Annotated in this window: 95 protein-coding genes, 1 tRNA gene and 3 pseudogenes; 54 read left to right on the top strand and 45 right to left on the bottom strand. The window is 71.2% G+C overall.

Annotated elements, in window-relative coordinates; genetic code table 11:
- Nucleotides 1-391: 391 nt before the first annotated feature.
- Nucleotides 392-1,244 (bottom strand): annotated as a pseudogene (locus ACFV6V_RS17460) (oxygenase MpaB family protein).
- 251 nt (nt 1,245-1,495) lie between these two features.
- Between ACFV6V_RS17460 and sph the strand changes: the two are divergent.
- Nucleotides 1,496-2,488, top strand: a complete 993-nt coding sequence (gene sph, locus ACFV6V_RS17455) for a sphingomyelin phosphodiesterase (RefSeq protein ID WP_385565484.1) — start codon at nt 1,496-1,498, stop codon at nt 2,486-2,488.
- Nucleotides 2,489-2,754: 266 nt separating this feature from the next.
- Here sph and ACFV6V_RS17450 read toward each other — a convergent pair whose 3' ends face one another.
- The 4 genes from ACFV6V_RS17450 to ACFV6V_RS17435 form a co-directional block, all read right to left on the bottom strand.
- On the bottom strand, nt 2,755-3,216 hold the full coding sequence (locus ACFV6V_RS17450; RefSeq protein ID WP_385565482.1) for a hypothetical protein: 462 nt from the start codon (nt 3,214-3,216) through the stop codon (nt 2,755-2,757).
- Nucleotides 3,217-3,277: 61 nt separating this feature from the next.
- Nucleotides 3,278-3,757, bottom strand: a complete 480-nt coding sequence (locus tag ACFV6V_RS17445; RefSeq protein WP_385565479.1) for a macro domain-containing protein — start codon at nt 3,755-3,757, stop codon at nt 3,278-3,280.
- A gap of 59 nt (nt 3,758-3,816) precedes the next feature.
- Entirely contained in the window at nt 3,817-4,341 is a 525-nt protein-coding gene (locus ACFV6V_RS17440) for a hypothetical protein (RefSeq protein ID WP_385565477.1), read from the bottom strand.
- Nucleotides 4,342-4,421: 80 nt separating this feature from the next.
- On the bottom strand, nt 4,422-5,294 hold the full coding sequence (locus tag ACFV6V_RS17435; RefSeq protein ID WP_385565500.1) for a class I SAM-dependent methyltransferase: 873 nt from the start codon (nt 5,292-5,294) through the stop codon (nt 4,422-4,424).
- A gap of 276 nt (nt 5,295-5,570) precedes the next feature.
- Between ACFV6V_RS17435 and ACFV6V_RS17430 the strand changes: the two genes are divergently transcribed.
- From ACFV6V_RS17430 to ACFV6V_RS17420, 3 genes are all read left to right on the top strand, one after another.
- On the top strand, nt 5,571-5,948 hold the full coding sequence (locus ACFV6V_RS17430; protein ID WP_385565474.1) for a VOC family protein: 378 nt from the start codon (nt 5,571-5,573) through the stop codon (nt 5,946-5,948).
- A 313-nt stretch (nt 5,949-6,261) separates the two neighbouring features.
- The gene (locus ACFV6V_RS17425; RefSeq protein ID WP_385565471.1) at nt 6,262-7,035 is read left to right on the top strand and encodes a MerR family transcriptional regulator; all 774 of its coding nucleotides are present in this window, start codon (nt 6,262-6,264) and stop codon (nt 7,033-7,035) included.
- Nucleotides 7,036-7,090: 55 nt separating this feature from the next.
- Nucleotides 7,091-7,669: a hypothetical protein gene (locus ACFV6V_RS17420; protein WP_385565469.1), complete on the top strand. Its 579-nt coding sequence runs from the start codon at nt 7,091-7,093 to the stop codon at nt 7,667-7,669.
- 78 nt (nt 7,670-7,747) lie between these two features.
- Here the strand turns inward: ACFV6V_RS17420 and ACFV6V_RS17415 are convergent, their stop codons facing one another.
- From ACFV6V_RS17415 to ACFV6V_RS17395, 5 genes are all read right to left on the bottom strand, one after another.
- Nucleotides 7,748-9,928, bottom strand: coding sequence for a 3-hydroxyacyl-CoA dehydrogenase NAD-binding domain-containing protein (locus ACFV6V_RS17415; RefSeq protein ID WP_385565466.1), 2,181 nt, complete (start codon nt 9,926-9,928; stop codon nt 7,748-7,750).
- A 50-nt stretch (nt 9,929-9,978) separates the two neighbouring features.
- The gene (locus ACFV6V_RS17410; protein WP_385565463.1) at nt 9,979-11,193 is read right to left on the bottom strand and encodes an acetyl-CoA C-acetyltransferase; all 1,215 of its coding nucleotides are present in this window, start codon (nt 11,191-11,193) and stop codon (nt 9,979-9,981) included.
- Nucleotides 11,194-11,319: 126 nt separating this feature from the next.
- Complete coding sequence (locus tag ACFV6V_RS17405; protein WP_385565461.1) at nt 11,320-12,462, bottom strand: acyl-CoA dehydrogenase family protein; 1,143 nt, start codon at nt 12,460-12,462, stop codon at nt 11,320-11,322.
- 88 nt (nt 12,463-12,550) lie between these two features.
- Nucleotides 12,551-13,699 carry a CaiB/BaiF CoA transferase family protein gene (locus ACFV6V_RS17400; RefSeq protein WP_385565458.1) on the bottom strand — a complete coding sequence of 383 codons (1,149 nt, stop codon included), beginning with the start codon at nt 13,697-13,699 and terminating at the stop codon, nt 12,551-12,553.
- Between the two features lie 127 nt (nt 13,700-13,826).
- Nucleotides 13,827-14,213 (bottom strand): MmcQ/YjbR family DNA-binding protein, encoded by a 387-nt coding sequence (locus tag ACFV6V_RS17395; RefSeq protein WP_385565455.1) that lies wholly within the window; start codon nt 14,211-14,213, stop codon nt 13,827-13,829.
- A gap of 143 nt (nt 14,214-14,356) precedes the next feature.
- Between ACFV6V_RS17395 and ACFV6V_RS17390 the strand changes: the two genes are divergently transcribed.
- Nucleotides 14,357-15,547, top strand: coding sequence for a saccharopine dehydrogenase family protein (locus ACFV6V_RS17390; protein WP_385565453.1), 1,191 nt, complete (start codon nt 14,357-14,359; stop codon nt 15,545-15,547).
- A gap of 65 nt (nt 15,548-15,612) precedes the next feature.
- Nucleotides 15,613-16,104, top strand: a complete 492-nt coding sequence (locus tag ACFV6V_RS17385; protein WP_385565450.1) for a GNAT family N-acetyltransferase — start codon at nt 15,613-15,615, stop codon at nt 16,102-16,104.
- A gap of 3 nt (nt 16,105-16,107) precedes the next feature.
- Here ACFV6V_RS17385 and ACFV6V_RS17380 read toward each other — a convergent pair whose 3' ends face one another.
- Nucleotides 16,108-16,788: an endonuclease V gene (locus tag ACFV6V_RS17380; protein WP_385565448.1), complete on the bottom strand. Its 681-nt coding sequence runs from the start codon at nt 16,786-16,788 to the stop codon at nt 16,108-16,110.
- A gap of 176 nt (nt 16,789-16,964) precedes the next feature.
- Between ACFV6V_RS17380 and ACFV6V_RS17375 the strand changes: the two genes are divergently transcribed.
- Complete coding sequence (locus ACFV6V_RS17375) at nt 16,965-17,270, top strand: YciI family protein (RefSeq protein WP_385565446.1); 306 nt, start codon at nt 16,965-16,967, stop codon at nt 17,268-17,270.
- Between the two features lie 34 nt (nt 17,271-17,304).
- On the opposite strand, the gene ACFV6V_RS17370 is transcribed toward ACFV6V_RS17375, so the two are convergent.
- Both ACFV6V_RS17370 and ACFV6V_RS17365 read right to left on the bottom strand, forming a co-directional pair.
- The gene (locus ACFV6V_RS17370) at nt 17,305-17,691 is read right to left on the bottom strand and encodes a hypothetical protein (RefSeq protein ID WP_385565444.1); all 387 of its coding nucleotides are present in this window, start codon (nt 17,689-17,691) and stop codon (nt 17,305-17,307) included.
- A 203-nt stretch (nt 17,692-17,894) separates the two neighbouring features.
- A complete protein-coding gene (locus ACFV6V_RS17365) occupies nt 17,895-18,977 on the bottom strand; it encodes a WD40/YVTN/BNR-like repeat-containing protein (RefSeq protein ID WP_385565441.1) in 1,083 nt (360 codons plus the stop codon).
- A 217-nt stretch (nt 18,978-19,194) separates the two neighbouring features.
- Between ACFV6V_RS17365 and ACFV6V_RS17360 the strand changes: the two genes are divergently transcribed.
- The 4 genes from ACFV6V_RS17360 (at nt 19,195) to ACFV6V_RS17345 (ending at nt 23,685) form a co-directional block, all read left to right on the top strand.
- On the top strand, nt 19,195-19,614 hold the full coding sequence (locus ACFV6V_RS17360) for an SsgA family sporulation/cell division regulator (RefSeq protein WP_385565439.1): 420 nt from the start codon (nt 19,195-19,197) through the stop codon (nt 19,612-19,614).
- A gap of 271 nt (nt 19,615-19,885) precedes the next feature.
- Entirely contained in the window at nt 19,886-21,526 is a 1,641-nt protein-coding gene (locus tag ACFV6V_RS17355; RefSeq protein ID WP_385565436.1) for an ABC-F family ATP-binding cassette domain-containing protein, read from the top strand.
- A 220-nt stretch (nt 21,527-21,746) separates the two neighbouring features.
- Entirely contained in the window at nt 21,747-22,523 is a 777-nt protein-coding gene (ddaH, locus tag ACFV6V_RS17350; RefSeq protein ID WP_385565434.1) for a dimethylargininase, read from the top strand.
- Between the two features lie 187 nt (nt 22,524-22,710).
- Nucleotides 22,711-23,685: an acyl-ACP desaturase gene (locus tag ACFV6V_RS17345; RefSeq protein WP_385565431.1), complete on the top strand. Its 975-nt coding sequence runs from the start codon at nt 22,711-22,713 to the stop codon at nt 23,683-23,685.
- Nucleotides 23,686-23,709: 24 nt separating this feature from the next.
- Here ACFV6V_RS17345 and ACFV6V_RS17340 read toward each other — a convergent pair whose 3' ends face one another.
- Nucleotides 23,710-25,119, bottom strand: a complete 1,410-nt coding sequence (locus tag ACFV6V_RS17340) for an SDR family NAD(P)-dependent oxidoreductase (protein WP_385565430.1) — start codon at nt 25,117-25,119, stop codon at nt 23,710-23,712.
- Nucleotides 25,120-25,174: 55 nt separating this feature from the next.
- Entirely contained in the window at nt 25,175-25,474 is a 300-nt protein-coding gene (locus ACFV6V_RS17335) for a WhiB family transcriptional regulator (protein ID WP_385565428.1), read from the bottom strand.
- Between the two features lie 282 nt (nt 25,475-25,756).
- Between ACFV6V_RS17335 and ACFV6V_RS17330 the strand changes: the two genes are divergently transcribed.
- A complete protein-coding gene (locus ACFV6V_RS17330) occupies nt 25,757-26,245 on the top strand; it encodes a hypothetical protein (RefSeq protein WP_385565425.1) in 489 nt (162 codons plus the stop codon).
- Between the two features lie 23 nt (nt 26,246-26,268).
- Here ACFV6V_RS17330 and ligD read toward each other — a convergent pair whose 3' ends face one another.
- Nucleotides 26,269-27,279, bottom strand: coding sequence for a non-homologous end-joining DNA ligase (ligD, locus tag ACFV6V_RS17325; RefSeq protein WP_385565423.1), 1,011 nt, complete (start codon nt 27,277-27,279; stop codon nt 26,269-26,271).
- Nucleotides 27,280-27,340: 61 nt separating this feature from the next.
- Here ligD and ACFV6V_RS17320 point away from each other — a divergent pair, with 61 nt between their 5' ends.
- Together ACFV6V_RS17320 and ACFV6V_RS17315 are read left to right on the top strand one after the other, a co-directional pair.
- Nucleotides 27,341-28,408, top strand: a complete 1,068-nt coding sequence (locus ACFV6V_RS17320; protein ID WP_385565420.1) for an ATP-dependent DNA ligase — start codon at nt 27,341-27,343, stop codon at nt 28,406-28,408.
- 168 nt (nt 28,409-28,576) lie between these two features.
- The gene (locus ACFV6V_RS17315; protein WP_361280534.1) at nt 28,577-28,834 is read left to right on the top strand and encodes a hypothetical protein; all 258 of its coding nucleotides are present in this window, start codon (nt 28,577-28,579) and stop codon (nt 28,832-28,834) included.
- On the opposite strand, the gene ACFV6V_RS17310 is transcribed toward ACFV6V_RS17315, so the two are convergent.
- On the bottom strand, nt 28,792-29,796 hold the full coding sequence (locus tag ACFV6V_RS17310) for a GlxA family transcriptional regulator (RefSeq protein ID WP_385565417.1): 1,005 nt from the start codon (nt 29,794-29,796) through the stop codon (nt 28,792-28,794). The two genes, ACFV6V_RS17315 and ACFV6V_RS17310, sit on opposite strands and share 43 nt — an antisense overlap.
- Nucleotides 29,797-29,982: 186 nt before the next feature.
- Between ACFV6V_RS17310 and ACFV6V_RS17305 the strand changes: the two genes are divergently transcribed.
- Nucleotides 29,983-30,432 carry a hypothetical protein gene (locus tag ACFV6V_RS17305; protein ID WP_385565415.1) on the top strand — a complete coding sequence of 150 codons (450 nt, stop codon included), beginning with the start codon at nt 29,983-29,985 and terminating at the stop codon, nt 30,430-30,432.
- A gap of 8 nt (nt 30,433-30,440) precedes the next feature.
- Here the strand turns inward: ACFV6V_RS17305 and ACFV6V_RS17300 are convergent, their stop codons facing one another.
- Nucleotides 30,441-30,884, bottom strand: coding sequence for a YchJ family protein (locus tag ACFV6V_RS17300; protein WP_385565412.1), 444 nt, complete (start codon nt 30,882-30,884; stop codon nt 30,441-30,443).
- Between the two features lie 95 nt (nt 30,885-30,979).
- Between ACFV6V_RS17300 and ACFV6V_RS17295 the strand changes: the two genes are divergently transcribed.
- The 10 genes from ACFV6V_RS17295 to ACFV6V_RS17250 all read left to right on the top strand — a co-directional run bounded on the left by ACFV6V_RS17295 (nt 30,980) and on the right by ACFV6V_RS17250 (nt 42,050).
- The gene (locus ACFV6V_RS17295) at nt 30,980-32,308 is read left to right on the top strand and encodes a 6-phospho-beta-glucosidase (RefSeq protein ID WP_385565409.1); all 1,329 of its coding nucleotides are present in this window, start codon (nt 30,980-30,982) and stop codon (nt 32,306-32,308) included.
- Nucleotides 32,309-32,319: 11 nt separating this feature from the next.
- Complete coding sequence (locus ACFV6V_RS17290) at nt 32,320-35,451, top strand: alpha-mannosidase (RefSeq protein WP_385565407.1); 3,132 nt, start codon at nt 32,320-32,322, stop codon at nt 35,449-35,451.
- A gap of 133 nt (nt 35,452-35,584) precedes the next feature.
- Nucleotides 35,585-36,244, top strand: a complete 660-nt coding sequence (locus tag ACFV6V_RS17285; protein WP_385565404.1) for a hypothetical protein — start codon at nt 35,585-35,587, stop codon at nt 36,242-36,244.
- Nucleotides 36,245-36,317: 73 nt separating this feature from the next.
- Entirely contained in the window at nt 36,318-36,497 is a 180-nt protein-coding gene (locus ACFV6V_RS17280; RefSeq protein WP_385565401.1) for a hypothetical protein, read from the top strand.
- Between the two features lie 189 nt (nt 36,498-36,686).
- Nucleotides 36,687-37,751, top strand: coding sequence for an NAD-dependent epimerase/dehydratase family protein (locus tag ACFV6V_RS17275; protein WP_385565399.1), 1,065 nt, complete (start codon nt 36,687-36,689; stop codon nt 37,749-37,751).
- Nucleotides 37,748-38,500, top strand: coding sequence for a glycosyltransferase family 2 protein (locus ACFV6V_RS17270; protein WP_385565396.1), 753 nt, complete (start codon nt 37,748-37,750; stop codon nt 38,498-38,500). Before ACFV6V_RS17275 ends, ACFV6V_RS17270 begins: the two co-directional genes overlap by 4 nt.
- On the top strand, nt 38,497-39,132 hold the full coding sequence (locus ACFV6V_RS17265) for a DUF2064 domain-containing protein (protein ID WP_385565394.1): 636 nt from the start codon (nt 38,497-38,499) through the stop codon (nt 39,130-39,132). The genes ACFV6V_RS17270 and ACFV6V_RS17265 overlap by 4 nt, the downstream gene beginning before the upstream one ends.
- Nucleotides 39,129-39,869, top strand: a complete 741-nt coding sequence (locus ACFV6V_RS17260) for a methyltransferase domain-containing protein (protein WP_385565391.1) — start codon at nt 39,129-39,131, stop codon at nt 39,867-39,869. The genes ACFV6V_RS17265 and ACFV6V_RS17260 overlap by 4 nt, the downstream gene beginning before the upstream one ends.
- The gene (locus ACFV6V_RS17255) at nt 39,866-40,375 is read left to right on the top strand and encodes a DUF664 domain-containing protein (protein WP_385565388.1); all 510 of its coding nucleotides are present in this window, start codon (nt 39,866-39,868) and stop codon (nt 40,373-40,375) included. Before ACFV6V_RS17260 ends, ACFV6V_RS17255 begins: the two co-directional genes overlap by 4 nt.
- 94 nt (nt 40,376-40,469) lie before the next feature.
- Entirely contained in the window at nt 40,470-42,050 is a 1,581-nt protein-coding gene (locus ACFV6V_RS17250; RefSeq protein ID WP_385565385.1) for a glycosyltransferase 87 family protein, read from the top strand.
- 31 nt (nt 42,051-42,081) lie between these two features.
- Here ACFV6V_RS17250 and ACFV6V_RS17245 read toward each other — a convergent pair whose 3' ends face one another.
- The 3 genes from ACFV6V_RS17245 to ACFV6V_RS17235 form a co-directional block, all read right to left on the bottom strand.
- The gene (locus tag ACFV6V_RS17245) at nt 42,082-42,891 is read right to left on the bottom strand and encodes an SAM-dependent methyltransferase (RefSeq protein ID WP_385565383.1); all 810 of its coding nucleotides are present in this window, start codon (nt 42,889-42,891) and stop codon (nt 42,082-42,084) included.
- A gap of 161 nt (nt 42,892-43,052) precedes the next feature.
- Nucleotides 43,053-43,289 (bottom strand): DUF397 domain-containing protein, encoded by a 237-nt coding sequence (locus ACFV6V_RS17240; RefSeq protein WP_361280515.1) that lies wholly within the window; start codon nt 43,287-43,289, stop codon nt 43,053-43,055.
- A complete protein-coding gene (locus ACFV6V_RS17235) occupies nt 43,290-44,150 on the bottom strand; it encodes a helix-turn-helix domain-containing protein (RefSeq protein WP_385565382.1) in 861 nt (286 codons plus the stop codon).
- 418 nt (nt 44,151-44,568) lie between these two features.
- Between ACFV6V_RS17235 and ACFV6V_RS17230 the strand changes: the two genes are divergently transcribed.
- From ACFV6V_RS17230 to ACFV6V_RS17215, 4 genes are all read left to right on the top strand, one after another.
- Entirely contained in the window at nt 44,569-44,916 is a 348-nt protein-coding gene (locus ACFV6V_RS17230; protein WP_385565498.1) for a hypothetical protein, read from the top strand.
- A 143-nt stretch (nt 44,917-45,059) separates the two neighbouring features.
- Nucleotides 45,060-45,881, top strand: coding sequence for a metallophosphoesterase family protein (locus ACFV6V_RS17225; protein ID WP_385565379.1), 822 nt, complete (start codon nt 45,060-45,062; stop codon nt 45,879-45,881).
- 260 nt (nt 45,882-46,141) lie between these two features.
- Complete coding sequence (locus tag ACFV6V_RS17220; protein WP_385565495.1) at nt 46,142-46,633, top strand: NUDIX hydrolase; 492 nt, start codon at nt 46,142-46,144, stop codon at nt 46,631-46,633.
- An 11-nt stretch (nt 46,634-46,644) separates the two neighbouring features.
- Entirely contained in the window at nt 46,645-48,318 is a 1,674-nt protein-coding gene (locus ACFV6V_RS17215; protein ID WP_385565377.1) for a sigma-70 family RNA polymerase sigma factor, read from the top strand.
- Nucleotides 48,319-48,386: 68 nt separating this feature from the next.
- Here the strand turns inward: ACFV6V_RS17215 and ACFV6V_RS17210 are convergent, their stop codons facing one another.
- A complete protein-coding gene (locus tag ACFV6V_RS17210) occupies nt 48,387-49,586 on the bottom strand; it encodes an alpha/beta hydrolase family protein (protein WP_385565374.1) in 1,200 nt (399 codons plus the stop codon).
- A gap of 625 nt (nt 49,587-50,211) precedes the next feature.
- Between ACFV6V_RS17210 and ACFV6V_RS17205 the strand changes: the two genes are divergently transcribed.
- The 4 genes from ACFV6V_RS17205 to ACFV6V_RS17190 all read left to right on the top strand — a co-directional run bounded on the left by ACFV6V_RS17205 (nt 50,212) and on the right by ACFV6V_RS17190 (nt 56,578).
- A complete protein-coding gene (locus ACFV6V_RS17205; protein ID WP_385565372.1) occupies nt 50,212-50,439 on the top strand; it encodes a type A2 lantipeptide in 228 nt (75 codons plus the stop codon).
- A gap of 112 nt (nt 50,440-50,551) precedes the next feature.
- Nucleotides 50,552-51,430 carry an HlyD family efflux transporter periplasmic adaptor subunit gene (locus ACFV6V_RS17200; protein ID WP_385565369.1) on the top strand — a complete coding sequence of 293 codons (879 nt, stop codon included), beginning with the start codon at nt 50,552-50,554 and terminating at the stop codon, nt 51,428-51,430.
- The gene (locus tag ACFV6V_RS17195) at nt 51,427-53,655 is read left to right on the top strand and encodes an NHLP family bacteriocin export ABC transporter peptidase/permease/ATPase subunit (protein ID WP_385565367.1); all 2,229 of its coding nucleotides are present in this window, start codon (nt 51,427-51,429) and stop codon (nt 53,653-53,655) included. Before ACFV6V_RS17200 ends, ACFV6V_RS17195 begins: the two co-directional genes overlap by 4 nt.
- Before the next feature lie 61 nt (nt 53,656-53,716).
- A complete protein-coding gene (locus ACFV6V_RS17190) occupies nt 53,717-56,578 on the top strand; it encodes an NHLP bacteriocin export ABC transporter permease/ATPase subunit (protein WP_385565493.1) in 2,862 nt (953 codons plus the stop codon).
- 70 nt (nt 56,579-56,648) lie between these two features.
- Here ACFV6V_RS17190 and ACFV6V_RS17185 read toward each other — a convergent pair whose 3' ends face one another.
- Nucleotides 56,649-57,050, bottom strand: a complete 402-nt coding sequence (locus ACFV6V_RS17185) for a hypothetical protein (protein WP_385565364.1) — start codon at nt 57,048-57,050, stop codon at nt 56,649-56,651.
- Nucleotides 57,051-57,070: 20 nt separating this feature from the next.
- Nucleotides 57,071-57,565, bottom strand: coding sequence for an ATP-binding protein (locus ACFV6V_RS17180; protein WP_385565361.1), 495 nt, complete (start codon nt 57,563-57,565; stop codon nt 57,071-57,073).
- A gap of 136 nt (nt 57,566-57,701) precedes the next feature.
- Here ACFV6V_RS17180 and ACFV6V_RS17175 point away from each other — a divergent pair, with 136 nt between their 5' ends.
- The 3 genes from ACFV6V_RS17175 to ACFV6V_RS17165 all read left to right on the top strand — a co-directional run bounded on the left by ACFV6V_RS17175 (nt 57,702) and on the right by ACFV6V_RS17165 (nt 60,671).
- Nucleotides 57,702-59,003, top strand: a complete 1,302-nt coding sequence (locus ACFV6V_RS17175) for a VWA domain-containing protein (RefSeq protein ID WP_385565359.1) — start codon at nt 57,702-57,704, stop codon at nt 59,001-59,003.
- Nucleotides 59,003-59,782, top strand: a complete 780-nt coding sequence (locus tag ACFV6V_RS17170) for a hypothetical protein (protein WP_385565357.1) — start codon at nt 59,003-59,005, stop codon at nt 59,780-59,782. The genes ACFV6V_RS17175 and ACFV6V_RS17170 overlap by 1 nt, the downstream gene beginning before the upstream one ends.
- Nucleotides 59,783-59,873: 91 nt before the next feature.
- On the top strand, nt 59,874-60,671 hold the full coding sequence (locus ACFV6V_RS17165) for an N-formylglutamate amidohydrolase (RefSeq protein WP_385565354.1): 798 nt from the start codon (nt 59,874-59,876) through the stop codon (nt 60,669-60,671).
- Here the strand turns inward: ACFV6V_RS17165 and ACFV6V_RS17160 are convergent.
- Complete coding sequence (locus ACFV6V_RS17160) at nt 60,581-62,059, bottom strand: amidohydrolase family protein (protein ID WP_385565352.1); 1,479 nt, start codon at nt 62,057-62,059, stop codon at nt 60,581-60,583. The two genes, ACFV6V_RS17165 and ACFV6V_RS17160, sit on opposite strands and share 91 nt — an antisense overlap.
- A gap of 204 nt (nt 62,060-62,263) precedes the next feature.
- Here ACFV6V_RS17160 and ACFV6V_RS17155 point away from each other — a divergent pair, with 204 nt between their 5' ends.
- Nucleotides 62,264-62,530: an Atu4866 domain-containing protein gene (locus ACFV6V_RS17155; RefSeq protein WP_385565349.1), complete on the top strand. Its 267-nt coding sequence runs from the start codon at nt 62,264-62,266 to the stop codon at nt 62,528-62,530.
- A gap of 22 nt (nt 62,531-62,552) precedes the next feature.
- Here the strand turns inward: ACFV6V_RS17155 and ACFV6V_RS17150 are convergent, their stop codons facing one another.
- Complete coding sequence (locus ACFV6V_RS17150; protein ID WP_385565347.1) at nt 62,553-63,452, bottom strand: helix-turn-helix transcriptional regulator; 900 nt, start codon at nt 63,450-63,452, stop codon at nt 62,553-62,555.
- A 106-nt stretch (nt 63,453-63,558) separates the two neighbouring features.
- On the opposite strand from ACFV6V_RS17150, the gene ACFV6V_RS17145 reads away from it, so the two are divergent.
- On the top strand, nt 63,559-63,846 hold the full coding sequence (locus tag ACFV6V_RS17145) for a ribosomal protein L7/L12 (protein WP_385565345.1): 288 nt from the start codon (nt 63,559-63,561) through the stop codon (nt 63,844-63,846).
- Between the two features lie 250 nt (nt 63,847-64,096).
- On the top strand, nt 64,097-65,689 hold the full coding sequence (locus tag ACFV6V_RS17140) for a serine/threonine-protein kinase (RefSeq protein WP_385565342.1): 1,593 nt from the start codon (nt 64,097-64,099) through the stop codon (nt 65,687-65,689).
- A gap of 16 nt (nt 65,690-65,705) precedes the next feature.
- On the opposite strand, the pseudogene ACFV6V_RS17135 reads toward ACFV6V_RS17140, so the two are convergent.
- Nucleotides 65,706-65,813, bottom strand: a pseudogene (locus tag ACFV6V_RS17135) (AraC family transcriptional regulator); the annotation flags it as partial.
- A 1-nt stretch (nt 65,814) separates the two neighbouring features.
- On the opposite strand from ACFV6V_RS17135, the gene ACFV6V_RS17130 reads away from it, so the two are divergent.
- Both ACFV6V_RS17130 and ACFV6V_RS17125 read left to right on the top strand, forming a co-directional pair.
- Nucleotides 65,815-66,081 (top strand): SDR family oxidoreductase, encoded by a 267-nt coding sequence (locus ACFV6V_RS17130; RefSeq protein ID WP_385565340.1) that lies wholly within the window; start codon nt 65,815-65,817, stop codon nt 66,079-66,081.
- 230 nt (nt 66,082-66,311) lie between these two features.
- The gene (locus tag ACFV6V_RS17125; protein WP_385565337.1) at nt 66,312-67,058 is read left to right on the top strand and encodes an SDR family oxidoreductase; all 747 of its coding nucleotides are present in this window, start codon (nt 66,312-66,314) and stop codon (nt 67,056-67,058) included.
- Nucleotides 67,059-67,092: 34 nt separating this feature from the next.
- On the opposite strand, the gene helR is transcribed toward ACFV6V_RS17125, so the two are convergent.
- Entirely contained in the window at nt 67,093-69,258 is a 2,166-nt protein-coding gene (gene helR, locus ACFV6V_RS17120; protein WP_385565334.1) for an RNA polymerase recycling motor ATPase HelR, read from the bottom strand.
- A gap of 335 nt (nt 69,259-69,593) precedes the next feature.
- Between helR and ACFV6V_RS17115 the strand changes: the two genes are divergently transcribed.
- On the top strand, nt 69,594-70,244 hold the full coding sequence (locus ACFV6V_RS17115; RefSeq protein WP_385565332.1) for an HAD family hydrolase: 651 nt from the start codon (nt 69,594-69,596) through the stop codon (nt 70,242-70,244).
- 26 nt (nt 70,245-70,270) lie between these two features.
- On the opposite strand, the gene ACFV6V_RS17110 is transcribed toward ACFV6V_RS17115, so the two are convergent.
- The 5 genes from ACFV6V_RS17110 to ACFV6V_RS17090 form a co-directional block, all read right to left on the bottom strand.
- Nucleotides 70,271-70,714 (bottom strand): VOC family protein, encoded by a 444-nt coding sequence (locus tag ACFV6V_RS17110; protein WP_385565329.1) that lies wholly within the window; start codon nt 70,712-70,714, stop codon nt 70,271-70,273.
- Nucleotides 70,715-70,827: 113 nt separating this feature from the next.
- Nucleotides 70,828-71,361 carry a hypothetical protein gene (locus ACFV6V_RS17105; protein WP_385565327.1) on the bottom strand — a complete coding sequence of 178 codons (534 nt, stop codon included), beginning with the start codon at nt 71,359-71,361 and terminating at the stop codon, nt 70,828-70,830.
- Between the two features lie 106 nt (nt 71,362-71,467).
- Nucleotides 71,468-71,552: transfer RNA gene (locus ACFV6V_RS17100), tRNA-Leu, on the bottom strand.
- Between the two features lie 198 nt (nt 71,553-71,750).
- Nucleotides 71,751-72,392 (bottom strand): HAD family acid phosphatase, encoded by a 642-nt coding sequence (locus ACFV6V_RS17095; RefSeq protein WP_385565324.1) that lies wholly within the window; start codon nt 72,390-72,392, stop codon nt 71,751-71,753.
- Nucleotides 72,393-72,568: 176 nt separating this feature from the next.
- The gene (locus ACFV6V_RS17090) at nt 72,569-75,163 is read right to left on the bottom strand and encodes a SpoIIE family protein phosphatase (protein ID WP_385565322.1); all 2,595 of its coding nucleotides are present in this window, start codon (nt 75,161-75,163) and stop codon (nt 72,569-72,571) included.
- A gap of 97 nt (nt 75,164-75,260) precedes the next feature.
- On the opposite strand from ACFV6V_RS17090, the gene fdhD reads away from it, so the two are divergent.
- Nucleotides 75,261-76,136, top strand: coding sequence for a formate dehydrogenase accessory sulfurtransferase FdhD (gene fdhD, locus ACFV6V_RS17085; RefSeq protein ID WP_385565319.1), 876 nt, complete (start codon nt 75,261-75,263; stop codon nt 76,134-76,136).
- A 27-nt stretch (nt 76,137-76,163) separates the two neighbouring features.
- On the opposite strand, the gene ACFV6V_RS17080 is transcribed toward fdhD, so the two are convergent.
- Both ACFV6V_RS17080 and ACFV6V_RS17075 read right to left on the bottom strand, forming a co-directional pair.
- Nucleotides 76,164-76,595, bottom strand: coding sequence for a (2Fe-2S) ferredoxin domain-containing protein (locus tag ACFV6V_RS17080; protein ID WP_385565317.1), 432 nt, complete (start codon nt 76,593-76,595; stop codon nt 76,164-76,166).
- A complete protein-coding gene (locus tag ACFV6V_RS17075; RefSeq protein ID WP_385565314.1) occupies nt 76,571-77,689 on the bottom strand; it encodes a bile acid:sodium symporter family protein in 1,119 nt (372 codons plus the stop codon). Before ACFV6V_RS17075 ends, ACFV6V_RS17080 begins: the two co-directional genes overlap by 25 nt.
- A gap of 160 nt (nt 77,690-77,849) precedes the next feature.
- Here ACFV6V_RS17075 and ACFV6V_RS17070 point away from each other — a divergent pair, with 160 nt between their 5' ends.
- The 6 genes from ACFV6V_RS17070 (at nt 77,850) to ACFV6V_RS17045 (ending at nt 84,728) form a co-directional block, all read left to right on the top strand.
- Entirely contained in the window at nt 77,850-78,743 is an 894-nt protein-coding gene (locus ACFV6V_RS17070) for a LysR substrate-binding domain-containing protein (RefSeq protein WP_385565491.1), read from the top strand.
- A gap of 286 nt (nt 78,744-79,029) precedes the next feature.
- Entirely contained in the window at nt 79,030-80,829 is a 1,800-nt protein-coding gene (locus ACFV6V_RS17065; RefSeq protein WP_385565311.1) for an AMP-dependent synthetase/ligase, read from the top strand.
- A gap of 154 nt (nt 80,830-80,983) precedes the next feature.
- Nucleotides 80,984-81,820 carry an aldo/keto reductase gene (locus ACFV6V_RS17060; RefSeq protein ID WP_385565310.1) on the top strand — a complete coding sequence of 279 codons (837 nt, stop codon included), beginning with the start codon at nt 80,984-80,986 and terminating at the stop codon, nt 81,818-81,820.
- 100 nt (nt 81,821-81,920) lie between these two features.
- Nucleotides 81,921-82,826 carry a LysR family transcriptional regulator gene (locus ACFV6V_RS17055; protein WP_385565307.1) on the top strand — a complete coding sequence of 302 codons (906 nt, stop codon included), beginning with the start codon at nt 81,921-81,923 and terminating at the stop codon, nt 82,824-82,826.
- An 88-nt stretch (nt 82,827-82,914) separates the two neighbouring features.
- Nucleotides 82,915-83,487 (top strand): cysteine dioxygenase, encoded by a 573-nt coding sequence (locus ACFV6V_RS17050; RefSeq protein WP_385565305.1) that lies wholly within the window; start codon nt 82,915-82,917, stop codon nt 83,485-83,487.
- 92 nt (nt 83,488-83,579) lie between these two features.
- Nucleotides 83,580-84,728: a YeiH family protein gene (locus ACFV6V_RS17045; protein WP_385565488.1), complete on the top strand. Its 1,149-nt coding sequence runs from the start codon at nt 83,580-83,582 to the stop codon at nt 84,726-84,728.
- On the opposite strand, the gene ACFV6V_RS17040 is transcribed toward ACFV6V_RS17045, so the two are convergent.
- The 3 genes and pseudogenes from ACFV6V_RS17040 to ACFV6V_RS17030 form a co-directional block, all read right to left on the bottom strand.
- Nucleotides 84,725-85,648 carry a class I SAM-dependent methyltransferase gene (locus ACFV6V_RS17040; RefSeq protein ID WP_385565302.1) on the bottom strand — a complete coding sequence of 308 codons (924 nt, stop codon included), beginning with the start codon at nt 85,646-85,648 and terminating at the stop codon, nt 84,725-84,727. The two genes, ACFV6V_RS17045 and ACFV6V_RS17040, sit on opposite strands and share 4 nt — an antisense overlap.
- Before the next feature lie 100 nt (nt 85,649-85,748).
- A pseudogene (locus ACFV6V_RS17035) lies at nt 85,749-86,464 on the bottom strand (class I SAM-dependent methyltransferase).
- 108 nt (nt 86,465-86,572) lie between these two features.
- Nucleotides 86,573-86,878 carry a 4a-hydroxytetrahydrobiopterin dehydratase gene (locus tag ACFV6V_RS17030; RefSeq protein ID WP_385565299.1) on the bottom strand — a complete coding sequence of 102 codons (306 nt, stop codon included), beginning with the start codon at nt 86,876-86,878 and terminating at the stop codon, nt 86,573-86,575.
- Nucleotides 86,879-86,928: 50 nt separating this feature from the next.
- Between ACFV6V_RS17030 and ACFV6V_RS17025 the strand changes: the two genes are divergently transcribed.
- A complete protein-coding gene (locus tag ACFV6V_RS17025) occupies nt 86,929-87,768 on the top strand; it encodes a helix-turn-helix domain-containing protein (RefSeq protein WP_385565297.1) in 840 nt (279 codons plus the stop codon).
- 73 nt (nt 87,769-87,841) lie between these two features.
- On the opposite strand, the gene ACFV6V_RS17020 is transcribed toward ACFV6V_RS17025, so the two are convergent.
- The 4 genes from ACFV6V_RS17020 to ACFV6V_RS17005 all read right to left on the bottom strand — a co-directional run bounded on the left by ACFV6V_RS17020 (nt 87,842) and on the right by ACFV6V_RS17005 (nt 91,325).
- The gene (locus ACFV6V_RS17020; protein WP_385565294.1) at nt 87,842-88,039 is read right to left on the bottom strand and encodes a hypothetical protein; all 198 of its coding nucleotides are present in this window, start codon (nt 88,037-88,039) and stop codon (nt 87,842-87,844) included.
- A gap of 96 nt (nt 88,040-88,135) precedes the next feature.
- Nucleotides 88,136-88,483 (bottom strand): hypothetical protein, encoded by a 348-nt coding sequence (locus ACFV6V_RS17015; protein WP_385565292.1) that lies wholly within the window; start codon nt 88,481-88,483, stop codon nt 88,136-88,138.
- Between the two features lie 90 nt (nt 88,484-88,573).
- Nucleotides 88,574-90,706, bottom strand: coding sequence for an alkaline phosphatase family protein (locus tag ACFV6V_RS17010; RefSeq protein WP_385565486.1), 2,133 nt, complete (start codon nt 90,704-90,706; stop codon nt 88,574-88,576).
- A 175-nt stretch (nt 90,707-90,881) separates the two neighbouring features.
- Nucleotides 90,882-91,325: a hypothetical protein gene (locus tag ACFV6V_RS17005; RefSeq protein ID WP_385565289.1), complete on the bottom strand. Its 444-nt coding sequence runs from the start codon at nt 91,323-91,325 to the stop codon at nt 90,882-90,884.
- A gap of 242 nt (nt 91,326-91,567) precedes the next feature.
- Between ACFV6V_RS17005 and ACFV6V_RS17000 the strand changes: the two genes are divergently transcribed.
- Nucleotides 91,568-92,341, top strand: coding sequence for an MBL fold metallo-hydrolase (locus ACFV6V_RS17000; protein WP_385565287.1), 774 nt, complete (start codon nt 91,568-91,570; stop codon nt 92,339-92,341).
- Nucleotides 92,342-92,389: 48 nt separating this feature from the next.
- On the top strand, nt 92,390-93,043 hold the full coding sequence (locus ACFV6V_RS16995) for a DedA family protein (protein WP_385565284.1): 654 nt from the start codon (nt 92,390-92,392) through the stop codon (nt 93,041-93,043).
- Here ACFV6V_RS16995 and ACFV6V_RS16990 read toward each other — a convergent pair whose 3' ends face one another.
- The 3 genes from ACFV6V_RS16990 to ACFV6V_RS16980 form a co-directional block, all read right to left on the bottom strand.
- Nucleotides 93,044-94,225 carry an MBL fold metallo-hydrolase gene (locus ACFV6V_RS16990; RefSeq protein ID WP_385565281.1) on the bottom strand — a complete coding sequence of 394 codons (1,182 nt, stop codon included), beginning with the start codon at nt 94,223-94,225 and terminating at the stop codon, nt 93,044-93,046.
- A gap of 100 nt (nt 94,226-94,325) precedes the next feature.
- Complete coding sequence (locus ACFV6V_RS16985) at nt 94,326-95,546, bottom strand: aminotransferase class I/II-fold pyridoxal phosphate-dependent enzyme (RefSeq protein WP_385565278.1); 1,221 nt, start codon at nt 95,544-95,546, stop codon at nt 94,326-94,328.
- Nucleotides 95,547-95,615: 69 nt separating this feature from the next.
- A complete protein-coding gene (locus ACFV6V_RS16980) occupies nt 95,616-96,242 on the bottom strand; it encodes a TIGR03086 family metal-binding protein (protein WP_385565276.1) in 627 nt (208 codons plus the stop codon).
- Between the two features lie 190 nt (nt 96,243-96,432).
- Here ACFV6V_RS16980 and ACFV6V_RS16975 point away from each other — a divergent pair, with 190 nt between their 5' ends.
- Together ACFV6V_RS16975 and ACFV6V_RS16970 are read left to right on the top strand one after the other, a co-directional pair.
- Complete coding sequence (locus tag ACFV6V_RS16975; protein ID WP_385565273.1) at nt 96,433-97,251, top strand: class I SAM-dependent methyltransferase; 819 nt, start codon at nt 96,433-96,435, stop codon at nt 97,249-97,251.
- A gap of 66 nt (nt 97,252-97,317) precedes the next feature.
- Nucleotides 97,318-97,671, top strand: a complete 354-nt coding sequence (locus tag ACFV6V_RS16970; protein WP_385565270.1) for a VOC family protein — start codon at nt 97,318-97,320, stop codon at nt 97,669-97,671.
- Nucleotides 97,672-97,703: the final 32 nt, after the last annotated feature.

Below are 97,703 nucleotides of genomic sequence, written 5' to 3'. Positions count from 1 at the left end.
TTTTTTGCGTTTCTGTCCTGTCCCCCACTGCGTTGGGTGCGGCGCGGCCGTTTTTTTTTTGGGGTTTTGGGTGTGTCCGGGCCTGTGGGCGTCCGCCCCCCCGCCTCGCCTGTGGCGACCCGGAGATACCTGTCGCCACAGCAACAGGGCGTCGGAAGCGCAGCCCGTGCGCCCCACATCGCCGTAAGCGCCGCTGCGCCGCCCGCCGCTCAGCCGGCCGGCCGGCTCATCGAACCACCGGCCTCCGCTGATGTCGCCGGGCACCCACAGCGCGGGCGATGCGAACCCGTCAGTCGTGGCGCGCTCGTGGACCGCGCTCATTTCCCGCACACTCGGCTTCGGCTTCGGCGTCACGGCGCCTCAGGCTGTGCGGATGCGGCGGTCCTCGTGTTCACGACGCCGCCCGCGCACCGAGCCGGGCCGCCCGGCGTGCCTCGCGGGCGAGGGGAAGATACCGAAGTCGTTCGGGGAGCACGGGCACCACGGTCCGTACGGCACGTCCGAGCCGACGCAGCCGCCGCTCCTGCAGGTCCGTCCATGGCAGACCTATCGCCTCGCGGGCGTCGGGTGGCATCAGCCCGATGGTGACGAAGCGCCGGAAGCGCACGAACCCCGGCCTCAATACCGGCCAGCCCCACCTCAGCAGCAGCCGCAGCGGCAGCGGTCCCCGGTCCATGGGCGGAATGGGACGGTCGGTGGCGACGAGGTCCCGGACGACGGCGGTGGCTTCGAGCTCATCGGCGAGGACCTTGCGGTAGTAGGGCCAGAACTCCTCGACGGTGCTCGGCATATCCCGGTCGTGGATGCCGAGGATCCGGCCGACCTGGAGCCACTCCGCGTAGAGGCGCCGCTCCTGTGCGCCGGTGAGCGGGCGGTACAGATAGCGGCAGGCGTGCTGGTAGACGGGAAAGCCGGTGGCGTGGACCCAAGCGTAGTTCTCCGGACTGAGCGCGTGGTAGCGGCGGCCCCGGCTGTCGGTGCCCTGGATGGTCCGGTGCAACGCGCGCAGCCGCCGGCCCTCCTCCGCCGCCGTACACCCACAGCTGAAGCGAGCGCAGGGAGCGCTCGCCCCGGCCCCAGGGGTCGGTGCGGAAGACGGAGTGCTCGTCGACTCCGGCGCCCACAGCGGGGTGCGCGACCTGCATGGTCAGCGCCGCCGGCAGCATCAGCAGGCCGCGGATGTCTCCCGTGAGGCTCCACAGCATCCCGCCGACGGGTGGTGGCACCGGATCCGGCCTGCGCATCCCGGGCCTCCCAGGGTGGGTCGTCGGGCGGGGCCCCCGCGGGCCCGGCCCCTGTGTTTCCAGTATGCGATCACACGGCGCCCGCAGCCGCCGCTCAGGGGTATCCGGAGTTGTCCGGACAAGTTCGCTTGATCGAGATGCTTCCGCAAGAAAACCGGTGCCTGGAGGCTACCCCGAAGTAACTGCCGCTGCTTTGATGTGCGCGCTGGTTCATCTCCAGCCAAACCCCCCACCCATAATTGGGAGTTCATGTGGCGCATTCCTCGCTTCGCCGTGTCTGTGGCGCTGCCCTCTCCACGGCCCTCACGGCCGTCGCCCTGGCCGCGGCCACCCCGTCGGCCGAGGCCTCGGCCGGCGCCGCGGCGACGCCTTCCATGAAGGTGCTGACGTACAACGCCTTCCTGTTCAGCAAGACGCTGTACCCGAACTGGGGCCAGGACCACCGCGCCCAAGCGATCCCCGCGGCCTCCTTCTTCCAGGGCCAGGATGTCGTCGTGCTCCAGGAGGTGTTCGACAACTCCTCCTCCGAGGCGCTGATGCGGAACGCGTCCGCGCAGTACCCGTACCAGACCCCGGTGCTGGGCCGTTCCAAGAGCGGCTGGGACGCCACCGGCGGTTCGTACTCGTCACTGACGCCGGAGGACGGCGGTGTCACGGTCCTCAGCAAGTGGCCGATCCTCCGCAAGGAGCAGTACGTCTACAAGGACGCCTGCGGAGCCGACTGGTGGTCCAACAAGGGCTTCGTCTACGTCGTCCTGAACGTCAACGGCACGAAGGTGCACGTGGTCGGCACACATGCGCAGTCCACGGACCCGGGCTGCGGCTCCGGCGAGGCGGCCACGATGCGCAGCCGTCAGTTCAAGGCGATGGACGCCTTCCTCGACGCCAAGAACATCCCGACGTCCGAGCAGGTCATCGTGGCAGGTGACTTCAACGTGGACTCCCGCACCTCCGAGTACGCCACGATGCTCGGCGACGCCGGCCTGGCCGGCGCGGACGCCCGCACCGGCCACCCGTACTCCTTCGACACCCAGGACAACTCGATCGCCGCCGACCGCTACCCGGACGACCCGCGCGAGGACCTGGACTACGTGCTGCACCGCACAGGCCACGCCAAGCCGTCCGGCTGGAAGAACGCGGTCGTCAAGGAGCAGACCACGCCCTGGACGGTCACGAGTTGGGGCAAGGACTACACCTACAGCAACCTCTCGGACCACTACCCCGTGACGGGGTCCGCGTCCTAGGACGCCAAGGCGTGTGTGAGAACTGGCGTCGTTCGCCCGAAGGGCGGGGCTCGCGGCGCCTAGTGCGTGCCATCGCAAGGCGGTGGGTCGTCCTCGTACGGGGCGTACTCGGACGATTCGACAACACGGCGAGTGTGCGTGCCAGGCGTCGCGAGCCAGACGGGAGTTCTCACACACGGCCAGGGCCGCCACAGCTGAAGCGCCTCTCCCGCCCCCGGGCGGGAGAGCCGTTCGGCGGCGGTTCGGAGGAACCGCGGAACGGCCGGCTACCGGTATGCCAGCGCGACGTTGTGGACATAGAGCCCCACCACGGCGATCACGCACAGCAGGACCACCCAGGAGCCGACGCTCGTGTGCCGGCGACCGCCGCGGTTCCGCGTCTCCACGGATCGCTCGGGCCGCGCGGAACGCCTCGTGGCCGGCGCGGAAGGCGCGGTGTCCACCGCGGCCTCGGCCAGCAGCCGACGGCACGTCGCCGCCAGTGCGGCCGTCCCCGCCGTGAGGCCGACGACCGCCTCCGAGCGCGCCGGCGCGGTGGTGCCACCGTCCAGGATGCGGCCCGCACGCAGCAGTATCTCGTCCCGGCCGCCGCTCGGCGCGAGGCTGATCCAGCGCTGGACATGGTCACCCCGGATGACCACGCCCCCCGCGCGGTCCCGGTACACCGTGTGCTCACGCCACAGGACGTCGGCCAACTCCGTCGCGGTCTCTCTCAGTTGCGCACTCATGCGCCGCCTCCCCCTTCGCTCCGCCCCGTCGGCACGGACGAGCACCGCACTCTAGCGCCCCCTATGACTCGTGGTCGTAGACCGTCACGGCGATACCCCGCGCCATGAGGCGCTGCTCTATCAGCGGCTCCACCCGCGCCCATGAGCCACCCGCGAGCCCGCAGCCGATACGGGGCATATGAACCGAGGCCCCGAGCCTGGCCGCCTCGTCGGCCAGCGTCCCGAGTGCCGTGCCGATGGCCTCGTACCGCACCGGCGGGCCCTTGCTGCCCGTACGTGTCCCCCGCTGTCCGACCATGTTCGCCACCCATGTGTACGTGCCGACCTGGACGAGCTGCACCGCCCCCAGCCCGAAGTCATTGCCGGCCCGCCCGCGGTGCCAGCGCCGGTAGGCCGCCTCCGGCTCCGGCCAGCGGCGGGACAGCGCCAGGACGAAGCCCTTGCCCCAGCCGCCCAGGTCGTTGCAGACATGCGCGATGACCTTGACGCCCTTGCCGTGCGGCACGGTCGCATCGCCCCGCACATACGTGATCGCCGTCATCCCCACCTCCCCCATGTGCGGCAACCATACGGAGCACCACTGACATCCTGAGGTGCTCCTCAGGGCTCCGCACCGCAGCGTCGCGCGATTGCCTCGAGGCGTTCGAGCTCGCGACGCGCTGCTGTCGGGTGGGCCAGGTCGAGGGCCATCCCCGCGCGGGCCGTGATGTAGGCGACGTCCTCGCGGGTGGCGGCGTCGAGCGCGGGAGCGCTCTGGAGGCGGCGGCCCGTGACCCGGAGGAAGAGCGCGATGCTCCCGAGCTCATCGCGCAGGTCCAGGGGCAGCACGTGCCGCAGTTCGTCCTTGGCGTAGTCCCGCGCCTGCTCGTCGGCCTCGCCGGGACGGGGCAGCGGGGGCGCCCAGGAAAGACCGGGCCCATGAGTCTCGTCGTACATGTCCGCCACCCCGAGAAGCGCCGACGCCCGATCCCCGTCGGCGACGGCCTCGCGAGCCCACTCCAGCCTGGAGCGCAGTCGGGCACGCGCCTGAGCATCCTCTCCCGTGCGGGCGTCCAGGTAACTGGACCACACGTCGAAAGCCTTGCTCAGCTCGGCGTCCAGCATGACGTCGTACGCGTCCGGCAATCCGCTCCCCCTCCTCCGGCCGCCCGGACATGGACGGCAGCGGCATACGATAGGCCGGGTGGCGGGGCTTCGCCTGCGAATTACCGAGCCGCCCGGTCACCACCGCTCTGGTCGGGCGCCGTAGGTGGTCCGTCCGGCGGGACAGACTCGGGTTTCCGGCCCCAGGCGGTCAGCATGCCGGCCGAGAGGGCTGCGCATTCGTCGGAATCCAGGTATCGGACGGCCTCCTCGATGGCGGCTTCGTCGACCAGGCCGGTGGCGAGCATCGCCGCTCTGCTCCGCTGCCATGTGTCCGCCCAGAATCGGCTGATGGGACTGCCCGGCAGCAGCGGGGGCACATGGATCTCGGCGGCGACGGATACGAGACCCGCCCCGCGCAGCAGGTGCGGGTACGACGGCACCCAGGAGACATCGGTGCCGATGGTGTCCCGAAGCCCCTGCCACAGCGCCCGCATCACCGCGGTGTACGGCGTGCCGGGGGTGCGGTCGCTCGTCAGGTCGACGGCGTCGCTGAGCACCAGCACACCGCCGGGCGCGACGAGTTCGGCCAGCGCCGTGATCACACGGTCGCGCTCGGGCAGGTGCATCAGCACGAAGCGCGCGTGGACGAGCCGGAACCGCCCGGGGTCGAAGTCCGGGGCGGTGACGTCGGCTTCCAGCACGTCGAGCCCGGGCCGCCGGGTGAGGAAACGCAGGTCGCGGTCCACGGCAAGCACGCTCGCCACCCCGGCCTCGTCCAGGAGCCGGCGCGAGACCGTGCCCGTGCCGGCACCCACGTCCAGGCAGTGCCACCCCGGGCCGACCCCGAGTGCTCGCAGGCGCGTCATGGTGATGTCGTCGTAGGCGAGGGCGCCGAAGTCGATGCGCGCACCCTCGCCCTCCTGATCGGGCCGGAACACGGCCTGGCCGTACCGGCCGTCACTCCGCGCGTCCTCGTGCGGGGCGGGAGTCACCGCGCCGCCGAGGTCACGCGGCGGGCGGCGCGGAGCCCGGTGCACCGGACCAGCATGTCGTCGAACGGCTTCATGGCCGGGCCTCTTCACGCGATGGGGCGGTGCCGGGCAGCTGTCCCGAAGCAGCACCGCACCGATCCTCCACCGGCGGCCGCGCGGACGGCCGAGGCGCGCCGTGCCTGAGCCGATCGGCCCAAGGACCCGCTCACGTTCAGCGGGGCCGTCGGCCTTCGCCGTACCCCTCGGCCGTCGGGTCGGCTACGTACACTGACGGGCATGGCATGCCGCATAAGTGAGCTGGTCATCGACTGCGCCGACCCGGACCGGCTCGCCGCCTTCTGGAGCAAGGTCCTCGGCTATGCCGAGCTCGGCCGTGAGGACGACGGAAGCATCGAGATCGGGCCGCAGGACGCCGGCTTCGGCCGGCCCACCCTCGTCCTCAGCCCCAGCAGCGCCCCGCGGACCGGGAAGCTCCGACTGCACATCGATGTCAGCGCCACCGACCGCGACCAGGACGCCGAGTTGGAGCGGCTGCTCGCTCTCGGCGCCAGGCCCGTCGACATCGGCCAGACCGGCGCCGAGAGCTGGCACGTCCTGGCCGACCCGGAAGGCAACGAATTCTGCCTTCTGCGCACCCGGCTCCAGCCTCTCTGACCACGTGCCTCCCCGCTCCGGGCCGCGCGGCCGTCCGCGTGGGGAGCACCACGCACAGCCGTCCGAGCGCCGCACGGCCTCGTCGAGGAGCACCACCCCAGCGCCCAGGAGCCCAGCCGAGCCCCCTCCGCCGCATCGGTGAAGGGGGCTCGTGGCTGACGCACCGCCGTGGAGCGCCGTCTCGGGAAGCGCACCAACGGGCTGCGGCCACCCGACCACACCCGGCCCAAGCCTGTCCCAGCACTTTCACAACACTGGTGAGACAGCAATACTGTTTCACTGCGATCGGAACGTGCGCGGAACGAGGGAGACCATGGCGACCGAGACCGATGAGCCGACGCTCACCGTCGACGAACTGGCCGCCCGCGCCGGGGTCACCGTGCGCACCATCCGGTTCTACAGCACCCGTGGACTGCTGCCGCCCCCGGTGATCGGTCCCCGCCGCGTCGGGCACTACGGGCCCGGTCATCTCTCGCGACTGGCCCTGATCGAGGAGCTCCAGCACCAGGGGATGACCCTGGCGGCGATCGAGCGCTATCTCGAGCAGCTGCCGACCGATCTCAGCGCCCGCGATCTGGCGATCCACCGGGCCCTGGTGGCGTCGTGGACCCCGGAGTCCGCCGATGAGGTGTCCCGGGAGGATCTTGAGCAGCGCGCGGGGCGGGGTCTGACGGATCAGGACATCGGCCGGTTGGCGGCCATGGGTGTGCTGGACCGGACGGCGGAGCCCGACGTGTACCGGCTGGACGGTGGTCTCCTGAGGCTCGGGATCGAGCTGCTGGACGTGCCCATCCCTCTTGAGACGCTCCTGGCAGCCCGTACGGCCCTGCTCGAGCACGCCCGTGCCGCCGCACACGAGATGAGCCGTCTGTTCCAGGACGAGGTGTGGAGTCCGTACCGTGAGCGTGAGTCGGACGCCGACCATGTCGCCGCGATGAAGTCGCTGTCGGCCCATATGCAGCCGATGGTGGTCCAGGCCCTGGTGACGGCATTCCAGCGCTCGCTGCGCCAGGAACTGCGCGAGGCGTTCGGCGCCGGTCCGGCCCGCTCGCGGCCGGCCGGGTCCGCTGTCAGTGGTGACCTCTAGTGTCCTGATCGACAGGGGGCCGATGTCGGGTCGACCCCAGGGGTGAGGGGGCACCATGCGATTCGCACAGCTGAAGCCCGGTGGGCTCTATGTCATGCGGACGTACCGTCCGGATTGGGAGCTGACCCTGATCCGGGTGAGCTCGTCCCCGCGCCTGTGGCGGTGGAACGAGAAGCGGTGGTCCTACGAAGTGGCCGAGGACGCCCGCAGGGCCGACCTCGGGAAGCGTGTCGGCTATCTCGCCGTCTCGCCTCCGGCCGCGTGGCCGGAGAGCGACGGGGTGGGCGGGATGCTGCGCCGTGGCATCCAGCGCTGGGCCCGGCCGATGGCCGCGCTGCGCTTCCCCCTGCCGGATCCTTCGGTGAGCCGTGTGGCCTGGCATGATCTGCCGACCCACGAGGAGGAGATGTCCTGGATGGTCTTCGCGCCAGGGGACATCGTCTGCCCGTACACCTCGCCGGAGGAGTTCGAGCAGCGCATACGGGACCGGATGACGGTGCTGGGTGCGGCGCCGGGGCCGGTCTTCCAGCCGCCTCCCCCGGGCAGCCTCACACCCACCGACGTCCACCGCGCGGCGCTTCGGCTGGACGTACTCGCGGAGCTCCTTGAGCGCATACCCGACCCCCAGCCCTGACGGGCGTTCCGTACACGGCGAGGGACGGACCCGCGCTTGAGGCAGGTCCGTCCTTCGCTACGCGACGTGTGAGCCCTTTCAGGCGTCGGTGAAGGTCTCGCCCTTCTCCGCCTTCTCCACCAGCAACGCGGGCGGCGCGAAGCGCTCGCCGTACGTCGTCGCCAGCTCGCGCGCCCGGGCGACGAAACCGGGCAGGCCGCCCTCGTAGCCGTTGATGTACTGGAGCACGCCACCCGTCCAGGCGGGGAAGCCGATGCCCATGATGGAGCCGATGTTGGCGTCGGCGACCGTGATCAGTACGCCTTCCTCCAGGCAGCGGACGGTGTCCAGCGCCTCGGAGAAGAGCATCCGCTCCTTCATGTCCGTGAACGGGACGTCCACACCCGGCTTGCCGAAGTGCTCCCGCAGCCCCGGCCACAGCCCGGCCCGCTTGCCGTCGGCGTAGTCGTAGAATCCGGCGCCGCCGCTGCGGCCGGTGCGGCCGAACTCGTCGACCAGACGGTCGATCACCGCGTCCGCGGGGTGCCCGGTCCAGGTGCCGCCGGCCTCCTCGACGGCCCGCTTCGACTCGTTGCGGATCTTGCGCGGAAGCGTCAGCGTCAGCTCGTCCATCAGGGACAGCACCTTCGCCGGGTAGCCGGCCTGGGCCGCGGCCTGCTCGATCGACGCGGGCTCGATGCCCTCGCCGATCATCGCGACGCCCTCGTTGATGAACTGACCGATGACGCGGGAGGTGAAGAAGCCTCGGGAGTCGTTGACGACGATCGGGGTCTTGTTGATCTGGCGCACCAGGTCGAAGGCACGGGCCAGCGCCTCGTCACCGGTGCGCTCGCCCTTGATGATCTCGACCAGCGGCATCTTGTCGACGGGCGAGAAGAAGTGCAGTCCGACGAAGTCGACCGGGCGGTCCACGCCCTCCGCGAGGAGGGTGATCGGCAGCGTGGAGGTGTTGGAGCAGAGCAGGGCGTCCGGCTCCACGATGTCCTGGATCTCCTGGAACACCTTGTGCTTGAGCGACGAGTCCTCGAAGACCGCCTCGATCACCGCGTCGCAACCCGCGAGGTCGGCCGGGTCGCCGGTGGGGGTGATCCGGGCGAGCAGCGCGTCGCGCTTGGCCTCGGTGGTGCGTCCCCGGCTCAGTGCCTTGTCGAGCAGCTTCACCGAGTAGTCCTTGCCACGCTGGGCGGCGTCGACGCTGACGTCCTTGAGGACGACCTCGATACCGGCCCTGGCGCAGGAGTACGCGATGCCCGCGCCCATCATCCCGGCGCCGAGCACGGCCACCTTGCGGACCTGGCGCGGCTCGATCCCCTTGGGCCGGCTGGCTCCGGAGTTGACGGCCTGGAGGTCGAAGAAGAACGCCTGGATCATGTTCTTCGCGGTCTGCCCGGTGAGCAGATCGGTGAAGTAGCGCGCCTCGATGACCTGGGCGGTCTCGAAGTCCACCTGGGAGCCCTCGACCGCGGCGGCGAGGATGTTGCGCGGGGCCGGGTAGGGGGCGCCGTTCAGCTGCTTCTTCAGGTTGGCCGGGAAGGCGGGCAGATTGGCGGCGAACTTCGGGTTCGACGGCGTGCCGCCCGGGATCCTGTAGCCCTTGACGTCCCAGGGCTGCTGCGACTCGGGGTGCGCGTCGATGAAGGCGTGTGCCTTGGCCAGCATGTCCTCGGGGGTGGCGGCGATCTCGTGGACGAGGCCGTTCTCCAGCGCCCGCTGCGGCGCGTACTGGGTGCCCTGGAGGAGCACCTTCAGCAGCGCGTCGGCGATGCCCATGAGCCGTACGGTGCGGGTGACACCGCCACCGGCAGGAAGCAGGCCGAGGGTCACCTCGGGCAGGCCGAGCTTGGAGCCGGGCGCGTCGAGGGCGATGCGGTGGTGACAGGCGAGGGCGATCTCGTAACCGCCGCCGAGCGCGGCGCCGTTGATGGCGGCGACGACGGGCTTGCCGAGGGTCTCGATGCGGCGCAGGGCGTGCTTGATGCCCATGCCCAGGTCGAAGGTCTCCTGTGCGTGCTCGGGGCCGACCTGGATCATGTCCTTGAGGTCGCCGCCCGCGAAGAACGTCTTCTTGGCGGAGGTGAAGATGATGCCGCGGATCGTGTCCTTCTCGGCCTCAGCGCGGTCGGCGATGGCCGCGATGGACTCCTGGAAGGCCCGGTTCATGGTGTTGGCGGACTGGTTGGGGTCGTCGAGGACGAGGGTGACGACCCCGGTCTCGTCCTGCTCCCAGCGGATGGTGGAGCTCGTCGGCGTTGCTGTCATTGCTGCTTCTCCGTATGCGGGAAGGATCAGGGGCGGGAGGGACGGGACGCTCAGATGCGCTCGACGATGGTGGCGATGCCCATGCCGCCGCCGACGCACAGCGTGGCCAGGCCGTAGCGCTTGTCCTGGCGCTCCAGCTCGTCGATGAGCGTGCCGAGGATCATCGCCCCGGTGGCGCCCAGGGGGTGGCCGAGCGCGATCGCTCCGCCGTTGACGTTGACCTTGTCCAGGGAGAGCCCCATGTCCTCGACGAAGCGCAGGACGACCGCGGCGAACGCCTCGTTGATCTCGACCAGGTCGATGTCGTCGATGGTCAGCCCGGCCTTCGCGAGGGCCTTGCGGGTGGCGGGCGCCGGTCCCGTGAGCATGATGGTGGGCTCGGAGCCGGAGACCGCGGCGGAGACGATCCGGGCGCGGGGCCTGAGCCCGTAGCGCTCGCCGACCTCCTTGGAGCCGATCGCGACGAGCGAGGCACCGTCCACGATGCCGGAGGAGTTGCCCGCGTGGTGGACGTGGTCGATCTTCTCCACCCAGTGGTATTCCTGGAGCGCGACGGCGTCGAACCCGCCCATCTCGCCGATCGTCGCGAACGACGGCTTGAGCGAGGCCAGCGAGTCCGCCGTGGTGCCCGGGCGCATGTGCTCGTCGTGGTCGAGGACGACCAGTCCGTTGCGGTCCTTGACCGGGACGACGGACCGGTCGAAGCGCCCGTCCTTCCAGGCCGCGGCGGCCCGCTCCTGGGAGAGCGCGGCGTACTCGTCCACGTCGCGGCGGGTGAAGCCGCCGATGGTCGCGATCAGGTCGGCGCCGATGCCCTGCGGGGCGAAGTTGGTGTCGAAGTTGGTCATCGGGTCGGCGAACCAGGCGCCGCCGTCCGAGCCCATCGGCACACGGGACATCGACTCGACGCCGCCCGCGAGCACCAGGTCCTCCCAGCCGGAGCGGACCTTCATCGCCGCCATGTTGACGGCTTCCAGGCCCGAGGCGCAGAAGCGGTTCTCCTGTACGCCGGCGACGGTGTCGGGAAGTCCGGCGGCAATGGCGGCGATCCGGGCGATGACGGAGCCCTGGTCGCCGACCGGGCCGACGACACCGAGCACGATGTCGTCGACGGCGGCGGGGTCCAGCGACGGGAAGCGGGCCTGGATCTCGTGGATCAGGCCGACGACGAGGTCGATCGGCTTGGTGCCGTGCAGGGCGCCGTTGGCCTTGCCGCGTCCGCGCGGGGTGCGGATCGCGTCGTACACAAACGCTTCGGTACTCAAGACAGAGCCTTTCGCATCACGAATGCGGGGTGCGCAGTCGGGGCGGTCGGGGGTGAGGGTGAGGGTGAGGTGTCGGGAGGCAGATGAGCCGGTACGGCGGGAGGAGCCTGGAGAGCGGCACGGCGGTCACGCGAGCAGGGAACGGCCGATGATCTCCTTCATGATCTCCGTGGTGCCGCCGTAGATGGTCTGGATACGGCCGTCCGTGAACGCCTTGGCGACGCGGTACTCGGTCATGTATCCGTATCCTCCGTGCAGCTGGAGGCAGCGGTCGGCGACCCGCTTCTGCAACTCGGTGGCCCACCACTTGGCCATCGACGCGTGCACGGCGTCGAGTTCCCCCTTGGTGTGGTCCTCGATGCAGCGGTCCAGGAACGCCCGGGTGACGGCGCACTCCGTGGCGATCTCCGCGATCTCGAAGCGGATGTGCTGGAGCTTGGCCAGCGGCCGTCCGAAGGCCTCGCGCTCCTTCACGTACCGCGTGGTGATCTCCAGCAGGGACTCGGCGGCGGCGATTCCGGCGACGGCGATGTTCAGCCGCTCCTGGGCGAGGTTGGTCATCAGATGTCCGAAGGCGCCGTTGAGCTCCCCGAGCAGGTTCTCCTTGGGCACCCGTACGTCGTTGAAGAACAGCTCGGCGGTGTCCTGCGCCTTCTGGCCGATCTTGTCGAGGTTGCGACCCCGCTCGAAGCCCTCCATACCGCGCTCCACGACCAGCAGGGACAGCCCTCTGGCCCCGCCCGCGGGAGTGGTCTTCGCCACGACGATCACGAGGTCGGAGAGGATGCCGTTGGAGATGAACGTCTTGGAGCCGTTCAGCAGCCAGTGGTCACCGCGGTCCTCGGCCATGGTGCGGATGCCCTGGAGGTCGGAGCCCGCACCCGGCTCGGTCATGGCGATGGCGGTGATGATCTCGCCGGTACAGAACCCCGGCAACCAGCGCCGCTTCTGCTCGTCGGTGGCCAGGGAGGTGAGGTACGGGCCGATGACGTCGTTGTGCAGGCCCACGGCGAGTCCGGCGACACCGGCCCGGGTGAACTCCTCGGCCAGTACGGCGCTGTAGCGGAAGTCCGTGGTCCCGCCGCCGCCGTACTCCTCGGGCACGGCGAGACCGAGCAGTCCCTGCCTGCCCGCGGCCAGCCAGGCGCCGCGCGGGACGATGCCGTCCTGCTCCCACTGCTCGTAGTGCGGCAGCACCTCCTTGGCGAGGAAGGTGCGGACCGTCTCACGGAATGCGTCGTGCTCGGCGCCGAAGATCTGCCGCTTCATCGCGCTGCCCCCAGTTCCACCAGGTCGTCCATCGGTTGCGTCGGTTCCACCAGGTCGTCCATCGGTCGCGTCGGTCGCGTCGACCCCATCACTTCGCCCCACCCCGGTTCAGGACGCTCGGTACGCCCCAGTCGCGTGCGACCTCCTCGGCGTCCGCGCCGGGCCGGGCCGGACCACGGCGCACCTCGCCCGGTGTGGCGGAGAACCGGGGAGCGGGAGCCGGCTGGGTGATGCCCCCGTGGTCGGTGAAGGTGCCACGGGCCGCCAGATGCGGATGCGCCGGTGCCTCGCGCAGGGAGAGCACGGGCGCCACGCAGGCGTCGGAGCCCTCGAAGACGGCGGTCCATTCCTCGCGGGTCCTGGTGCGGAAGCGAGCGGCGACGGCTGCGCGCAGCTCGCCCCAGCGGTCGAATTCCTTGCGGGCGGGGACCTCCCCAGTCAGTCCGAGCAGCTCGATGAACTCGTCGTAGAACTGCTGCTCAAGGGCCCCGACGGCCATGTACTGCCCGTCCGCGGTCTCGTAGTTCCCGTAGAAGGGGCAGCCGCCGTCGAGGAGGTTGCTGCCGCGGCGGTCCTGCCAGCCGCCCGCCGCCACCATCCCGTGGATCATGGTGGCGAGATGGGCCGCGCCGTCGACGATGGCGGCGTCCACCACCTGGCCCGAGCCGCCCGGGGTGCGGGCGTGCTGGAGTGCGGCGAGCAGGCCGATGACGAGGTAGAGCGAGCCCCCCGCGTAGTCGCCCACGAGGTTGGCGGGCAGGACGGGCGGCTCGTCCGGTTTGCCGATCATGCCGAGGGTGCCGGTGATGGCGATGTAGGAGATGTCATGACCGGCTCGCTGGGCGAGCGGGCCGTCCTGGCCCCAACCGGTCATCCGTCCGTACACCAGCTTGGGGTTGCGGGCGTGGCAGTGGTCGGGGCCGACACCGAGGCGCTCGGCGACCCCTGGCCGGTAGCCCTCGATCAGCACATCGGCGCGCTCGACCAGATCGAGCACCCGCTCGGCACCGCCGTCTGCCTTGAGGTCGATCAGTACGGACCTTTTGTTGCGGTTCGTGAGGTCATAGGCCGGGTCGATGGCCAGTCCCGCACCGCCGGGGCGGTCGACCCGTACGACATCGGCACCGAGGTCGGCGAGCAGCATCGCGGCGAACGGGCCGGGGCCGATTCCGGCCAATTCGACCACGCGTACCCCTGCGAGCGGACCGCCCTGCGGACCGTTCCCTGTGGCTGCCATGAAGCCCCCAGCACTATGACACAACTGATGTAACATCAGTGATGTTAAGAACGTGTTCCACTCCGCACAAGCCCCTGAGACGAGCAAGCGCTTGGTTTTTCTCGGGGCGGCGGGCCGGACCCGGGGTTCAGCGGTCCGCGTCGAGCTGAGCGACCAGCTTCTTCGGAGCGATCGTGCGATAGCTCTCCCCCACCCAGTCGCACAGCACGTCGGCAGCGGGAGCGCCCTTCCCGCCCAACGGGATCTGCACCCAGCCGGCTTTGCCGAGGCCGTAACCGGACGGCTGGGCTCCCGGGCAAGACAGGGCGTGCGCATGCAGGACCTCGTCCTTCAGCTTCACCCCGACGCCCAGCGGATGACTCCCGTCGGTCATCCCCATGAAGACGAAGACCTTCTTGTTGACCTTCGCCACCGTCTCACCCCAGGGGAACTCCTCGGTGGCGCCGGGCAAGCCCAGGGCAAAGGACCGTACCTTCTCCCATTTCGCCATCGCCGCCTTCGGTGGTGCCGCCATCTGGTCCTCCCGGTCGCACGGATGCGCACGGCTCACGCTAGCCTCGCCCATCGGCATCGGCGCGGGGCACAGCCCCGTGTCCGTTCGATCAGCCCGTCGGGATCGGCCGGACGAGGCCCGGGGCAGCAGCTGAAGGGGTCAGCGTGAACAGGCAGAACGAGCCGGAGCGGCTGTACGACATCGTGCTCTTCGGAGCGACCGGCTTCGTCGGCACGCTCACCGCGGAGTACCTCGCCGCACACGCGCCGCAGGGCTGCCGCTGGGCCGTCGCCGGGCGCAGCCGGGCCAAGCTGGAGCAGCTCCGTCAGCGACTCGCGGAGGTCCATCCCGGCTGCGAGGACCTGCCCCTGATCGTCGCCGACGCCTCGGATTCGGCGGCGCTGCGTGAGCTCGCCGAGTCCACGCACGTGGTGGCCACGACCGTGGGCCCGTATGTCTGGTACGGAGAGCCACTGGTGGCCGCCTGTGCCGAGGCCGGCACGGACTACGCCGACCTCACGGGCGAGCCCGAGTTCGTGGACACGATGTTCGTACGGCATGACGCCAGGGCCCGCGAGACCGGGGCCCGGATCGTCCATTCGTGTGGTTTCGACTCGGTACCGCACGACCTGGGCGCTTATTTCACGGTTCAGCAGCTGCCGGAGGACGTGCCGTTGCGTGTGGACGGCTTTGTGCGCGCGGGAGGGCTGATCTCCGGAGGCACCCTCGCCTCCGCGATCACCGCGATCGGGCGCCAGCGACATGCCCTGAGTGCCGCGCGTGAGCGGCGGCTGCACGAGCCCCGGCTGGTGGGCCGCAGGGCCGGGGCCCCGCTGGCCGTACCCCGGTTCAGCAAGGAGACCGGCACCTGGGCGCTGCCGCTGCCCACCCTGGACCCGCAGGTGGTGACCCGCTCGGCACGGCGGCTTCGCCGCTACGGCCCCGACTTCCAGTACCGGCACTACGCCTCGGTCAAGACGCTCCCCATGGCACTCGGCGCCCCCTTCGCACTCGGCGCCCTCGCGGCGCTGGCCCAGCTCCCGCCCGCCCGCACCTGGCTGATGAGCCGATACGAGCCCGGGCGCGGACCGAGCGCCGAGCAGCGTGAACGGAGCTGGTTCCAGATCCGCTTCGTGGGTGAAGGCGGCGGGCAGCGGGTCTTCACGGAGGTCTCGGGCGGCGATCCGGGTTATGGCGAGACGGCGAAGATCCTCGCCGAGTGCGCCCTCAGCCTCGCGTTCGACGAACTGCCGCCGGCCGCCGGCCAGGTCACCACAGCCGTCGCGATGGGCGACGCGCTGCTGGAGCGGCTGCGCGCGGCGGGAATCACCTTCCGGGTCGCCGATCGGCGCTGAGAGGCAGGCCGCTGCGGGGGGATGACGCCTGGAGACCGCTTGATCCACTCTTCTACTCTGGAGGGATGACACCAGAGCTCCGACTGGAGAAGATCACCGCAGCCAACATCGACACCGCTCTCGGCATCCAGGTGCGCCCGGACCAGGAGCACCGGGTCGCTCCGGTGGTGAAGTCGCTCGCCGAAGCCTATGTGCACCCGGAGGCCTGGCCCCGGCTGATCGTCGACGGCGACCGGGCGGTCGGGTTCCTCATGGCCTTCTTCGACAGCGACTGGACCGCCGGCAAGACGGGCACCGACATACGCTCGGGGCTCTGGCGCCTGAACATCGCCGCCGGCGAACAGGGCCGTGGCTACGGGCGCTTCGCGGTTGCATCCGTGGCGGCCGAGATCCGCCGCCGCGGCGGCAGCCGCCTCACCACGACCTGGCACCCCGGCGAGGACGGCCCCGGAGCGTTCTACCTCGGGCTCGGGTTCCGGCCGACGGGGGAGGAGAGCGGCGGCCAGACCGTCGGCGAGCTTGATCTGACGGCATCCCCGGCAGCTGACGGGGCGTAACGTTCAGGCTGTCGCCGCACGCAGGGCGCGGCGGCACAGCGCATCCGCCCGCCGGGTCGACTCCGGGAGCCGGAAGTCCCGCGCCAGGGCGAGCGTATGGGCACAGGCGTTGTCCAGGGAGACGCGGTGCCCGACGGACACGTAGACCGGCTTGACACCGTCCCGGGTACGCAGTGCCCGTCCGAGTTCCTCGCCGTCGTCCGCGAGCAGCGGTGAGGTGTCACCGCGCCGGGGGCCCGGGACGGCGGCCGCGAAGGTGAACGGGTTCTTGGCGACCCCGATCACGGGAAGGTCCGTCAGCACCCCGAGATGGCTGGCCAGCCCGAAGCGGCGCGGATGCGCGCGGCCGTAGCCGTCGCAGACGACGAGGCCCGGGTCGCTCTTCAGCGACTCCAGGACGGCCAGCACGGTCGGGACCTCGCGGAAGGCAAGCAGCCCCGGTATGTAGGGGAAGTCGACCCGAGCCGTCGCCGTGGCCTCCTCGACCACGGTGAGACTGCCGGCGTCGAGCACCACGGCAGCCGCCACGACGACATCGCGCGCGTCGTCATATGCCACGTCGACCCCGGTGACCCGTCCGGTGCCGGGCGGGGGTCCGGGCTCGTCGAGCACGACCCGGGCGCGCAGTTCGTCCTGGATGGCGCGGGCCTCGGCCTCGTCGGCGGGTGTCCTCAAGGTGGTCATGATGGCTCCAGCCTAGGCCGTGATGGAGCAGTAGCGCCGTCCGCCCGGGGTGCGGGGCTCGCGGGCGGGACTTCTCGCCCACGGCCGGTGCTGGATCAGGCGCGAGGGTGCCCTCAGGATCCTGTGCGGCTGGCGCGTGATCGTGGGTTCCCCCGGCGCCCGCTAGTCTTCCGATCATGTTCGTACTGGAACTGACCTATACCGCGCCCGTCGAGCGGGTCGACGAACTCCTCGGCGCGCATGTGGAGTGGCTCGACGCCCTGTACCAGGACGGTGTCGTCATCGCCTCCGGACGCAAGAACCCACGTGACGGCGGGGTGCTGCTTGCCGTCGGGGACGACCGCGCACGCGTCGAGGAGCTCATCCGGGCCGATCCCTTCATCAGCGGAGGGGTGGGCGAGTACCGCATCACGGAGTTCTACGCGACGAAGACGGCCGCGGAGCTTGCGCCGTACCGGCAGCAACTCCCGGACAGGACCTGACCTTCCGGTTCGCCCGGGACTCCGTCCCGGGCGACTAACCGCCGAAGCCGTCCCGGACGATGCGGCGGGCCACTGAGGCGCGGGCTCCGGCGAGTTCGGCGGCGATGCGCCGGCCCCGGTCGTCGTCCAGCACCACCGCGGCGCCGTGGGAGGGCCCGACAAGCAGGCAGGCACGCCTGAGGTGGGTCGGCGGGTGGGTCGCGTCGACGCTGTGACCCCCGCCGGACGCCGACGCGTCGCAGTCGCTCGTACTCGCCCTCGGGGATCGAGTCCATGGCCGCTCTGAGCCGCTCCCACATCTCCTCCGCCCCGCCTCCGCCGCGCGTCTGGCACCCGTCCCCCGTACGGCGGCGCGGTTGGCCTCGCGGCCGAGGGTGAGCGCCGCCGATTCCGCCACCAGGAGCCGGTCCATGAGGCTCACGGCCTCCTCGGTGGATGCGGCGCGGGCGGCCTCGCGGTCGGCAAGGTACTCGGCTCGCTGGGAAGCCCGCAGCGTCAGGGGCGAAGAGGGCAACGCCGCGGGCGGCGGTGTTCACGGCGGCCGTCGGGGAGCGCGGCGGTCGGCGACCCCGCGCTACCCGCTGACCGGCAGGGTGACGCTGCTGAACCGCGCCCGGACCGAGGTCACGAGCTCCCCGGAGTCACCTCACTCCCCGGCTCCAGCCGGGCGACCCTGCCCTTCTCGCCCGACGCCCAGCACCCGAAGTCCGGCGTGCAGTCGACGGTGTCGAAGGACCCGGTGTCGACGGTGCGCCAGTTGCGGCCGCCGTCCGTCGTCAGGTCCGTGCCGGTGGGGCCGACGGCGAGGGCCGCGAAACGGCTGTGCGGGAGCCAGGCGACACCCGAGCGGTACGCCGCGGGGGGTGTGGTTGCCTGCCGCCAGCTCCGGCCGCCGTCTCCGGTCACCGCGCCTGCCTGCGGTGATGCCTGGCCGGTGCGGTAGTCGCCGCCGACCGCGAGCCCGTGCCCGCGGTCGCGGAAGGCCAGTGCGAAGACCCCCCGTGCCGGGTCCCCGGCCGGAATCGTGGACTCGGACACGGTCCAGTGCAGCCCGCGGTCGGCGGAGTGCAGGACGCGGGCGGTGGCACCGCCTCCGGTGGCCAGCCACACGTCCCTCGGTCCTGAGCTCACCAGGCACTGGCCGCTCGCCGCGAAACCCGCCTCGCCCGGCTGGGCGGCGGGCATACCGGTGCTCGGCAGCACCTTCCAGGACTTCCCGCCGTCGCCGGTCGACAGGATCCGGTACGCGCCGTCGACCGGGTCGCTCATGGCGAGACCGTGGCGGCTGTCGAAGAAGGTGAGGCAGTCGTAGAACGCCTTCGGGTCGGTGTTGCGGAACGACTCGGTCCAGGTGGCTCCTCCGTCGCTGGTACGCAGCACCCGGGACGCCTCCCCCTCGCCGATGGCCAGCACCACGGCGCGCCGGCCGTCGAAGGCCTCGACGTCCCGGAATTCCAGCTCGCCCGCGCCGGGCGGCGAGACGTTTCGCCAGCTGCGCCCGCCGTCGGTGGTACGCACCACCGTGCCCTTGGAGCCCGCGACCCAGGCGGTGTTCCGGCTGACGGCCGCGAGCCCGCGGAACCGTGCGTCCGTGCCGGTCTGCTTGAGCTCCCAGTGCGCCGGGACCGCTGTTCCCGCCGCCTGTGCCTGCGCCGGTGCGGCGAGGACGGCGGCCAGCGCCGCCCCGCACAGGCCCATGGAAACCATTCGTCTCGTCGTCCCCTGTGACTTCCCCTGTGAGGTCATGGCGCGCGAACGTAGTGCACCGGAGACGGCGGGTCCAGACCGCCTCGCCGGCCCGGGCTCCCGCCGGTGACGCAGCTCACGCGGCCGAGATCGCCCGGCCGATGCACGGAATATGCCCGGACGTCGTCTTCCTGAGCGCGAAGAGGCGTCGCGCCGCAATGACGAGAGGAAGCAGGACGTGTCCAGCATCATCGAGCAGGCCGTTCAGGCCCGACTGGTCGCGTCGGCCCCGAAGATGGAGTCCGTGCCCACCACTCTTCGCTACGACCGTGCGGATCCGTTCGCGGTGAGCATGGAGTTCCCCGCTCCGGCGACCCTGGAGGGCACAGAGGTGTCCTGGGCCTTCTCGCGTGAGCTGCTCGCCGCGGGCATGGAGGAACCCGCGGGTGTGGGCGACGTACGGGTGCGGCCGTACGGGTGGGATCGGACCGTGGTCGAGTTCCACGCCCCCGAGGGCACCGCGATGGTGCATATCCGGACCTCCGAGCTGCGGGAGTTCCTGGAGCGGGTCGACGGGCTGGTCCCACAGGGCCATGAGCATCTGTTCCTCGATCTCGACGGGGATCTCGCCGAGCTGATGGGCGGCGGGGCCTGCTGACCTTTCCCGGTCCCCGGCTTCCCGGCTAATTCGGTTGCCCGGCCGCCCGCCCGGGCGTAGCTTCCTCATCGTCCCTGTTGTCACTGATCGGAGAAGGACGTTGCTCGTCTGAGGTCTTGAGACACCGTGCGACGCGGCCTTTGCCCGCGTGCCGTGTGCGACCTCGGCGTACGAGCCGTATCGTCCCGTTTCTCCGGACCAGGGTTCCGCGTTGCCCGACCGGTGTCTCACCCGTTGCTCACCCTCCTTCCACCGCAACAGGGAGACCCGTATGTCTACTTCCGCCCCTTCCATCACCTGCACCTCGCTGTCCTTCGCCTGGCCCGACGGCACCCCGGTCTTCGAGGACTTCCACCTCGCAGCCGGGCCCGGCAGGACAGGTCTGATCGGTCTCAACGGCTCCGGGAAGTCCACCCTGCTACGGCTGCTCGCGGGTGAACTCGCTCCTGCGGAAGGCTCGGTGCGCGTGGCCGGCGAGGTCGGCTATCTGCCGCAGAACCTGGTGCTCGACACGGCGCTGCGCGTCGACGAGGCGCTCGGGATCGCGGCCACCCGTGCCGCCCTGAACGCCATCGAGTCCGGGGATGTCCGCGAGGAGCACTTCACCACCGTCGGCGACGACTGGGACGTGGAGGAGCGGGCCTGCGGCACGCTCGACCGGCTCGGGCTCGGCCGCGTGGGACTCGACCGCACCATCGGTGAACTGTCCGGCGGCGAGAGTGTCCTGCTGCGGCTGGCGGCTCTGCTGCTGGCGCGCCCGGACGTGCTGCTCCTCGACGAGCCCACCAACAATCTGGATCTGTACGCACGCGGCCGGCTGTACGAGGCGGTGGAGTCCTGGTCCGGGTTGATGGTCGTGGTCAGCCATGACCGTGAACTCCTCGAACGGGTCGACCAGATCGCCGATCTCCGCGAGGGCGAGGTCACCTGGTACGGCGGCGGCTACTCGGACTACGAGGAAGCCCTGGCGGTGGAACAGCAGGCCGCCGAGCGCATGGTCCGCGTCGCGGAGGCCGACGTGCAACGTCAGAAGCGGGAGCTGGCCGATGCCCACATCAAGCTGGCCCGCCGCAAGCGCTACGGGCAGAAGATGTACGACAGCAAACGCGAACCCAAGGTGGTGATGGGAGAGCGCAAGCGGCAGGCCCAGGTATCGGCGGGCAAGCACCGCATCATGCACACCGGGAAACTCGACGAGGCGAAGGGACGGCTCGCCGAGGCGGCGGAGGCGGTGCGTGACGACGACGAGATCCGTATCGAGCTGCCCTACACCAAGGTGCATCCTGGCCTGGGGGTGCTGCGGCTGACCGACCTGGAGCTGGCGCACGGCACCCGCATCGCGGGTGGGTTCGAGCTGCGCGGCCCGGAACGTATCGCCCTCGTCGGTCGCAACGGCGCAGGGAAGACGACACTGCTGCGCACGATCTCGGGGGAACTCGATCCGGTCGCCGGCGAGGTGGAGACGCAGGTGCCGTGGCGTTTCCTGCCACAGCGGCTGGATGTGCTCGACGACGAGCTGAGCGTGGTCGAGAACGTGGCCCGCTTCGCCCCCGCGGCGACGGACAACGCGATCCGGGCGCGGCTCGCGCGGTTCCTGTTCAAGGGGGCACGGGCGGACCGCGCCACGGGGACGCTCTCGGGCGGCGAGCGCTTCCGTGCCGCGCTGGCCGCGCTGCTGCTCGCTGAGCCCGCCCCGCAGTTGCTGATGCTGGACGAGCCGACGAACAACCTGGACATGGCGAGTGTGCGAAGTCTGACGGCGGCACTGGAGGCGTACGAGGGTGCGCTGATCGTCGCCAGTCACGATGTCCGGTTCCTGGATGCCCTGGGGATCACTCGCTGGCTGCTGCTCGACGGTGAGCTGCGGCCGACGACCCGGGAGGAGGTGTGGGCGGACCCGGCGGCGGAGTAGCGGGCGCGAGCAGGCCCGAGGGGGCGACGGAACGGCGCGAGGGCGGCGCATCCGGCAGACCGTGCGGGTCGCGCCGTGCGGGTGCGGTTCGCGCCGTCCGGGTGTCACGTCGCGGGTTCACGTCGCGGCTGTACCGGTACGGGTCTTTACTCGAACGGGCAGGTGCGGCTAATGATGGGCGGGCGCGCCCCGTCCGCCCCGAGCCCGCTCAGGAGACTCCGTGCCGAGCAGAAAAGCCCTGATCCGACGCCCGAGTCCGCGCCTGGCCGAGGGACTGGTCACCCATATCGAGCGTCGCCCCGTCGACTCGGCGGCGGCGCTCGCCCAGTGGGAGGCCTACGCGGACGCCCTGCGCCGGCACGGCTGGGAGACGGTCGAAACCGAGGCCGCCGACGACTGCCCCGACTCGGTGTTCGTCGAGGACACCGTGGTGATGTTCCGGAATGTGGCGCTGATCGCCCGTTCGGGGGCCGAGTCGCGCAGGCCCGAGACGGTCGCCGTCGAGGAGACCCTGGCGCGGCTCGGCTGCTCGGTGAACTGGGTGTGGGGGCCAGGCACCCTCGACGGCGGCGATGTGCTCAAGGTCGGCGAGACGATCTACGTGGGCCGCGGTGGCCGCACCAACGCCGATGGGATCCAGCAGCTGCGAGCCGTCTTCGAGCCGCTCGGCGCACGTGTGGTGCCCGTGCCCCTCTCGAAGGTGCTCCATCTGAAGTCGGCCGTCACCGCGCTGCCGGACGGCACCGTCATCGGGTACGAGCCGCTGGTGGACCAGCCCGCTCTTTTCCCCCGGTTCATGCCGGTGCCGGAGGAGCCGGGGTCGCATGTGGTGCTGCTCGGCGGCGACAAGCTGCTCATGGCGGCGAGCGCCCCGAAGACGGCGGATTTGTTCGCGGATCTCGGCTACGACCCGGTTCTCGTCGACATCGGCGAGTTCGAGAAGCTCGAGGGCTGCGTGACCTGCCTCTCGGTGCGGCTTCGTGACCTGCATTCCTGACCTGTTGTAACAGTACATAACGGACACGGGCTTGGCCGTCGGCCGACCGTGTGCTTAACCTACGGTTTCGTAACCTACGAAGCCGTAGGTAGCCATCCGTACCAGCGTGCGGTGGATCGCCTGCGGCTGCACGCCCCGCTCACCCCCCGAGCATCTTCGAGCACTCTCCGCGTCCCCAGGAGCACCCGTGACGATCACCTCTCCCCATCTCGGCAGTTCGGAAGCCTGGACGGACGCCCGGCTGCTGTACGCGCTGGAAGAAGTGGTGGAGAAGGAGCTCAACCGGCACCTCAAGGCCACCAAGGACTGGATGCCGCACGAGTACGTGCCGTGGAGTGACGGGCGGAACTTCCCGGGCTTCTTCGAGGACGGCGAGCCCTGGGACCCGAGCCAGTCCAAGGTGACCGACATCGGCAAGATCGCCCTCGTGGTGAACCTCCTCACCGAGGACAACCTCCCGAGCTACCACCACGAGATCGCCTCGCTCTTCGGCCGTGACGGCGCCTGGGGCACCTGGGTGCACCGCTGGACCGCCGAGGAGGGCCGGCACGGCATCGTCATGCGGGACTACCTGCTCGCCTCACGCGCGGTCGATCCGGACAAGCTGGAGCAGTTCCGGATGGCGCACATGTCCGAGGGCTTCGAGTCCGACAACCGGCACTCGATGCTGCACTCCGTCGCGTACGTCTCCTTCCAGGAGCTGGCGACGCGGATCTCGCACCGCAACACCGGCCACCGGTCGGGCGACCCGGTGTGCGACCGGATGCTCGCGCGGATCGCCACCGACGAGAACCTGCACATGGTCTTCTACCGGAATCTGCTGAGCGCCGCCTTCGAGCTCGCGCCCGATCTGACGATGCAGGCCGTGCGGGACGTCGTGGTCGACTTCAGGATGCCGGGACACGGAATGCCCGGTTTCGAACGGGCCGCGGCACAGATGGCGATCGGCGAGATCTACAACCTGCGCATCCACCATGACGACGTGCTGCAGCCGGTGCTGCGTTTCCTGAAGGTGCTGGAGATCGACGGCCTCGGTCCCGAAGGCCGCAAGGCCCAGGAGGAGCTGGGCTTCTACATGGGCGGTCTGGATGCGGAGGCCAGCAAGTTCGACGAGAAGCTGGCGGCACGCAAGGCCCGGATGGCGGCCCGTGCGGCGGGCTGACCCGCCGCACGGACTCCCTTCGGGTCACCAGGCGGCCTCCTGGTAGTCCTTGAGGAAGACCCCGGACACCGGGGCACCCGCCTCACCTCGCACGATGGGGTCGTACACCCGCGCGGCGCCGTCGACGATGTCCAGCGGCGTACGCGTACCGGCCGCCGCGATGCGCGCCTTGCGCGGGGCGGGATTCTCGTCCGTGATCCAGCCCGTGTCCACACTGCACATGTGGACGCCCTGCGCGGCGAGTTCGGCGGCACTGGTGCGGGTGAGCATGTTGAGGGCCGCCTTGGCCATGTTGGTGTGCGGATGCCCGCCGGTCTTGTTGCGTACGGCGAAGCGGCCCTCGACCGCCGAGACGTTGACGATGTAGCGGCGCGGGTGCGGTGAGGCGAGCAGCAGCGGCAGCAGCCGGTCGCAGAACAGCGCCGGCGCCAGGGCGTTGACCAGCTGGGTCTCCAGGATCTCGGCCGCGTCGAGCTCGCCGATGCGCGCGGACCACGAATTGACCGGGGACGGGTCGGGCAGCAGCCCGGCCTCGTCCGTGCCCGCTGCGTCCACCGTGCCTGCGGTGTCCACTGCGCCCGCTGTACCCCCCGTGACTACGGTGTCTGCCGTACCCGCGTCGGCGAGTACCCGCTCCAGTGAGCCCGACGGCCCGCCTACCGCCGTCACCGTGGCGTATCCGGGCGCGGCGAGCACGCCGGGCGAGGGTGCGCCTCCCTCGCCCGCCGCGAGCAGGGCGTAGGACTCAGGGGGTCTGCGTATCGTCTGGGCCGCGTTGTTGACGAGGATGTCCAGGGGCCTGCCGTCCGCACGCAGCAGATCGCACAGCCCGAGCACCTGGCGGGGATCGCGCAGGTCGACGGCGGCGACGGTCAGGCGCCCCATCCACTGCTCGCTGCCGCCGGCGGCTTCGAAGCGGCGCAAGGTGTCCTGCGGGAAACGGCTGGTGACGATCACCTCGGCGCCGTCGCGGAGCATCATCAGCGCGAGCTGGAATCCGATCTTCACCCGCCCGCCCGTGAGCAGGACCCTGCGGCCGGTCAGGTCCGTGTGCATGGTGCGCCGGGCAGCGTTGTCCCGGGCGCAGGAGGGGCACAGACGGTGGTAGAAGGCATCAGCCTGCCGGTACAGCGACTTGCAGACGTAGCAGTGCCGCGGTTTCAGGAAGTCCCCGGGGCTGCCCACGCGCATCGCCAGCGCGCTGTCCTCACGTCGGTCGAGGCCGCCGGTCGCGGTGGCGGCACTGAGCACGGCATCGGCGTCGGAGCGGGCCTGCCGAACAGCCTTGCGCCGCTTGTTGCGGCTCTCCTTGGCGAAGGTCGCGGCGAGTTCCTCGCCACGCATCCGCTGGGGGTCGTCCAGGGGCAGTGCTCGCAGTCGTCCGACGATGCCGGCGAACGCCGCCAGCTCCTCGTCCGTGATCCGGTCTGTCATACCCGTCGATCGTAATGAGGTGCACCGACGCTCGGCACCCCGATATTCCCGGCGTCTACCGCGGCGCAGGCGCGTGTGCGCCGACCCCGTTCTGAGCCCGCCGCAGCCGTCCCCGCTCCTTCTCCGACAGACCGCCCCACACCCCGAACCGCTCGTCGTTCGCCAGCGCGTACTCCAGGCACGCCACCCGTCCTTCGCAGGCTCCGCAGAGCTGCTTGGCCTCGCTTGTGGAGGAACCGGGGGCGGGGAAGAACAGCTCGGGGCCGACTTGGGCGCACAGGGCCGTTTCCTGCCAGGCGAGTTCGGTGTCGATGGCGGTGATGGTGGCGGTCGTCGTCGTGGTGTTGATCGGCATGCCGCACACACTGCCCGGGGGCGATAAACAAGACGTCAACAAGTGCTCAACGAACACGCGGCCACCGCGAATTCCACCGCCCGTACGGCGGCGTCCACTGTCAGTGACACCAACGGGACCCTACCGCCGGGCCGTTCGGCTTGCGAGACGTTCGTGTTCGTGTCGCGCGGCTGCCCGTGGCCGCACGTACCGTCATGGGTACGCGTGCGTCCGGTCACCCGTCATGGTGGTCCCGCCGGGAGCCGCCACCGCGCACGGCCCCGGTTGCGGCAGGCTGGACGCATGCGCCTGCGGATCATTCCCGTCACCTTCGCCGCCCTCTTCTCCGCGACCGGCTGTGTCTCCGTGTCCGGCACTCCGCACTCCCCCGTGCCGAGTACGGCCGCCGCCCCGGCATACGCCGGTACGCAGGCGTCACCGGGACCCGCCCCCGGGCGCCCGTCGGTGCGCGAGGAACTCGCCAGCACCGCACCGGAGCAGGACTCCGCCCCACAGCAGGACGGCGCGGAGCCGGGGACCGCGGCCGCGGCGCCGCGGCAGGGAGCGGCCCGGCAACCCGGCCGGGTGCCGGCGCGGCACGAGGCACAGCCGGCATCCCCGCGCCGCACCCCTGCCAAGGCGCGCCCGCCCCGGCTCAGCGCTCCACAGCACACCGGGCGTCCGTACCCCGGGCCCCGGCCGGGGTACGGCATGGGCCATCTCTGCGAGGAGTCCGACGGGGTCACCGACCCCACGCTGACGGCCTTGTGCCGTGAGACCTACCGTCGCTGACGTGCCGTTACCGGGGGCGGGGCTCAGCTCTCACGCTTGGCCCGGCTCGGCTGCACCCGCTTCGGCTCGCCCGGCATCTTCGGGTACTCGGGCGGGTAGGGAAGATCGCCCAGACCGTGGTCGGCCTCGTCCCGGCGTGCCAGTTCCAGCAGGCTGTCCAGGCTGAAGCGGTGGTCGTCCATGTCGGCGTGGACATCGCCGACTTCGGCGTACCGCGCGGGCATGGTCTTGATGTCGAAGTCCTCCGGCACGGCGTCGTCGATCTCCTCCCAGCGCAGGGGCGCGGAGACCGGGGCGTTCGGACGGGGGCGCACGGAGTAGGCGGAGGCGATGGTGCGGTCGCGGGCGGTCTGGTTGTAGTCGACGAAGATCCGCTCGCCGCGCTCTTCCTTCCACCATTTGATGGTCACCCGGTCCGGCAAACGGCGCTCCAGCTCGCGTCCGCAGGCGATCGCGGCCCGCCGCACCTGGGTGAAGGTCCAGCGCGGTTCCATCGGGACGAAGACATGCAGCCCTCTGCCGCCTGAGGTCTTGGGCCAGCCCCGCAGTCCTGCCTCGTCCAGAACGGCACGCAGCTCGTGAGCCGCACGGACGGCGTCGGCGTAGTCGGTGCCCGGCTGAGGATCGAGGTCGATGCGCAGTTCGTCCGGGTGGTCGGTGTCGTCGCGGCGCACGGGCCAGGGGTGGAAGGTGATGGCTCCGAGGTTGGCGGCCCAGATCACGGCAGCCGGCTCCGTCGGGCACAGCTCGTCGGCGGAGCGACCGCTGGGGAAGGTGATGTGGGCGGTGGGGATCCAGTCGGGGAGGTTCTTGGGAGCCCGCTTCTGGAAGAAGGACTCTCCGTCGACTCCGTCGGGGTAGCGCTCGAGCGTGGTGGGGCGGTCGCGCAGGGCACGGGTGATGCCGTCGCCGACGGCGAGGTAGTACTGGACCATGTCGAGCTTGGTGTACCCGCGCTCCGGGAAGTACACCTTGTCCGGATTGGACACACGGACGGTCCGCTCCCCCACGTTCAGTTCCACCGCTGTGGCCATGTCCGCCAGCGTAGGTCGTGCCGACTTCCCTCGCATAGCAGGCATACCCGACAATCACCCTATGGACCTGCCGGTGATGCCACCCGTGAAGCCGATGCTCGCCAAATCCGTGGCCAAGATCCCGCCCGGGATGCAGTACGAGGCCAAGTGGGACGGCTTTCGCGCGATCGTCCACCGGGACGGGGAGGAGATCGTGATCGGCAGTCGTACCGGAAAGCCGCTCACCCGCTACTTCCCCGAGCTGGTCGACGCCCTGCGCGGCAATCTGCCCCAGCGGTGCGTCATGGACGGCGAGATCGTGATCGCGTACGGGGGCAGGCTGGACTTCGACCGGCTCACCGAGCGCATCCACCCGGCACACTCCCGGGTGCGGATGCTGGCCGAGACCACCCCGGCCAGCTTCGTCGCCTTCGATCTGCTCGCGCTCGGCGACCGCTCTCTGCTGGACACTCCGCTGACGGAGCGCCGCGGCCTGCTCACCGAGGCACTGGCCGACGCCGGCGAGCCGGTGCATCTGGCGCCCGCCACCACGGACACGGCGGTCGCGGCGGAATGGTTCGAACGCTACGAGGGAGCCGGGCTGGACGGGGTGATCGCCAAGCCGCTCGATCTCCCTTACCGTCCGGACGTGCGCCTGATGTACAAGATCAAGCACGAGCGCACCGCGGACGTCGTCGTGGCGGGCTACCGCCACCACAAGAGCGGGCCGGTCGTCGGCTCGCTGCTGCTCGGTCTCCACGACGCCGGCGGCGTCCTCCAGCACGTGGGTGTCTGCGCCGCGTTCTCGATGAAGCGTCGCGAGGAGCTGGCGGCGGAGCTGGAGCCGCTGCGGATGGATGATGCGGCTGAGCACCCCTGGGCACGCTGGTCGGACGAGTCGGCGCACCAGTCAGCCAGGCTCCCCGGCGCGCCGAGCCGCTGGTCGGGCAAGAAGGACCTGTCGTGGGTGGCACTGCGGCCTGAGCGGGTCGTGGAGGTCGCGTACGACCATATGGAGGGTGACCGCTTCCGCCACACCGCCCAGTTCCGGCGATGGCGGCCGGACCGCACTCCGGACACCTGCACATACGCGCAGCTGGAGGAGCCCGTACGCTACGACCTGTCCGAGGTGTTGTCAGGATCCGGTTGACCGGGGGTCAGCGGTCCGCTCCTGTACCAGCAATCGGGGAGCGGCGGCAAACGGTTGCAGCAATAAGACATCCCGAAGGGCAAACCGTGAAGCCCGTCCGGTACGTATAGAGGGCGACAACCACCGCGCCCGGCGACACCGGCGCACCCCTCAGCAAAGGACCCCCACGTGACCGCCTCGAACCTCGTCCCCGTCCCGATCCCCGACGGGGTCGCAGCACTGATCGGGTCCTGCATGCCGCTCGGCGTGCTTCAGGCGGAGATCGAGGCCGAATGCGCGGCCCGCGAGGCGCGTCGTTTTCGCGCCCCGTTCTGCGCCGAGGACCAGGCGGACCGCGAGCACGCCCTCGCCACTCTGGCCAGGGCGAACAAGGTGCTGGCAGCCTACAACCCGGGGCTGGTGCTGCGGCCGGGGCGAGGTTTCTGACCTCCCCGTGGTGCCGGTCCGCCGCCGCGGAACGCCCGGCGGTACGCCTGCGGGCTGGTGCCGACCTGGCGCTTGAAGCGTTCACGGAAAGCGGTCGGTGAACCGAAGCCGACCTGCGCGGCGATCCGGTCGACCGGGTGCGTCGTGGTCTCCAGGAGGTGCTGGGCCTGCCGGATACGGGCCCGGTGGAGCCACTGGAGCGGAGACGTGCCGGTCTGCTCCCGGAAGCGGCGGTTGACCGTGCGGGCGCTCATGCCCGCGTAGGAGGCGATGTCGGCGAGCGTGAGCTCGCGACCGGCGTTCTCCTCCATCCAGCGCAGCAGCGGCTCGAGCGCCGCCCCCGCGGGTGCCGGGGGTTGCTGGTGGACGATGAACTGCGCCTGTCCTCCCTCGCGTTCGAGGGGCATCACCGCGAGGCGGGCGGAGTCGGCGGCGACCGCCGAACCGTAGTCGCGGCGGATCATGTGCAGACAGAGGTCGAGTCCGGCCGCGGCCCCCGCCGAGGTCAGGAACTGACCGTTGTCGACATAGAGGACGTGGGGATCCACCTCGATCCTCGGGTACATCCGGGCGAGTTCAGCCGCCCCGAGCCAGTGGGTGGTGGCCCGCAGGCCGTCGAGAAGTCCGGTCGCCGCGAGGACGAAGGCGCCGACACAGACCGAGGCGATGCGCGTGCCGTTCGCGGCGGCCGCGCACAGGGCGCCGATCACTTCCGGGCCCACCGCCGCCGACGGGTCGGCGCAGCCCGGCACGATGATCGTGTCCGCGGCGGCGAGCGCCTCCAGCCCCCAGCGCGCCCGGAGGGTGAAGTCGCAGGCGTCGACCTCCCGCTCCGGGGCGCAGACCCGCACCCGGTAGGCGGGACGGCCGTCCGGCAGGCGGGCCCGGCCGAATGCCTCGACCGGGGTGGACAGATCGAAGGGGATGACTCCTTCGAGGGCGAGTACGGCCACCGTGTGCATGGCCACAAGGTAGGCGACAGCCGGATTCTCGCCGGCGACGGCGAGCCGGGCCGCCGGGTGCTCCCCCTTGCGCCGGCGGTGTGGTGACGGTCGCGGAACGGCCGCACGGAGGCTTGGCGGGAATCCGTTGGGAACTGGCATTCTCGCCACTGTTCCGCTCTGGGCATCCGCCGCTAGCGTCGGCCCATGCCCAAGATCCTTCTCATCGTGCACGTGCTGGCGGCGATCATCGCCGTCGGCCCCGTGACCGTGGCCGCGAGCATGTTCCCCGTGGCGGCACGCGGGGTGATCGCCGCCCCCGACGACGAGCGCGGTCGGGCGGTGCTGCTCAATCTGCACCGTGTCTGCCGGGTGTACGCGGTCGTAGGCGTCGCCGTCCCCGTGTTCGGTATCGCCACCGCCAACAGCCTCGGAGTGCTCGGTGACACCTGGCTGATCATCTCGATGCTGCTGACCGCCGGGGCCGCGGCGGTGCTCGCCGCGCTGGTGCTGCCACGGCAGAGCACGATCCTGGCCGGGCCGGCGGGCCTCGCGGACACCAAACGGCTTGCCATGTACACAGGGGTGTTCAACCTTCTGTGGGCCACGGTCACCGTGCTGATGATCGTACGGCCGGGGTCGACGACCAGCGTCTGACCGGGTGCTCAGGCGTCAGGGGCCTCGGATGTCCCGAAGGCGCCGTCCACGTACACCCAGGCACCGTCGGAACGCGCGAACCGGCTGCGCTCGCGCAGCGCCTCCGGCGTACCGCCGTGCGTGTAGCGGGCCACGAACGTGACCAATCCCGTGGCGTGGAAAGCACTGCCGTCCGCCGTCTCCAGGATCTCCAGGCCGCTCCAGCGCATCGCCGGGTCGAAGTCCACGGACGCCGGGCGGGTGGCGGGATGCCAGGTTCGCAGCAGATAGCCCTGGTCGCGCAGGACGAAGGCGCTGTAGCGGGAGCGCATCAGCAGTTCGGCCGTCGGAGCGGCGTCCTGACCGCTGTGGAAGCGTCCGCAGCACGCGCCGTACGAAGCCGCCAGCCCGCAGGGGCACGGCGAATCGGCGGTGAGCGAGGGACTTGCGGGGCGGGTGGTGCGTCGGGCCATGGCCCCATTGTGCCGTGCGCGCATGTCACGGAAGTGACAGCGTGGCGAGACGGGGAACGCTAGAGAAAGGCGTACGGCATGAGGGTGGTCGGAGTATGAGGCTGACGATTCTGGGCGGTGGCGGTTTCCGGGTGCCGCTGGTGTACGGGGCGCTGCTCGGCGACCGCGGCGAGGGCCGGGTCACCCAGGTCACCCTGTACGACCCGGACCCGGCCCGGCTCACCGCCATCGCGGGTGTGCTGGCCGAGCAGGCATCCGGTGTCCCCGACGCGCCGGTCGTCATCGCGACCACGGAAGCGGACGACGCCCTGCGCGGCACCGACTTCGTGTTCTCCGCGATCAGGGTTGGCGGCCTCGAGGGCAGGGCCACGGACGAAAGCGTCGCGCTCGCCGAGGGGGTGCTGGGCCAGGAGACCACCGGCGCGGGCGGGATCGCGTACGGGCTGCGCACGGTGCCGGTCGCGATGGACTACGCCCGGCGGATCGCCGCGTTCGCGCCGGATGCCTGGGTCATCAACTTCACCAATCCGGCAGGGCTGGTGACCGAGGCGATGTCCCGCCTGCTGGGGGACCGGGTCATCGGGATCTGCGACTCTCCCGTCGGGCTCGGCCGAAGGGCCGCCCGGGCGCTCGGCGCCGCGCCGGGCGAGGCGTGGATCGACTACATCGGCCTCAACCACCTCGGTTGGCTGCGCGGGTTGCGGGTCGCCGGGCGTGACCAGCTTCCGCGGCTGATGGCCGACCCCGAAGCACTCGGCTCCTTCGAGGAGGGGCGGCTGTTCGGCGCCGAATGGCTGCGCTCGCTGGGAGCGGTCCCCAACGAGTACCTGCACTACTACTACTTCAACCGCGAGACCGTGCAGGCATACCGCTCGGCCGTGCGGACCCGCGGTGCCTTCCTGCGCGACCAGCAGGCCGCCTTCTACGCGGACCCGTCCCTCAAGAGCTGGGAGGCGACCCGGTCCGAGCGCGAGGCCACGTACATGGCAGGCAGCCGCGACGTGGCGGGCGCCGGTGAGCGCTCCGCCGACGACCTCGGCTCCGGGGGGTACGAGCAGGTGGCACTGGCGCTCATGCGCGCCATCGCCCGCGACGAGCGCGCCACGCTGATCCTCAACGTCCGCAACCGGGGCACCCTTTCGGAGCTCGACCAGGACGCCGTGATCGAAGTGCCCTGCCTGGTCGACGCGAACGGCGCCCACCCTTACGCGGTCGACCCCCTGCCCGGTCACGCGGTCGGTCTGGTCACCGCGGTCAAGGCCGTCGAGCGGGAGGTGCTCGCGGCGGCGGACAGCGGCTCACGCGCCACCGCAGTGAAGGCCTTCGCCTTGCATCCACTGGTCGACTCCGTCGCCATCGCCCGCCGTCTTGTCGACGGCTACACCCAGCAGCACCCCGGCCTCGCCTATCTCAACCGGAAGTAGGTGTCTGTCCGATGCACGACGAGCGCCCCAGGATCGAGCAGCGCGTGGAGCGGGTACTGGAGCAGCGGATCCGGCCCCAAGTCCACTCGGCCGCCGTGCCGCTGACGGTCGAGTCCTGGCAGGTGCCGGACGAACCGGTGCCGCTCGAGCAGGTGCTCGAGCGAGTGGACACGGACTTCGAGCCCTTCGCGATGGGCACGCCCTGGGGGCCTCCCTGGGGCACCACCTGGTTCCGGGTGCGGGGCGAAGTGCCCGCCGACTGGGCGGGCCGCCGGGTGGAGGCATGGTTCGACCTGGGCTTCGTCAGCAGCTGGCCGGGCAACCAGGCGGAGGCTCTGGTGCATCTGCCGGACGGCACCCCGCTCAAGGCGGTCAACCCGCAGAACCAGTACGTCCCGGTCGCCTCGCCCGCGGCCGGTGGCGAGCAGGTCGCGTATCTCATCGAGGCCGCCTCCAACCCGGACATCCTCGCGGACCGCTTCCGCCGCCCCACCTCGATGGGCGACAGGCACACCGCGGGTCGCGACCCGCTCTACACCTTCGCGCGCGCCGATCTCGCCGTGCTCGACACAGGGGTCTGGCATCTGTCCCTGGACGTGCAGGTGCTGCGGGAACTGATGCTGGAGCTCGACGAGCACGATCCGCGCAGGCACGAGATCCTGCACACCCTTGACCGGGCCCTGGACCGGCTCGATCTGGACGACATCCCCGGCACGGCCGCGGCCGTCCGCGCCGTGCTCGCGCCCTCCCTGGCTTCGCCCGCGCACGCCGGTGCGCACACCCTGTCGGCCGTCGGGCACGCGCACATCGACACCGCCTGGCTCTGGCCGATCCGCGAGACCAGGCGCAAGGCCGCCAGGACCTTCGCCAACGCCACGGCCCTGGCACGGGAGTACCCGGAGTTCGTGTTCGCCTGCTCCCAGGCGCAGCAGTACGCCTGGGTGCGCGACGGCCACCCGCAGGTGTGGGCCCGCATCCAGGAGGCGGTGAAGCGGGGGCAGTGGGCGCCGGTCGGCGGGATGTGGGTGGAGGCCGACGGAAATCTGCCGGGTGGCGAGGCGCTGGCCCGCCAGTTCGTCCACGGCAAGCGCTTCTTCCTCGATGCCTTCGGGATCGAGGCGGAGGGGGTGTGGCTGCCGGACTCCTTCGGCTACACGGCCGCGTTCCCGCAGCTCGCGAAGCTCGCCGGGATGAAGTGGTTCCTCACCCAGAAGCTGTCCTGGAACCAGAGCAACAAGCTGCCCCACCACACCTTCTGGTGGGAGGGCATCGACGGTTCGCGGATCTTCACCCACTTTCCGCCGGTGGACACCTACAACGCCGTGTTCTCCGGGCGGGAGCTGGCTCACGCGGTGCGCAACTACCAGGAAAAGGGACGCGGTACGCGCTCGCTCGCACCGTTCGGCCACGGCGACGGCGGAGGCGGCCCGAACCGGGAGATGCTGGAGCGGGCGCGGCGGCTGGCCGATCTGGAGGGCTCGGCGAAGGTCGTGATCGAGCACCCGAACGCCTTCTTCGCCGCGGCGCAGGCGGAGTATCCGGACGCTCCGGTGTGGTCGGGCGAGCTCTATCTGGAGCTGCACCGGGCCACGTACACCACCCAGGCCCGCACCAAACGGGGCAACCGCCGCAGTGAACACGCTCTGCGCGAGACCGAGTTGTGGGCGACGGCGGCAGCGCTGAGGGTGCCCGGCTACACGTACCCGTACACGGATCTCGACCGGCTCTGGAAGACGGTGCTGCTGCACCAGTTCCACGACATCCTGCCCGGCTCGTCGATCGCTTGGGTGCACCAGGAGGCGGAGGAGGAATACGTCCGGGTCGCGGCGGAGCTCGATGCGCTGACGGCACAGGCGCTGGAGGCCGTGGGGGGGACGGGCCCGCTGGAGGTGTGGGCGTACAACGCGGGTCCGCGGCCACGGTCGGAGGTGGTGCGGGTGCCGTCCACGCTGGCTGGCGTGTTCGACCCCGGGCTGCCCCGGTTGTCGGACGGCACGATCGCCGTCCTCGCCGACGTGCCCGCCTCGGGCTGCGCGCCCGTGGCAGCGGGCGTACCCGCACTGCCACCGGTCAGGGTGATCGGCCACCAGATCCTCGACAACGGACTCGTACGGATCGAGCTGGCGGACGACGGCACCTTCGCCTCCGTGCGCGATCTGGGAGCGGACCGCGAGGTGCTCGCACCGGACGGTGGGGGCAATCTGCTGCGGCTGCACCCGGATCTCCCGAACTACTGGGATGCCTGGGACATCGACAAGCACTACCGGCACCGCTGGACGGATCTGCTGGAAGGCGTGGTGGTCACGGTCGCCGAGAGCGATCCGCTGCTGGGGTCACTGCGCGTGGAGCGGTCGTTCGGCCAGGGCTCGCGGATCGTGCAGACCGTGACCCTACGGGCCGGGAGCCGCCGGATCGACATCGCCACCGAGATCGACTGGCACGAGAAGGAGAAGATCCTCAAGGCCGGCTTCCCGCTCGATGTGCACGCCGACCGGTCCACCGCGGAGATCCAGTTCGGTCATGTGCACCGGCCCACTCATACCAACACCAGCTGGGAGGAGGCCCGTTTCGAGGTCTACGGGCACCGCTGGGTGCACATCGGCGAATCCGGCTACGGCGTCGCGCTCCTCAACGACGCCACCTACGGCCACGACGTCTCCCGGACCACCCGGGAGGAGGACGGCGGTACGACCACGACCGTACGGCTCAGTCTGGTGCGCGCCCCGCGGGTGCCGGACCCGGGGGCCGACCAGGGGCCGCATCACTTCACCTACTCCCTGCTGCCGGGCGCGACGATCGAGGACGCGATCGCCGAGGGCTACGCCCTGAACCTGCCGCTGAGGATCGGCCCCGGCGGTGCGGCCGTGCCGCCCGTCGTCACCACGGACGGGCCGGCGGCCGTGGTCGAGGCGGTGAAGCTCGCCGACGACGGGTCGGGCGATGTGGTGGTGCGGCTCTACGAGTCGCTGGGCGGGCGGACGACGACCACGCTGCGCACCGGGTTCCCCGCCGCAAGCGCGGTGATCACGGATCTGCTGGAGCGCCCGCTGCCGGAACAGCCGCGGCTCACCGTCGAGGACGACGCGGTGGCGGTCTCTCTGCGGCCCTTCCAGATCATGACGCTGCGCCTGGGGCGCCACTGACCCTGGGGGCCTTCAATCAAGGGGGTCCTCAAGGGGGTCGTCAAGGGCCCTCACCGCGTGTGGCGGACCCGGCCCACGGGAAGTAAGGCGGGTACGGCAGCGAGGGGGCCGCAGCTCGGCAAAGGGGAAGCACATGGGCGGGTACGTGGGCTGGATCGTGGTGATCGCCGTGATGGCGCTTCCGATCGTGATCGGCCTGACACGGGAGACGGGCCATTTCCGGCGTGTGACCAGAGCGGACCGCGCGATGCGTGAACTCGCGACCGCGCCCGGGTGGGAGCTGCACGACCGGTCAGCCGGGCGATGGAGCGGATACGTCTATCACTTCCCGTTGGTCGACGGGCTTCCCGCCAGGGTGCTGCACGGTTCGTACGAGGGTCACGAGGTCACCGTGGCACGTCTCCAGAGGCTCGAGCAGCGGCGGGGGCTGCACTGGCTCTCGGTGTCCTACCGGCTCCCCCGGAGGTACCCGATGCTGCGCCTGGAACGGGACTGGAGCGCGGCCCACACGGGCCTTCCCGTACCCGGCAACGCCCTGTACGTGCCCATCGCCTCCGACGTCGACGCCGTCGTCGGGCCCATGGAGTCCGCACGGCTGCCTCAACGACTGCTGGCGCTGGGGGCACCGGCCGTCTCGCTGGGCGGCGATGAGATCCTCTTCCTCTACCATCCGATGCCCGACGTACCGGACCTGCCGGCCCTCATCGCCCAACTGGCCACGCTGCTGCCCGACGTGCTGGGGGTGACCGAACTGCTCCGCGAGGATCCGGCTGCCCCCGAGGACGCGTCGTGACCGGGCCGTCCGGTCCCGTCCTGTCGATCCGTCCGAAGGCGGCAACTCCTCAACGAGGGCACAGGGGTGCAGTGTGAGCAGCGACTTCGAGAACCGCGACGAGCGCGACGAGCGCTCCAAGCGCCGGATGGAGACGCTCTGGCGCGTCGGCACCGTGCTCGCTCTCGTGGTCTGGCTTGTCTTCCTCGTCTCCATCATCGAGGACGACCCCGGCCCGGTGTGCGGTACGGGACAGGACAAGGGCCCGTGCTGAGCGCTCCTCCCCACCTCGCCTCGGGTGTGTCCCCCGGCGGGTTCGGACTGTGCCGGGTGGTCGGGGTCACGGCGGACCGTGCGAGGCGGGGCGTGGCGTGCCGCCAGCCGGCAGACCAGTCCTTACGGACCTGTGACGCCGTGGCCGTGGGCGGGGGCAGATCGTGATCCTCGCCGTAGCGTCGGCGGCATGCGAGTTCTTGTCACTGGAGGCGCGGGATTCATCGGCACGTACGTCGTGGCCGCCCTCGCCGCGCGCGGCCACGATCCGGTCGTCCTCGATGCCCTGCTGCCCGCGGCGCACCCCGGTCCTCCCCCGTCGACCCCCGATCGGGTGTCCGGAGGAATCCATGCCGACCTCCGCGACCGGGAGGCGGTCGACCTCGCGCTGCGCGGTGTCGACGCGGTCTGCCACCAGGCGTCGATGGTGGGTCTCGGAAGGGACTTCGACGACGCCCCCGCCTACGTCTCCTGCAACGACCAGGGCACGGCGGTGCTGCTCGCGGCGATGGCGCGAGCCGGGATCCGCGATCTGGTACTGGCCGGCTCGATGGTGGTCTACGGCGAGGGCCGCTACGACTGCCCGTCGCACGGCACGGTCCGCCCGCGACCACGACCCGTCGCCGCGCTGGAGGCGGGCCGCTTCGAGCCCGACTGCCCCCGCTGCGGCCGGGAACTGATACCGGGCCTGGTCGACGAGGACGCCCCCACCGACCCGCGCAGTGTGTACGCCACGACAAAGCTCGCCCAGGAGCATCTGGCGGCGTCCTGGGCCCGGGCGACCGGCGGCAGGGTCACATCCCTGCGCTACCACAATGTGTACGGCCCTGGGATGCCCCGGGACACCCCGTACGCCGGAGTGGCCTCCTACTTCCGTTCGGCGCTCGAGCGGGGCGAGGCTCCGAGGGTCTTCGAAGACGGGCGCCAGCGCCGCGACTTCATCCATGTGGGCGATGTGGCGGCGGCCAACACGGTGGCGCTGGAGGCGCTCGCGGGCCGGGCACCGGGCAGCGTCACCGCGTACAACACCGGCAGCGGCACCCCGCACACGGTCGGCGAGATGGCGGCCGAGCTGGCCGCGGCGTACGGCGGGCCGGCGCCGGTGGTGACCGGGGCGTTCCGGCTCGGCGACGTACGGCACATCACCGCCGACTCACGGCGCCTGATGGCTGACCTGGGGTGGCGCACGGCCGTCGGCTTCACGGAGGGCGTGGCGGAGTTCGCGGCGGCGGGTCTGCGGGGTGCGGCGGCATGAGCGTCGACAACACGCACGTCCTGAACGGCGTGAAGAACACCATCGTCGGCACGAGTGCCGGAGACGCCGTCGCCGACGTGGTGCTGCCCTGTCTGGACGAGGCCGACGCGCTTGCCTGGGTGCTGGCACGGATTCCCCGTGGCTGGCGGGCCGTCGTCGTCGACAACGGTTCCACGGACGGGTCGGCCGATATCGCCCGGGGCCTCGGGGCGACCGTCGTCACCGAGGCGAGGCGCGGATTCGGCGCCGCCTGCGATGCCGGACTGCGCGCCACGAGCGCCGAGTTCGTGTGCTTCTGCGACTGCGACGCGTCCCTCGACCCCGGGCTGCTGCCGGGACTGGTGCGTCGGATCGCGGACGGGGAGGCGGACCTGGTGCTCGGCCGCCGACGGCCCCGGGAGAGCGGGGCGTGGCCGCTGCACGCACGTGCCGGGAACGCGGCGCTGGCGCGGATGCTGCACCGCCGCACCGGACTCCGGCTGCACGACCTCGGACCGATGCGGGCCGTGCGCCGCGCCGACCTGCTGCGCCTGGAGCTGAACGACAGACGCAGCGGTTATCCACTCGAGATGGTCGTACGCGCGGCGGACGCCGGCTGGCGGATCCAGGAAGCGGATGTGCCGTACCTGCGCCGGGTGGGCGCGTCGAAGGTGACCGGCACGTGGCGGGGCACCTGGCAGGCGGTGCACGACATGCGCCAGGTGCTCTCGGCGCCACCGCTCGTGCCCTCGGTGCGGAGCGTCCCATGACCACTCTGCTGGTGATGGCCAAGGAACCCGTGCCCGGCCGGGTGAAGACCCGGCTGACATCCCTGTACACGCCGCGGGAAGCCGCGGCGCTCGCCGAGGCGGCGCTCATCGACACACTGGAGACCGTCCGGGCCACCCCCGCAGGGCGCCGGGTACTGGTGCTCGACGGCGCACCCGGCCGCTGGCTGCCGCCCGGAATCGAGGTCGTACCGCAGGTGGCGGGCAGCCTGGACATACGGCTCGCCGCCGCGTTCGCCGACTGCTCGGGACCAGCCCTGCTGATCGGGATGGACACGCCACAGATCACACCCGGGATGCTGGCGGACGGGCTGCGACTCACCCCGGGTCGGGCGGTGTTCGGCCCTGCGGACGACGGCGGCTTCTGGGCACTCGGACTGGCCGAGCCCGACCCGGATCTGGTCGCCGGAGTGCCGATGTCCCTGGCGCACACCGGGGCCGTGCAGCGGCTGCGGTTGGCGGAGGCAGGGCTGTCGGTACGGGAACTCCCCCGATTGACGGACGTGGACACTCCCCGGGACGCGGCACTGGTGGCCGATGGCGCTCCGGACACCCGGTTCGCCGCGGAAGTCCGGCGGCTGGCAAGCCTCCGAGCGGGAGCGGGGGCACGATGAGCCTGACGACGGCAGCGACGGAGAGCGCTGCGGCGGGCGGGAGCGCTGCGGCAGGCTCCATGGCGGCATGGCGGGCCGATCCGTACGCGGACGCCCTGCGCACCGGATGCGGGCCGCTGTTCCTGCGCCGTCCGGATGGCTGGCTGCTGCCGTTGGACGTCGAGCGCTGGTGCGCTCCGGCTGACGAGGCCGATCGCACGGTGCTCGAACGCTGCCGCGGCCCGGTGCTGGACATCGGCTGCGGCCCCGGTCGGCTGGTCGCCGCACTGGCGGAGCGGGGCCGGCCCACACTCGGTGTGGACGTCAGCCCGGCGGCGGTCGCCCGCACGGTCGGCTCGGGTGGCAGCGCGCTGTGCCGCTCGGTCTTCGAACCCCTGCCGCAGGAGGGCAGTTGGGGTACGGCGCTGCTGATCGACGGCAACACGGGCATCGGGGGCGACCCACGCGCGCTGCTGTCCCGTGTCGCCGAACTCGTTTCCGCCGACGGTCTGCTGATAGCCGAGGCCGCACCGGTGGAGGTGGACGAGTGCGTCGATGTCCGGGTGATCGACGGTAGCGGAGGGCTCGGCACGCCGTTCCCCTGGGCCCGGGTGGGACCGTCGGCGCTCATCGACCACGCGATGGCGACCGGATGGGGTCGGCCTCAGCGGTGGACGGCCGGGGGACGTACGTTCGTGTGTCTGTCCCGTGGTGTCGGCGCCCGCCGGGCTCGAGCACGCGGTTCACTCATCGTGTGAACACGGGAGAGGTGCTGGTGGACGCCTTCGGGCGCGTCCAGGAGGCGGTACACGAGGCGGTCGAGGGTCTCTCGGCGGACGAGCTGCACGCCCGGCTCGATCCCGGTGCCAACAGCATCGCCTGGCTGGTGTGGCACCTCACCCGGATCCAGGACGACCACATCGCCGACGCGGCCGGAGAGGAGCAGGTGTGGCTGGCACAGGGCTGGGCCGGCCGGTTCCAACTCCCGTTCGATGAGGGCGAGACCGGCTACGGTCACTCCAGCAGACAGGTCGCCCAGGTCCGGGTGGACTCCGCCGGGCTGCTGCTCGGCTACTTCGACGCCGTACACACGCAGACGCTGGCGTTCGTCGGCGGGCTCCAAGGCGCCGCCCTGAACCGGATCGTGGACGAGGCGTGGTCGCCGCCGGTGACTCTGGGTGCCCGCCTGGTGAGCGTCATCGCCGACGACCTCCAGCACGCGGGCCAGGCGGCCTTCGTCCGGGGCGCGCTCGAGCGACGCTGACCGCCCGGCCCTGCGATTCCCCCGGACCTTACGGATCGCTGACGGCAGTGCTCGATGTGCGGCACGAGGCCGCTCCGGCTGACACGCTGAACAGGTGATCATCCCGCGCCCCTTCGCCACCCGTGTGGCCGTCCTGGCCCTCACCGCCCTCGCCACCGTGCTCGCCCTGACCGTCCGGAGCGACCGCTACTTCTCGGACCCCGTCGGCCAGGCGTGCTGGTACGGAGCGTGCTGGCTGCTCTTCGCGGCGGCGGTGCGGTGTCTGCGCAGGGTCCCGGTGCGCCGGGTGGCGGGGCTGGTGCTCGGCGGCTCGGTGATCGTCGCGGCGACCGGCCTGCTCGCTCCCCCGCGCACCAGCTCCGACATGTACCGCTACGCCTGGGACGGCCGGGTCCAGGCATCCGGGGTCTCGCCATACGACCATGTGCCCGCCGACCCGGCGCTGGCCGGGCTGCGCGACGGCTGGCTCTTCCCGACGGGCCCCGGGTGCGAAGGCCCCGAGCGGGCCCGGATCGCCGCTTCCGGGGAACCGGGCGAGCGGTCCTCCGGGAGCGCTCAGGTGCACTGCACGCGGATCAACCGGCCGGGTGTGCCGACGATCTACCCGCCACTGGCCGAGGGGTACTTCCTGCTGGTGCACGCCCTTTCGCCGGGCGACGGCCTCGCCCGCCACAAGCCGCTCCAGACTGGTGGCGCACTGCTGTCGGTGGGTGTGACGGGGGTGCTGCTGCTGGTGCTGCGACGGCGGGGAGCGGATCTCCGGTACGCCGCCTACTGGGCATGGTGCCCGGTCGTCCCCCTCGAAGCGGTGAACAACGCCCACGCCGACGTCCTGGGTGTGCTGCTGGGGGTGGCCGGGCTCGCCGCCGTGGTGCACCGCCGGAGCACCGGTGGTGCGCTGCTGGGCGCGGCCGCCGCGACGAAGCTGATCCCCGCCGTGCTGCTGCCCGGTGCCCTGGCGGGAGTGCGCCGCTGGCGTGACGCGGCCGCGGTGCTGGTGCCCGCGGGGGTCGTCATGGGGCTGGCCTACCTGCCGTACCTCCTGCTCTCCCGTGGTTCGGTCCTGGGCTACTTGGGCGGGTACGTCGAGGAGGAGGGGTACGACGACGCCTCCGCCGGCAGCAGGTACGCCTTGTTGCGGCTGGTGCTGCCGGACGGCTGGGTGACCTTCGCGATGGCGGCGGGGATGCTCTGCGCCGTGGTGCATGTCCTGCTGCGCGGCGACCCGCAACGGCCTTGGAGCGGCGCGCTGTTCGTGACCGGCACGGCGTTCCTGCTGCTGACGCCCTCGTACTCGTGGTACGCACTGCTGCTCGTCGCGTTGGTGGCGCTGGACGGGCGGTGGGAATGGCTTGCGGTGGCCCTGGCGGGAGCCGTCAAGTACGTCATGGGCCAGTGGGACGGCAGCGGGTTCGTGATCAGCGCGACGGCGTACGGGATCGCGGCCTGCGTGGTCCTGGCCGGAGCGGTCCTGCGTGAGCGGGCCCGGGACAAGGCCGTCGCCCTCCGAGTCGGTGGAGCTCACGAGCACCGGGCCATCGAGTCCGGAGCGCCTGAAGAACCGGGTGCTTGTGCTCACTCCGGCCCGGTTTCCGCGCCTGTCCCCCTGCGTCCGCCGACGGGGCCGGACTCGAAGAGGTCATCCGCGACTTCTTCTGACGGATCGGCCCCGTGACGGGTCACAGCGAGTGGTTCGGCGGAGGCCGTCAGCCGACGCGGGCCACGCCCGCGTAGCCCGGGATCGGGTCATCGCCCGTGACCGCGACGGCCTCACCGAGCTCGGGGTGCCAGTCGGCGGTCAGCGAGACGCCGGGCCCGACCAGTTCGAGCCCGGCGAAGAATCGGGCGAACTCCTCGCGGGAGCGCAGCCGCAGGGTGAGTCCGCGGGCCGAGTACATCGCGCGGGCCTGCACGGCCTTCTCGGGGTCGAAGTCCCCCGTGGTGTGTGACAGCACCAGGTAGCTGCCGGGCGCCAGCCGGGCGACCAGCCGCTCCACCAGGTCGTACGCCCCGTCCTCGTCGTCCACGAAGTGCAGCAGCGCGAGCATCGACAGGGCCACCGGCCGGGAGAAGTCGAGGACCTTGCCCGCCGCCTCCAGGATGGTCCCGGGGTCGCGGGCGTCGGCCTGGATGTACTCGGTGGCGCCCTCGGGAGTGCTGCGCAGCAGCGCCTCGGCATGGGCCAGCACGATCGGGTCGTTGTCGCAGTAGACGACACGGGAATCGGGGGCGGCCCGCTGGGCTATCTGGTGCAGATTGGGCTCGGTGGGGATTCCGGTGCCGATGTCCAGGTACTGGCGGATGCCGGTATCACCGAGCCAGTGCGTGGCGCGGTGCATGAAGGCACGGTTGACTCGCGCCATGTCCCGTCCGCGCGGCTCGAGCGCGAGGAGCTGCCGGGCCATCTCCTCGTCCACCGGGTAGTTGTCCTTGCCTCCGAGGAACCAGTCGTACATCCGTGCGGGGTGCGGCTTGCTGGTGTCGATCCGTACGACGGCGGGGTCTTGCCCGGTCATCTGGCATCTCCTGGAGTCAGCGGACATGTGACAGAGGGACGAACGGAACTGTACGCAATCCGCGAGCAGTTGATTACGCATCAGGCCGACCGGGCGCATCAGCCGGCCCGGTCGGCCCACCCGGCATTCGGATCGGCGCAGGTCGGTCGGGGCAGGTCAGGTCATCTGAGGAGGAAGTCCGCCTGCCCGGACTTCGCGCCCTGGATGAACGCGGCGATCTCGCCGTGGGTGTAGATGAGCGCGGGGCCGTCAGGATCGGCGGACTGGCGCACGGCCACCCTGCCGTCGGCCAGCTTCATGGCCTCGAAGCAGTTGCCGCCGTTGCCGCCGCTCCACGGCTTGTGCCAGCCTTCCGAGCCGAGCTCCCGAGCCGGCATGCCGTTGTATATGCGATCCATTCACAGCTCCTTGCGGACAGCCCTGAGGATGTCCTTCGTGCGTTGTGCGGTGGCGGCCTGGGCCGCCATGCGGTCCATGACCTCGAGGTGGGACGCCACCTCGGGGCGCGCGTCGAGGTAGACCGCGCCGGTCAGGTACTCGCTGTAGACCATGTCGGGCAACTCGGGCATCGCGAACCGGAAGAGCACGAAGGGTCCGTAGGTACCGGGGTGCGGCCCGGTCGCGAACTCGGCCAATTGGAGCGTGACATTGGGCAGTTCGGCGGCTTCGAGAAGCCGGTCCAGCTGATCCCGCATCACCTGGGCGCCGCCCACCGGCCGCCGAAGCACGGTCTCGTCCATGATCACCCAGAATCTGGGCGCGTCGGCTCTGGTGAGCAGGGCCTGCCTCTCCATCCGTAGCGTGACATGGCGTTCGATGTCCTCGGCGCTGGTGGCGCCGAGGGCTCCGCTGTGCATGACGCCATGGGCGTACTCCCGGGTCTGGAGCAGCCCGGGGACGAAGTGGGGTTCATAGGCCCGGATCAGGCTCGCGGCCCCTTCCAGACTGACGTACATGCTGAACCAGTTCGGCAGCACATCGTGGAAACGCTGCCACCAGCCCGGCCTGTTGGCGTCCTCGGCGAGCCGGGTGAAGTTCTCGGCCTCCTCGTCCTCGACTCCATAGGCCCGCAGCAGCAGTTGTACGTACGGGATCTTCAGCGCGACCTCGGCCAGTTCCATCCTGCGGATGGTGGCGGGGGCGACATGGAGCACCTTGGCCGCCTCTTCGCGCCTCAGCCCCGCTCGCTGCCGCAGCTCCTGGAGTCGCTTGCCCAGTACGACCTGGCCCACGGTGGGGGCGGACCGCGGCTCGCTCACAACGACCTCCCCTGCGCCCTGTTCTCGATGGAGACGAGTGTGCCATGAGACCGCGTCCCAGAACCCGCCACTCTGCAATTTTCATAGTGCCTCTTGCCAAGTGTCATCTTCCGGAGGAGAGTGGCTCGCTGAACCAGTTCACGAGGCTGCCGCGCTCTGCCCGGGGAGAGGCGTGACGGCACCGTTTCCCCACCGTGAAGGATTGGTCGTGGCACCTGGTAACGCGCTCAGCCCGCAGCTCGCCGCCCCCTTCGCTTCGCCGTCGGCAGTCCGCCGATTCGGCCGCTCCGGGTTCGAACAGCCGGCCCCTCTTCGGGGGCGCGGGCCGGCCGCCCGCGAAGCCCGCGGCAGCCGCAGAACCCGCGGCAGGAACAGGGCCCTTGAAGGGCCCGAAGGGGCGCACGAGGGACGCCTCGACATCCCCGCGGAGCTGCCGGCCTCGCTGGGCTGCGACGCAGTGGGGATTCCCGCACGGCACGGAGCGCGGATGCTCACGCGACTGCCGCACGCGGGCTGCGTGTTCTCGGACACGGACTGGTGGTGGTGGATCGTGCCCGAGGGCTCCGATCTGGAGCTGGCCTGGCCCCTCCCGTCCTACTACTCCCGTGGCGCCCGTGTACCGACGGCATCCACACGCCTGATCCACTGGCCGGAGGACGCCAGTCCCTACACACCGCCGATTCCGCTCTATCTGATGGTGTGCCAGATCACGGGAACAGCGCCGGCGTGGTCCCGCTACGAACCCCGAAGCGCACAGGAAGTCTGAGCCCCGGCCCGGCACCGCACCCGACAGGACCTCGAGCGGCGCTCGCGGCCCTGTGGCAACCGGGTGACGGGTAAGGACAGTTGCCGCCACGGGTGGAAGGATCCCCGGGATGTCCGGCAAACCGTCCACCCACGGGGGTCACCTTGTCTCTGCTCGCCATCAGTGATCTGCATGTCAACCATCCGGAGAACCGCAAGCACGTCGACGGTCTGCGTCCGGAATCCGATGACGACTGGCTCCTGGTCGCCGGAGACGTCGGCGACCTGGTGTCGGACGTGGAATGGGCGCTGGCGCTGCTGCGTGAGCGGTTCGCCGAGGTCGTCTGGGCGCCCGGCAACCACGAGCTGTGGACCGTTCCCGCGGACCCGGTGCAGGCCCGGGGCGTGGAGCGCTACGAACTGCTCGTGGATCTGTGCCGTGGACTCGGCGTGCACACACCCGAGGACCCGTATCCCGTCTGGACGGGCGATGACGGGCAGCCGGTCGCCGTCGCGCCGCTGTTCCTGCTGTACGACTACACCTTCCGTCCGGACGGGACGACCACCCGGGACGAGGCACTGGACCAGGCACGGCGCGCCCATGTCGTCTGCACCGACGAGCGCTTCCTGCACCCCGACCCCTACCCCAGCCGGGACGCATGGTGCCGGGCCCGGCTGGAGCTGACCCGGTCACGACTGGCGGAGATCCCCCCGGAGCTGCCCACGGTGCTGGTCAACCACTATCCGCTGGTCCGCGAGCCGACCCGGGTGCTGCGGTATCCGGAGTTCGCACTGTGGTGCGGTACGGAGCAGACGGCCGACTGGCACCTCGACTACCGGGCGCGGGCCATGGTCTACGGGCACCTGCACATCCCCCGCACGACCGAACACGACGGGGTGCCGTTCCACGAGGTGTCGGTGGGCTACCCCCGTGAGTGGCAGCCGCGGAGCGGGGGTCCGGCACAGCCGACGCGCATCCTTACCTGACGCGCGTGCGCACCTGACGCGTTTGCCCACCTGACGATGACGTGACGGGACCGGTGGCGCCCCGGAGGGATGCCGACTGCCGACTACGTCACAGCGGCTGCCGGTACCTCCCCGTACGATCGGGCACCGCCGTGCCTGGCCAGGTGCGGACCAATACGCCCGAAAGGTCCAAGGTGCCCGATTCCGCCAGCAGTTCCACGCCGAGCGGCGAGGCGGGCGGGGCCCAGCGTCCCGCCCGCGCCTTTCCCACCCCCAACGGGATGACCGGCATCGGCATGATCGTGGTCGATCCGGACGGCCGGATCCTGCTCGGCCTCGGGCACGACGGCCGCTGGGAACTCCCAGGAGGGAAGGTCGACCCCGGGGAGAGCTTCGAACGGGCGGGCGCACGCGAACTGGCGGAGGAGACGTCACTTCAGGTCGACGAGGACGAGGTGTCGGTGATCGCCGTGGTCCTGGACGATGAACGGGGCATCCCCCGGATCTCGGCCGCGGGCCTGGTCACGGATGTCGCTGGCGAACCCCAGGTCACGGAGCCGGACAAGATCGTGCGCTGGCAGTGGCACCGACCCGAGGACATCGGAGACATTCCAGGCGGACTCTTCGTGCCGTCGGCCGGAGTGCTGCGGGCCTGGCGTCCAGATCTAACACTTCCGAGGGTTCATACGTACTCCTATCCGATTTCTGTTATCGGAGCGGAGGCAGGGCGTCTCCCCTGTGACGGACGAAACAGGCCCGAGCCCAGGAAGTGAGTGGACACAGCGTGAGCAGCGAACGCGAAGCCCAGATGGTCAAGGCAGCACAGGCCGGAGACCAGCAGGCGCAGGACCGGCTCGTCGCCGAGTACCTTCCCCTGGTCTACAACATCGCCGGCCGGGCGCTCAACGGCCACGCGGATGTGGACGACGTGGTGCAGGAGACCATGATCCGCGTCCTCGGCAGTCTGGACGGGCTGCGCAGCCCGGAGAGCCTCCGCAGCTGGCTGGTGGCCATCACCATGAACCAGATACGCGGCCACTGGCGGGAGCGCCGTTCGGAGGCGATACCCACCGGTGACGGCCTGGGCGACGCACACGACGTCGTCGACCCGGGGGCCGACTTCGTCGATCTGACCATCCTTCGCCTCGGGCTCTCCGGCCAGCGCCGGGAGACCGCCGAGGCCACCCGCTGGCTGGACGAGGACGACCGCGCCCTGCTGTCCCTGTGGTGGCTCGAGGCCGCGGGAGAGCTCTCGCGCGGCGAGGTCGCCGAGGCCATGGAGCTGACGCCCCAGCACACCGCGGTGCGCGTACAGCGGATGAAGGCCCAGCTCGAGGCCGCGCGCGTGGTGGTCAGGGCACTCGACGCCAACCCGCGCTGTGTGCTGCTGGAGCCGATCGTCGCCTCCTGGGACGGCATACCCTCGGCCCTCTGGCGCAAGCGCATCGCCCGCCACGCCCGCGACTGCACGGTCTGCGCGGGCCACTGGTCGAACCTGGTGCCCGCCGAGGGCCTGCTCGTGGGGCTCGGACTCATCCCGGTGGCGGCTCTGCTCGCCGGCAAACTCACCGCGCCGGGTTTTGTCGCCACGGCCTCCGCACACGCCGCCGACACCATCGCCGCGCCCGGCCTCGTCACCACGGCCTCCGCACACGCGGCCCCTGCCCGGGCAGCCGGCCACAGGGGCGACCACTCGGGCGGTGCCTCCTCCGCCCCCTCGTCCCGGACCCAGGCAAGGCTGGAGCGGGCGAGCCGTCGGCGCCGTGCCACGGTCGTGGCGGCCGGTGTCGCCGTGCTGGTCGCCGGTGGTGGAGCGGTCAGCATGCTGAACGGCCCCGATCGCGAGATGGTGGAGCCTTCGACGGCCGCGGCCCCGGCCGCCCCGTTGCTCCCCTCGGCCTCCGAGAGCCCGTCCTCCTCCCCGACTCCTTCCGCCTCGGCCTCCCCGAGCCCGAAGCCGAGCCCGAGCAAGTCCTCGGCGAAGCCGTCGCCGAAGCCGAGCCCGGTGCGGCCCAAGTCCCAGCCGAAGCCCGCCCCGAAGGCCCCGGAACCGGACCCTCAGCCGGCCACCGGGGGCAGCACCGCCGAGCAGGTCATCGCGCTGGTCAATGCCGAGCGCGCCAAGGCGGGCTGTGGCCCCGTGAGCAACAACGGCCAGCTCGCCGCAGCCGCGACGAACCACTCCGACGACATGGCGGACCGCGGCTTCTTCGACCACACCAACCCGGACGGCGAGGACCCCGGCGACCGGATCACCGACGCCGGCTACCGCTGGAGCACCTACGGCGAGAACATCGCACGCGGCCAGCAGAGCCCCGAGTCGGTGATGGACTCCTGGATGAACAGCTCAGGACACCGCGCCAACATACTCAACTGCTCCTTCAAGGAGCTGGGCGTGGGCATCCACAACGGGTCCGGCGGCCCCTGGTGGACGCAGGCGTTCGGCTCACAGCTCTGACCTGACCGGCGCGGATCGCGGACGGGGGCCGCTCGCGGCGGGCCCTGTCCTCTCCGGCAGGGCACGGACTACGAGGTCTCCCCGCCCCGCAGGGTGACGTCCAGCCAGTCGAACGCCCGCTGGTCGAACAGCGAGCGGTTCCACCCCTGGCAGTGCCCCCGTGCTCCGTCCTCGGCCCGGAAGCGTACGAGCGTCCGGGGGCCACCCAACCCGTCGAGCAGCAGCTCGGCCTGGACGGACAGCGGGTCGTCGTCGTTCGCGACGACGAGTGTCGGACAGGTGATGCGCCCGGCGACCCCGGACAGCCGGTAGCGGTCCATCTCGATGACGTACGCGCCCAGCGAGTCGAGCCCGTGCACCCACAGGGCCCGCTGGACCAGCCGCCAGCGCATGACCGGGTCGTCGGCGACGGGGGCAAGATACTCGTCCAGGGCCTCTGGGCCGATGTCGGGCAACTGGTCCCTGAGCGCGGGCGGCAGGGGCAGCACGTCGACGGGGTCGTAGAGCCCGGGGTCGGCGATCAGCGCGGCGACCCGGTCATCGCCCGACACCCCGCGCGGAGCGAGATAGCCCCCGAAGCTCCACCCCATGACGGCGATCCGTCCGGCGTCGATCTCCGGCCTGCCGGTCGCGTAGTCGATGACCGGGCGCAGCACGGTCTCCCAGTCCGGCCGCATCCGCAGCCCCTGCTGCACCAGGGCCCGCCCCTGACCCGGACCGTCCACGAGAAGGCAGGCATAGCCGCGGCGCACCGCGGGCAGGGCATGGGCCCAGTACATCTCATGGATGTTGGAGTCGTAGCCGTTGACGCCGACCAGCGTCGGCCGCGCGACGCCCCGGTCGTCGTCGGGCAGGCAGAGACATCCCGGCAGTGTGGTGCCCTCGAACGGGACCTCGACCAGCTCGACGGGCCGGGACGCCAGCGCGGCGTACCTGCTGAAGCACTCGCGCTCCCGTTTGAACGCGGCCTCGAGCCGCGGGTCCACGGGTGAGCCGAACAGCGGCTGGTAGGACATGCGGTTGTACGTGGTGGCCCGCCAGAACCCGCCGGCCGCGCTCACCCGGTGGCCCCGCTCCGCGCTGTGCTCGGCCGCGGCGGCCACCCGGGACGCGGTGGCCGACCAGGCGCGGTACCAGGATTCCCGGTCGCCGGAACGGATATGGCCGGCCGTGGTGGCGCACTCGCCGTACTCGGCGCCGCCGCGCGCGATCAGCATCAGCGCCCGCTCGGCGTGCATCTGGAACAGCGGGTCGTCGAAGAGGTGCATGCGGATCCTCAGGCCGGGACGGGAGACGGGACCGGACCGCCCCTCAACCGATCCTTCACCGGTCGCGGGTCACACGCCCGAGGCGCGCCGTGCACGGGGCCAACCGGGTCGTGCTCCGGAGCCGCGCGCCCCGATGGCGCATGCGGGGCACGTCCGCGACACGGGCGAACCCAGGGCTGCACTCAGACCGGAACGGCATCTTCCGTAAACCTGCACATTGAACACTCAACCAATGCAGGGGAGCTGAGTGCCGCTCAGCAGGGACGGCTCACTTGGCGCCTTGACTGGCCATTGGGGCGGGAGTGTCCGATTCGGCGCACCACCTCCGGTCACCCTCAGAAGGATTCGGCCCGTGAAGCTTGTGCAGATCTCGCCACCAACACGTGGACACGCCTGCACGCGGATTCAATTCCGTGACCGACCGAGGGCTCAAGAACCGTTGCCGGATTGGCTGCACAGCGACTCCACGTGCTTTGATCCTGCGCACCGCAAGAGTGACGCCGAGGGTTCTCGAAGAATCGGGTATCCGAGGCACACACACGCTCGCGGCAGCGGTCGGTGCATTTCCCGGCGGGGCCCGGCCGCGTCCTTTTTAAGAAATATCCACATGAAGGGAAACTCGATCATGGACTTCACCCCCCAGGTTGAGACCGCGGAGATCTCCGACGCCGACCTCGACAACGTGTCCGGCGGTCTGCACAGCGCCGTTGTCACCGGTGTCGCGGGCAACGTGACCTCCACCCTCGACTCTGTCGCCCCGGTCTCCGGCCTCATCGGCACGGCCGTCGGCACCGTTGAGGGCGCCACCGGCCTCAACACCGGCGCCGTCACGGGCCTGGTCGCCGGTCTCTGAGCCGGTCAGTGTGAGCCCCGGAACCTTTTACGTTCCGGGGCTTGCCGCAGTTTTCCCGCAACATTCCCGACATGTTTCCGACTTGCACTTGTGCACGCGAGGGAAGAGTCCCGTGCAGTTCCGCCAGAAGGCACTTTCCAAGCTGCAATCGCCCGAGGAAATCGATCTCCCGGTCCGATTCGCCCGGCCACAGGGCTGGCTCGTCCTCAGCGTCACCATTGTCGCGATGGTCGCTTCGGGCATCTGGACGGTAAAGGGTTCCGTTTCGTCCACTGTCAGCGCACCCGGGATTCTTACGCATGCGCAGGGCAGTTATGTCCTCCAGAGTCCGGTTGGCGGGCAGATCACCGAGGTGCTCGCCCAGGAGGGCAAGCGACTACCGGCCGGCGCTCCACTGCTGACGGTGCGCACGGCACCGTCCGACGGCACGTCGGACGGGACCTCGGATGCGGACGAGACGCCGGAGGCGGACGGTGAGCCGGACGCGGAAAGGGACACCGTCATCCGCACTCTCGCCGCGGGCCGGATCACCGCGCTCTCCGTCGGCATCGGCGCCGTCGTCACCACGGGGGCCGACGTGGCGGTCATGGAACGCGTCGACAAGGCCGCCGCCCCGCTGCGCGCGATGCTCTACATGCCCGCCGACAACGGCTCGGCGATCCCCGTCGGCGCCCGTGTCGATCTCACCGTGCAGTCCGTGCCCGCACAGCGGTACGGAGTGCTGCGCGGACGGATCGAGGCCATCGGCCGGACCTCCCAGACCCGTCGGCAGATCGCCGGTTTCCTCGGCGACGACCAACTCGGCGAGCAGTTCTCCCAGCAGGGACGTCCGCTCGCGGTCCTGGTGCGCCTCGAACCGTCCTCCGGCACCCCGTCGGGTTACCGCTGGTCCTCACAGGACGGCCCCCCGCACGCACTCGACTCCATGACGCTGGTCACGGGGGCCGTGCACCTGGCCGACCAGCACCCGATCGACTGGCTGCTGCCATGACCCGGACATCACCACCGCGCACGAGCGGCCACGGCCGCCGTCGCGCGAGGTCCGCACCGCCCGCACCGCGCAGGCAGAAGCCCGTCCGCACCCCGACCGTGCTCCAGATGGAGGCCGTCGAGTGCGGAGCCGCCGCACTCGCCATGGTCCTGGCCCACTACGGCCGGCACGTCCCGCTCGAGGAACTGCGTATCGCCTGTGGGGTGTCACGGGACGGCTCCCGCGCCAGCAACATCCTCAAAGCGGCCCGCAGCTACGGCCTCCAGGCGAAGGGCATGCAGATGGAGCCCGCCGCGCTGGCCGGGGTCCGCCCGCCCGCCATCCTCTTCTGGGAGTTCAACCACTATGTCGTCCACGACGGCATGGGCCACCGCCTCGGCCGCCGTGGTGTGCACATCAACGACCCCGACAAGGGACGCCGCTTCGTGCCGATGGAGCACTTCGACACCAGCTTCACGGGCGTCGTGCTGGTCTTCGAGCCCGGCAGGGACTTCCGCGAGGGCGGCAGGCGGCCGGGAGTGCTGCGCTCCGTCCCCGCGCGGCTGCGCGGGACCACCGGCACCATGGTCGCCGCGCTGCTGGCCAGCCTGCTGCTCGTCGCGGTCGGCTCGGCGCTGCCCGCGCTGAGCCGTACGTACATCGACCTGTTCCTGGTGGGGCGCCAGACCTCGCTGCTCGGTGTCCTGTTCACCGCCATGGCGGCGATGGTGGCGCTGACCGCCGTGCTCACCGGTCTCCAGCAGGCCAATCTGCTGCGCGGCCGGATCATCTCGTCGACGCTGAGCAGTGCCCGCTTCCTCCGCCATCTGCTGCGGCTGCCCGTGACGTTCTTCGCCCAGCGCAGCCCCGCCGACCTGGTGCAACGGCTCCAGTCCAACGACACGGTCGCCGAGACCCTGGCCAGGGACCTCACGGCTTTCGGCGTCGACGGGATCGTGGTGGTCCTCTACGCACTGCTGCTGTGGACGTACGACCCTCAGCTCACGGTCGTCGGTGTGCTGATCGCCCTGCTCAACGTGGTCGCGATGCGGGTGGTCATACGGCTGCGGGCGACCCGTACGCAGAAGCTGCGTGCCGACAGCGCCCGGCTCACCAACACCTCGTACACCGGCATCCAGCTGATCGAGACCCTGAAGGCCACCGGTGGCGAAGCGGGCTACTTCCGGCGCTGGGCCGGCCAGCACGCCGTCACGCTGGAGGAGCAGCAGCGGCTCGGCGTGCCCAGTGCGGCGCTGGCCGTCGTGGCGCCGACCCTCGCGACGCTCAACAGCGCGCTCATCCTGTGGATCGGCGGACTGCGCGCCGTGGAGGGCCATATATCGATCGGTCTGCTCGTCGCCTTCCAGGCGCTGGTGACCCGGTTCACCGCGCCGATCACCCGGCTGAACGGCATGGCGGGCCGGATCCAGGACTTCGCCGCCGACGTGGCGCGGCTCAAGGACGTGGAGAACTTCCCCGCGGACAGCCTCTACACCCGCCCCGAACCCCCCGCGAGCACCCGCAGACTGCTGGGTCACGTCACGCTGGACAACGTCACCTTCGGCTACAGCCCGCTCGACAAACCCCTGCTCACCGGTTTCTCGCTCGCGGTCGGGCCCGGGCAGCAGGTCGCTCTCGTCGGCGGCTCGGGCAGTGGCAAGTCGACGGTCTCGCGGCTGATCGCCGGTCTGTACAGCCCTTGGGAGGGGACCATCCGGATCGACGGCCGACGCCTGGACGAGATCCCGCGCGGGGCGCTCGCCGCCTCGGTCTCGTTCGTGGACCAGGATGTCTTCCTCTTCGAGGGAACGGTCCGCGACAACGTCGCGCTCTGGGACCCCTCGATCCCCGACGACGCGGTGGCCGAAGCGCTCAGGGACGCGGCGCTGTACGACGTGGTCTCGCGGCGGCCCGGCGGCATCCACGGGCGGGTCGAGCAGGATGGGCGCAACTTCTCCGGCGGGCAGCGCCAGCGACTGGAGATCGCCCGCGCGCTGGTGCGCCGGCCCAGCGTGCTGGTGCTCGACGAGGTGACCAGCGCTCTGGACGCGGAGACCGAACAGCTCATCATCGACAATCTGCGGCGGCGCGGCTGCGCCTGTGTGGTGATCGCCCATCGGCTGAGCACGGTGCGCGACAGCGACGAGATCGTGGTGCTCGACCATGGCGCTGTTGTGGAGCGGGGCCGCCACGAGGAGCTGGTCGCACGCGGTGGCGCGTACGCCGAACTGGTCAAGGAGCACTGAGGTGATCCCCACTCAGCCCGGCCGACCCGTCCAGCAGGGCACTTCAGCCCATCCGGACGACATGGTCCTGACGGCACTCGGTGCCCTCGGCACACCGGTCGACTGCGACGGACTGCGCAGCCTGTCGCTGGAGGGGCCCCAGGTGCTGTGGCTCGTCATGGGCGGCTCCCTCGACCTGTTCGCCGTGGACGCCGCCCAGCAGGGTCACTGGCACTTCCTGGGCCGTCTGGAGCGGGGCACTCTGCTCCTCGGCCCCGTCGAAGGCCCCCGGCACACTCTGGTGGGCAGGCCGTCCCAGGGCTGTGTACTGCGCCGCATCCCGCTGCGGGAGCTGTACCCGCCGCAGGAGTACACCGAGCCCGGAGCGTACGGCGGGTACGGCGGGTACGACGGCTACGAGCAGCAGTACCGCAGCCAGTACGACAGCCAGGACGGCACGCTCAGCCTGCTGGAGCACGCCTTCGCGCTCGGCGTGGGCCGCGGCCAGCGCGTGCTGTTCGAAGCGCCGCTCGACGGACGGACGACGGACGAGTCGTCGGTCGGCGACGAGGACGTGCTGTGGTTGCCGGTCTTCCCCGGCAGCGTGCGGTACGGGGCTGAATACAGCACCGATGCCACCGCCGACCTGCTTGTCGACGGCGCCCTGTGGCAGCAGATGGTCAACCAGCAGTACCGGCTGCTGTCGGCGCTGGACGGCTGGATCGAGCGGTTGGAGCGCGCTCACGAGGACCGTGCGGCGGCGGGCATGAAGGCGGGCGAGGCGGTCCGGGAGGGCGCCGACCAGGCGCTCCTGGCCTCCATCGGGCGCTCCCGCGACACATCGGCGGCACGCGCGGCACAGGGTTTCTCCGACGACGCCGCGTACGCCGTGTGCCGGCTGGTCGCCGCAGCTACGGGCATCGCCCTGCCCGAAACCGGGCCATCCGACTCCCCGGCCCCTGCTGCGGCGTCCGACCGCACCGGACCCGTCGAACGTTTCGCGCTCGCGTCCCGGATCCGCGCCCGTACGGTCCGGCTCGACGGTCGCTGGTGGCGCGAGAACTGCGGCCCGCTCGTGGGGCACCGGGCCAAGTCCGGCGCGCCGGTCGCCCTGCTCTGGCGCCGCGGCGGCTACCAGGCGGTCAATCCGGCTACGGGCAGCCGGATGCGTGTCGACGAGGACAGCGCGGAGGAGTTCGAGCCGCGCGCCGTCATGTTCCACCGGCCGCTGCCCGAACGGCCCGTGAACATCTGGCGGCTGCTTCGGTTCAGCCTGCACGGCACCCGCCCCGACCTGGGTGCCCTGGCCGTCGCCGGTCTTGTGACCGTCACCCTGGGCGCGCTGGTCCCGATCGCCACCGGGAAGGTGCTCGGCGAGTACGTGCCCAGGGCCGAGACCAGCCTGATCGTGCAGGTCTCGGTGGCCGTGATGGTCGCGGGCCTGGTCTCGGCCGCGTTCATGCTGCTCCAGAACCTCACCATCCTGCGGATGGAGGGCCGTATCGAGAGCACACTCCAGCCCGCCGTATGGGACCGGCTGCTGAGGCTGCCGACGCGGTTCTTCGCCGAGCGCTCGACCGGAGAGCTCGCCAGCGCCGCCCTGGGCATCAGCGCGATCCGGCGGCTGCTGTCGGGTGTGGGGCCGGTCGTGGTGCAGGCATGCACCGTCGGGACGATGAACATGGTGCTGCTGCTCGTCTACAGCGTCCCCCTGGCGCTCGCGGCGATCGGGATGCTGCTCGTCATCGGCCTGGTGTTCCTGGGCCTCGGGCTGTGGCAGTTGCGCTGGCAGCGACGCCTGGTGGAGCTGAACAACAAGCTCAACAACCAGGCGTTCCAGACCCTGCGAGGGCTCCCCAAGCTCCGGGTCGCGGCGGCCGAGAGCTTCGCGTACGCGGCGTGGGCGCGGCAGTTCGCACGGAGCCGTGAACTCCAGCGGCGGGCGGGGCGGATCCGGACCCTCACCACGGTGCTGGACGCCGTCTATCTGCCGCTCGCCGCGCTCATCATGTTCATGCTGCTCGCGGGCCCCGCGCGGGGGACCCTGTCCGCGGGTGACTTCCTCACCTTCCACACGGCCGTGACGATGATGCTGACCTCGGTGACGCAGCTGACGGGCGCGCTGGTGTCGGCCGCGGCCGTGCTCCCGATGTTCGAGCAGATCAAGCCGGTCCTGGAGGAGGCTCCGGAGGTACGCGGAGCCAGCACCCGGCCGGGGGACCTGTCCGGGGCGATCGAGACCCGCGCGCTGTCCTTCCGTTACAGCGACGACGGCCCTCTTGTGCTCGACGATGTCTCACTGTCGGTCCGCCCGGGTGAGTTCGTCGCGATCGTCGGCCCCAGCGGCTGCGGGAAGTCCACCCTGCTGCGGCTGCTCATCGGCTTCGACGAGCCGGAGTCGGGCAGTGTCCTGTACGACGGTCAGGACCTCGCCGCCCTCGACCAGGCGGCAGTGCGCCGCCAGTGCGGTGTGGTCCTCCAGAACGCCCAGCCGTTCACCGGCTCGATCATGGACTGCATCTGCGGTGCGGAACCGTTCACCCAGGAAGAGGCCTGGGAGGCGGCCGAGATGGCGGGCCTCGGCGAGGACATCCGCCGCATGCCCATGGGCATGCAGACCATGATCGCCGGTTCGGGCGCCGTATCCGGTGGCCAGCGCCAGCGGTTGATGATCGCCCAGGCTCTGATCCGCCGCCCGCGCATCCTCTTCTTCGACGAGGCGACGAGCGCACTGGACAACGCGACCCAGCGCACCGTCACCGAAAGCACTCGCGCCCTGCACGCCACCCGTGTGGTGATCGCCCACCGGCTGTCGACGGTGCTGGACGCGGACCGCGTCATCGTGATGTCGGAAGGCCGCGTGGTCCAGGAGGGCCCGCCATCGGCCCTGCTGGCGGACACGGGAGGGCGACTGCACGAGCTGGTGCGACGGCAGCTGATATGAGCGTCCGGCGCGCGCAACCCCGCCTCGCGAGACCGATTCCCGCGCGCCCCCCGCTGCCCCTGACCCGCGCTCAGGGCCGCGTATCGGGTGTTTCCAGTTCTCTCAGCGCGGCCAGGAACTCCCTTCCTCCGCCACACAGCGGTTCGAGCTGGTCGACGACCTCCTGGCGCGCCCTGTTCTCCGGCTGGGCGATGCGCTCCCGGATGAAGTCGCTCGACTCTTCGAGATGCTCCCGGTACCGGTCGAGGTTGTCCGTCAGATGGTCGACGACCTCGGTCGCCTGCACGCTGATGGCCAGTGTGAACTGCTGCCGGACCGCTGTCGCCTCCGCGTCGACGGCCTGGATCCACTCCTCTCGCAGTACGTCGGGCGAGCTGGCGCGTCCCTTGCGGATCTGGATTCCGAGGTGGACGAGTCCGGCGACCCCGGCGACAAACCGCTGGGAGTCATCAGGCAGTTCGACGGAATCCACTCACTCCTCCAGCGATCCCCTCATCGCGGCGGCAGACCGGGTGCTCGCGCGGCACCCGGAGCCACCGCCGCGGGCGGTTGCGAGGCGATGTGAGAGCCCGGCGGCCGTCCATGCCGATGGCCCGCTTCGATGTCCGCCCACACGGTCTTCCCCGAAGGCGGATGCGGACGGACACCCCAGCGCGCGGCGAGCGCCGCGACGATCACGAGCCCGTAGCCTCTGCCGATCCCGGGCGCACCCAGGTCCCCACCGATCTCGGGACGCCGTTCCCCGCGGGCATCGGTCACCTCCACCCTCAGCCTCCCCGGCTCCAGCAGCAGGCTGAGCCGGAACCCCCGCCCCGAGAGCCGGGCGTGGCCGACCGCGTTGGCGGCCAGCTCCGCGACGACCAGCGCCGCCGTCTCGGTCCGCTCACCACTCCTGGCCCATCCCCATTCGACCAACTGCTCCACGGCGAGCAACCGGGCCAGCCTGGCACCACGCCGCGTCGAGCTCAGCAGCTGGGTGAATTCCATGACCGGTGACCCTGGTTGCGGCATGCCTCTACATACGGATTCACACATCGCGGCATTCAGCCGGGCCGACGGCGCATACGCGGCAGCGCACGATGCCGAATTGGGCCCCGCTCCCCGGGCTCACTATGATCCGCCGATGATCACAAGAAAGCGACTGGCAGCCGCGCTCTGCGGCGCGCTGCTGGTCACCTTGACCGGCGGCCTTCTCCCGGCCGCCGCCATCGCCGACTCAGGCGGGCCCGAGGGCGGGCAGGCGAAGGAACCGCCCAAGGTCGAGCTCGTGCTCGATGTGAGTGGTTCGATGCGAGCCCGGGACATCGACGGGCAGTCCCGGATGTCCGCCGCCAAGCAGGCGTTCAACGAGGTGCTGGAGGCGGTGCCGGAGGAGGTGCGGCTCGGGATACGCACCCTCGGGGCCAACTATCCGGGCAACGACCGGAAGGAAGGCTGCAAGGACACCCGCACGCTCTACCCCGTCGGCGAACTGGACCGGACCGAGGCCAAGACGGCGGTGGCGACGCTGGCTCCGACCGGGTGGACGCCGATCGGCCCGGCGCTGCTGGGAGCCGCCGACGATCTCAAGGGCGGGAACACCACCCGCCGGATCGTGCTCATCACGGACGGCGAGGACACCTGCGCCCCGCTCGACCCGTGCGAGGTGGCCCGCGAGATCGCCGCCAAGGGCATCAACATCACCATCGACACACTCGGTCTTGTCCCCAACGCCAAGATGCGCGCGCAGCTGATGTGCATCGCGGAGGCGACCGGCGGTACGTACACCTCCGTGCAGCACAAGGAGGAGCTGTCCGACCGGGTCAGCCAACTGGTCGACCGCGCGGCCGAGCCGGTCGTCACCCCGGTGGCCACGCGGGGCACCGACGGGTGCCAGGACGCGCCGCAGCTCAAGACGGGGCTCTACAGCGACCGTGAGGTCTTCGGCCAGCACCGCTGGTACCGGGTGGATCTGCTGCCCGGGCAGGAGCTGCGGGCCTCGGTGAGCGTCGCCGCGGACCGGGCCGTCAACCGTGACTACGGTGTGCTGCTGCGGGCGTCGACCGTGCGGGGCCGGGAGATCGTACGCGGCGAGGCAGCGGGGGACGGGCGCACCGATGTCCTGTCGACCGGGCTGCGCTACCCGAAGCCGGGCAGCGATGACGCCGACTCCGACGATGTCGACGTCAAGCCCGCGGCGGAGACGGTGTGCCTGAGGGTGAGCAACTCCTTCTCCGCGCCCGCCTCCGTGAAGACCTCCCCCGGCCTGCCCGTCGAGCTGACCGTCGACATCGTGGACGGCCCCGACGAGCCCGGTGACGTGGCCTACTTCGGCCTGGGCCGCGGCTGGTGGCTGCTCGGCCTGCTGACGCTGACGGGCTTCATCGCCGGTCTGCTCTGGGGCTGGATCTCGCGCTGGCGCATTGCCGTCTGGAGGACCAACTGATGCGTACCCTAAGCACTTTCGCCGGAGCGCTCGCTGCCTGCGCGGCTCTGTTCGCGCTGCCGGGAACCGCCGCGGCGGACACCCCATCGCCCACCGCGTCCGGCGACACGGAGGAGGCCCCGGCGCCGACCGAGGCCGGTACGTCGTTCCGCACCGCGACCGTCGTACGTCCCGGGCAGCGGGCCACGGTGCAGGGGTCCACCGGCGACTACCTGTACTGGCAGTTCCCCGCCGACGCCGGGGAGCGCCCCACGGTCAGAGCCACGGTGAAACGTCCGGACACGAAGGCCGGGCACGGCGCCCACACCTGGCGGCTGGAGGTGTACGACGGGCTGCGCCGGCGTCAGGCCTGCCGCTTCGGCAGTGACACCAGGAGGGCTTCCGCCGAAGCCGCCACGGTGGAGTTGTCGTGTGCGCTGCGTACGGTCAGGGCCTGGGCGGAGCCCGCGGCCAACGATCCGCTGCCCGGCACGTATTTCGTGCGTCTGACCGTCGTCGGCGCCCCCGCCGACGACCTCGGTGAGTCCGTCGACGCCTCGCTCGAAGTGACCACCGCCGACGCCGGGGGTGCCGCCGATGTGGACGGCGCCCTGGGCGCACCGCTGGTGCCCGCATCCGGCCCGCGAGTGGAGCCGGACGGGGGCTGGGCCTCCGGCTGGTGGTCATCCCGGCTGCTGTGGACGACGGGTGGCGCCGTACTCGCGGCCCTGGCGGGAATCTGGGGCTACCGCCTCACCCGCGGCAACGGCCGCCCGGGGCACGTACCGCCCGGGGCCTGAGCCCTTGGGGGTCTCCGGCGACCCTCGTGGTGCCGCCCGCCTCACCCGGCGGGCGGCACCGGGCTCCCCCCCCCGCTCGAAAAGGACAGCGATGAACCACACAGCCCGTTCCTTCCAGCTGGTCACCGGAGCCGCCGCCTCCCCGGTGATCCTCCATGTCCCCCACGCGTCACGCACCATCCCCCCGGACGTCCGCAACGGCATCCTGCTGGACGACGACGCACTGACACGCGAACTCGACCACATCACCGACGCCCACACCGCGGAGATCGCCGCGGCGGCGGCAGGAGCGGCTGCCGTGGCGCCCTGGCAGTTCGTCAACCGGCTGTCCCGCCTGGTGGTCGATCCCGAGCGCTTCCCCGACGAGCGTGAGGAGATGCTGGCGGCCGGCATGGGGGCGGTCTACACACGGACGACACACGGCGAGCCGCTCCGCCCCACCGCTCTGGATCCCGCGCCGCTGCTCGACCGCTACTTCCACCCGTACGCCGCCGCGATGACCCGGGCGGTCGCCGGCCGGCTGGACGCGGCCGGCCGCGCCGTCGTCATCGACGTGCACTCCTACCCGTCGCACGCGCTGCCGTACGAGCTGCACGGCGACGGCCCGCGCCCGCCGATCTGCCTGGGCACGGACCCCCATCACACCCCCGATGAGCTTCTCGCCCTGGCGCGGGCGGCATTCGCGGGTTTCGGCGGCATCGCACTCGACACCCCGTTCGCCGGGACGTACGTGCCCCTGCAGTACTACCGCAGGGACCTCCGGGTGAGCGCCCTGATGGTCGAGATCCGCCGCGATCTCTACATGGACGAGCCGGGCGGCACGGCAGGGCCTTGCCTGAAGCGGCTCGCCTCCGCGTTGGCGGACCTGGTGGCGGCGTTGACGAGGTGATCGCGCGACGCGCGGACCTGTCCGCGCAGGTCGCCGATGTCGGTGCCGAGGACCCGTCCGCCCCATTTGCGGGGCTCCCCGTCGATGAGCACCGCACTGATGTTGCGCGCGTCGGCGCCCAGGACGACCGTGCCGATCGGATCGTTCAGCGGCATGTTGTTGATGTCCTCGGCCTGGATGACGAGGAGATCGGCCTTCTTGCCGGGGGTGAGGGAACCGGTGATGTCTCCGAGACCGATGGTGCGGGCGCCCTGGAGGGTGGCGAAGTCGAGCACGTCGCGGGTACCGATGCGTGCCGCCGCCTCGCCGGATTCGCTGCCGTACGAGCCGTTGACAGCGCGCATCCGCTGGATGGTGTGCAGGGCGCGCATCTGGGTGAACATATCGCTGGCAAGGGCGACTTCGACGTCCACGCTCAGCCCCGGGCGGATACCGACGGCGAGGGCCTCGTCGACGGCGGGGATCGCCGTGTCCAGTCCGATCTGGGAGTCGGATGTGGGGGCGAGTGCCACGGTGGTACCCGTGTCGGCCATCGCCCGCCATGCCTCACCGGTGAGTCCGGTGCTGTGGATGAGCGTGACATCGGCACCGAGTACGCCCTCGCGCGCCCAGCGCAGTACGGCCTCCGATGACGACGCCCCGATGACGGCGTCCACGGCCACACCTATGCCCAGCGCGTCGGCGACGCGCCGGAGCCGGGGGCCGTAGGCGAGGGACGGCCCGGCGATCTCGTCCGTGGCCAGGGCTGCCAGACGCAGCGTCAGCAACTGGTCGTCGCTGGAGAAGTACCGTTCCCTCAGCCGGGTGAGGTCACCGGGCCACTGCTGGTCCCAGGCACCGAAATGAGGGCCCATCGAGGCATGGACGCCCCGGATTCCGGTGTCGGTGAGCGCATGGATCGCCGCGTCGGAGTGCTCGGCGGTACGGGAGTTGTGGGAGAAGTCGAGCAGTGTGGTGATGCCCCCGTCGATCGCGGTGAGGGCGGCCAGCTTGGTCCCGGTGTACATGTCCTGGGGCCGGTAGACCGTCGCGTACCCCGCGAGTGTGGCGGCCACATAGCCCGCCAGGTCGTCGACATCCGGCATGATCCGGCGCAACTGGGCCTCCCAGGCGTGCCGGTGGGTGTCGACGAAGCCGGGGGTGAGGACCGTGCCCGTCGCGTCGACGACCACGGCGCCGTCCGCGCTCGGCGACTGGCTCAGGTCCGGTCCGATCGCGGCGATGGTCGTCCCCTCCACGAGCAGGTCCCCGTGCTCCAGCACACCGAGGGACGGATCCATGGAGACGATGGTGGCGCCCCGGAAGAGGATGCGGCGTTCGCGGTCGCCGGACCGGCGCCGGATCTGCTCCAGTAGGGCGGTGCTGAAGGTGTCGTTGGGGTGGTTCACGGTTCTGGTCCTCACGGAGATGAATGCCGCCCAGCGGGTGTACGTCTGTGCCGCTGCGCCGCGACCAGGTTCGGGCCACCGCCCCAGGGGGACCAGGCCTGCCCGCACCGGGGTTCGGCGGACCCTGGTGCGCCACTCCCCTGATCCCCCACCCAGGAGGACGGCGACCTGGTCCCGCCGGCGCGGTGGCCCGAAGGTGGGGGCATGACGAACGACGACACCGCTCCGGGCGGCCACCCCCATCCGTACGTCGGCATGTGGGTCACGGCCGACGGTTTCATCCGCCAGGAACTGCTGCCGAACGGCCGCTACGACGAGGCCCGCGGGAGGCGGGCGAGTGCGTACACGGGCTCGTACACGGTGAAGGGCAGCCATATCGACTACGTGGATGACACCGGCTTCACCGCGACGGGGGATGTGCGCGAGGGCGTGCTCTACCACGAGCACCTGGTGCTCCACCGGGAGGACTGAGTCCTCCCGCGCGGACGTGCTCCTACCGCCCGGACGGGCTGGTGATCGGGGACGGGCACATGACCGGGGGTGCGTTGAGCGACGCGAGCAGGGTCAGGGCACCGGCCGAGGGCGATCCGGGTTCGGGCTGGTAGACGACGAGGTGCTGGGCCGGTGCACCGGCGACCGTGAACACCTCGGCGTGCAGCTCCAGATCGCCGACGACGGGGTGCCGCAGACGCTTGGTCTCACGGTCCTTCCCGTGTACGTCATGGCGGTCCCACAGCTCACGGAACTCCCGGCTCCCGGCGCACAGTTCATCGACCAGGTGCGCGAGCCTCGGATCGTCCGCATCGGTACCGGCCGCCTGCCGCAGGGCTGCCACGGACGATGCGGCGGCGCGGTCCCAGTCGCGGAAGAAGTCGCGGGCGGCGGGATCGAGGAACACCATGCTCAGCAGATCGCCATGCTCGGTGAAACCCGCGAACAGAGCATCGGCGAGGTGGTTGCGGGCCAGGAAGTCCAGAGGGTTTCCCAGCACAAAGGCGGGTGTGTCCCCCCAGCCGTCGATCAGACGACGGAGTGGGGGGCTGATGTGCTCGGCCCGGGGCGCTCGGGGAGCCCGGTGTGTCCCGGATACGGCGAGCCGGTGCAGATGGGCCACCGCTGCGTCACCCAGCCGCAGTGCCCGGCCGACGGCATCGAGCACCTGAGACGACGGGTGCCGCTCCCGCCCCTGTTCCAGCCGCATGTAGTAGTCGGCGCTGACCCCGGCCAGCAGGGCTACCTCCTCGCGCCGCAGACCGGGCACCCTGCGGCGCCCGGTGGCGGGCAGTCCCGCGTCCTCGGGCCGCAGCTGGGCGCGCCGGGCACGCAGGAAGTCGCCCAGGCCGTTCGGTGCTGCCTGTCGTTTGCCGCTGACCCTGCCACTGCCACTGTCCATGGGACCAGGCTATTCCGGCCCCCTGGCCCGGAACAGCGCTGATCCTGGGTGCTCCACACCCAGGCGGACGCGGGCTCGCCACCGCCTGCCGGTACCATCCAAGATCATGGAAATTGCAGTGCTGTTGGCAGTCATCGGAGTCCTCCTGCTGAGCGGTTCCATCGATCTCAAACTGAGCCGCATGGACCGCCGGGTCGCGCGGCTCGAGCGCAAGATCGACCTGGTTCTTGACCACATGGGCGCGAGCGAGCCGGCCGACCCGCGGCTCGAGCAGGTGGCCGCGCTGCTGCGCGAGGGCAAGAAGATCGAGGCGATCAAGGTCTACCGGGAGGTGACCGACGCCGACCTCAAGGAGGCGAAGGACGCCGTGGAGCGTATGGAAGCCGGCGACTGAGCCCCGCTGGGCTCCCCCACCGCGGGGAGGCGTTCGGCCATCGCCACCGCCACCCGCTCCTCAGAGCCACCGGGCCGCTCCGAACACGCGGGCGTCAGGGCCCTGGAGCCCGGGGGATCGCGCATGCCCGGGTAGGCGGACGCCCTCCTGCCCGGAGCGGCGGGGCGGCCACGGTTCCGCGACGGGTCACGGGTCGAGACCGGGGGCGGCTCGTCCCGCGTCCGCCGGTACTGTGAGTGGGCTTCGGCCCGTGGGACAGGCGAACAGGGGGCACGAGTTGCTGGAGTCTCTGAGACCTCATGACCCGCCGCAGATCGGGGGGTACCGTCTGCTGGCGCGGCTCGGCGCAGGCGGCATGGGCGAGGTGTTCCTGGCCCGGACGGCCTCGGGGCGCGCGCTGGCGGTGAAGACCGTGCATCCCGATGTGAGCCGTGAGCCGGGGTTCGCGGAACGGTTCACCCGCGAGATCCGTACCAGCGACCGGGTCCGCTCCCCGTGGACGGTCACGGTGGTGGACTTCAGCCCACCGGGGCAGGCAGCGCAGTGGCTGGCGACGGAGTACGTTCCCGCGCCGTCGCTGGGTGACTGGGTGCAGCGCTACGGCCCGCTACCGGAACCGGCCCTGCGGTGCCTGGCCCGGGAGCTGTCGGCCGCGCTCCTGGCCGTCCGCGAGGCGGGCGTGGTCCACCGCGACATCAAACCGGGCAACATCCTGCTGGGGCCCGAGCGTCCCCTCCTCATCGACTTCGGCATCGCCCGCGCCGTCCGCGACGCACGCCAGACGCAGACGGGAGCCGTGATCGGTACACCCGGGTTCCTCGCGCCCGAGCAGGCGACCGGAGCCGTGGCCCGGGCGCCCGCGGATGTCTTCTCGCTCGCCGCGGTCCTGGTGTACGCGGCCACCGGCCGGGGCCCCTTCGCGGCGGCCGGCGAAGAGCTCCAACTACCCACGCTCATGTACCGGATCGTCCATGACGAACCCCTCCTCGACGGGATACCGGAATCCCTCACGCCGCTGGTGAAGGAGTGCTTGGCCAAGGCCCCGGACGAGCGCCCCACCGCCGATGACGTACGGGCGCGGCTCGCCGCTCTCGGCACGGAGAGCTGGACCGGGGCCGCGCCCTCGGCCCTGGTGGCAGAAGCCGGGCGCCGGGAAGCCGAACTCCGGCACCTGTTGTCCACGCCCGAGCCGACGGCAGCGGCAGCAGTGCCGCCACCCGCTTCGGGCGTCACAGCGCCGCCGTACCCGGCGTCACCGCCGCCACCGCACGGCGCACGGCGGACTCGTCGTCCCCGTACGATCGCCGCGGCGGCCGGTGCGGCAGTCCTGGCGACGGCCGCCGTCGTGATCCTGCCCCGCCTTCCCTGGAGCGACGGCGGCGGAAGCACCGCCACACCCGACGGCCCCTCGCCGAGTGCCGCTTCCTCCTCCGCCGCCACGAGCACCCTGCCCGCCGCCTGGGTCGGTACGTGGACGGGTGTCGGTCCCGGAACGCCTGACGCGGACGGCATCAGCCGGCCGCGGACGCGGGAGTTCTCCGTCACGGTCACCCTTCATGAAGGCGCTGTGGGCGATCTCATCGGACGGCAGGTCAGTGACGTGGAGGACATCGGGACCGGCCGCAACCTCGGCTGCACCGAGGCCCTTGAACTACGGCAGGTCCGTGGGGACACCATGATCTTCGCAGCGCTCACCAGCCGCCCGACCGACCCTTCGGGCTCCTTCGTCTGCCGTCAGGGCAACATGTACATCGTCACGAAGTCGGGTGCGGACCGGCTCACCCTCGCGTTGGAGGGGGCACAGTCGGCCGGTGCTCCTTCGGCACTGACGCGAAGCCGCTGAGCACCGGCGACAGCCGTCAGCCCAGTCCCGCGCGGTGCAGGGCCGCGACGTCCCGGCTGGGCGGGGCGCCGAAGAGGCGGCGGTACTCCCGGCTGAACTGCGACGGACTGTCGTAACCCGGCCTGATGGTCCTGACCCGCTACATGGCCAAGGAGTTCAGCAGGCGCGGCATCCGCGTCAATGCCATCGCTCCCGGTGCCACCCGGACCCGGCTCGCCGACAACGCCTTCGAACGGTTCCCCGAGGTGATTCCGGCCATCGCGGCGAAGACGGCGCTGGGGCGGGTCGGCGAACCCGACGACATCGGCATGGTGATCGCCGCGCTGCTCTCCGAGGAGTGCCGCTGGATCACCGCCCAGAACATCGAGGTGGCCGGGGGCTACGGCCTCTGACGCCCTCGGACGTCGTCAGAGTCCGCAGCGGACCGCACAGCACTCGTGGGGAGCGCACATGCGGGTCTGACACACGAGGTGCGCGAGCGTACGACGTGCGGACCCCCCGGGAACACGGGTGGCTTCGCCTCCCGGGCGGCAGCCCCCGCCGCGCTGCGACCGTCGCGCACTGGGGCGTACGGTGGTCGGAGGTGATGCTTCCGTTTTGGAGTCGCCGGGAAAGGTGCCTCATGAAGTTCACAGTTCTCGGGGCGACGGGCCTGATCGGCTCTCAGGCGGTCAAGCTGCTCACAGGGGCCGGACACGAGGTGGTGTCGGCCTCGCTGTCGACCGGGGTCGACGTGCTCAGCGGCAAGGGCCTGGACGAGGCGCTCTCGGGCGCTGACGTGGCGATCAATCTGACGAACTCCCCCACGTTCGACGCGTCCTCGATCGCGTTCTTCGAGACGTCGATGACCACCATCGGGGCCGCGGCGGACGCAGCCGGTGTGGGCCATCAGGTGATCCTCTCGATCGTCGGCGTGGACCAGGTGCCCCGCCTGGACTACTACCGGGCCAAGGTCGCCCAGGAGGACGCCCTCGCGAACGGGCCGACGCCGTACTCCATCGTGCGCGCCACACAGTTCTTCGAGTTCGTCGAGGCCATCATGTCCATGACGACCGACGGGGATGCCGTCCGTCTGCCGCCCACCCCCGTGCAGCCGATGGCGTCGGCGGATGTCGCCGCAGCGGTCGTGGGCACCGCCTCCGGGCCTCCGTTGCAGGGCGTCCGCAACATCGGCGGCCCCGAGGTGTTCCCCCTCGACGAGCTGGGGCGGATCACCCTGGGCGCCCGCCCCGACGGGCGGCGTGTGCTCCCCGACGACCAGGCGGGGATGTTCGCCGTGGTCCCTGGTGACGTGCTCACCACGCCGGAGGGCGCCGATCTGGGTCCGACCTACTACAGGGACTGGCTGGAAGGCGCAGGCGCGAGCTAGGCGTGCCGTCCGGCTCTCGACGGGAGCGAGACCGTCAGGAGCGTGTGAGGACGACGAGTTGCCTGGTCGCCCGGGTCATCGCGACGTAGCGGTCCACAGCTCCCTCGACGCCCTCCCCGAACGACTCCGGATCGACCAGGACCACCAGATCGAATTCAAGGCCCTTCGACAGCTCGGGAGTCAGCGACCGGACCCGGGAGGTCGCCCGGAACGCGGGGTCGCCGATGACGCAGGCGGTGCCCTCCGTATGTGTCCGGAGCCAGGTGTCCAGGATCGATTCCAGATCCGCGACTGGTCCATGGACGACGGGAACTCCGCCGCTGCGGACCGAAGTCGGCACATTGGCGTCCGGGAGCACCGCCCGGATGACCGGTTCGGCTTCCGCCATGACCTCTTCCGGGGTGCGGTAGTTGATGCTCAGGGAGGCCACGGCGATCCGGTCGAACCCGACCCTCTGGAGCCGTTCCCGCCATGAGCCCGTGAACCCGTGCCTGGCCTGGGCCCGGTCCCCGACGATGGTGAAGCTCCGGGACGGGCAGCGGGACAGCAGCATCTGCCACTGTGCGTCCGTCAGTTCCTGTGCCTCGTCCACGACGATGTGCGCGAACGGGCCGGCGAGCCGGTCCGGGTCGGCGGTGGGCAGTGCGGACGTGTCGATCAGGCTGTCCTGGAGGTCCGGTCCCCGCAGCATCGTCACCGCGCCTTCGCCGTCGTCGTCGGCCGCGAGTACGTTGTCGATCACGGCGGAGATGCGCTCGCGTTCGGCGGCGACGGCAGCGGTGTGGCGGTGCTTTCGCCGTGCCGCCTCCGGGTCGCCGAGCCGCTGCCGTGCCGCGTCCAGGAGCGGCAGGTCGGAGATTGTCCACGCCCGGGGGTCGTCGCGCTGGAGTTTTCGCACCTCTTCGGGGCTCAGCCGGGGCGCGCACATCCGAAGGTAGGCGGGCACGGTCCACAGGTCGCCGACGAGATCGGCCGCTTCGATCAGCGGCCACGCCCGGTTGAGGGTGGTGACCAGAGCCTCGTCGTGCAGCAATGACCGCCGGAAGAGGTCGGCCGATACCTCGCCCCCGTGCTCGTCCATCCCGCCCGTCTTGTCCTTGAGGATCGCGAGCAGCTCCTCCCAGATCTGCTCGCGCGCTTCGTTGTGCGGCGTACCCGGTTCCGGTGCGCCGAACGCCTCGGCCCAGTCGTCGGCGCTCAGCCAGAGGTCGGACCAGTCGGTGCTGACCGTCATGCCCTCGGCGGGCGGCTCCTCGTAGAACCTGACGGCCGTCTCGATGGCGCCCACCATGTCAGCGGACGCCTTCAGGAGCGCCACGTCCGGGTCGGTCTCGGTCGCCGCTCCGGGGCCCTCGGCGACCAGGTCCCGCAGGGTGCAGGTCTGCACACCCTCTTCTCCGAGGCTGGGCAGGACGTCGGCGACACAGGCCAGGTAGGGCTGGTGCGGGCCGACGAACAGCACGCCGCCGCGACGGTGACCGAGGCGGGGGTCGGAGTGGAGGAGATACGCGGAGCGGTGCAGCGCGACGACGGTCTTGCCCGTGCCCGGACCACCGTCGACGACGAGCGCACCGCCGGATCCGGCGCGGATGACGGCGTCCTGGTCGGCCTGGATGGTGGCGAGCACGTCGCGCATCCGGGCCGACCGGTGGCCGCCCAGACTGGCGATGAACGCGGACTGATCGTCGAGCGCGGTGTGTCGCTCCAGCCCGTCGGGGGTGAACACCTCGTCCCAGTAGTCGCTGACCCTGCCGTCGCTCCAGCGGTACCTACGGCGGCTCGCCAGCCCCATCGGATTGGCGTGGGTCGCCGCGAAGAACGGCTCGGCGGCAGGGGAGCGCCAGTCGAGCAGCAGCCGGCGCCCGGTGCGGTCGGTGAGTCCGAGCCGTCCGATGTAGGCGGGCTCGGGCTGGTCCTCGCTGACGACGCGTCCGAGGCACAGGTCGAGACCGAAGCGACGCAGGGCCCGCAGCCGCGCACTCAGCCGGTGGACCTCCGTGTCGCGCTCCATCGCCTCGCGGCCCACACCTCCGGGCGCCCTCAGCCTGGCGTCGAGGAGGTCGGACAGTTCGGCGATCGCCTGCTCAAGAGCCTCCGCGACCGCGGCGAAGTGCCGCTCGTCGTCGGCGACGAGTGCCGGGTCGGCTTTGTGGGCGAGGCGGTCGAGCAGGTCGAACGCCTTGGTGGTCAGGGGGTTCACGGCATCAGCTCCCATCCGGCCTCGCGCACGCGAAGACCGGCGGCGGGCACGCCGGCGGGCCCGGCTCCACTCCCCGATCCGGCGTCACCGCACCACACGTGATCCGACAACAGCGCACGCACTTCGTGAATCTCCAATTTGCGCAGGTTCTGTCCACGGCCTGCGATTCTGCGGCACGACCGGGGCCTTGCCGCAAGCCCCCCGGTGCGCTATACGTTAAGAGTGGCAAGGAGTGTGGCTCCCCTTCTCGTCCACCGCCTGCTCGGCCCCCTGACTGATCGCCCGGACTCCGGGGCGGCTTCGGCAAGCCCTTCCACGCCTGACATGATCGGCGTGTGACCAGCACATCAAAGTTCGTCCTGTTCGATGTCGACGGCACCTTGGTGGATGCGGTGAGCAACCAGCGCCAGGTGTGGCGGACATGGGCGAAGCACTACGGGCTGGACGGGGACGAGGTGTACCAAGTCGCCCTGAGGACACGTCCGATGGAGACCTTCGCACTCGTCGCGGCGGACCGCGATCCGCACGAATGCCTGGCGACGCTGCACGAGCTGGAGGACGAGGACGTACGGACCGGTGACTACGCGGCGTTTGACGGGGCGTCGGAACTGCTGCACGGGCTGCCGTCGGGTTCCTGGGCGCTGGTGACATCGAACTACGAGCACCGGGTGCGGGGCCGTTTCCTGCGGACGGGGCTGCCGGTTCCGGGTCTGGTCGTGGACGCCGCGGCTGTCGAGGAGGGCAAGCCCTCCCCCGTTCCGTATCTGCGGGCCGCCGCACGCCTGGGCGCCGCACCCGAGGACTGCCTGGTCATCGAGGACGCGCCGTCCGGGGTCCAGTCAGGACTTCGGGCCGGGATGACGGTGTGGGGTGTGAACGCTGCGGTCGCGGTCGACGGTGTGCACCGGCACTTCGCCAGCCTGCGTGAGGCGGTCCCGCACATCCTGGCCTTCGTATCCGGGCCCCGGGCGGGTGCCGCGGCCTGAGCCGGCCTGGCACGAGGCGGGCTCGATCAGCGGCCGGGGAGGCGTTCGGTGATCTCCTGAAGGACCCAGGCGTTGCCGTCGGGATCGCTGAAGGCGGCGAAGGAGCAGTAACTGCGGCGTTCCGGGTCGGGTCCGGGGACCCGGTTACGCGCCCCGGGGCGGTGGAACACACCGTCGGCGTCGTGGAACACCTCACCGACCTCCGCTCCCCGTTCGAGGAGTTCCGCGCGAGCCGCCTCGATGTCCGTGACCACCAGGTACAGCCCCTGCGCCGATCCGGGCGCCGCGTCGCTCACCCCCGTGCCGAAGATCACCGAACCGGGAGAGCCGGGCGGAGTGAACTGCACGACCCTGAAGTCGTCCCCGAACGGGAAATCGGCGTCCTCCCGCCAGCCCAGCGCCTTGTAGAAGGCTTTGGCCCGGTCCACATCCGCGACGGGGAGCACCGCGATCTCGAACCTCATATCCATGACACGGCACCCCTTCTTCGCGCCGGGGGGAATGCGGGCGACGCCAGACCAGCCGCACCGGTGAGGGCCTCACCACTCATGATGACCCCGGATCCGGCATGCCGCAGACGCGCTCAGCCGGGGATCAGGTCCCCGACGGCGTCCAGCGCCAGCATCCACATGGGCTGCGCCCCGGTGCCGAAAGCCACCGCAAGGGCGTATCCGACAGCGGCCTCCACCGGCCGCGTCCGTGCGCCCTCGCACCACTGGGCCAGGACCACGCCGTCCCCGTCCGACGAGAGGTCCCCGATGTGCTGATCGTCCCGCAGCAGCCGGCTTCCCGGGATCGAGTCCGGCACCAGGCGGTAGGTGGCATCGGCCCAGTCGACGTCCACCCGGAAGGAGTTGCGGGTCAGCCGGCCCTTGGCCGGGCGGATCGGGGTGGCACAGCCGTCGATCTCCAGGGAGAGCAGCGAACCGTCGCGTGTACCGACGGGGACGTGCTCATCCGCTGCGGTGCCGTCGGCACGGCGGATCACGACCGACGGAATCCCCTCGCCCGCGACCGTCACCACGCCTTCCCGGATGTCCAGGGAGACATGGACCTGCCCGAACAGATCGTCGTGCGTGGACGAGGCGACGGGGCCTGCCTCCTGGTCGCGCTCCACGGTCCTCCCTCTGCTCGGCAGGTCCGCACCGAGTGCGTCCGCGGTGAATGCAAAGAGGACCGCGACCATCAGGTCGAGGCCCTCGCATCTGTATCGCTACAGCAAGTGTCCGAGGGGGGACTTGAACCCCCACGCCCGATAAAGGGCACTAGCACCTCAAGCTAGCGCGTCTGCCATTCCGCCACCCGGACCAGGTGTGTACCGCCCGCGGTGTTACCCGCGGCGACATGGACAACTCTACCAGGGGTTCGAGGCGTCTCTGAACCGCATTTCAGGTGGTCAGTGGCGTGCACGGAGGGTCGGCCCGCACGGTGTGGGCGACCCACCACACACGGTGGCCGTGCCGGACCGGGACTCGGTCCGGCACGGGTACCAGGGGTCGCCCGGGGTCAGGAGAGCTGGCCGTCGTAGTCGGGGAGCTTGAAGGTCCGCTCGGCGTGGCCGCCGACGAGGTCGGTGGTGTTGTTGCCGATGTTGGCGATGATCGTGTAGCCCTTCGCCTCGATCTCCACGCGCTTGCGCGTCTTGTAGGCACCGACCTCGTCGAAGAGGTCGGGCAGGTCTCGCACGTAGAGCCCGTCGACCGGGTAGCCGGCCTTCTTCAGGTTGTAGTCCGTGATGGAGTAGATGATGCCCGGGCGTGCGGTGACGAAGAAGATGTCCACACCGCGCGAGTCGGCGAAGCGGACGAGGTCACGGACCTGCTTGATGGCGGGGGTCGGCCACTCCCAGAAGGGGTGGAAGTCCGTTTCCAGCGACGTGTTGTCGATGTCGAGGACGATCGCCTGCTTCTTGGTGGAGGGCTGCGAGGTCCGCTGCTCGATATAGGGGCGGGCCACGGCGATGACCTCGTCGATGTCGCGCTGCCAGGTCGCGTAGTCGATGTCGGCGGCCTTGGCGGCGGTGGTCGCGGCCTGGTGCTTCGGAGCGGGCTGCGCCGGGGCGGCGGCCGATGCCGTGGGGGCGGAAACGGCGAGGACCGTGGCAGCGAGGACCGCGGCCGTGCCGGTCTTCCATCTGCGTACATGCATGGGGGAACTCCTGGTGTGGGGATGCGGCTCGAGACACGCCCGTGCGTCGTCCGAACGACGAGCGTTGTCATGCTCGCGCCCCATGATGTACGGAATGGAACATTCCATCTACTGGTCAGTAGCCATAAATCTTCGGGAGATGACGGCACATGACCACGCGTCGGGGATGACTCAGGTCAGCCGGCCGCAGGGCCGCCCAGCGTCCGGTCGGTGTCGGATCCCACCCAGCGGGCGGCGAGCAGCAGCGCGATGTCGTCGGGGCGGTCGGTGGACCGCCGTGCGTCACGGATCAGCCGGTCGGCGGCATCGGCCACGGTCGCGGGTCCTGACCGGGCCAGGCTGGAGCGCAGCTGCTCGATGCCGACATCGATGTCCCTGCCCGGGCGTTCGATCAGGCCGTCGGTGAACAGGGCGAGCACCTCCCCCGGTTTGATGCTCAGGTCGCTGACCGGGTAGGTCTCGGCCGAGTCCACCCCGAGGATGAGTCCCCCCGCGAGGTCCAGCACCTCGGTGGTGCCGTCGGGCCTGCGGATCAGCGGCTGGGGGTGCCCGGCCCGTACGGCCTGGGCGTCGCCGGTGGCAGGGTCGAGCCGGACGTAGCAGCAGGTGGCGAAGTGGGCGGGGTCGAGGTCGCTGAGGAGCCGGTTGGTGCCGCTGACCACATCCGCCGGTTCGAGACCGGCGAGAGCGAACGCGTGTACCGCACTGCGCAGTTGGCCCATGATGGCCGCCGCGGAAACCCCGTGGCCCTGGACGTCCCCGATCACCAGGTCAAGCCCGCGGTCGGTCTCGATGACGTCGTACCAGTCGCCTCCCACGTCCATGCCCTGCGTACCGGGAAGGTAGCGTCCGACCGTCTCCACGTTGTCGATCACGGGCAGCCGGTGCGGCAGCAGCGCGTCCTGGAGGCCACGGGCCAGGGCGGCTTCGGTGTCGTAACGCCGGGCGCGTTCGAGGGCCTGCGCGATGAGGCCGGCGAGTGCGGTGAGCACCGTGCGTTCCTCGGGGGCGAAACCGCGCGGCTGGTCGAAGCCGAGTATGCAGGAGCCGACGGGGCGCCCGGAGGCGATCAGGGGGAGGAACGCGCGGGCGCCGACCGAGGCGTCCAGGGGGATGCCGGGATAGGCGGAGGCCAGCTGTTCCATGGATTCGAAGAAGATCGGACGCCCGGTGGTCAGGGTTTCCACGCCGGGCAGCCGGGCGTCGAGGCCGACCCCCTCGAAGGGTTCGAGGAAACCGGCCGGGAAGCCGGTCTCCCAGGCGAGGTAGAGATGCCGCTCGTGGAGGACGTACAGGGCCAGCTGACGGCCCCCGAACGCGGGCAGCAGCTCCTCGGTGACGACCGCGGAGACCTGTCTGGCCGTGACGGCTTCCGTCAGGGCGATGGCCAGGGCGACCGGGCGGTACAGGGCCGTGGCCCGGTCGGCGGGAGAGGCGAAGATGCCGAGGCCGGCTCCGGGCCGGCTGACCGGCGCGGGTGGGCATTCCGGGCGTTCGGTGACGGCGATGGTCCCGGTGACCCCGTGGTGGCCCGGGAAGAGCGACACCGAGACCCAGTCCTTGCGGCCCCGGTTCACCTGGAATCGCACCGGGTCGTCGGAGAGCAGGGCCGCCCGGTAGTAGTCCTCGTAGGCGGGCCGGTTCATCCAGGGCACCGCGTCCCACAGGACGCGACCGATCAGCTCGGCCCGGGCGCGCCCGAGCAGTTTCTCCCCGGTGCGGTTGACGTAGGTGATCCGCGCGGACCGGTCGAGCGAGAACAGACCGTCGGGAAGCCGGTCGGCGACCGCCTCGCTGGCGATCGCTCCGGAGCCGAGGTCGATCAGGGAACCGGTGAGGCGGCGCGCACCGACGCCCCCGCCCGGCGGATGGACGGGACGGCCCGCGAGCTCCAGCAGGGTCGGGGGTCCGTCCGGGCGCTGCAACCGCAGTCTGCGGACCACGGGGCGGCCGTCCTGGGCGGCTTCCCGGGCAACCACCCACAACTGGTAGACGTCCTCGGGCACGACCCGTGCGGTGAGCGCCTCGATCCGGCCGGGGAACTCGTCGGGAAGCACGCCGAGTATCGCGCAGAACTCCTCGTCGGCTTCGAGGTTTCCGGTGCTCAGGTCCCAGTCGAAGGTGCCTATCCGCAGCGGCCGGGCGGCGGCTTCGGGGGTCTGGACGACGAGCGGCTCACCGCTCCAGGTCACCGGTGTGCCGTCCCGTTCCAGCTGGGCGAGTGCGGCGCCGAGCCGCAGGCCCGCCTGCCTCATCCGGTTGCGGTCGGGCTGCTCGACGGGGTGGCCGGGGGTGGCGGGGCGCAGGGCCACCAGCACACCGAACTTCTCGTGCTCGCTCTCGGCGGGCACGTAGAGGGAGCCGAACGGGAACGGCAGGCCGGCCATGAGCTGGGGGAACCGGCGCATCGCCTCCTCGCCGTCGGCAAGGTGGATGGGCTCGGACGTGCGGTAGCACTCGGCCACGGGGAAGGGCCGGTTCACATGCATACGCCACCAGGGACGCATCAGCTCGCCCGGCAGTCCGACTAGGACGGCCAGGCGCAGCAGGCCTTCGGTTTCCGAGCGCAGATATACCCCACCGGCGTATCCGCCCACCGCGCCGGTGGCCTTGACTGCGGCTTCGGCGAGCACAAGTCCGAGCTCGTCCGCGCTGGTCACTGCGCCGACACTCGTTCCGTGTTGCTGCCCACGCCTGCTGCGCGGGCCATGCCTGGCCGCGCCGTACCAGGTCACACAGCAAGGATGCGTCAGGGCTGCATGGGAGCGCACCTCAGGCCGTACGGGTACGAGGTCCGCGGCTGCGGAACCCCTCCGGGACAATGGGACCGCCGAGTCCACCGCACGCACAGAATCGGGACTGATCATCATGGGACGGGTCACCGAGCGCCGCCGCACGATCCGGGTCCGGGACGGGGCGGTGTCCGTCCGGCCGGACACCCTGGTCTCCGAGGAGCCCATGGAGATCCGGCTGAACGGCCGCCCGCTGGCCATCACGATGCGCACGCCGGGTGACGACTTCGCGCTCGCGGCGGGCTTCCTGGTCAGCGAGGGTGTGCTCGGTGCGGCGGAGGACATCAGGTCGATCGTCTACTGCGCGGGCGCGGAGCCGAATCCGTCCCTGGAGGCGCCGGGCGGGGGCGCGAACACCTACAACGTCGTCGACGTCCAGCTCGCGCCCGGTGTCCCGGTGCCGGACATCACGCTGGAACGCAATGTCTACACCACGTCGTCCTGCGGTCTGTGCGGCAAGGCCAGCCTCGACGCCGTCCGCACCGCCACCCGCTTCCCGATCGGCGGCGCCTCCTCGCTCGCTCCCCCGCTCCGTGTCGAACCGGCCCTCCTGGCCCGGCTCCCCGGGCGGCTGCGGGAGGCCCAGCGGGTCTTCGACCGGACCGGCGGGCTCCACGCGGCCGCCCTGTTCTCGGAGGACGGCGACATGCTGGACATCCGTGAGGACGTCGGGCGGCACAACGCCGTGGACAAGCTGGTCGGCCGTGCGTTGCGCGAGGGCATGCTGCCGCTGTCCCGAATGATCCTGCTGGTCTCCGGGCGGGCGTCGTTCGAGCTGGCGCAGAAGGCGGTGATGGCCGGGATTCCGGTGCTGGCGGCCGTCTCCGCACCCTCCTCGCTGGCCGTGGACCTGGCCCTGGAGACCGGTCTCACCCTGGTCGGCTTCCTGCGCGGCCCCGACATGAACGTGTACGCGGGCGAGGAGCGCATCGCGCTTCCCTCGTGGGTGTGACGGTGTGGGGTGTGAGGGTCCCTTTCGTCAGCGGGCAGCGCGGGGGCTGGGCGCAGGCGGTGTGATGAGCTGGAGCTCGAGGGTGGAGGAGGGTTCGGCAAGGCCCGGCCCACCCGCCTCGGCCCAGGCGAGCACGTCGTCGGTCGCTTCGTCGTCGAGCACCCAGCCCACCCACACGGGGCGTGCGCCTTCGGACCTGGCGGCCGCCGAGGGCTGCACGACCACCACATTGGCCTGCCCGCAAGGACCGAGGCACTCGCTCGTGCGGACTGCGAAGCGGCCTTCCGACGCGGCTGCCGCCTCGCGCAGCCGGCGGACCTGTGCCTCGTGGTCGGTTCCCGGGTGCTTCCCGGCGTCACCGCAGCAGCAGCCACGGCAGACCACCAGGGTGCAGGGGCGTGCCGCCCTGGGGGCGGGAGCGCCGACGGCGCAGGCTATCTGGGATCCGAGTGCGGGCATGACCGCACGCTATCGCCCCGGACGGGGAGTTGACGGCGCGGGCCACCCGGCCGTTCGCGCTGTCCGGGGGCCGGCTGGCCGGGCAGGGCCGCAGATCCCGGACAGGACCCGTGAGGGTGACCGGCCCTCCGTTTCGCGATCACCGCACAGACCATCAACTGCATCTGGTGGAACAGCATCAGCGGCAGCACCGCCAGCCCCGCGTGCGCGCCGAAGAGCACACTCGCCATCGGGAGCCCGGTGGCGAGGCTCTTCTTGGAGCCCGCGAACTGGATCGCGGTGCGGTCACCGCGGCCGAAGCCGAGCCGCTTCGGGACGTACCAGGTCAGCGTCAGCACCACGGCGAGCAGCGCCGCTTCGACGAGCAGCAGCGCACCCAGCCGCACCGTGGTGACCTGGTGCCAGACGCCCGCGACCATGCCCTCGCTGAAGGCCGCGTACACGACGAGCAGGATCGAACCCCGGTCCACCAGGCCGAACTTCTTCCTGTGCCGTGCCACGAAGCCAACTGTCCAGCGGCGCGAAAGCTGTCCGGCGAGGAACGGCAGCAGCAGTTGCACCACGATCCTGAGCAGTGCGTCCGTGGAGAAGCCACCCGCCTGGTGCCCGAGGAGGAGCGCTGCCAGCAGGGGGGTGAGCAGGATTCCGGCGAGGCTGGAGAAGGAGCCCGCGCAGATTGCGGCGGGCACATTGCCGCGGGCTATCGAGGTGAACGCGATAGAGGACTGGACCGTCGACGGGACCAGGCAGAGGAACAGCACCCCCGTGTAGAGCTGCGGAGTCAGCAGCCACGGAACCAGTCCCCGCGCGGCGAGCCCGAGCAGCGGGAAGAGCAGGAACGTCGAGGCCAGTACGGTCACGTGCAGCCGCCAGTGCCGCAGGCCGTCCAGCGCCTCACGGGTGGACAGCCGCGCCCCGTAGAGGAAGAACAGCAGTCCTACGGCGCCCGTGGCTGCCCCCTCGGCGACGGTGGCCGCCGCACCGGAGGCGGGCAGCAGTGCCGCCAGCAGCACAGTGGCCAGCAGTGCCGACAGAAACGGGTCGAGCGGCAGCCAGGCGGGCAGGCGCGGCGGGAGCGGAATACGGCGGCTCATATGCTCCCTGGCTCCCTGGGCTCTCGCGGGGTCGGCGCGGCTCGCGTACCGGCGTGGGAGGCCGGCGTGTCCGGTGCCCTCCATCGTCACCGCCGGACGGGCGATCGGGAATCCCGCATTCCGGACTGACGGTCATCACGGTTCGCGATGAGCCCGTAGCCTGAGAAGCGTGTACGACCCGGTCCATCTGCGCACATTCCTCGCCGTTGCGCAGACGCTGAGCTTCACCCAGGCCGCCCGGCGGCTCGGCGTGCGGCAGTCGACCGTGAGCCAGCATGTGCGCAGGCTGGAGGTTGCCGCCGGCCGCCAGCTCTTCACCCGGGACACCCACAGCGTGCGGCTCACCGAGGACGGCGAGGCGATGGTGGGCTTCGCCCGGACGATCCTGGACGCACAGGAACGCGCCGCCGCCTACTTCACCGGCAACCGGCCGCGGGGACGGCTGCGCTTCGGGGCCTCCGAGGACTTCGTGCTCAGCCGGCTGCCCGAGATCCTCAGGACGTTCCGCCGTGAGCACCCGGAGGTCGATCTGGAGCTCACGGTCGCACTGTCCGGCACGCTCCACCGACAGCTCGACGCGGGCCGGCTCGATCTCGTGCTCGCCAAGCGGGCATCGGGCGGCGGGCACGGTGAGCTCGTGTGGCGGGACACGCTGAGCTGGATCGGTGCGCCCCGGCTGAGTCCCGACCCGGACCGCCCCGTACCTTTGATCGTCTTCCCTCCGCCGGGGATCACCCGGGCCCGGGCCCTGGAAGCCCTCCATTCGCACGGCCGGGCCTGGCGCGTCGTGTGTACGAGCACCAGTCTCAGCGCGCTGATCGCGGCGGCCCGGGCGGAGCTCGGTGTGATGGCCCATACCCGCGGACTGGTCCCGCCCGGTCTGGAACCGGTCCCGGCCAGGGCGGGACTGCCCGAGCTGGGCGATGTGGACTTCGTGCTGCTCCACGGCCACCGGCCGGGCGCGTCCCGTGGCACCCGGGAGGCCGCCGACGCGCTCGCCGCCTCGATCCTCGCGGGCGGCGACCGGCTGCACCGTCCTGAGCCCCCGCTGTGAGGGGCGCTCGCACGGGGTCGCTCGCTCGACCTCAGGCCCGCGTAGAGCGGGCGTGTTCTCCACGTACAGATTCGGTGTAGATTACCGGCACCCTCCTGTGCTCTTTGGGCTCAGCGTTGCTCAACGCTCCCTCATATGGCCGGATATGAACGGCTGACCAGCAGCGATGCGAAATGTGCCGACTTGCTGGAGCCCCTCCCCAGCGGCCTCGCGGTGGGGTACCGTCACCGGCGCTGTGCGGAGCGCCACAAGGAGCAGGTCATTGCGTGAGTTCACGGTTCCACCCTTGGCGATGGCACCACCTGTCGGCGGGCTGGCGGATGCCGTGTTCGATCACGCCCGAACGGAGCCCGACCGTGTGGCACTCAGCCGCAAGGACGACGAGGGCCAGTGGCGCGATGTGACGTCCGCGGAGTTCCGCGACGAGGTGCTGGCCATCGCGAAGGGACTGCTCGCGGAGGGCGTGCGGTTCGGCGACCGGGTCGCGATCATGTGCCGTACGCGCTACGAGTGGACGCTGTTCGACTTCGCGCTGTGGACGGTCGGCGCCCACAGCGTGCCCATCTACCCCACCTCGTCCGCCGAGCAGGTCTTCTGGATGCTGCACGACGCCGAGGTGTCCGCCTGCGTGGTCGAGCAAGAGGACCACGCCATGACCATCGGGTCGGTCATCGACCGGCTCCCGCAGCTGAAGCGGCTGTGGCAGCTGGACCAGTCCGCCGTGGCCGAGCTGATGGCGGCGGGAGAGCACATGGACGAGGAGGTGGTGCAACGGCACCGCCGGGCGGTGACTCCCGAGTCGGTGGCGACCATCATCTACACCTCGGGGACGACGGGCCGCCCCAAGGGCTGTGTGATCACCCACGCGAACTTCATGTACGAGACCGACACCCTGATCGGGCGCTGGGAACCGGTCTTCCACTCCAAGCCCGGCGACGAGCCGGCCACCCTGCTCTTTCTGCCGCTCGCCCATGTCTTCGGCCGCATGGTGGAGGTCGCGGCGATCCGCGGACGGGTCAGGATGGGCCATCAGCCGGTGCTCCAGGCCAGTGCGCTGCTGCCGGACCTGGCGTCGTTCCGGCCGACGTTCATCCTCGCCGTTCCGTACATCTTCGAGAAGGTCTACAACGCCGCGCGGCGCAAGGCGGAGGCCGACGGCAAGTCCGGTCCGTTCGACAAGGCCGTCGATGTGGCGGTGCGCTACGCGGAGGCGCAGGAACACCGGGCCTTCGGGCTCGGCCCAGGGCCGTCGGCGACCCTCAGGATGCAGCACCAGTTCTTCGAGAAGGTCGTCTACCAGAAGGTCCGTGACGCCATGGGCGGCCGGGTACGGCACGCCATGTCCGGCGGCTCGGGCATGGACCGGCGGCTCGGCCTGTTCTTCGAAGGCGCCGGGGTGACCATCTTCGAGGGCTACGGACTCACCGAGTCGACCGCCGCCGCGACCGCGAATCCCCCCGAGCGCACCAAGTACGGCACGGTGGGGCTGCCCATCCCCGGTACGACGCTCCATATCGCCGATGACGGTGAAGTGTTGGTGCACGGCGGCCAGGTGTTCTCCGGCTACCTCAATGATCCGAAGTCGACCGACGCGGTGCTGAACGAGGGCTGGCTGGCCACCGGGGACCTCGGCTCGCTGGACGAGGACGGCTATCTGACGATCACCGGGCGCAAGAAGGAGATCCTGGTGACCTCCGGCGGCAAGAGCGTGTCGCCGGTGGGCCTCGAGGAGCGGGTCAGAGCACATCCGCTGGTCGCCCAGTGCATCGTGGTCGGCAATGACCGACCGTTCATCGCGGCACTGGTCACCGTGGACCAGGAGGCCGTCGAGCACTGGCTGGCCATGCACAACAGGGCCCCGCTGCCGGCGGTCGATCTGGTGCGCGACCCCGATCTGGAGATGGAGATCCGGCGTGCGGTGGTGGCCGCCAACACCATGGTGTCGCAGGCGGAGTCCATTCGGACGTTCCGGATACTGGCGCATCCGTTCAGTGAGGAGCACGGGCTGCTGACCCCGTCGCTGAAGCTGAAGCGCAAGGCCATCGAGACGGCCTACGCGGCCGAGGTGAACGCCCTCTACGGCTGAGACCGCTGTGGACCCATGAGGCCCGATGAGGACCGCTGAGGACCGAGGGCGCCCGCTCGGAATCTCATCGTCCGGTTGTTCGTTGTCCCCACAGCGGCTCCGAGCAACCGAGCTGCGTGAAAGCCTCAGAACACAACGTAAGGATCGACTGGTCGTGAGCATGGTCCCCTCCCTCACTCTGAACAACGGCGTGCCGATGCCGCAGCTCGGTTTCGGCGTCTGGCAGGTACCGGACGACGAGGCGGCCAAGGTCGTCGCCACGGCCCTGGAAGCCGGGTACCGCAGCATCGACACGGCGGCCATCTACGAGAACGAGAAGGGCACCGGCCGGGCGCTGACCACCTCCGGGATCGCCCGCGACGAGCTCTTCGTCACCACCAAGCTCTGGAACAGCGAGCAGGGCTACGACGCGACACTCCGCGCCTTCGACGCCTCGCTGGAGCGGCTGGGTCTCGAGTACGTCGATCTGTATCTGATCCACTGGCCGGTACCGGCCAAGAACGCGTATGTGGACACCTACAAGGCCTTCGAGAAGCTGCTCGCGGAGGGGCGCGCCAAGGCGATCGGCGTATCCAACTTCCTCCCCGAGCACCTGGAGCGGTTGCTCGGCGAAACCTCGGTCGTGCCCGCCGTGAACCAGATCGAGCTGCACCCCCAACTCCAGCAGGCGGAGTCCCGCGCCCTGCATGCCAAGCACGGCATCGCCACCGAGGCCTGGTCACCACTGGGCTCCGGGCGCGGCCTTCTCGATGTGCCCACCATCGTCGCCATCGCCCGCAAACACGGGCGCACTCCGGCCCAAGCCGTCCTGCGCTGGCACCTTCAGATGGGCAATGTCGTGATCCCCAAGTCCGTGACCCCCTCCCGGATCCAGGAGAACATCGACATCCTGGACTTCGAGCTGGACGCGGACGACCTGGCCGCCTTCGCCGCGCTCGACGAGAACCGGCGCCTGGGGCCGGACCCGGACACGTTCACCATGGGAGCGTAGGCCCTACCGGGCAGCATCAGTCGATTTCGGACGTGAATGGCTCAAACGGTACGCATCGCACCCCTCTTTCACGGCTCCAATTTCCGCTTATGCTTTCACCGTGTTCGACTCCCGGTACATCAAGACCTTCCATGAGGTGGTGAGCACCGGCTCCTATTCGGCGGCCGCGCGTGCGCTCGGCTTCACCCAGCCGGCGGTCAGCCAGCAGATGAAGGCACTCGAACGGGATGTCGGCACCCCGCTGTTCACCCGGGTCGGCCGGGGCATCAGGCTCACCGAGGCCGGGGAGGCGCTCAGGCGCCACGCAGGAACGATCCTCGGCAGTCTCTCGGTGGCCCAGCAGCAGATAGACGCCATCGCGAGGCTCCGGTCCGGGCGTGTGGCGGTGTGCGCCTTCCCCAGCGCGGGAGCCACTGTCCTCCCGGAGGTCATGGCCCGGCTGACCTCCGAACACCCCGGGATACGGGTGGAGCTGGTGGAGAGTGAACCACCCGAGTCACTGCGGATGGTCGCCCAGGGCGAGTGCGACATCAGCCTGGCCTTCAGCTATCCGGGCCAGCCCGCCGAGGTCCCTGAGGAACTCGCCGAGATCCGGCTGCTCGAGGACCCCCTCACGGTGCTGCTGCCCACGGGGCATCCGCTCGCTCGGCGCCGAACCGTGCGGCTGGCCGACCTGGCGCACGAGCGCTGGATCGCGGGGTGTCTGCGCTGCCGCGCCCACTTCCTGCAAGCCTGTGCCGAAGAAGGCTTCACCCCCGATATCGCCTGCACCACGGACGACAACCTCGTGTTGCAGAGCCTGGTGGCGGCCGGGGTCGGCATCGCCGTGGTTCCGGCGCTGGTGCTGTCCTTCCTCTGCCATGAGAAGGTCACCGGGCGGATCGTGGAGCCTCACGCCCGCCGTCAGATCTCCGCGTACGCGCTGCGCGATCATATGCGGATACCGGCAACGGCTCTGGTGCTCGACCAGCTCAAGGCCGTGGCGGAGGGAAGGACCGGTTGCTGAGCGGGCGGGGCATCCATAAGCGATTTCTTGAGGCATAGCTACCAACCCTCCTTGGACGTGCGGAGCTCATCAGGCGGACGCTGCGTCCATGACCCCTGCGAACACGGCCACCGCCACCGCTCCACCATCCCGGATCACCGCGCCCCTGCGCGAGCTCGTGGCAGGAATACGCCAAACCGTCCAGCGGGGTCTGGCACCGGAGCCCACCGCGCAGTTGGTGGCGGAGCGGCTCGCGCCCTACCTGGGCCGGCCCGATCTGCTCCTCTCCGAGCAGTGCGAGGGCGACACCGAGTGCTACCGGCAGCATGTGCTGCACGCCGAGAGCGACGGGAGCTTCTCCCTGGTGGCGCTGGTCTGGCTGCCCGGCCAGGTCACGTCGATCCATGACCATGTCTCCTGGTGTGTGACCGGGGTCCACGAGGGCGAGGAGTACGAGCGCCGCTACCGCCTCGTCCCGCACGACACCACGGCCCGGCTGATCGCCACGGAGGACGTGGTGAACCCGCGCGGCGCGGTCGCCGCCTTCGCCCCGCCCGGGGACATCCATCTCGTGCGCAACTCCGGTACGGGCAAGGCGATTTCCCTGCATGTCTACGGAGCCGACGTCTCCCGCCTGGGCAGCAGCATCCGGCGTGTCTACGACCTGCCGGCCGACCGGTGAAGGCCGTCGCCGGCTCAAGCACGCGCGACGCCACCCCCGCGGCCCACGTGGCTCCCGACGTCCCCGCGGGCCGCTTGGCCCCCGAGACCCGCATCTCCCCCCGACACCTCAGGCCCCCCGGGGGCGGGGCGGACCGGGCGGCGGCGGCAGAGCCGGCCCAGGGGCGTGCCGCAGGTCCCGGACCGGCGCCTGCCCCGCACCCTGACCCGGCAGCACCCACCCCGGCTCCTGACTCCGCGCCCACCCCGGGCCCCGTCCGCAGACTCGCCCCCGGACTCGGGCTCGCAGCAGCCGGTGTGGGCACGGCCTGGCTGGTACACCTCGCGCTGCCCGCCGTACCGATGCTCACCGCCGCGGTCGTCCTGGGCATAGCCGCCGCGCACACCCCCTGGCTGCGCACCCGCATCAGGGGCGGGTGCCGCCCTGGGCTCACCGTGGCGGCGAAGAGGCTGATGCGCACCGGCATCGTCCTGCTCGGTCTGAAGCTGGCCCTGGGTGATGTGCTGGCGCTGGGCTGGGCGACGGTCGTCATGGTGTTCGGCGTGGTGGCCGCCACCTTCTGCGGCACCTGGTGGCTGGGCCGCCGACTAGGCCTGCCCGGCGATCAGCCGTTGCTGATCGCCACCGGGTACTCCATCTGTGGTGCGTCCGCGATCGGCGCGGTGAGCGCGGTGAACGACAGCGACGAGGACGACGTGGTCACCTCGGTAGCCCTGGTGACCTTGTGCGGCACCCTCGCCATCGCCGTACTGCCTTTGCTGCACGGCCCATTGGGCCTGACCGACGCCGAGTTCGGACGCTGGGTGGGCGCGGGCGTGCACGATGTGGGCCAGGTGGTCGCCACCGCCCAGACCGCGGGTACGGACGCGCTGGGCGAGGCCGTACTGGTCAAACTGATGCGTGTGGCCATGCTGGCCCCCCTGGTCGCGGCGATCGCGGTCGCCGCGCGCCGGCGCGGCCGGACCACCGCCGCCGCGGGGCGCCCCCCACTGGTGCCGCTGTTCGTCCTCGGCTTCCTCGCCATGGTGGTGCTGCGCACCACCGGGCTGCTGCCCGCGGACGCCCTGGCGGCCGCGGGCAGGGCCCAGGAACTGCTGCTGGCCGCCGCGCTGTTCGGGCTGGGCAGCGCCGTTCACCTGCCGTCGCTGACCCGGACCGGACTGCGGATCGCCGGGGTGGGGCTGACCGCCTGGGTGCTCATCGCGGCGGCTTCCTACGCGGGGGTGCTGCTGACGGCCTAGCGCCCGATTTCCGACCTGGCCGTGTGCACCGTGCGGGCCGCGAGCAGGAACGGGTCAGCGCGGTGCATGAACCCCTGCTCGTCGTCCGGATCCAGCAAACGGTCAAGGACCGCCAGGTCGTCGCCGTCCAGCCGCCCCTCCACGACGGAGCGCAGCCAGGAGAACGCGGAGACCAGCTGCTCACGCTGGGCGGCGGTGAGCGGCGCCGGGATGTCGAGAAGGAACGAGCGGCTGCGCGCGTCCGTCAGGCCCGCGGCGGCGAGCAGCGCGGGCCAGTGCTCCACCTCGGCCTTGTAGCCGGGCAGCGCCGCCCGCATCTCTTCGAACCAGATGCTGCTTGCCGCGTCGATGCGGGCTTCCAGGCCGGGTCGCCCGATGCCGATGTCACGGGGCAGATGCCGTGCCTGGAGCCCGCCCTCGAGGACGGCGAGCAGCCCTCCAGGGCGCAGCCGCCCCGCGAAGACCTCCATCGCTGCGCGCTGGTCGCCCATGTGGTGGACCGAGTTCCCGGCCCAGATGAGGTCGGCCGTGCCCAGTTCGTCGAGGCCGCCGGGCGCTTCGGCGACATGCACCCGCACGCGCTCGCCGAGACCGTTGCGGGCGGCCCGGGTGAGGGCACGGTCCAGGAGTTGTGGCGTGGCGTCCACCGCCACGACCTCGGCTTCCGGGAACGCCTCGGCGAGCAGGCAGGTCAGCACCCCGGGCCCGCTGCCGATGTCGAAGACACGGCGCACATCCCGGGCCGGGAGCTGTTCGCGGACCCAGGCCGCGGCTTGTGCCGAGAGGGGCCGATGCATTTCGGCGCCGCTTTCCAGGACCGGGGCGAGAGCGTCCCAGTCGATGTCGGCGGTGTGGCCACCGCTGCCGGAGGAGCCGTGGTGGTCGCGGTGGTCCTGGTGGTGATGCCGGTGAGAGCTCATGGGGTCAGGGTGCGTCGTGTACCGGGCTCACGGCGAGCTTCTTTGCGGTTGCGGCAAAAAGGTCGTCACGGTGGTCGAGGCGGGGGCCGAACCACCGCCGTCACCGACCGGTTCGGCACCCACCCGGCGCAGGGCGAGGCGCCTCCGTGTCGGCAAGCGCGGACAGCCGGGTGGCGAGCGCGTCGGCGACCGCGCCCCGGGCCGTGAGGGGGGACGCGTACTCGCCCCGCAGCAGCGCCTGCGCGGTGCGGCGCGGTGAGCGGCCCTGCCCATGTCCGGTGAAGTGTGCGGACCCGGCCGGGACGAGGCCGTGCGCCGCGCCGAACGCCGCGATGCGGTCGGCCCGGTCGGACGCCTCCGTCGTGCGGTACGGCTCCAGCAGGGCGTCGATGTCGCACCCCACGTCGTGCCCGGCGTCCTTGTCGACGGTGGTGACGAACACCCCGCCGGGCCGCAGGACCCGCGCCGCTTCGGCGACGACCGCCCGCGCGTCCCGTACCAGGTGCAGCAGCCAGACCGCGCTCACCGCGTCGGCGGAAGCCGTGGGCAACGGCAGTCGGCGCACATCGGCGAGGACCACGCCGCCCACCGCGAGGCGGCGATCCGGGTCATTCCGGCCGATGAGTCGGCGCCGAACACCCGCAGCCCGGGGCGGCGCAGCCGCTCGGTGACCAGGCCGGTGCCGCACCCGATGTCGAGCAGCGACCCCGCACCGGCCGGAATCAGGGAGAGCACGGCAGCGGCGGCGGCAGCCGCACGGGGCTCTCCACCCCGCGTGGCGTCGTAGGCGGCCGCCTCCCGGTCGTAGTCGAGCAGCGTGTCCCGGCAGGGACCGGAGCCGGTTCCGGACCTTGCTCCCGGAGCGGCTCCGGGAACGTCCTCGGTCACGGAGGCGGTCGCGGGCTCATGGACCTGCGGCACCGGTCAGCTCGCTCCGTGGCTCGGGGCCACGGCCTCGACGCGCTGGGCGAGGGCGAAGTCGTGCACGGTGATGGCGCCGCCCGCGTCATGCGTGTTCACAGTGAGGTTGACGGTGTTGTAGCCGAGGGTGAGATCCGAGTGGTGGTTGAGCTCCTCCTGGATCTGCGCCACATGTACGACGAGCGCTGTCGCCGCGAAGTGGTTGCCGAGCCGGTAGGTACGGGCGATCCGGTCGCCTTCCTGGGACCAGCCGGGCAGTTCGCGCAGCCTGTCCTCGATCTCCTTCTGTGACAACGGCTCTGCGGGCATGAGACCGACTCCCTCCGGGTGCTGTCTGAGAGCGACGATAACGTTGACATATGACGACTGTCGCGCCTGACACGGGGGCGGGGCCGCTGCTGCGCGGTTGGCGCCAACGACGCAAGGTGAGTCAGCTGGAGCTCGCCCTGCGGGCCGGTTCCTCCGCTCGGCACATCAGTTTCATCGAGACCGGGCGGTCCCGGCCCAGCGAGGACATGGTCCTGAAGCTCGCCGAGCACCTGGACGTACCCGTCCGCGACCGCAATGCCCTGCTGCTCGCGGCTGGTTACGCGCCGAGGTACGCGCGGACACCGCTGGACGACCCGGCGCTGGACCCTCTTCGCGGGGGCCTGGAACGACTGCTCGCGGGCTACGAACCGTATCCGGCGCTCGTCGTCGACGGGACGTATGCCGTGGTGGCGGCCAACCGGGGGATCACCATGCTGCTCGACGGCCTCCCCGCGCATGTCCTCGCCGCCCCGCTGAACGCCATGCGCGTCACCCTCCACCCGGAGGGCCTCGCTCCGCGGATCCGCAATCTTCGCGCCTGGCGCGGGCATCTGCTGGACCAGATGGAACGCCAACTGGCCCTGGCGCGATCCGGGGCGCTGCGCGAGGTGTACGAGGAGGTCGCCGCGTACCCGCTGCCGGAGTCGTACGCGGACGACGCCGATGAGCGCGAGCTGGACCGGGACGACCGCGTGGGCGAGGGCGAGGCCCGGTACGCACCCTTCGCACTGCCGCTGCGCATCGAGCACGGCGGCACGGTGCTGTCTTTCGTGTCCTCGATCGCCACGTTCAACACCCCTATGGATCTGACCGTCGCCGAACTGGCCATCGAGACCCTGCTCCCCGCCGATGCGGCGACGGTGAAGTACCTGCAGTCCCTGAGGCCGTAGCACCCGCCCGGGGCGAGCCGGGCGGGTGCGGTGTCCGGGAACGGGTACGGGTACGGAGGCGGGGACGGACCGGTCAGCTGGGCGAGCCGCCCGACGGAGGCCGGCCGTCCCCGTCGGTGGCCCGGGCCCGAGCGGGCTCGGTGGCTGTGCCCCTGGCCGAAGGCTTCCGCTCGGCCGACGCGGCGTCCTCGCGGAGGCTCTCCGGCAGATCTGTGCGGGCGACCTCGGCGCGGACCATGGCGTTCAGGGCTGCGAAGGCGTCGATGGGCATGGCTGTGCTCCCTGCGGGTGATGGCGAGTGCTTGATGGGTGGTCAGCCGGGAGCGATGCGGCGGCACAGGGGTGCCGTCGGGCCGCTCGGGCCCCCTCAGCAGCGCAGGACCAGGGATCTCGACGCATCGGGCGTGGGTGGCGCGGCCGCGGGAAGCACCGCGCCCGGCGGAGCGGAGTGCGGCGGTACCGCGGTCAGCGGTACGGCTCGGGGCCCGGCGACGCCGCGCCGTTCGGTCCGTCGCACGGGCAGCGGCAGGTCCGGCTCGGCGATGTGCTGTGCCGCCTCACCCGGGGCCTCCGCGGGGATGGACGAGGCCGGTGCGGGGCCGTCCGGGCCCCGTGCCGCCGCTGCCCCGGTCGCCGGTGCACCGAGCAGCGCGACGATCGCCGTCAGGACGACGATCGCGGCACGAACGGCGGCACAGCGCGCGGCACGGTTCACGGGCACAACCTCCTGCACCTGCCACATGTGCCCACCGACCGGCCCCGGTGCTGCGCCCCTGCGTCCGATGCACCCCCATGAGCTACCGCGTTAGGCCGGCTGCCCCTCGTCCGCCTCTCCCGCCGATCCCGGCGCTTCGGTGAGCGGCACCTGGGGGCCGTGTGCCTCGCCCAGGGCCTCCCTGAGCCAGCGTCGCAGCACCAGGTGCACCTGCTCGGCGCCCACCGGTTCCCCGCCGTCCGCGACCGGCTCGGACAGATCGTGCGGCGACAGCAGGAAGGGGTACGACTGCTCGCCGCCGAGCCCGCCGTGTGAGCCGATCTGCTCCTCGAAGGCGTGCACCCGGCCGCTTCCAGGGTCGTGGCTCGAGTTGACCATGATGTCGGCGACATGGGGGAAGGTGTCCGTGCGACGGATCGAGTCGGCCGCGCCCGGGCCGAAGGCGGCCAGCGGCCCGGTGCCGTCGAGCCTGCTCAGTGGCAGTTCCGCCCCGCCCGGTCCCAGCACCACGGAGCCGTCCCGTTCGCCGTGCACCAGCAGGAATCCGATGCCGGGGTGGTTGGCGAGGGTCCGCAGCAGGCCCGGGTGGCGACGGTCGATCTGCTCCCGGCTGAGACGTCCCGGGACGTCGGGGAAGGAGATGAGCCCGAGGTTGCCCGAGGCGAGGACCACGGGTTCGGACCGTGCGCCTCCCGGCTGCCCCTCCCCCGTCTCCCGGTAACCGGCGTCACCGCCGGCATCGATGTGTGCGCCGTCCGCACCATCTGCGCTGTCTGCGCTGTCTGCGCTGTTCCCGGGACGTCGGTGCAGCGCGCCGCGCAGTGCGTCGCGGGCGGCGTCGCGGGCCTCCGCGCCGCTCGGGGTGCGTCCGGCGCGACGCGAGACGGGCAGCCCGCAGCCGGCTCTGACGAGGTCCTTGAGGGTGAGTCCGTAGGCCCCCGCGAACGTCTCACCCGGGCTCTGACCGTGATCGGAGAGCAGCACGATCCGATAGGCGCGGGGGGCGTGCGCCGCGACCTTGGCGATCAGTGCGATGGACCGGTCGATCCGCTCCAGCACCTTCGTGGCGTCCCGGCTGTGGGGTCCCGAGTGGTGGGCGACCTCGTCGTAGGCGACGAGGTCGGCGTAGACGGCGGTACGGCCGGCCAGCATGTCCCCGATCACCGCGGCGACCACGACGTCCCGTTCGACCACGGTCGCGAAGGCCCTGATGAAGGGGTAGAGCCCGCCGCGACCGACGCGCGGCCGGTCGCCGCGCAGCCGGGAGCGGACCGACTGGCCGACTTCGCGCACGACTTCGGCGACGAAGGAGACCGCGGTGCGGACGGCGTTGGCGGGGTCCGAGAAGTAGGCGAAGTAACCAGCCCGGGACCGGTTGGCACGGCCGCGGCGGGCGGCCACGGACAGCACCAGCGCCAGCTGGTCGGCCCCGCCGCTGAACAGATTGCCGCGGCTCGCGCCGTCCACGCTGAGCAGGCCCGCGTCCCGGGTGCGGTCGACGGCCCTGCGCTGGAGCTCGGCGGCGCTCGCGGGGCGGTTGCTCACCATGACCCGGCCGGTGTCCTTCTCGTACCAGCGGAACCCGGGGACGTCATGGTTGGAGCCGTGCAGGATGCCGAGCTGGCTGGCACCGGTCTGGCTGGACCAGTCGGTGCGCCAACGCGTGAGGCGGTGTGTGGAATCGAGCCAGCGGGCCACGGTGGGCATCTGCCCGTCGTCGACGGCCCCCCGCAGGACGGTGTGCCCGACCCCGTCGAGTTGCAGGAACACCGTGCCGGGCGGGACATCGCCCCCGATCCGTTCCCCGTGGCGCCGCCGTCTCCGGTGGGCGAGGCGCGAGAGACGCCGGCGGTAGGCGTTGTCGTCCCCGACGGCGAGTGCGGTGGAGGTGGCGGAGGCGACGGCGGACATGACGGCGGCGACCACCACCGCGGTCCGGGGGTCGGCCGCGCCGCGGCCGTCGGGGATCAGCCAGAGGGCGAACAGCAGCAGGGAGCCGTTGAGGAAGAACACCAGCAGCCCGAGCACCAGCGCGGGCACGAGCAGCAGCGCCCGTACGGCCAGCGGCCATACGAGGGCGCTGAGCAGGCCGAACGCACCCGCGCCCAGGGCGGCGGTGATCGCCGTCCGGGTGATGCTGTCCCCGCCGGGGGACTGCAGCTGGAAGTCCGGGAGGATTCCGGCCAGGGCGAGCAGGGTGAGCGTGGACACCGCCCACACCACGACCACCCGCAGCAGGGCGCTGCCCGCGGCCCGCCAGGACCGCTCGCCGGTACGCCGACCACCCGTACGCCGCTCGTTCGCACGCCGCTCGCTGGCGTGTCCCTCGCCCACGCGCTGTTCGCCCACGCGCCGTCACTGCCTCTCGCGTTCTCCTGCCTTCCAGCGTCGCAAAAAGTCAGCAGCCGTCGTAGCCGGCGGTGGGCATGGACATCCTGCGGTGCACACTCGCCTTCACCGCCGCGTCGTAGACCGGTTCGTCCAGCCCCGTGGTCTCCAGGCGCACCCCGCGCCGCTCGCATTCGGCCGAGAACTCCCGCACCGAGGTCACCGCTCGGGCCAGCACCCGGTCGTTGGGGGCGACGAAAAGGTCCACCAGCCCGGCGTCGACGTCGGCCCACAGCACCCCGTGGTCGGGGCGCAGCCCGTAGAACAGCAGCTCCCGGGTGACGACATGGCCCTTGTTCGCGGCCCAGTGGGCGCACATGGCGTGCTGGCTGCGGGTGTCCACGAGGAAGGGGTCGCCGTCCAGCTCTTCGAGCGGGGTCAGGCTGGCGATCGATGCCGCACGCAGCAGACGGTGCCGTCCGGAGTCCGGTGAGCCGTCCGGTGCCTGCCCCATGAACCGATCCCACCCGTCCCCACGCCCTGTGCGGCGTGCTCTCCGTGCAGCATGCCAATTGTTGAAGCCGACCCTACTGCCGAGTCCACGGCGCAGGGGAGGCGCACACCGGCGCTCGCCACGGCTGTCCGCACCCCCGTGTGCCCCCGAACCCCACCGGATGCGCCTGAGCGCCTACGCTCGTAGCGGAGTTTCGGAGGACGCGGAGGCAAGGACCGAAAGGCGAGCCGAGGAGGCGGTACGTGCCGATGGAGGTCACCTGGTGGGGTCACGCCACCTGCACCGTCGAGGACTCCGGGGTCCGGGTGCTCACCGACCCGCTGTTCGTGAGCAGGCTTGCGCATCTGCGACGCCGGCGCGGGGCCGTACCCCCGCCCGAGGCCGCGGTCGCCGAGGCGGTACTGGTCTCACATCTGCACTCGGACCACCTGCATCTGCCGTCGCTGGCCAGACTCGCGCCCGGGACCCGGCTGATCGTGCCGCGCGGTGCGCTCCGCTCGGTGCCCGGTCTGCGCCGGCTGGTCGGACTGCTCATCACGGAGGTGGGCCCGGACGACGAGGTGATCGTGGACGCGTTGCGCGTACGGGCCGTCCCGGCGCTGCACGACGGCCGGCGGTTGCCGTTCGGCCCGCATCGCTCCCCCGCTCTCGGCTATGTGATCCGGGGCGAGGCCCGGACGTACTTCGCGGGTGACACCGGGCTGTTCGACGGGATGGCGGACGCGGTGGGACCGATCGATGTGGCACTGCTGCCGGTGGGCGGCTGGGGACCGTTCCTGGGGCACGGCCATCTGAACCCGGACCGGGCGGCACGGGCGCTCGCCGCCCTCGTACCGCGCGCGGCGGTGCCGGTGCACTACGGCACGTACTGGCCGATCGGGCTGGACGCGGTCCGGCCCCACGAGTTCCACTCCCCGGGCGACGAGTTCGCCCGTAAGGCAGCGCGGCTGGCGCCTCAGGTGGCGGTGCACCGGCTGGGGCACGGCGAGAGCGTCAGGCCGGCGACCGGCCGATGACGACGGTGGACGATGACCGAGGTGGACCGGTGTGACGGAGGTGGGGCGATGACGTTCCAGGAGGCGATCAGGGCGCTGCCTCCCGGCTCGACGCAGCAGGCCGTGGGCTATCCGTCGCTGTATCTGCTGGTGGCGCTCGGTGCGCTGGTTCCGGTGATTCCGACGGGGGCGATCGTGAGTTCGGCGGCGGTGGTGGCGTTCCACCAGTCGCTGCCGTTCGCACTGCTGGCGGTGTTCCTGGTGTCGGCGATCGCGGCGTTCACCGGGGACATCGCCCTCTACTGGCTGGGGAAGCGCGGGCTCGGCTCCCGTAACGGTTCCCGCTGGCTGGAGGCGCTTCGGCAGCGTGCGGCGCCGGAGCGGCTCGCACAGGCGCAACGAGGCCTTGAAGAGCGCCGGGTGACGGTGCTGGTGCTGTCGCGGCTGGTGCCGGCCGGTCGTATCCCGGTGATGCTGGCATGTCTGCTGGCGAGGATGCCGCTGCGGGGCTTCGCGCGGGGCGACGCACCGGCGTGCCTGGCGTGGGCGGCGACGTACGGGCTCATCGGGATCCTCGGGGGCTCCCTGTTCCCCGAGCCGTGGCAGGGGGTGGTGGCGGCGGTGGGGCTGACCGTGCTGATCAGCGGGGCGCCCGCAGTGTGGCACAGGCTGCGACGCGGGCGGGGGCGCGGTCCTTCGGGCGGTCAGGAGGCGGGACCGTGATCAGGCCTTGGCCAGCAGCCGCGAGCCGCCGACCGGCAGGTTCCAGAGCCGTTCGCGCGGCAGACCGGTGTGCTCCCAAGCGGCCAGCAGCCGTCTGAGCGGCTCCAGCACGGGCTCCGCCGACAGCACGAAGGTCGCCCAGTGCATCGGCGCCATGTTCCGGGCACCCAGATCGGTGAAGGCCTGCACGGCCTCCTCGGGGTCGGTGTGCACGGTGCTGAGCCACCAGCGCGGCGCATAGGCTCCGATCGGCAGCAGGGCCAGGTCGATGTCCGGGTGGCGGCTGCCGATCTCCTTGAACCAGTGGCCGTATCCGGTGTCCCCCGCGAAATACACCCGCCGGCCCCGCTGATCGGTGAGGACCCAGCCGCCCCACAGCGAGCGGCAGGTGTCCGTGAGCGTGCGCTTGGACCAGTGGTGCGCGGGGACGAAGTCGAAGCGGACCGCTCCCCCGTCCGGGGACGGCACCTCGGCCGCCTCCCACCAGTCGAGCTCCGTCACCCGGCTGAACCTGCGCCGCCGGAACCAGCGGCCGAGTCCGGCCGGGACGAACACGGGGGTGCGTTTGGGGAGGCGGGCGATGGTAGGGGCGTCCAGATGGTCGTAGTGGTTGTGGCTGATGACCACCGCGTCGACGGGCGGCAGGTCTTCCCAGCGGACTCCCACCGGGGTGAGCCTGGCCGGGGTACCGAGAATTCTGCGGGACCACACGGGGTCGGTGAGCACGGTCAGGCCACCGATCGCGATCACCCAACTGGCGTGGCCCGCCCAGGTGACCGCCACGGTCCCGCGATCGGCCGCGGGCAGCGGAGCCGGGGCGAACGGCAGCTGCGGGATGTCGGCGAGCCCCGCCGCTGCCGGCCGCAGTGCGCCCTCCCTGGCGAGCTTGGCCAGGGCCCGCACGCCGGGGAGCGGGGCGGTCAGCCGGCCCGCGAAGGAGCGGGGCCAGCGGCGGGTGAACCCGAGTGGCCGAAGCCGGCCGGCGGATCCGGGGGCCGGCGCGGTGGGGGTTGTGTTCGTGGTTGCGGTCAAGGGTGCCCCGGAGCCGGTGCCGGTATCACCGCCGGACCCGGTGCGCGAGGGCGCGGGCCGCGATACGGCCGTGGCCGGTGCGCCCCGGTGCCCCGCCGGGCGGTCGGGGTCGTTCGCGAGGTCGGTCGGGGGCTCCGGGTGGTCGCTCATCTGGGGCTCCGTTCGGCGCGGGTGGTGCTCGTGGTTCGCGGCGGTGTCAAGCGGAGTGGGTTCAGCGGGCTGGTTCGGCGGCCGGTACGGCGGGATCGGTTCAGCGGAGTTCGTCGAAGGCCGCTCCGAATCGGGACAACGCATGGGCCACATGGGGCAGTTCCAGTGGACGTTCCGCGGCGAGTGCGCTCAGGCGTTCCTCGGGGGTCTCACCGAGCAGCGGCCCCGTGCCCAGTCGTACGCGGAGGGCACCGAGTTCGTCGCCGAAGCGGTGGCCTCCCGGTGACAGGGCGCCGAGGCGGGCGCTCAGGTAGTCCTCGAGTTCCATGGAGTCGGTGACGCCGCGCGCCGCCAGACGAGCACGCAGGGGGCCGAGGTCGGCATACAGATGCCGGCCCGCCTGCGGGGGCCGTGCGAGTGCACCGGAGACGAGGACCGCGTGGTGGGCCGCCGCCGCGACCTGGGCGTGGAGGGCGGCTGCGCGGACGGCCCGGGTGGTGACGGGCCCGGGCTCGCCGAGGGCGTGCGCTGCGGCCTCCGCCACCGGGCCCGGGACGAACGCCCCCAGCGCGGTGAGGATGTCGAGCACCCTGGCCCGCTGCGCCGCCGCGGGCTCGGTGGACGGAAAGCGGGCCACCGCTACCGGCCATGCCGCGGGAGTGAGGGCGCCCGACAGGTCGCTGATGATGGTCACGTCGTCGGGGCACATCTCGGCGGGGCTCAGCAGCACCCGCTCGTGGGGATGGTGCAGCGTGTCCCGCCAGGTCTCGTCGCTGATGATGTGCATGCCCTCGTCGACCGCGGCCTCGCACGCCTCGCGGACCAGCTCCGGCGGGGCGACCGTGGCCGTCGGGTCGTCGGCGACGGACAGCAGCAGGACGTTCGGTGTACCACCCTCGGCCCGCACCCTGCGCACCGTCTCCAGCAGGGCGTACGGGTCCGGCACTCCCCCGCACTCCGCTGGCGTGGGCACATGGAAGGCGGGCCGCCCGAGCAGCCGTACCTGCGGTGTCCACCAGGCGGGGCACGGCCGGGGCATCAGCACATCGCCGCCGTGCGCGGCCAGCAGGGCGAGGAGCAGGGGCTGCACGCCCGGTGCGGCCGCGACGTCCTCCGGATGGCTGCGCAGTCCGCGCCGCCACCAGTAGCCGACGGCCGCCTCCCGCAGCACCGGTCCCCCGCCCGGTGGCTCGGGAGTCGACGTACGCCCGGCCGCTGCCGCGAGCACCCCGGCGAGCTCGGGCAGCACGGGTAGACCCGGTTCCGGCGCATGCGGGCCGTATCGGACCGGTCCGTGGTCCTCCGGAGCCGTCCGCCGCATGGGCCCACCTCCCGTGCTCGCGCCCGGGAACACCGCCCGGCTCACGTGTCGACAAAGGCCATGTGCCCTTTATACGGAGGTTCCGCCCGCGCCGCCGCTCCGGTCGGCCCATTCACGTGACCAGGGCTCGCGTCCGAGCAGGCAGAGAAGTTTCGTCTGGGCGTCCGCATCCGGTGGGGGCTTGACGGCGGGCGCGAACAGGCCGCTCCTGGCCAGCCCCGTGGCGTAGGGGGCGACCTCGCGGGCGGTGAAGGCGACCAGCTCGTCCGGGAGGGTCTCGTCCGCGCCGATGGCCCGGGACAGGTCCCAGGTGTGCACGGTGGCGTCGGCCACCATCTGCGCGCAGTACGCGGTGGCAGGGCGCTCGCCGTATGACAGCACCACCGTCCGCGCCAGTGCCCCCGGCCCGTTGAAGGCGGCTTTCGCGGCCGAGGCCGCCCGGTCCCAGGTGACGGCCGGATGTGCACCGAGAACGTCGCCGTCGAACGCGTCAGGGGCCTCCGCGGTGCCCCGGCCTTCGACCACCAGAGCCGGCACCCACAGCTGTTCTGCGGTCAGATGGTTCACCAGGTCCCGGACCGTCCACTCGGCGCACGGAGTCGCGTCGTCCCACTGGTCGGCCCGTACGGCGTGCACCCGGTCCGTGAAGAGCGCGAGCGCATCGGAGTGCCGGTCCAGAAGAGCGTGGGTGTCCATGGCGTCCACTCTGCGCCCGCACGGGAGCGGGCGCGAACGGTCGGCGGACATCCCCGCATACGTCCACATGGCAAGACGCCTATCTCATGATTCGACTTCGGAGGCGTACCGTGGTGATGTGGCCGCCCTGGCGCGACACGGCGCCAAGACGGCCCGGACACAACCGACTTGAGGGAATGGGAGCGCGACCATGGCCAAGAGCACCGCTGCCACCGCCGTCTACACCCACGGGCACCACGAATCGGTGCTCCGCTCGCACCGCAGCCGCACGGCCGCGAACTCCGCCGCGTATCTGGTGCCCGAGCTGAGGCCCGGACTCGACGTCCTGGACGTGGGCTGCGGGCCGGGCACGATCACGGCGGATCTGGCCGCGCTGGTCGCGCCCGGGGTGGTCACGGCCGTGGACAGCGAGCCGGGGATCCTGGGCGCGGCCCGTGCGGTGGCCTCTGAGCGCGGCCAGGACAACATCGGCTTCGCGGTCGCCGATGTCCACGTACTGGACTTCCCTGACGACTCCTTCGACGTCGTGCACGCCCATCAGGTGCTCCAGCATGTCGCCGACCCGGTGCGCGCTCTGACCGAGATGCGACGGGTGTGCCGGCCCGGCGGGCTCGTCGCCGTCCGGGACAGCGACTACGGCGCGTTCAGCTGGTATCCGGAGGTGCCGGGTCTCGACCGCTGGCTGGAGCTGTACCAGCAGGTGGCCCGGGCGAACGGCGGGGAGCCCGACGCGGGCCGCAGGCTGTACTCCTGGGCCCGCGCGGCGGGCTTCACCGACATCACGGCCACGGCCGCGGCCTGGTGCTTCGTCACGGCCGATGAACGCTCCTGGTGGAGCCGCCTCTGGGCGGACCGTACGACGCAGTCGGGCTATGCCCGGCTGGCCGTCGACGGGGGCCATACGAGCACCGAGGAGCTGACGGCCATCGCCGGTGCCTGGCGGGAGTGGGGACGCCGGGACGGCGCATGGTTCGGCGTCCCGCACGGCGAGCTGCTCTGCCGCGCCTGAGCCCGTCCCGGCGGCACCGGGGATCACCGATCACCTCGCGGGAGATGCCCAACTACCCTTGCGTGTATGGAAATCTTCGGAAGCACACTACGCATCTACGTCGATGACCTGGAGGCCGCGTCCGACTTCTACGAACGTCTCACCGGAGCCACCGCGCTGCGGTTCGAGCGCGGTGGCGTATCCGTCGCCGCGGTGAGCTGCTTCCTCCTGATGAGCGGCCCGAAGGAGGAGCTCGATGTGCTCCGCAAGGTCGCCGCGACCATCGCGGTGGACGACGTGGACCAGGCTCATGCCGCCCTGAGCGCGGCGGGCGCCGACATCATCGCGGGTCCGGTGCCGACACCCGTGGGCCGCAACCTCATCGCGCTGCATCCGGACGGCTCGGTGTTCGAGTACGTCGACCGTAGGCCGGCCGTGTAGCAGGGGCGGCCGCGGAGCGCGCGGCATGACGG

Origin of the sequence: Streptomyces sp. NPDC059828 (genome assembly GCF_042731955.1) — a bacterium.
Taxonomy (GTDB): Bacteria; Actinomycetota; Actinomycetes; order Streptomycetales; family Streptomycetaceae; genus Streptomyces.
Note: the sequence above shows the minus strand (reverse complement) of the source record. Positions and strands in the feature narration are given on the sequence as shown.

Coding starts and splice junctions, on each gene's coding strand:
- ACFV6V_RS17305 (WP_385565415.1), top strand. CDS start 29,983: ATGCCCAAGATCCTTCTCATCGTGCACGTGCTGGCGGCGATCATCGCC.
- ACFV6V_RS17395 (WP_385565455.1), bottom strand. CDS start 14,213: ATGGCGGCACCACCGAAGGCGGCGATGGCGAAATGGGAGAAGGTACGG.
- ACFV6V_RS17005 (WP_385565289.1), bottom strand. CDS start 91,325: ATGGGGCAGGCACCGGACGGCTCACCGGACTCCGGACGGCACCGTCTG.
- ACFV6V_RS17165 (WP_385565354.1), top strand. CDS start 59,874: ATGAACCACACAGCCCGTTCCTTCCAGCTGGTCACCGGAGCCGCCGCC.
- ACFV6V_RS17220 (WP_385565495.1), top strand. CDS start 46,142: ATGACCGGCATCGGCATGATCGTGGTCGATCCGGACGGCCGGATCCTG.
- ACFV6V_RS17295 (WP_385565409.1), top strand. CDS start 30,980: ATGAGGCTGACGATTCTGGGCGGTGGCGGTTTCCGGGTGCCGCTGGTG.
- ACFV6V_RS17290 (WP_385565407.1), top strand. CDS start 32,320: ATGCACGACGAGCGCCCCAGGATCGAGCAGCGCGTGGAGCGGGTACTG.
- ACFV6V_RS17155 (WP_385565349.1), top strand. CDS start 62,264: ATGACGAACGACGACACCGCTCCGGGCGGCCACCCCCATCCGTACGTC.
- ACFV6V_RS17030 (WP_385565299.1), bottom strand. CDS start 86,878: ATGCCCGCAGAGCCGTTGTCACAGAAGGAGATCGAGGACAGGCTGCGC.
- ACFV6V_RS17270 (WP_385565396.1), top strand. CDS start 37,748: ATGAGCGTCGACAACACGCACGTCCTGAACGGCGTGAAGAACACCATC.
- ACFV6V_RS17405 (WP_385565461.1), bottom strand. CDS start 12,462: ATGAAGCGGCAGATCTTCGGCGCCGAGCACGACGCATTCCGTGAGACG.
- ACFV6V_RS16985 (WP_385565278.1), bottom strand. CDS start 95,546: ATGCGGCGGACGGCTCCGGAGGACCACGGACCGGTCCGATACGGCCCG.
- ACFV6V_RS17020 (WP_385565294.1), bottom strand. CDS start 88,039: ATGCCCATCGACGCCTTCGCAGCCCTGAACGCCATGGTCCGCGCCGAG.
- ACFV6V_RS17075 (WP_385565314.1), bottom strand. CDS start 77,689: ATGAGCCGCCGTATTCCGCTCCCGCCGCGCCTGCCCGCCTGGCTGCCG.
- ACFV6V_RS17265 (WP_385565394.1), top strand. CDS start 38,497: ATGACCACTCTGCTGGTGATGGCCAAGGAACCCGTGCCCGGCCGGGTG.
- ACFV6V_RS17430 (WP_385565474.1), top strand. CDS start 5,571: ATGGCATGCCGCATAAGTGAGCTGGTCATCGACTGCGCCGACCCGGAC.
- ACFV6V_RS17285 (WP_385565404.1), top strand. CDS start 35,585: ATGGGCGGGTACGTGGGCTGGATCGTGGTGATCGCCGTGATGGCGCTT.
- ACFV6V_RS17400 (WP_385565458.1), bottom strand. CDS start 13,699: ATGGCAGCCACAGGGAACGGTCCGCAGGGCGGTCCGCTCGCAGGGGTA.
- ACFV6V_RS17420 (WP_385565469.1), top strand. CDS start 7,091: ATGCGATTCGCACAGCTGAAGCCCGGTGGGCTCTATGTCATGCGGACG.
- ACFV6V_RS17180 (WP_385565361.1), bottom strand. CDS start 57,565: ATGGAATTCACCCAGCTGCTGAGCTCGACGCGGCGTGGTGCCAGGCTG.
- ACFV6V_RS17245 (WP_385565383.1), bottom strand. CDS start 42,891: ATGACCGGGCAAGACCCCGCCGTCGTACGGATCGACACCAGCAAGCCG.
- ACFV6V_RS16970 (WP_385565270.1), top strand. CDS start 97,318: ATGGAAATCTTCGGAAGCACACTACGCATCTACGTCGATGACCTGGAG.
- ACFV6V_RS16980 (WP_385565276.1), bottom strand. CDS start 96,242: ATGGACACCCACGCTCTTCTGGACCGGCACTCCGATGCGCTCGCGCTC.
- ACFV6V_RS16995 (WP_385565284.1), top strand. CDS start 92,390: ATGACGTTCCAGGAGGCGATCAGGGCGCTGCCTCCCGGCTCGACGCAG.
- ACFV6V_RS17310 (WP_385565417.1), bottom strand. CDS start 29,796: ATGCACACGGTGGCCGTACTCGCCCTCGAAGGAGTCATCCCCTTCGAT.
- ACFV6V_RS17190 (WP_385565493.1), top strand. CDS start 53,717: ATGGTCCTGACGGCACTCGGTGCCCTCGGCACACCGGTCGACTGCGAC.
- ACFV6V_RS17205 (WP_385565372.1), top strand. CDS start 50,212: ATGGACTTCACCCCCCAGGTTGAGACCGCGGAGATCTCCGACGCCGAC.
- ACFV6V_RS17110 (WP_385565329.1), bottom strand. CDS start 70,714: ATGGATATGAGGTTCGAGATCGCGGTGCTCCCCGTCGCGGATGTGGAC.
- ligD (WP_385565423.1), bottom strand. CDS start 27,279: ATGGCCACAGCGGTGGAACTGAACGTGGGGGAGCGGACCGTCCGTGTG.
- fdhD (WP_385565319.1), top strand. CDS start 75,261: ATGGGACGGGTCACCGAGCGCCGCCGCACGATCCGGGTCCGGGACGGG.
- ACFV6V_RS17175 (WP_385565359.1), top strand. CDS start 57,702: ATGATCACAAGAAAGCGACTGGCAGCCGCGCTCTGCGGCGCGCTGCTG.
- ACFV6V_RS16975 (WP_385565273.1), top strand. CDS start 96,433: ATGGCCAAGAGCACCGCTGCCACCGCCGTCTACACCCACGGGCACCAC.
- ACFV6V_RS17425 (WP_385565471.1), top strand. CDS start 6,262: ATGGCGACCGAGACCGATGAGCCGACGCTCACCGTCGACGAACTGGCC.
- ACFV6V_RS17260 (WP_385565391.1), top strand. CDS start 39,129: ATGAGCCTGACGACGGCAGCGACGGAGAGCGCTGCGGCGGGCGGGAGC.
- ACFV6V_RS17095 (WP_385565324.1), bottom strand. CDS start 72,392: ATGCATGTACGCAGATGGAAGACCGGCACGGCCGCGGTCCTCGCTGCC.
- ACFV6V_RS17385 (WP_385565450.1), top strand. CDS start 15,613: ATGACACCAGAGCTCCGACTGGAGAAGATCACCGCAGCCAACATCGAC.
- ACFV6V_RS17340 (WP_385565430.1), bottom strand. CDS start 25,119: ATGACAGACCGGATCACGGACGAGGAGCTGGCGGCGTTCGCCGGCATC.
- ACFV6V_RS17025 (WP_385565297.1), top strand. CDS start 86,929: ATGACGACTGTCGCGCCTGACACGGGGGCGGGGCCGCTGCTGCGCGGT.
- ACFV6V_RS17335 (WP_385565428.1), bottom strand. CDS start 25,474: ATGCCGATCAACACCACGACGACGACCGCCACCATCACCGCCATCGAC.
- ACFV6V_RS17330 (WP_385565425.1), top strand. CDS start 25,757: ATGCGCCTGCGGATCATTCCCGTCACCTTCGCCGCCCTCTTCTCCGCG.
- ACFV6V_RS17040 (WP_385565302.1), bottom strand. CDS start 85,648: ATGAGCTCTCACCGGCATCACCACCAGGACCACCGCGACCACCACGGC.
- ACFV6V_RS17170 (WP_385565357.1), top strand. CDS start 59,003: ATGCGTACCCTAAGCACTTTCGCCGGAGCGCTCGCTGCCTGCGCGGCT.
- ACFV6V_RS16990 (WP_385565281.1), bottom strand. CDS start 94,225: ATGAGCGACCACCCGGAGCCCCCGACCGACCTCGCGAACGACCCCGAC.
- ACFV6V_RS17365 (WP_385565441.1), bottom strand. CDS start 18,977: ATGGTTTCCATGGGCCTGTGCGGGGCGGCGCTGGCCGCCGTCCTCGCC.
- ACFV6V_RS17445 (WP_385565479.1), bottom strand. CDS start 3,757: ATGACGGCGATCACGTATGTGCGGGGCGATGCGACCGTGCCGCACGGC.
- ACFV6V_RS17380 (WP_385565448.1), bottom strand. CDS start 16,788: ATGACCACCTTGAGGACACCCGCCGACGAGGCCGAGGCCCGCGCCATC.
- ACFV6V_RS17320 (WP_385565420.1), top strand. CDS start 27,341: ATGGACCTGCCGGTGATGCCACCCGTGAAGCCGATGCTCGCCAAATCC.
- ACFV6V_RS17080 (WP_385565317.1), bottom strand. CDS start 76,595: ATGCCCGCACTCGGATCCCAGATAGCCTGCGCCGTCGGCGCTCCCGCC.
- ACFV6V_RS17240 (WP_361280515.1), bottom strand. CDS start 43,289: ATGGATCGCATATACAACGGCATGCCGGCTCGGGAGCTCGGCTCGGAA.
- ACFV6V_RS17415 (WP_385565466.1), bottom strand. CDS start 9,928: ATGACAGCAACGCCGACGAGCTCCACCATCCGCTGGGAGCAGGACGAG.
- ACFV6V_RS17195 (WP_385565367.1), top strand. CDS start 51,427: ATGACCCGGACATCACCACCGCGCACGAGCGGCCACGGCCGCCGTCGC.
- ACFV6V_RS17450 (WP_385565482.1), bottom strand. CDS start 3,216: ATGAGTGCGCAACTGAGAGAGACCGCGACGGAGTTGGCCGACGTCCTG.
- ACFV6V_RS17145 (WP_385565345.1), top strand. CDS start 63,559: ATGGAAATTGCAGTGCTGTTGGCAGTCATCGGAGTCCTCCTGCTGAGC.
- ACFV6V_RS17275 (WP_385565399.1), top strand. CDS start 36,687: ATGCGAGTTCTTGTCACTGGAGGCGCGGGATTCATCGGCACGTACGTC.
- ACFV6V_RS17050 (WP_385565305.1), top strand. CDS start 82,915: ATGACCCCTGCGAACACGGCCACCGCCACCGCTCCACCATCCCGGATC.
- ACFV6V_RS17130 (WP_385565340.1), top strand. CDS start 65,815: ATGGTCCTGACCCGCTACATGGCCAAGGAGTTCAGCAGGCGCGGCATC.
- ACFV6V_RS17210 (WP_385565374.1), bottom strand. CDS start 49,586: ATGCACCTCTTCGACGACCCGCTGTTCCAGATGCACGCCGAGCGGGCG.
- ACFV6V_RS17355 (WP_385565436.1), top strand. CDS start 19,886: ATGTCTACTTCCGCCCCTTCCATCACCTGCACCTCGCTGTCCTTCGCC.
- ACFV6V_RS17150 (WP_385565347.1), bottom strand. CDS start 63,452: ATGGACAGTGGCAGTGGCAGGGTCAGCGGCAAACGACAGGCAGCACCG.
- ACFV6V_RS17300 (WP_385565412.1), bottom strand. CDS start 30,884: ATGGCCCGACGCACCACCCGCCCCGCAAGTCCCTCGCTCACCGCCGAT.
- ACFV6V_RS17125 (WP_385565337.1), top strand. CDS start 66,312: ATGAAGTTCACAGTTCTCGGGGCGACGGGCCTGATCGGCTCTCAGGCG.
- ACFV6V_RS17375 (WP_385565446.1), top strand. CDS start 16,965: ATGTTCGTACTGGAACTGACCTATACCGCGCCCGTCGAGCGGGTCGAC.